We start from the raw sequence: 91,920 nt of genomic DNA on the forward strand, positions 1-91,920 counted from the left end.
GGGGGCCCCCCCCCCCCCCCCCGGCGCCCCCCCCCCCCCCCCCCCGCCCCCCCTTCGACGTTTCGGGTCCGGGCGATCGGGCGTAGGGTGGCCGCGGTGACGGCGCGGAGGCCGACGGCATGCGAGGACCACGCGGACGACGGTGGACGACGCCCCTCCTGGGGCTCGCCCTCGCCCTGACGGCGGGGGCCTGCGGCACGCGGGCCGAGCCGGGGCCGGCCTGGCTGGCCCGCTGGAACGGACCGGCGACCGTCTCGGCGCAAGCGGTGGAGCTGCCGCTGGAGCGCGCCGCGCCCGAGGCCCTGCGCGGCGCGGCGACCGAACCGGTGACCCTGGTGCTGACGGGCCTGAAGGCCGAGACCCCGTCCGGCGCGACCTACAACCTGTTCGTGGGCTCCAGCGGACCGGTCCGGGCGGCGACCGTCGATCCCGGCTATGTCGGGGCGCTCAGCCTCTACGACCTGGCCGGCCGGTCCGAGGGCGCCGACCGCGTCTTCCCCCTGCCGCCGCAGGTCCGCGCCGCGCTGTCGGCGGAGTCCGGGCGGCCCCTGGTCCTGACGATCGTCCCGCGCGGCGGCGACGGCTCGCCCCTGGTGGTGACCGGCGCGCGGCTGGTGCGTCAATCCCAGGATTGAGCCCGGGCGTCATGCGTCGCGAAAGTTGTTGACTCGCGCCAACCTGGCAATAGCCTTACTGCACTCATAGCGAGAAATCTCGCGACGACGGGATGGAGGGCAGGCGATGGTTGAGACTCGGCGTGACGTCATGATCGGGGCGCTGGCCGGCGCGACGGCGGTGGGCTTCGGCGGCCTCGAGGCCCAGGCCCAGACCGTCAGCACCCGCTACAGCGCCACCAGTCCGCAAGGCAAGGCGATGCTGGTCAAGTACGCCAAGGCCGTCGACATCATGCGCAACCAGATCCCGGCGGGCGATCCCCGGCACTGGAACTTCCAGTGGTACACCCACTGGATCCCCGGCTCGGCCAACTGGAACCAGGCCGTGCAGACCAAGAACCAGATGCTGCAGCAGATCTATGGAAGCCAGCCCAGCTATAACCGCGACCTGGCCTCGGCCATGTGGGACAGCTGCCAGCCGCACAGCTACGACCCGTCCAATCCGACCCGGTTCCTGGGCGCCTACTTCCTGCCGTGGCACCGATGGTTCGTCTATTATTTCGAGCAGATCATCCGCAACGTGCTGCAGGACGCCAGCTTCACCCTGCCGTACTGGGACTATCTGCAGGGCTCGGTCGCGGCCCTGTCGATCCCGCCGGAGTTCTACACCAACACCTCCAGCCCGCTGTACAAGCCCAACCGCAACACCTGGGTGAACCAGGGCCAGCGGATCGACCAGCAGAACCCCGGCGCGCTGAACCTGAACGCCTTCAAGTACGGCTACTACATCAGCAACGACGGCTCGACGGGCTTCTGCCCGACGCTGAACAACAACCCGCACGGCATGGTGCACGACCTGACCGGCAACAGCACCAACATGGGCTACGTGCCCACGGCGGCGGGCGACCCGGTGTTCTGGCTGCACCACTGCAACATCGACCGGCTGTGGGCCAGTTGGAACAACATGGGCTACGGCAATCCCGACTGGGGCACGCGCCTGTTCCCCTTCGCCAACGGCCAGGGCAAGCGCGTCGACGTACTGCTCAACAACGCCAGCACCATCGGCAAGCTGGGCTATCAGTACGACACCTACCAGAAGGTGCCCGGCGCCAAGCGCCTGCGCGCGCCGCAGTTCCTCAAGACCGCGCCCCTGGCCGCCACCGCGGCGGTCGCCGGCGAGCACCACGGCGGGGTGACCCTGTCGGCGACCGGCCCCACCCTGCTGAAGCTGGCCAGCCCGCCGCGCGCCAGCAACAGCGGCGGCTCCAACCTGCTGGCGGCGGCCCCGCCGAGCAAGGGCGGCGGCGTCTTCCTGGCCCTGGCCGGGGTGATGGCGGACGAGGCGTTCGGCGGCACCTACAACGTCTATGTCGGCCTGCCCGAGGGGGCGACGCCGGGCGGCGCCGACAGCCCCAACTACGTGGGCACGTTCGGCTCGTTCAACCTGGTCGGCCACGAGCACGGCCCGAACGCCGGCCCCAGCCTGGTGTTCGACATCACCGACAAGGCCGCCGACCTGACCGCCAAGGGCCAGCTGGGCCCGTCGCCCAGCGTGACCTTCGTGCCGCAGGGCGAGATCGGCAAGCCACCGACCGTGGCCTCGGTCTCGATCGTCACGGCCTAGGCGCGGGGGAGGGCGAAGCGGAGGGCTAAGGCCGCACCCGCAGGATCGCCCACCCCCAACCGGGCAGCACCAGGTCGCGCCCGTCGATCTCGGCGGTCCCGAAGGCCGGCCCGTCCACCGCCAGGTCTTCGGGCAGCGGCCAGCGCGCCGTCTCCCGGCCGAAGTTCAGCGCCACCAGCAGGCCCGCCCCGCGGCGATAGGCGAAGACCCGGGGATGCTCGGGGTCGAGGTCGCGGTAGTCGCCTTCCTTCAGGTCGGTCGAGCCGCGCCGGAAGGCGATCAGGGCGCGGGTGTGGGCCAGCACCGAGTCCGGCCGCGCCGCCTCGTCTTCGGCGTTGATCGCCGCGGTGTTCGGATTGACCGCCAGCCACGGCTTGCCCGTCGTGAAGCCGCCGTTCGGGCCGGAGGTCCACTGCATAGGCGTGCGGCTGTTGTCGCGGCCCATGGCCCGGGCGTTGGCCAGGTATTCTTCCTCCGACACCCGATGCTTCACGTCGCGCCAGCGGCCGGCTACCTCCAGGTCGTCGAAGTCGTCCAGGGTGGCGAACGGATAGTTGGTCATGCCCAGCTCCTCGCCCTGGTAGAGGAACGGCGTGCCGCGCTGGGTCAGGATCAGGGTGTTGAGGACCTTGGCTGACTGTTCGACCCAGTCGGGATCGTCGTCGCCGAAGTGCGAGACCGAGCGCGGGTTGTCGTGGTTGGACAGGAACTGGGTGTTCCAGCCGAACGGCCCGGCGGCCTGGTCCAGCTCCGTATAGAGCGCCTTCAGCCGGGGCAGGGTCCAGGACGTCTTGCGCCAGCCGTCGATGTCCATGCGGACGATGTCGAAATTGATCACCAGGTCCAGCTCGCGCCGGCGGCTGTCGATCAGGTCGCGCGCCTGGTCGGGCCGCACGCCGAACGCCTCGCCGACGGTCATGGTGTCGTAGTGGTCCAGGACTTCGCGGCGCATCTCGCGCAGATACTCGTGCAGCCTGGGGCCGGCGGCATAGACGAACTGCGGTGCGCGGCGCTCCCGCGGCGTCAGATCCGGCAGGCCCGGCTGCTTGGAGATGAACGGGATCACGTCCATCCGGAAGCCCGACACGCCCTTGTCGAGCCAGAAGCGCATCAGGTCGTAGACCTCTCCCCGGACCTTGGGGTTCTCCCAGTTCAGGTCGGGCTGCTTGGCGGCGAAATAGTGCAGGTAGTACTGGCCGCTGGCCTCGTCGCCCTCACCTGGGTCGAAGGTCCAGGCCGGGCCGCCGAAGAAGGCGCCGTAGTTGTTGGGCGGGCCGCCTTCCTTGCCGTCGCGCCAGATGTAGTAATCCCTGTACGGATTATCCCGCCCCTTGCGGCTCTCGACGAACCAGGCGTGCTCGTCGCTGCTGTGGTTGACCACCAGGTCGATGATCAGCCGGATGCCCCGCGCGGTCATCCCGGCCAGCATGGCGTCGAAGTCGGCCATGGTCCCGAACTGGGCCATCACCTTGCGGTAGTCGCGGATGTCGTAGCCGTTGTCGGCGTTGGGGCTGTCGAAGTGCGGCGACAGCCAGACGACGTCGACGCCCAGGGCCTGCAGATAGTCCAGCCGGGCCGTGATCCCCGGCAGGTCGCCCACTCCATCGCCGTCCGTGTCGAGGAACGAGCGCGGATAAATCTGGTAGACGACCGCGTCCTTCCACCAGGGGCGTTGGGCGATGGGATCGGCGTTCACGACAGGACTCCGCTCGGACGACGGGGTCCGACGCTAGCCGGTCGGACCGGTCCTGGCGACCGCCGCCGCCTTGCGTCCTCGTGGCTGTGCGTTAAGGTGGTGATATCCGCGAACGATAGCCAAGGTTGTCTTCGCCCTGGAGGGAGGTCTCGATGTCGTTCAAGACCGAGCTGGCGATGGCGCGCGAGGACGCCAAGCTGGTGCAGGCGCGCCGTGACGAGGAGCAGGCCCGCCAGGCCGAGGCCGCCCACGTCATGGCCACCGATCCCGACCGCTACTGGGCGCGCTACTACCTGACCGACGAGCTGGTGATGCAGGCCATCCGCGGCGCGGGCGGGTTCAATATCAGCCTGCCGGCCTCGGCCTTCGGCTCGCAGACGGCCGCCCGCCTGGACGAGTTCCGCGACGCGGGGGCCGATGTCGAGGTGGTCGAGACCAAGGTCCCCGCCGTCGACGGCGGCGACGCGATCGTCGTCAAGCGCGTCACGATCCGCTGACGCGGCGTCGCCCGCGAGGCTTGGGTCGATGCTTCTATTTCAGGGGGTAATGGCGGAGAGGGTGGGATTCGAACCCACGGTGCCCTTCCAGGCACGCCGCATTTCGAGTGCGGTACATTCGACCACTCTGCCACCTCTCCAGGGGGTCTTCCAGGCCCGCCCGGAGGCGTGCCTTGAGTGAGGGCGGGATACCTAGCGGCGTCGCCGGAAGAGTGCAAGAGCCTGTGACAAGCTTTTGTGTCGCGGGGGGCGGTTTCCGCGCGGAAGCCCAGCCGAACCTAGGCTTTCGGATACAGAACCATCTGGGTGCAGCGGAAAAGCGCGATGGTCTTGCCGGTCTCCTCGGCGGTGACGACGGCGTCCCAGACCTGGGTGTTGCGGCCGCCGTGGACCAGGGTGGCCTCCACCGCCGCGCCGCCGCCCTCGCGCACCGTGCCCAGGAAGTTGGACTTCAGCTCGATGGTGGTGAAGCTGACGGCGCCCGGCGGCAGCGAGACCACGCAGCCGTAGCCGCAGGCGCTGTCGGCCAGGGCGATGACGCTGGCGGCGTGCAGGAAGCCGTTGGGAGCCATGTGGCGCTGGGTCACGGTCATGCGGCCGCGCACGCGGCCGGTCGTGGCCTCCAGCCATTCCAGCCCGAGCAGGTCGGGCAGGTGGCCCTGCTGGCCGGCCGTCAGGGCGGCGCTGCGGTCGCCCTCGCCGGCGGTGCGGGCGGCGTCGAGCGGCGACTGGGCGGCGGTCTTGTCTTCGGCCATGGCGGGCGTTCCTGGTTCTTCGCGTGCGAAGCATCTAGGCGTGCGGACCCGGACAAGGCAAGTGCGTTTTTAAATGGAACTGACGTCGACCGGCGGGAAGCGCTTGCCGTCCTCGCCCTCGGGCGGCAGGCGGAAGGCGCGGATTCCGACCTGCAGGGCCGGGGCGGCCAGCGGGCCGGGGGCGGCCGCGACGGCGGCGCGGCGGGCGAGGAAGGCCTCGGCGGGCACGGCGTCGCCGGCGTCGACGTTGCGGGCCTTCTGCTCGGCGACCGTGGTGCTCCAGGCGTCGATGACCTCGCCGGTCTGGCCGACCAGCAGGCGGGTCTCGGGCGGCAGGCCCAGAAGCTGACGGGCGGCGGCGTGCTGGCCGGCGGGGTCGGCGCCGGGGGCGGCGCTGTCGTCCAGGCCCTGGTCGGGCGGCAGGATGGCCGAGCCGGTGAACACGACGTCGCCGATCTGATAGGCGGTGGCGCCGGGCAGGCGGCCGGGCAGGGCGATGGCGGTGATCTCGATCCCGCCCATCGGCAGGGCCTCGCCGTCCTGGGCCAGCTTGTCGAAGTCCCAGCCTTCCAGGTCGACGCCGTCGTCGCCCAGCACGGGGACCAGGCGCCTGAGGCTGTCCAGCACCGGGGCGCCGATGCAGATCGAGGCGCCGGTCTCGTATTTCAGGTGGCCGGCCGCCGACAGGTGGTCGGTGTGCAGGCCGGTCTCGAGGATCCAGGTCGGGCCCAGGTCCTTGGCGCGGACGTCGGCGATGATCGCGTCGATGAAGCGGGTGTCGACGGCCTGGGTCCGCGGGTCGTAGTCGAGCACGGGGTCGACGAAGGCGCAGAGCAAGGTGGCCGGATCGGCGATCAGATAGGTCACCCGCCCGGTCGCGGGGTGATGGAAAGCGGTGATTTCCGGCTGCATAGATCGGTCCGATGACGCCCTGAGGCGCGCACCTTGACCGCAACCCCTTAAGTATCGGCGAACAAAACCGGCGGATCGCGCCCCGAGGCGATTCGTCTCAGGCGGGGATCTAGGGACGGGCGGCCGCGTCGCAGCTCTTGTCGCCGCGCATCTCGGTCACCCAGACCGGCTCGACATAGCGCTCGCCGTCGCGGAAGCCGGGGGCGCAGCCCTCGGGCGTGTCGGAGCGGCTGCGTCCGCCGCCGCCGCGCATGTCCAGCGACAGGGCCAGGGACTGCGAGCTGCCGCCGCGCGGACCCCAGCCGTAGGGGCTGCCGTACCCGCCGCCGTACCCGCCGCCGTATCCGCCGTAATAGCCGTAGCCGCCGTGCTTGCCGTAGTCGGTCTTGCCGACCGTGACGCCCAGGGTGCCGGTCTCGCCGATCGGGATCAGGCTGGAGACATAGCCGCTGCGATAGCCGCCGGTGCCGACGCTGACGCCGACCTCGCCGTGGACCTGGCGCTTGCCGTCCTTGTCCAGCGGGTAGCCGTTGACGTCGAGTTCGGCGCGCGGGGTGTAGCCGAAGGCCGAGCCTTCGACGGGCGGCGCGTCGGCGACCCAGGCCGAGATCTGGTCCTGGGTGGTGACCGGCTTGGCGGCGCGTTCGGCCTCGGCGCGGGCCCGGGCGTCGGCCTTGGCCTGCTCCAGCTCGGCCTCGGTCGGCGGACGGGTGGCGCGCGAGGCGGCGGTGGTCACGACCTCGTCGTCGGCCGAACGGGCGAACGCGGCTGCGGGCAGGGCCAGCGGCAGGGCGAGCAGGGCGGCGAGGACGATGCGGGACGCGAACATGGACGAAACCTCCGACCCCGCCACAGTGGGCGCGATCTGTAACCGAATTAGGGCCTGAATGTATCAGGCGCGCAAGCCGTACCTGGCGACGCGCTCAGAGCGCTTCAAGGGCCGCTTCCAGCGCCGCCATGTCCGGCGGAAGGGGGGTCTCGAACCGCAGGGTTTCGCCCGTGATCGGATGGACGAAGCCCAGCACGGCCGCGTGCAGGGCCTGGCGGGCGAAGCCGAGCTCGACGATCGCCGCCTTGACCGGGGCGGCGGGGGCGCCGGCGCCGTAGACCGGGTCGCCCAGACAGGGCGAACCCTTGCTGGCCATGTGGACGCGGATCTGGTGGGTGCGGCCGGTCTCCAGCCGGCAGGCGACGCGCGCGGCCACCGGCCTGTCCGGCGCGCCGAAGGTCTTCTCGACGCGATAGTGGGTGATCGCCTCGCGGCCGCCGGTCTTCAGCACCGCCATCTTCTTGCGGTCGTGCGGCGAGCGGCCCAGGCGCGTTTCGATCGTGCCGACGGCCGGATGCGGCGCGCCCCGGGTCAGGGCCACGTACATGCGGTCGATGTCGTGGGTCGCGAACAGGGCCGACAGCCCCTGGTGGGCGGCGTCGGTCTTGGCCGCCACCATCACGCCCGAGGTCTCCTTGTCCAGGCGATGGACGATGCCGGGCCGGGCGACGCCGCCGATCCCCGACAGGCTGGCCCCGCAGTGGAACAGCAGGGCGTTGACCAGGGTGCCGGTCTCGCAGCCCGGCGCCGGGTGGGCGGCCATGCCTGGCGGCTTGTCGATGACGATCAGGTGGGCGTCCTCGTAGAGCACGGCCAGCGGGATGTCCTCCGGCTCGGGCTCGGCCGCGACCGGCGGCGGGACCAGCACCAGATAGGTCCCGGCCGGGGCCTTGGCCTTGCCGTCGGTCATCGGGCGGGGCGCCCGGCCTTTGACGACCAGCGACACCTGGCCGGCGGCGATCAGGGCCTGCAGGCGGGCCCGCGACAGGTCCGGCGCGGCGCCGGCCAGGGCCTTGTCCAGGCGCTGACCGGCCAGGTCGGCGCCCAGCGCGATCCGCACGACCTCGCCGCCGGCGCCCGTTTCGGAGGCGTCCAGGTCGTCGATCTCGTCCTCGACGAGCGCTTCGGTCGGGTCGGTCGGCGGGATCAAGGCGTCTTCACGGCTCCGTCACGGCTATGTCGTAGGGCGGACATCGCCCGCGCCTAACGGCTCAGGTTCAAGCCTTGCGTTCGAAGGGGATAGTCGATGCGCGCGTTCCGCACCACCTTGCTCATGACGGCCGTCAGCGGCCTGGCGCTGATCGCCGGCGTCGCCCACGCCGCCGAACCGGACGCCCCGGCTTCCGAGCAGGTCGAGGAACTGGTCGTCACCGCCCAGAAGCGCGAGCAGAAGCTGCTGGACGTGCCCATCGCCCTGACCGCCTATTCGGGCTCGACGCTCCAGACCCTGGGCGTGCAGGAGTTCGACAAGCTGTCGTCCTTCGTCCCCGGCTTCCAGGTCCAGAACCAGTCGCCCAACAACCCCGGCTTCGTGATGCGCGGCATCACCTCCGACAGCGGCGACGCCACCGTCGAGCCGCGCGTGTCGGTGTTCCAGGACGGCGTGTCGATCTCCAAGTCGCGCGGCTCGTACGTCGAGCTGTTCGACGTCCAGCGCATCGAGGTGGCCAAGGGGCCGCAATCGACCCTGTTCGGGCGCGGCGCCCTGATCGGGGCGGTCAACATCATCCAGAACAAGGCCGACCCGGCCGCCCTGGACTGGCGCGTGGGCGCCGAGCTGGGCGACCACGGCTACGGCCTGTTCGAGGGCATGGCCAACGTGCCGCTGAGCGACACCTTCGCGGTGCGCTTCGCCGGCCGCTACAAAGAGCGCGACGGCGCGGTCGAGAACCTGCTGGGCGGCAAGAACCTGGGCTCGACCGACACGGGCGCGGCCCGCCTGGCCTTCCGCTGGACCCCGAACGACAAACTCGACGCCAACCTGATCCTGAACTACGAGGCCGACCATCCGACCGGCACCTCGTTCAAGTCGGGCACGTTCAATCCGACCGACCCGACCACCGGCCAGGTCCTGGGCGACCGCGATCCCAACTCCGGCGCGGCCTTGTCGGCCGGTTCCGGCTTCAACGGCGGCGCCCAGCTGGGCCTCAAGCGCTTCGTCCAGGGCGCCACGGCCCTTGTGGACTATAAGTTCAACGACGCCTGGAAGCTGTCGTCGATCACCGCTGCCCGCCACTTCCAGAGCAACGAGACCTTCGATCCGGACGGCTTCTCGCTGCCGATGCTGACCTTCGCCGAGGACGCGCGCGGCACGCAGTACAGCCAGGAGTTCCGCCTGAACTACGACGACGGCGGCGCGCTCAGCGGCTTCGCCGGCGTCAGCTATTTCAACGAGGACGCCCAGACCTCGGTGCCATCGCAGATCGACGAGCGCTACGCCCTGGCCCTGATCACCGGCCAGCTGACCAAGCCCAATCCGCAGCCGAACGCGGTGCTGACCAACAACACGTTCCTGGCGGCCCTGGTCACCGGCCTGTCGGGCGGCGCGATCACCGGCGCGGCCGCCCAGGGCATCGCCGCCAACCTGCACGCCCACCGCGAGAGCTACACCAACTACGGCAAGACCGAGTCGTTCGACGTCTACGGCGACGGCACCTGGCGCCTGAACGACCGGTTCGAACTGTCGGCGGGTCTGCGCTACACCCACGACGACAAGTCCAGCGCCTTCGCGTCCAGCGTCCAGGACCGCTCGATCCTGGGCGCCCTGATCGCCCTGCCGTCGATCCTGCCGACCCTGACGCCCACCGGCCGCCTGGCCTTCATCCAGGCCCTGGCCACGCCGGGCGCGGCCAGCATCCCGACCTCGGCCGCCTATCCCATCCCGATGTTCGGCATCGTCTCGCAGCCGACCAGCAACAACGGCGACATCTATTCGCAGGACTTCTCGGACGAGGGCCTGACCTGGCGTCTGGTGGGCCGCTACAAGCCCGACGCCAACACCAGCCTCTACGCCTCCTACGCCCGCGGCCGCCGTCCCGAGGTGCTGTCGGTCGGCCAGCCCAGCGCCCCCATGGGGGCGGCGCGGTTCACCCCGGTCGAGGCCGAGACGGTCGATTCCTACGAGGTCGGGGCCAAGACCCGCACCCTGGGCGGTCGCCTGAGCCTGGACGGCGCGGTCTACGCCTACGACTACGACAACTTCCAGACCACGATCATCGTCGCCAACAAGCCGACCACCACCAACGCCGGCAAGGCCAAGGCCTACGGCTTCGAGGGCCAGGCCATCTGGCAGGCGGCCTCGTTCGCCGAGATCTTCGCCACCTACGCCTACAGCCACGGCCGCTTCGACACCGGCCTCTACGACGGCAACCGCTTCCGCCTGTCGCCGGACCACAAGGCCTCGCTGGGCGCGACCTTCTCGGCCGACCTCCTGAACGGCCGGTTCAGCTTCACGCCGATCTACGCCTGGCAGTCCAAGACCTTCTTCTCTGACGACAACGACATCGCCGCCCTGCAGGTCAACAACCTGCTGCCCGACACGGCGGTGGACGAGTTCCAGAAGGCCTACGGCCTGCTGGACCTGCGCGTGCAGTACCAGCCCTCGTTCGCCAGCTGGACGGTGGGCGCATTCGTCACAAACGCCACCGACGAGAAGTACATCAAGGACGCCGGCAACACGGGCGACAACTTCGGCATCCCGACCTTCATCGCCGGCAATCCGCGCTACTACGGCGTGACGTTCTCGCTGCGGCGGTAGGAAGTACGGTTTGGGGACATGCGCATGCGCATGTCCCCGGCCGCTGGCGCTACTTCTCCGCCTCTTCCTCGCGGCCGGCGATCGAGCCGTCCTTGAACAGATATTCCCGCAGCTGCTCGTCGGTCTCCGGATCGCTGCGGCGCAACCATTCCAGCACCATGGCCGCGTGCTCCAGCTCCTCGCGGGCGTTGTGCAGCAGGATCTTGCGCAACTCCTCGTCGTCGCAGTCGTCGGCCCGCTGACGATACCAGTCCACCGCCTCCAGTTCCTCGATCAGCGAGGTGATGGCGTAGTGCTGGTTGAGCGTCTTGCCGCGCAGCTTTTCGCGCGGGACGTGGAGGCCTTCGCTGGACATGCACCGTCATCCTACTGTTGTCTCCAGGGGCTAACGCACGAGAAGTCCAAGCGGCGCCGTGAACCTTCGGGGAGTTGAGCATGACCATCGACAGACGCCGGGCCCTGGCCCTCTTCGGCCTGGGCGGCGCGGGCGCGGCGGGCGAGGCGATGGCGGCGACGCCGCGCGCCCTGTTCGCGGGGCGGGCCGAGTTCCTGCACGGCGCGGCCTCGGGCGATCCGCTGGAGGACCGGGTGGTGCTGTGGACCCGGATCACGGCCGAGGCGACGACCGCCCCGATCGCCGTGCGCTGGGAGGTGTCGACCGATCCCCGCTTCAAGACGCTGGTCCGCCAGGGCGACGCCCGGGCGACGGCGTCCCGCGACTACACGGTCAAGGTCGACGTCACGGGCCTCAAGCCCGCGACCGACTATTTCTACCGCTTCCAGTACCTGCGGAGCGGCAAGCCCTTCGGCAAGCCGGTGGGCGGCCGGACCCGCACCCTGCCCAAGGGCGCGGTCAAGGACGTGGTCCTGGCCGTGGTCTCGTGCGCGCTCTATCCGAACGGCTATTTCAACGCCTACGACGCCATCGCCAAGCTGCCGCGCGTCGACGCCGTGCTGCACCTGGGTGACTACATATACGAGTACGGCGCCGCGCCGGACGACTACGGCATGGCCTCGCCCACCGCCAAGGCCCGCGTGCCCGACCCGCCGCGCGAGCTGCTGAGCCTGGCCGACTACCGCCGCCGCCACGCCCTCTACAAGACCGACCCCGCCCTGCAGGCCGCCCACGCCCGCGCGCCCTGGATCGTGGTCTGGGACGACCACGAGACCGCCGACAACAGCTGGATCGGCGGGGCCGAGAACCACCAGCCGGCCACCGAGGGCGACTGGGTCAAGCGCAAGACCGCCGGCATCAAGGCCTATTACGAGTGGATGCCGATCCGCGAGCCGGCGGCCGGGACCCTGCCGGAGGCCGCCTGGCGCCGGTTCCAGTTCGGCGACGTCGCCACCCTGCTGATGACCGAGACCCGGCTGACGGCCCGCAGCCACCAGCTGGACTACGGCCGCGACCTGCCGGTCGTGGACGGCAAGCCCGACTTCGCCGCCTTCGCCGCCAAGCTCAAGGACCCGGACCGCCGGATGATGGGCCAGGGCCAGGAGCAGTGGCTGGCCCGCGAGGTCGACGCCTCGATGCAGGCCGGCACGGCGTGGCAGGTGCTGGGCAACCAGGTGGTCATGGCCCGGGTGGTCCCGCCCGACCTGAAGGCGGCCATGGGCGACCAGGCCTACGCCGCCCTGCTGGCCAAGCTGCCGGCCTATGTCGCCAAGCCGGTCGAGGAGAGCCGGGTCCTGGCGCAGGCGGGCGCGCCCGGCAACCTGGACGCCTGGGACGGCTATCCGGCCGACCGCTCGCGGGTCTACGACATCTTCAAGGCCAGCCAGGCGCGGCCGATCGTGCTGGCCGGCGACAGCCACGCCTTCTGGGCCAACGAGCTGTGGGACGACGCGGGGACCAACCGCGTGGCGGCCGAGTTCGGCGTCACCTCGGTGACCTCGCCCGGCTACGCCGACTACCTGCCCGGCGCGCCGCTCGGCGAGGCCTATGTGGCGGCCAACAAGGAGGTGAAGTTCACCGACCAGGGCGCCAAGGGCTTCCTGCTGCTGACCCTCGAGCACGGCCGGGCGACGGGCGAGCTGATCGCCGTCTCGACGATCCTGGACCCCAGGTACCAGACCCGGGTGCTCAAGCGCTTCGTGGTCGCGCCGGGCGACAAGGGCGGGGTGAAGGCGCTGGCGGAGGGGTAGGGCCGCTTATTTTCCGCTCATCCCGGCGAATGCCGGGACCCAGATGGAATGGCTTTGGGGCTGACCCGGCATTCGCAGGGATGAGCGGGGTTCTAGTTACCGCCGCTCCAGCGCGATCCGCACGCCGAAGGCCACGAACACCCCGCCGGTCACGCGGTCCAGCCACCGGACCACGCCGGGCTTGCGCAACGCCTTGGCGATCGGGGCGGTGGCCAGGATCAGGCCGCCGGCCCAGGCCAGGCCCATGACCACGTGGGTGGCGGCCAGCAGCAGGCCGAAGGCGGCGGGGTTGGCGCCGGTCGGGATGAACTGGGGCAGGAACGACACGTAGAACACCCCGACCTTGGGGTTCAGCAGGTTGTTCCACAGGCCCTTGGCCAGGGCCGCGCCCAGGCCGCCCGACGGCGGCGCCTCGCCCGCCCCGGCGTCGAAGCGCTCGCGCGGCTTGCGCAGCAGGTTGACGCCCAGCCAGACCAGATAGGCCGCGCCCGCCCATTTCAGGATCGTGTAGGCGGCGTGCGAGGCCACCAGCAGCGCCCCGGCCCCGAACGCCGCGGCCGCGCCCCAGACCAGGCAGCCCAGGCCGATCCCCACCGACACGGCGGCCGCGCGGCGCCAGCCCTCGGCGGCGGCCGTGCGCAGGATCAGGGCGGTGTCCAGCCCGGGCGTGATGGTCAGCAGGCCGGCGGCGATCCCGAAGGCGATCAGGGCCTGGAAGGGGGTCATCTCGAACGCTCCATGGGCGGCGATCTCCACAAGGTCTGCAAACGGGCTCGCCATGGTCTGGACGTCGATGGCGGACGCTGGCGCGATGAGAAGAGCCCTAAGCCTCGCGCTCGACCAGAGCCCCGTCCTCCCAGACGCGGTAGAAGCACGAGCGGAAGCCCACGTGGCAGGCGCCCCCGTCCCCTTGCGGTCGGACCTTGATCAGCACCGCGTCCTGGTCGCAGTCGATCCGCAGCTCGGTGACGACCTGCAGCTGGCCGCTGGTCTCGCCCTTCTTCCAGAGGCTGCCCCGCGAGCGGCTGAAATAGTGGGCGATCCCGGTGTCGAGGGTCAGCTTCAGGGCCTCGTCGTTCATCCAGGCGAACATCAGGATCTCGCCGGTGTCGGCGTGCTGGGCGATGGCCGCGACCAGGCCGTTGGCGTCGAAACGCGGCGTGACGGCGGTCCCGCGCTCGAGCGCGGTCTTGTCGGGGGCGGCGGGGAAGAGCGAGGAGGTCATGCGGCCACATATGGCGCCCCTTCGCCGGGCGTCAAAGACTGGATCAAGGCGCGGGTCGCGGCGCTGGACGCCTGGGCGCGCCCTTGGGCCGAGCGCTCGCGGCTTCGCGGCTGGGCCTACGAGTTCCTGCTGTTCGGCCTGAAGCAGGCCTGGGCCTGCCTGTTCGGCGGGCTGATGCTGGCCCTGATCGTCGGCACGCACCTGATCTGGCCGCCCGGCGCGCCGCTGGCGCGCTACGACTTCCTGGTGCTCGCCTCGGTCGCCATCCAGGTCGCCCTGCTGGCCCTGAAGCTGGAACGTTGGGACGAGGCCGTGGTGATCCTGGTCTTCCACGTCGTCGGCACGGTGATGGAGGTGTTCAAGACCGCCCACGGCTCGTGGATCTATCCCGAGGCCGGCGTCCTGAAGATCGCCGGCGTGCCCCTGTTCAGCGGCTTCATGTACGCCTGCATCGGCAGCTACATCGCCCGGATCTGGCGGCTGATGGACTTCCGGTTCGTGCGCTATCCGCCGATCTGGACCACCTGGGCGCTGGCGATCCTGGCCTATCTGAACTTCTTCACCCACCACTACGGGCCCGACATCCGGACGGGCCTGTTCGTCGCCTCGGCGGTGCTGTTCGGGCGGACCTGGGTGGTGTTCACCGTCGATCGGACGCCGCGCCGCATGCCGCTGCTGGTCGGCTTCGGGCTGGTGGCGCTGTTCATCTGGTTCGCCGAGAACCTGGGCACCCTGGCCGGCGCCTGGGCCTATCCCAGCCAGCGCCACGGCTGGTCGATGGTCCCGGTCGCCAAGCTGGGGGCCTGGTACCTGCTGATGCTGCTCAGCTACGTGCTGGTGACGGTGGTGCACATTCCCAGGTCCTCCCCCTGTGGGGGAGGCGGCGCGAAGCGCCGGTGGGGGGACTGATGCGGCGGCGGCCCATTCCTCCCCCCTCCGTCGGCTGCGCCGACACCTCCCCCACAGGGGGAGGATCTCTACTTCCAGATCGGCTTGCCGTCCCCCGGCAGGCCCAGCCGGGTCCACTTCTCGCTGACCGTGTCGATCACCGCCTGGTCCATGCGGATCTCCTCGCCCCACTCGCGGTGGGTCTCGGGGGGCAGCTTGTCGGTGGCGTCCAGGCCGATCTTGGAGCCCAGGCCGCTCTCGGGGCTGGCGAAGTCGAGATAGTCGATGGGCGTCGACTCGATCACCGTGATGTCCCGCGCCGGGTCCATCTTGGTGCTGATCGCCCACATCACGTCCTTCCAGTCGCGGGCGTTGATGTCGTGGTCCACGACGATCACCCACTTGGTGTACATGAACTGGCGCAGATAGCTCCAGACGCCCAGCATCACCCGCTTGGCGTGGCCCGGATAGGCCTTCTTCATCGACACCACGGCGATGCGGTAGCTGCAGCCCTCGGGCGGCAGCCAGAAGTCGACGATCTCGGGGAACTGCTGGCGGATCAGCGGGATGAACACCTCGTTCAGCGCCTCGCCCAGCACGCTGGGCTCGTCCGGCGGGCGGCCCGTGAAGGTGGTCAGGTAGATCGGCTGCCTGCGCATGGTGATCGCCGTCACCTGGAAGACCGGGAACTTCTCGACGCTGTTGTAGTAGCCGGTGTGGTCGCCGTAGGGGCCCTCGTCGGCGTATTCGTCGAGCAGGACGTGGCCCTCGATGACGATCTCGGCGTGGGCCGGCACCATCAGGGGCACGGTCTTGGCCGGGACCAGGTCGACCTTGGCGCCGCGCAGCAGGCCGGCGAACTGGTACTCGGACAGGGTGTCGGGCACCGGGGTCACGGCGGCCAGGATGGTGCCCGGGTCGGCGCCCAGCACGGCGCAGGCGGGCAGGGGCTCGCGCTTGCCGGCCTTCTTGTGGCGGGCGTAGTGCTGCGCCCCGCCGCGATGGGCCAGCCAGCGCATGATGCAGCGGTCCTTGGAGAGGACCTGCATGCGGTAGATGCCCAGGTTGAAGTCGTCCTCGCGGTCCTTGCCCGGGCCCTTGGTGACCACCAGCGGCCAGGTGATCAGCGGCGCGGGCTCGCCCGGCCAGCAGGTCTGCACGGGAAGCTTGGACAGGTCGATGTCGTCGCCGGTCAGGACCACTTCCTGCACCGGGGCCTTCTTCACCGTGCCCGGCCGCATGGCCATGACGGTCTTGGCCAGGGGCAGCATGTCCAGGGCGTCCTTCAGGCCCTTGGGCGGCTGGGGCTGGCGCAGGAAGGCCAGCAGCTCGCCGACCTCGCGCAGCTCGCCGGCGGTGGTGCGCGGCTCGCCGCCCAGGGTGACGCCCATGGCCACGCGCTTGACCGTGCCGAACAGGTTGGCCAGGGCCGGCATCGGCGAACGCGATCCGTCGGGCAGGATCACGTTCTCGAACAGCACCGCCGGCCCGCCCGTGGCCAAGAGGCGCGTCTGGATCTCGGTCATCTCCAGCACGGTCGACACCGGCTCGGTCACCCGCACCAGCTCGCCCTTCGCCTCGAGGACGTCGATGAATTCGCGCAAGCTGCGATAGGCCATGAAACGCTCCTGAACGGCGCGGAACCTAGAGGCCGCCCCTTCCCCCGGCAAGGTGGCGTCCGCGAGCTTCACCCTAGGCGCCGGTCGCCCGACGTGTTCCTGTCCCCCGCAATAGCCAAGGTTGTGAGAGTCCGCCGATGACCGACACCCCGCACGAAGCCGCCGACCTCCAACCCGAGTCTCGCGCCGTCCGCCGCGCGACGATCGCCCGCCTGGCCACCGGCCTGGCCCAGGGCCTTCTGCTGTACGGCCTGTTCAAGGCCGGGGAAGCCAAGGTCTGGCCGGCCACCCAGCGCGAGCTCTACGCGGCGCTGTGGATGGTGGTGCTGTTCGTGCCCTTCGTGGTGCTGGCCGGCGTGTCGGCCCTGCGGTTCCGCACCCTGGCGATCTGGAAGGCCCTCGCCGTCGTGGTCGTGGCGGGCCTGGCCGCCTACGGCGTCTGGACCGGGGACCCCGACGCCAAGGGCGTCGACGCCCTCAAGCCCCAGACCTTCCTGGCCATCGCCGCCCTGATCTTCATCGGCCACCATCTGGTCCAGCCGGCCGACATGGAGCGGCGGCGGATCGCCCGCTTCCCGACCTATTTCGACGTCACCTGGAAGCACGGGGTGCAGGCGGTGCTGTCGGTGGGCTTCACGGGGGCCTTCTGGCTGCTGCTGTTCCTGGCCTCGGCCCTGTTCAAGCTGATCGGCGTCGACGCCATCGAGAAGCTGATCCAGCACGAGTGGTTCGCCTTCCCCGCCACCGCCGTGATGTTCGCCGCCGCCGTCCAGCTGACCGACGTGCGGGCCAATCTGGTGCGCGGCGTGCGCACGGTGGCCCTGACCTTGCTGGCCTGGCTGCTGCCGCTGATGGTTCTGATCGCCGCGGCCTTCCTGCTGACCCTGCCGTTCACGGGCCTGGAGCCGCTGTGGAAGACCAAGAGCGCCACGGCCATCCTGCTGACCGCCGACGCCTTCCTGATCCTGCTGACCAACGCCGCCTACCAGGACGGGACCGAGAGGACCGCCGTGGTCCTGAAATGGGCCGCGCGGCTGGCGGGCGTGCTGCTGGTCCCGATCACGGTGCTGGCGGCCTATGGCCTGTCCCTGCGGATCGGCCAGTACGGCCTCAGCCCCGACCGGATCGTCGCCGCCGCCTGCGTGCTGGTCGCGACGGGCTACGCCGTCGGCTACACGCTGGCCGCTGTGCGCCCGGGCGCCTGGATGAAGGCGCTGGAGGCCACCAACATCGCCATGGCCTTCGTGGTGATCGCCGTGCTGCTGGCGCTGTTCACGCCGGTGGTCGATCCCCGGCGGTTGTCGGTCGATGACCAGATCGGGCGGCTGCGCGGGGGCAAGGTCACGGCCGACGCGTTCGACTACGTCGCCCTGCGGTTCGACGGCGGCCGCTTCGGTCGCCAGGCCCTGGACGCCCTGCGGCGCGATCCCAATCCGGTCGTCAGGAGCAAGGCGGCGGCCGCGGTCAAGCTCGAGGGTCGGCCCTACCGGACGACGCTTGTGGCGGCGCCCGACAGCCTCAAGAAGATCAAAATCTATCCCAAGGGCCAGGCCCTGCCCAAGAGCTTCGTCGGCCAAACCTGGAACGTCGAGAACGAACCCATCTGCCTGCAGGGCTACCTGGATTGTCGGGCGGTCCTGGTCGACACGGACGGAGACGGCGTGGCCGAGGTCCTGCTGTCGGCCGCCAACGCCTTCGATGTCTTCAAGGTCGATGGGGCCGGCGTCTGGGCCAAGACGGGCCAGACCACCCTGTTCTGCGGGGACCTCGACAAGGCGCTCGAGGCGGGCGGCGTCCATGTCGCGCCGTCGCCGCCGGCTCAGGATCTGGTCATCGGCGACAAGCGGATGCGGATCCAGCCCGAGTTGTCCTGCGGCCCGGCGTTGGAGGCGACCACCGTCCTGACCCAGAAGAAGCCCTGACGCGACCGGGGACACGCCTTTGCGGCGTGTCCCCATGTCCCAGACGCCGTGCCGGCCGATGGGGACACGCCGCGAGGGCATGTCCCCGGTTCTAGCCCACGCCTTCCGAGACCGCGTTCAGCCGCGCATAGACCCCGCCGGCCGCCTTCAGCTCGCCGTGGCGGCCTTCCTCGACGACGCGGCCGTTCTGGAAGACCAGGATGCGGTCGGCGCCGCGCACGGTCGACAGGCGGTGGGCGATGACGATGGTCGTGCGGCCGTGCATCAGGGCCTCGGCGGCCGCCTGCACCTGGCCCTCGGTCTCGACGTCGAGCGACGAGGTGGCCTCGTCCAGCACCAGGATCGGGGCGTCGGTGAGGAAGGCGCGGGCGATGGCCACGCGCTGACGCTCGCCGCCCGACAGCTTGATCCCGCGCTCGCCCACCAGGGTGTCGTAGCCCTGGGGCAGGCGCAGGATGAAGTCGTGGGCGCGGGCCTTCCTGGCGGCCTCGACGATCTCCTCGATCGTGGCGTCGGGACGGCCATAGGCGATGTTCTCCCGCAGGGTGCGGTGGAACAGGGCCGGGTCCTGCGGCACCACGGCGATGGCGCGGCGCAGGGACCCTTGCGTCACCTTGGCCACGTCCTGGCCGTCGATCACGATCCGCCCGCCCTGCAGGTCGTGCAGGCGCTGGACCAGCTTGACGAAGGTCGACTTGCCCGAGCCGGTCGGCCCCACCAGGGCCACGCGCTCGCCCGGCGCGATCTTCAGCGAGAAGTGGTCGTACAGCGGCGCGCCGGCCGACTTGTAGCGGAAGGTCACGTCCTCGAAGGCGATGGCGCCGGGACCCCTGACGAAGTCCGGCGCGTGCGGGACGTCGGCGATCTGCGGCGCCAGGCCCTCCCAGGCGGCCAGGTCCTCGGTGTCGTCCAGGCCCTTCTGCAGCATGCGGATGTTCTCGCCCATGTTGCGCAGGTAGCCGCTCATCAGCATGAAGGCGGTGATGGCGAAGGCCACGTCGCCGGGCGTCGCGGTCCCCTTGGCCCAGGCGTGGATCATCGCGGCCGTCAGCCCGCCCTGCAGCAGCACCAGCAGCAGGTTCTGGCCCAGCCAGACGTTGGTGAACTTGTGCCAGGTGACCATCACCGCCTGGCGCCAGGCGGCGGTGATCTGGGCCACGCGGGCGCTCTCGCGCGCCTCGGCCCCGAAACTCTTGACCGTGGGGTTGGAGGTCACGGCGTCGGCCAGGGTCCCGCCGATCTTCGAATCCAGGGCGTTGGACCTCAGGTTGGCGGGGCGCACGTAGCGGGCGGTGACCACCAGGTTCATCACCAGGTAGCCGGCGACGACGACCAGGGCGACGGCCCCCGCCAGGGGTTGTCGCAGGAGGAGCATCACCGACAGGCCGACCAGCACGATCAGGCTGGGGGCCAGCCAGATGGTCACCGCGTCGGTGACGCTGTCATAGCCCCACATGGCGCGGGTCAGCTTGCGCACGGTGGCGCCGGCGAAACTGTCGGCGTGCCAGTCGGACGAGAAGGCCTGGACGCGGGCGTAACCCTCGTTGGTCATCTCCTCCATGTTGCGGGCGGCCAGCGGGATCCAGAACCGCATGGCCAGGTTGCGGATCAGCGAGAAGCCCAGATAGACGCCGACGAAGGCCGCCCAGGCCCCCCAGGCCGCGTCGATGGCCGAGGGACCCTTGGTCACCGTGTCGATCAGTCGGCCCGAGGCCCAGGGCAGGGCCAGGTCGAAGCAGATCGCCGCCAGGGTCAGGCCGACGCCGGCCAGGAACAGGCCCCTCCGGCGCAGCCAGAAGCGCGCGATGAAGCCCAGCACCCGGGCGTTGCTCAGGGCGCGGCGGCGTCCGCCGGTTTCATCCTCGTCGTCGATCGCGTCGGTCATGGTGGAGGACAGATAGGCGCTCGTTCCGCGCGAAGCGAGGCGCTGGTCAAGCCTTCCGGGAAGTGTTGCCCCGGCGCCGCGCTCCGCCGAACGGCCGCCAGCGCAGGTACCAGCGGATGGCCGGGCCGATGATCGGGGTGCGCAGCAGCGGCCGCACCGCGTGGGGGCGGGTCTTCAGGAAGCACATGACCGCCCCGATCCAGAACACCGTGGTCGGCATGCCCGGCACGAAGGCGCCCACGGCCCCCGTCGCGAACAGCGCCACGCCCAGGCCGTCCAGCGCCCAGTGGACGGGACGGGACAGGCCTTTGCGGGTCGGGCGCTCGCGGGGCGGACGGGGGGCGTCGGTCATGAAGCTGGAATGTGGGGGATGACGGCGCGGACGGGAAGGCTTTGTCGGCCTCAGGGTTACATCCGAGGCAAAACCAGGGATTCCCTGATGGCGCGCTCAACTTGACCGGTATCATTGTGCCGGCGTCCACCGTCCTGCCGGCGAGGAGCCGAGGCCCATGAGGATCGATCGTCCGGGAACGCCGAGGATCGCGGTCGCCGCCTATCTGGCGGCCTATGTCGTGGTCTGCCTGCTCGTCCTGGCCCTGGCCATGACCCTGCCGCTGACGGGCCCCAACGGGATCTAGGCGAAGCGCAGGTGACTGAGCCGGTCGCCGCGCAGGCCCGCGCGGACGCGGCCGCCGAACTTCGTGCCCGAGGTCAGCCGTCCCACCATCCCGACATCGCCGGCCCGCTCGAAGGCGCGGGCGGCGGCGGTCCACAGGGCGGTGGTGACCGGATGCGGCGCGACGATCCCGGCGGCCAGGCCAAGAGCCAGCAGGGTCCAGGCTTCCAGGCGGTCGATGATGTGGGTCATGGCGGAAACCTTTCGAAACTCTAGGAGGCGGGCCGCCGCGCTGGGGGGAAGGAAAACGGCGGCCCGCCTCGGGTTCGCGAACCGGTGGGGGGATCACCGTTTCGCTGGAGCCACTCTGGTCGTTTCCGCCCGATCAATCCAATTGATCGTTTTTCGGATCGAGATCGGAAGTCTCTATGGCTGCGGTTCGGCGCGGTTGCGCGAGGCGGGAGGCCGGGGCTAAGCCTGCGCCATGAGCTCTCCGGACACCGCCATCCTGCCCGACGCCGCCGCCGGCAACTGGGTCGATCGCCACGCGCCGCCGGCCCTGCGGCCCTGGCTGAAGCTGGGACGGTTCGACCGGCCGGCGGGCATCTGGCTGCTGATGCTGCCCGGCTGGCAGGGCATCGCCCTGGCGGCGGCCGGCAAGGGCGAGTGGCCCAATCCGTGGCTGCTGATCGCCTTCTTCGTCGGGGCGGCTCTGATGCGGGCGGCCGGCTGCGCCTTCAACGACATCGTCGACCGCGACTTCGACGCCCAGGTCAGCCGCACGGCCATGCGCCCGATCCCGGCCGGCCTGATCACCGTCAAGCAGGCCTGGGCCTTCGTGGTCGGCTGCTGCCTGGTCAGCTTCGGCATCCTGGTGTGCCTGGGCTGGCTGGCCATCGGCCTGGGCGTGGCCTCGCTGGCCCTGGTGGCTGGCTATCCGTTCATGAAGCGCATCACCTGGTGGCCGCAGGCCTGGCTGGGCCTGACCTTCAACTGGGGCGCGCTGCTGGGCTACGCGGCGGCCACGCACACCCTCTCCTGGGCGGCCGTCCTGCTCTACGCCTCGGGGATTTTCTGGACCCTGGGCTACGACACGATCTACGCCATCCAGGACCTCGAGGACGACGCCCTGGCCGGGGTGAAGTCGTCGACCCGCCGGCTGGGCGCGCACGTGCAGAAGGGCGTCCTGGCCTTCTACGCCGCCAGCTTCGTGCTGGTGATCGCCGCGGCCTGGGTCGGCGACCTGGGCCCGCTGTTCCTGCCCCTGGCGGCCCTGGTCGCCGTCCACCTGTCGCGCCAGGCGGCCCGGGTGCGGCTGGACGATCCGGTCGGGGCCCTGGCCCTATTCAAGTCAAACGCCCAGGTCGGCTTCGTGCTGGTCCTGGCCCTGGCGGCGGGGATGTGGAAACCGCCGGGGCTGTAGGGGAGGTCGGCCTTCGGTTCCTTGCCTGCGCTGATCCCAAGCGCCACAGTAACCGCATGTCACAAGCCGCTTCCCAAGCATGGGCCTTCTATCGCGATGTCGCGAAGCACGGCGTTGTCTGGACCGTTGCGGATGAGGGCGGTTATCCCGCGCCAAAAACGGCTTCGGGTCAGCGCGCCCAGCCCTTCTGGTCCACACGCGCTCGTGTGGAACGCATCATCAAGAACGTTCCCGCCTATGCCGGATTCAGGCCGGTCGAAATCAGTTGGCCGGAATTCGCGAGCCGTTGGGTTCCTGGCTTGGAAAAGGACGGCTTCCTTGTCGGCGTGAACTGGAGCGGTCCTCGCGCCGCAGGATTTGATCTCAGGCCAAGCCGAGTTCGGGACGCGGTGGTGGCGCTGATGCCCGAGAACGCTGATCCGTCCTAGCGTCCCAAACGCGGGAACGCCCTAGAACGGCCCCGCGTGGTAGATCCGCTCGGTCGTCTTCTCCAGCTCGCCCAGCCGCCGGTCGTAGAGGCGGATCAGGCATGAGCGGTTGGCCCCGCACCGCCGCCGTTCGGTCAGCCACTGGCGTTGCTGGTCCTGCAGGGCGTCGCGGCCGCCCATGGCCAGGGTGTGCTTGTTGATCTCGTAGAGCACCGACATGCGCACGTCCTTGTCGTTCAGCGGCAGATAGGCGCACACCGCCTTCTCGTCGGCGGACTTGGCCCGCTGGCAGTCGAAGCTGGCGGCCCGGGCGAGCGATGGCGCGGCGACCGGCGCGACGAAGGTCAGGGCGAGGGCGATCACAAGCGGGCGCATGGCGGTCTCCGGAAGGGCGTGACGTCGGGTCATTCTGTCAGCCTGACGCCGAATGTGGCATGATCGTTCCATGGCCGTCGCGTCCCGCATCAAGCCGCAGGAACTGTTCACGCCCGAGGAATGGGCGCCGCTGTCGGCGCGCTCGTCGTGGCGCGGCCTCCTGATGGTGGCCCACGCCTGGGCGGTGATCGTCGCGGCGGGCGCGGTCTTCGTGATCTGGCCCAACCCGCTGACCTACGTCCTGGCCGTGATGCTGATCGGCGCGCGCCAGCTGGGCCTGGCGATCCTGATGCACGAGGCCGCCCACGGCGGGCTGCACCCGAACCTCAAGGTCAACGACTGGGTCGGCGAATGGCTGTGCGCGGCCCCGACGGGCGCGTCCCTGGCCAAGTACCGGCCCTACCACCTGACCCACCACAAGTACGCCCAGCAGGCCGAGGACCCGGACCTGGTGCTGTCGGCGCCGTTTCCGACCACCCGCGCCTCCCTGCGCCGCAAGATCGTCCGCGACCTGACCGGCCAGACCTTCTTCAAGCAGCGGTTCGGACCCCTGCTGGGCAAGATGCAGGGCACCGGCGACCAGCCGAAGGGCGCGGTCTTCGCCGGCGAGGTCGCGCGCCAGCGGCCGTTCCTGCTGTGGAACCTGGGCCTGCTGGTCGTGCTCAGCGCCGCGGGCCTGTGGTGGGCGTGGCTGGCGCTGTGGATCGTGCCGATGGCCACCTGGTTCCCGCTGGTCACCCGCCTGCGCAACATCGCCGAGCACGCCCTGGTGGCCAAGGACGAGCCCGACCCGTTCCGCCACGCCCGCACCACCTCGGCCAACTGGATCGAGCGGGCCCTGATCGCGCCCTACCACGTCAACTTCCACGCCGAGCATCACCTGTTCATGCACATGCCCTGCTGGAACCTGCCCAAGGCGCACAGGCTGCTGGCCGCCAAGGGACGGACCGAAGGCATGCTGACGGCGCCGGGCTATCTGACGGTGCTGAAGGCCGCGTCCAGCCGGGCGGCGGCTTGAAGTTTCACCAGGTCGAGCCCGAGGTCGCCGGCGGATGGGGCGAGGGTACGGTCGCGCATCGGGAGTCCGGTCGCCCGCCGGTCGTCGAGCGCTTGCACCACGTCTTCGACGGATGGATGGGCGACGAGCTGCTCGAGACGACGCCGTGCTTCATCGTCACGGAGGGCCTGGCCGAGGCGATCCGCGCGGCCGGCCTTTCCGGGGTGACGTTCGGCGCGGTCGAGGTCGGCGTGTCGGAGACGTTCATGGAGCTTCAGCCCGCCACCGTCCTGCCCTCCTGGGTCTGGATGAAGGTCGAGGGCGTCGCCGGCCGCGACGACTTCGGCCTGTCGCCGGCCCTGATCCTGGTGGTTTCCGACCGGGCCCTGGCGGTGTTGGGCGATCGGATCGTCGAGGCCGTCGTTTCACCGTTCTGACGGCTATCGGCGTCGGTCCCAGGGTGCTCTAAGGCCTGCATGATCGAAGCCACCCTCGCCGGCCGTCGCGCCTTCATCCTGGAGAACACCCGGCTGCAGGCCCCGCCGCACACGCCGGAGCTCCGGCTGCACCTGGCCGACGAGATCACCCCGATCTGGAAACTGACCGAGGAGGCCCTGGCCGAGATCGGCCTGCCGCCGCCGTTCTGGGCCTTCGCCTGGGCGGGCGGCCAGGCCCTGGCGCGCTACATCCTCGACCACCCCGGGACCGTCGCCGGCAAGCGGGTGATCGACTTCGCCAGCGGCTCGGGGCTGGTCGCCATCGCCGCCATGAAGGCGGGCGCGGCCGAGGTGCTGGCGGCCGACATCGACGTGTTCTGCGAGGCGGCGATCGGCCTGAACGCGGCGGCCAACGGCGTCGAAGCCGCCTTCACCGAGGTGGACCTGCTGGGCGCCCCGCCGCCGGCCGCCGACGTGATCCTGGCCGGCGACATCTGCTACGAGCGGCCGATGGCCGAGGCGGTGATGGCCTGGCTGGCCCAGGGGCGGACCGCCGGCGCGACCGTGCTGATCGGCGACCCGGGCCGCACCTACTTCCCCAAGGACGGTCTCGAAAAGCTGGCCGAGTACCAGGTGCCCACCACGCGGGAGCTGGAGGACATGGCCGTCAAGCGCACCAGCGTCTGGACTCTGCCGTGACGGCGACCTAGAACAATACGGGAACATGCGAGGAGGCGCGGCATGCGCGAAGACGGCAAGATCGACTATATCGAATGGCCCGCCGGCGACCTGCCGGCCACCAAGGCCTTCTACGCCGCCGCCTTCGGCTGGAGCTTCGTCGACTATGGCCCCGACTACGCCGCCTTCGAGGGGCAGGGGACCGACGGCGGGTTCTGCACGCCGCAGGAGGGCTCGGCCGACAAGCCGCTGGTCGTGCTCTACGCCCACGACATCGAGGCCATGCTGGCCAAGGTGACGGCCGCCGGCGCGACGATCACCAAGCCGATCTTCAGCTTCCCCGGCGGCCGCCGCTTCCACTTCGCCGATCCGTCCGGCAACGAGCTGGCGGTGTGGAGCGAGGGCTAGGCGCGGCCGGGGACATGCCCTTGCGGCGTGTCCCCAAGTCCTGACTCCGAGCCTGCCGATGGGGACACGCCGCAAGGGCATGCCCCCGAGCGCGGGCCCGACAGAAAAACCGTCACGAAACCGCGATAAATCCGTCTCCGGACGATTTACGGGGCGAGCGACGGTGGACCAGGCCAGGACCTGCGGCGACTGCGGGATGTGCTGCAAGCTGATGGGCGTGGCCGCCATCGACAAGCCGGCCCACGCCTGGTGCGGCCACTACCGCAAGGGCGCGGGCTGCGCGATCTACGCCGACCGGCCCAAGGCCTGCGCCGACTACGCCTGCTACTGGCTGAACGCCCCCAACCTGGACGACCGCTGGCGCCCCGACCGGGCCCGCTTCGTCCTGCACCGCGAGGACGGCGGCCGCACCCTGGTGGTCGAGGTCGATCCCGCCGCGCCCGACGCCTGGCGCAAGGCCCCCTTCCACGACACCTTCAAGGCCTGGGCGGCGCGCGGCGCGGCCCAGGGCCTGACCCTCAACGTCCTGGTCGGGCGGCGAGGCTACACCATCCTGCCCGATCGCGACGTCGACCAGGGCCTGGTGCGCGAGATTCCGGCATGAGCGAAGCGACCACCTCCCCCGCCCCCTCCAAGTCGTGCGGCGACTGCGGCATGTGCTGCAAGGTCCTGCACATCGGCGAGCTCAGCAAGCCGGCCGGCCAGTGGTGCGGGGTGTTCCGCAAGGGCTCGGGCTGCGGCGACTACGAGGCCCGGCCCCAGGCCTGCCGGGGCTTCCACTGCCTGTGGCTGACCTCGGAAAAGCTGGACGCCGCCTGGCGGCCCGACAAGGCCGGCTTCCTGATGTACCCCGACCGCGACGGCAAGCGGCTGAACGTCGTGGTCGACCCGGGCAAGCCGACGTCGTGGACGCGCGAGCCCTACTATTCGCGGCTGAAGGCCATGTCGCAGCGGGCCTATGACGGCTACGAGCTGCTGATCTGCATCGGCGACCGCCGGGTGGTGATGTTCCCCACCGAGGATGTCGACCTGGGCGTGCTCAATCCCGACCACAAGCTGGTCAGCGGCTATGTCGAGCGCGACGGGGCGCAGGTGCCGTTCGCCATGGTGCTGAGCGACGCGTAGGGGAAACCCGTCGCTCCAATCTGTTGTCATCCCGGAAGCCTCGCAGAGGCTGTCCGGGACCCAGGAGACTGGGCGGGATGCGGTGCGGCTGTCCTGGGTCCCGGACAAGCGCTGCGCGCTTTCCGGGATGACAACTGTGGGAGAAGCGGCGTCTGGCCCGACCGTTCTCAGAACCTCGGCCGGAAGTCCCTCGGCTTCCATCCGAAGTCCGCCCGCGCCGGGGCGTCGTCGAAGGTCAGGTCCTGGGCCATGCGGTCGGCCATGGTCGCGGTGGCGCCGGGATAGAACGGCTTGGCCAGGGTCAGCAGCAGGCGGAACAGCCAGGCGGGCAGCGGCAGGATCAGAGGCCGGCGGCCCAGCCCCTCGTAGATGCGCTCGGCCATCGTCCGGTAGGTCAGGGTCTCGCCGCCGACCAGGTCGTAGGCCTTGTCCCGGGTCGCCGGGGTCTGGGCCGCGGCGATCGCGCCGCCGGCCAGGTCGTCGGCGTGGACCGGCTGGCGCAGGCCCTCGCCCTTGCCCGACAGCGGCAGCACCTTGAACCGGCGGATCAGGCCCGCCAGGCGGCTGACATTGGCGTCGCGCCCCTCCAGATAGATCAGGGTCGGGCGCAGGATCGTCCAGGCCACGCCGTGTTCGGCGCAGAACGCCTCGACCTTGGCCTCGGACTCCGCCAGGGCCCGGGCCACGGCCCGCTCCGAGGCCTCGGTCGAGTCCTGCTTGGTGAAGCGGCTGGTCGAGGAGAACGCCACCAGCCGGGTCATGCCCCGCGCCTTCAGGGCGGGCAGGGCCTGGGGCAGCACCCAGATCGGCGACAGCGAGAACACCGTGGCCACCGGCGGCAGCTCGTCGGCCAGGTTCGGGTCGGCCAGGTCGCCATCCACCCAGCAGACGTCGTCGCTGGGCGGACGCCGGCTCAGCGAGATCGGCGTGGTCCCCAGGGCGTTCAGCCGCGCCAGCAGGAACTGGCCGATCAGGCTGGTGGCGCCCAGCACCAGCACGGGCGAGGTCAGGCAGGCGGGCTCGGTGGAAGGGGTGTGTTCGGCGTCCATCCTTCCCCTATAGTCGCGCTGCAAGCGGCGACCCAGGATTTTGGTCATGACCTTCGAGGAAGTGCGCGCCTTCGCCTTCGGATTGCCCGGCGTGACCGACGGGACGGCCTACGGCCATCCCTGCCTGAAGGCGCACGGCAAGTTCCTGACCCGCGTCTGGGACGACGGCGACACCCTGGTCTGTCCGGGCGTCACGCTGGACGAGCGCGAGATGCTGATCGAGGCCGAACCCGAGACGTTCTTCGTCACCGACCACTACAGGAACTATCCCTACGTCCTGATCCGCCTGTCGCGGGTCGAGGCCGGCACGGTGGAGGGTTTCCTCGCGCGCCGGTGGCGGGCGACCGCGCCGAAGACGCTGCTCAAGCGTTACGATGCGGAGAAGGCCTGACGCGGACGGCGCCAGGGCCTATATCGGCCTGACCCTCACGCCCCAGCCGCCTTCGGGAGATCCCCATGCCCCATTCCATCCCCGACATCCGCGCGGGCGACGTGGCCATGCCAGTCATCGGCCTGGGCACCTGGCAGCTGGACGACGGCGCGGCCCAGCCGCTGGTCGAGAAGGCGCTGGAGCTGGGCTACCGCCACATCGACACCGCCCAGGCCTATCGCAACGAGCAGGACGTCGGGGCGGCCCTGGCGGCCACCGGCGTGCCGCGCGACGAGATCTTCCTGACCACCAAGGTCTGGGTCGACCAGTTCGCCCAGGGCGACCTGCAGCGGTCGGTCGAGGGCAGCCTCAAGCGCCTGAAGGCCCCGCAGGTCGACCTGCTGCTGCTGCACTGGCCCAAGCCCAAGCCGGCCCTGGCCGAGACCATGGCGGCGCTGAACGACGTCCACGCCCGCGGCCTGACCCGCGCCATCGGCCTGTCGAACTTCCCCTCGGCGCTGATGGCCAAGGCCCAGGCGGCCTCGGACGCGCCGATCGCCACCAACCAGGTCGAGTATCATCCGTACCTGTCGCAGAAGACCCTGATCGCCAAGGCCAAGGCGATGGGCTCGACGATCACCGCCTGGTCGCCCCTGGCTCAGGGCAAGGTGGCCGACGACGCCGTGCTGGTCGAGATCGGCGAGGCCCACGGCAAGACGGCCGGTCAGGTGACCCTGCGCTGGCAGGTCCAGCAGGGCGTGGCGACCATCCCCCGGACGCGCAACCCCGGCCGGCTGGCCGAGAACTTCGACATCTTCGACTTCGCCCTGTCGGAAGAGGAGATGGCGCGCATCTTCGCCCTGACGCGCCCGGACGGGCGGCTGGGGAACTGGCTGGACCCGGCGTTCGCGTGGGACGTGGATTAAAGACCCTCCCCCACGGGGGAGGATCTAGGCCTACTTCGCCAGCCGTCCATCCGTCAGCGCCGTCGGTTCGAACCGGAAGATCACCTCCGGGTCCGGCCGCTTGATCCCCTTGAGCAGGCCCTTGGGGGCCGAGATGTGCAGCATCCAACGCAGGATGTTCAGCCGGGCGGCCTTCTTGTGGTTGGCGCGCACGCACACCCAGGGCGCCGGGGTGGAGTGGGTGCGCATCAGCATCTCGTCGCGGGCGGCCGAATAGTCTTCCCACTTGGCCTGGGCCACGGCGTCCAGGTCGCTGACCTTGAAGGCCTTCAGCGGTTCCTCGCGGCGGGCCTTCAGGCGTTCGGCCTGGGTCTCCTGGTCAATGTCGAGCCAGAACTTGGTCATCTTGACCCCGTTCTCCACCAGCATCAGCTCGAAGGCCGGCACGTCGCGCAGGAACTGCTCCTGCTCGTGCGGGGTGGAGAAGCCCATGACCCGCTCGACCCCGGCGCGGTTGTACCAGGAGCGGTTGAAGACCACGGCCTCGCCTGACGCCGGGAGGTGCCGGACATAGCGCTGGAAGTACCACTCGCTGCGCTCGCGATCGCTGGGCGCCGGGAGGGAGATGATCCGGGTGGCGCGGCGGTGGGCGTGCTCGGTCAGGCGGGCGATGGCCCCGTCCTTGCCGGCCGCGTCGCGTCCCTCGAAGATGGTGACGGTCTTCCAGCCTTCCTTGATGGCCAGCTTCTGCAGGCCGATCATCGCCAGCTGCAGGTCGCGGAGTTCGGCTTCGTAGTCTTCGAGCTTGCTCATGCGGCGACCCTACCCCCGTCCTGTTCAGTTGCGCTAGAAGGACGCCATGATCCGTCTTTTCGTTCCCCATCCGCTCAAGGCCGGCGCCGGCGTCGCGCCCACCGTCGACCAGTCGCGCTACCTGACCGCCGTGATGCGGCTGAATGTCGGCGACGAGATCCTGGTCTTCAACGGCCAGGACGGCGAGTGGCGCTGCAGCCTGGCCGAGGCGGGCAAGCGCGGCTGCCTGCTGAAGGCCGAGGAACAGACCCGGCCCCAGGCCTATGGCCCCGACCTCGACCTGGTGATCGCCATGGTCAAGCGCGGCCGGGTCGAGACCATCGTCGAGAAGGCCGCCGAACTGGGCGCGCGCCGGGTGCGCCTGACCCAGACCCGGCGGACCAATGTCGACTTCCTCAAGCTGGGGCGGCTGGACGCCATCGCCATCGAGGCCGCCGAACAGACCGGCCGGCTGGACGTGCCGGCCGTCGACGATCCGCAGAAGCTGGACAAGATCCTGGACGCCTGGGACCCGGCGCGGACGCTGATCTTCTGCGACGAGGGCGGCGACGCGCGGCCGCTGATCGAGGCGGCCGCCCCCCGGGAAAGGGGCGACGCCCCGGGCCCCGCCGCCATCCTGATCGGCCCCGAGGGCGGCTTCGCGCCCGAGGAGCGCGAGAGGCTACGGTCGCTGCCGTTCGTCATCCCGGTGACGCTGGGCCCGCGCATCCTGCGCGCCGACACCGCGGCCATCGCGGCCATGACCCTGTGGCAGGCCGTCGCCGGCGACTGGCGCTAGATCGCCGCGAGAGCGGGCCGCGCGACCGGGGTCTTGACCAGCTGGGCCACGGCGACCCCGGCCAGGACGATCCCACCGCCGATCAGGTGATAGGCCCGGACCGGCTCGCCCAGCATGACGATGGCCCCGGCCGCCGTGAAGATCGGCAGCAGGTACATGAAGATCGCGCAGCGGTTGGGACCCAGCCGCGCGACGCCGCGCACCCAGAAGAACGGCAGCACGACCGAGGCCATGATTCCGGCATAGAGGATCAGCGGCATGCTCTGCGCCGTCAGTCGGCGCAGCGCCGGCGGGGTGGCCAGGAAGGCGGGGAACATCACCGCCAGGGCGCACAGGGCCTGCATGTAAGTCGATTGCCAGCCGCCGACCGGCAGGTTCCAGCGCTTCAGCAGCACGCCGTAGAGGGCGTAGATTAGGGCGGCGACGAGCATCAGGGCGTCGCCCGGATGCAGGCCGCCGCGCAGGACCGCCGCCGGATGGCCGCCGGTGACCAGGAAGGTCAGGCCCGCGAAGGCCAGCACCCCGCCGACCACCAGGCCCCAGGTCGGGGTGTCCTTCAGCAGCAGGATGCTGAACGCCACGGTCAGCATCGGGGTCAGGGCGGTGAACAGCGCCATGTTGGTCGCCGTGCTGGTCTGGGCGGCCAGGTAGGACAGGCTCTGGAACAGGCACATGGCCAGGAAGCCTAGGATGAAGAACTGTCCCAGGTGCGGCCAGATCACCGCGCGGTCGCGCCAGGCGGGCCGCGCCACGAACAGGCTCATCACCGCCACCGCCAGCAGCAAGCGGTAGAAGGTGATCGCCTGCGGGCCGATCACGTGGGCCGACAGGCGCGAGGCGATAACGTTGCCGGCCCACAGCAGGATGGCCAGCAAGGGGAACAGGAAAGGCAGGTGTCTGCGGATCACGGCGACCTCCGGAAAACGGGAAGCCGGCGGTCTACGGTCTCGATCTCCTGTTCGTCTCTCGCTATCCTGAACTCTATTAGCGAGTTTGGGACATGGCGGGCGATTTTCCGGACTACCTCGACTACCACCAGACGGGCCGCCCGGCGGCCGCGATGGAGATCGATTATCCGGACGGCTTCTCCACCGGCCCGCACAGCCATCCCCGCGCCCAGCTGCTGTTCGCCATCCAGGGGGTGATGCAGGTCCGTTCGGAGGCCGGGGCCTGGGTGGTCCCGCCGAACCGCGCGGTCTGGCTGACGGCGGGCGTCGAGCACGAGGTCAGCATGTGCGGCGCGGTGAAGATGCGCACCCTGTTCGTCGATCCCGAGGCCAATCCCAACCTGCCGCGCACCAACTGCGTGATCGCGGTCTCGCCGCTGCTGCGGGAGCTGCTGGTCGCCGCCGTGATGATCCCGGTCAACTACGATCCGTCCAGCCGCGACGGCAGGCTGATGGACCTGCTGCTGGACGAGCTGCGGGCGATGGACGTGCTGGCGCTGCACCTGCCGGCCCCGGCAGATCCCCGCCTGCGCCGGGTCTGCGACGCCCTTTCCGCGCGGCCGGACGACGCCTCGACCGCCGAGCACTGGGCGGGGCGGCTGGGCGTCACGCCCAAGACCCTGCATCGGCTGTTCCGCCAGCATACCGGCATGAGCTTCGGCCAATGGCGCCAACAGGCGCGGCTGCTTTCGGCCCTGGAGCGCCTGGCGCGGGGCGAGCGGGTGATCGACGTGGCGGCCGAGAGCGGCTATGCCAGCCAGAGCGCGTTCACGGCCATGTTCCGCCGCCAATTCGGCCTGCCGCCCAGCGTGTTCTACCGTCGCTGAACCCCCGTCTTTTCGCGGGACGGGCGGGCGGCGCGCCCAAACGGCAACATCGCCTGTCGCGAAAGGCTGTCCCGCCCCCTTGAGGTTCGCTAAGAAAACGCCCAACTGCGCAGCACGACAGTTCGCGGGCGGGTCGGAGGAGCGTTCCTCCCTCTGGATGCGTGTTTTGGGAGGGTGGCCGATGGCCGAAGCCGTGAGCCAGGAGCGTCCGCTGACGCTGGACGATCTGACCGCCTATTTCGCCAAGGGCAGCAAGCCCAAGGACCAGTTCCGCGTGGGCGCCGAGCACGAGAAGTTCGGCTTCTACCTGAAGGACCACGCGCCGGTTCCCTACGAGGGCGACAAGGGCGTGCACGCCCTGCTGACCGGCCTGCAGCGGTTCGGCTGGAAGCCGGTGATGGAAGGCCCGACGATCATCGGGCTGGAGCGGGACGGCGCCAATGTCAGCCTGGAGCCAGGCGGCCAGTTCGAGCTCAGCGGCGCGCCGCTGCTGACCATGCACGACATCTGCGACGAGACCGGCCGTCACCTGGACGAGGTCAAGACCGTCGCCGACGAGCTGGGCCTGGGCTTCCTGGGCCTGGGCTTCTCGCCGCTGTGGAAGCGGCAGGACGTGCCGGTCATGCCCAAGGGCCGCTACGTGATCATGCGCAACTACATGCCCAAGGTCGGAAACCTCGGCCTGGACATGATGCTGCGCACCTGCACGGTGCAGGCCAATCTCGACTTCTCCAGCGAAGCCGACATGGTCGCCAAGTTCCGCATGAGCCTGGCCCTGCAGCCGATCGCCACGGCCCTGTTCGCCAATTCGCCGTTCACGGAAGGCAAGCCCAACGGCTTCCTGTCGGCCCGCGCCAACGTCTGGACCGACACCGACGCCGACCGCACGGGCCTGCTGGACTTCGTGTTCGAGGACGGCTTCGACTTCGAGCGCTACGCCCGCTACGCCCTGGACGTGCCGATGTACTTCGCCAAGCGCGGCGACAGGTACATCGACCTGGCCGGCCGCAGCTTCCGCGACTTCATCGACGGCAAGATCCCGGAACTGCCGGGCGAGCACGCCTCGATGAAGGACTGGGCCGACCACACCACCACCCTGTTCCCGGAAGTGCGGCTGAAGACCTATCTGGAGATGCGCGGCGCCGACGCCGGGCCCTGGAGCCGCCTGTGCGCCCTGCCGGCCCTGTGGACCGGCGTGTTCTACGACGACGCGGCCCTGGCCGCGGCCTGGGACCTTTGCAAGCATTGGACTGCAGAGGATCGCGCCGGCCTGCGCCGCGACGTGCCGAAGCTGGGCCTGAAGGCCAAGGTGGCCGGCCGCACGGCCCAGGACGTGGCCAAGGACTTCGTGGCTATCGCCAAGTCGGGCCTGAAGAACCGCGCCCAGCTGAACGGCGGCTTCCTGGACGAGACGATCTATCTGGGCGACCTGGAAGAGATCGCCGCGACCGGGATCACCCCGGCCGAACGGCTGCTGGCGCTCTACGACGGCGCGTGGAAGGGCGACATCAACCGGGTGTTCGAGGACTTCGCCTACTGAGGCCGACGTCGCGCGATGATCACGGACCAGATCACGGACGTCGAGATCGATACCGAAGGACGCCTGCGAATTCGGCCCGCCAAGCAGGACCTGTCGCAGATCTGGCGCGCGGCGGCCGAGGTCGGCTGGGATCCGGAGACGCGGACGCTCTACGGCCCGAAACCTCGCGAATGGTCCTACGCCACGTGGTTCCATCACCTCGTGGCGGCGGCGCATGACGAATACGGCGTGACGCTGCGCCTGTCGCCGGAGACGCGATGGCTGAACGTGCCGCCCGACACCCGAAGCGCGATCGAACGCCTGTCAGGTTGAGGGGATTCCCGGGGCCTCTGGTCAGAAGATCGCGCGGGCCGCGGCGATGATCCCGATCCAGGCCATCAGGCTGGCCGCCACCGCCGCCAGCCGGCCCCAGGCCAGCTTGACGCGGGCGGGCCGCGATCGCGCGGCGCCGGACGGCGGACGCAGACGGGAATCATAACCGACGTAAGCCACGACGTTTCTCCCTGGTCGCCTCTCTGGAGGAGGCTTTCACGCAAAGCGCTGCGGTTATTGCAGCGCTTTAAAGGTTAACGAACGCTTTACATTTGTAGTCGGTGGAACGTGGCTCAGATTGATCCGGTTCCCTCATAGGGCTTGGAGACGTGCGGCGGGCCGTCTTCACGGATATCGTCGCCTTCCCAGGCCGCGTCGTCGGGCATCGAGACGTTGGCGTCCCAGTGCTCGGCCTGGCTGGAGCCCGAGCCGCTGTCGGTGTGGCGCACCACCTCGTTCACGTCGACGGCGCGGGTCTCGGCCGCGGTCAGGCCGGCGCGCTTGAAGTCGACGTGTTCGGGATAGAAGGCTAGGCGGCCGGCGATCTGGCTGACGCCGGGCAGAGGGGTCTCGTACGACCAGACGGCGTTCTCGATGATCTTGGCGTCGCGGCTGATCGTGTAGTAGCTGGCCTGGCCCTTGTAGGGGCAGTGGGTGACCTTGTCGGTCTTGTGCAGGAACCCCATCGCCACGTCCGAGCGCGGGAAGTAGCGCACCGGCGCGTAGTCGGCCTCGTGCAGCACCAGGACATCGCCGCTGTCGGCGATCTCGTGGCCTTCGAAGAGCACCTCCACCCGTCCGTCTTCGCGCGAACAGGTGATGGGATGGTCTGGGTTGGAGCTGGTCATGGCAAATTCTCCCGTCTGGCAGGGCGTCGCTTAAGAAACGCGCGGGACGGGCGGCGGGCTCCGAGGCGGCAAGCCATTGCTTGTGAAACGCAAAGCGCCGTGATCTTCTCCCCGCCGATTGGGGAGGGGAGGGCGAAACCACCTGTTGGGCGCCCCGCCGCTTGTACGTTTCAAGGTTCGTGAATGAATATCGTCGTCGCCGTCGGCATCCTGGTCACCCTCGTGACCGGCGTGCCCGTGCTTATCCAGCTGCTGCGGGGCCATCCGCGCGGCCTGATCATCTGCTTCCTTGCCGAGATGTGGGAGCGCTTCTCCTACTACGGCATGCGCGGGCTGCTGATCTTCTACCTGACGCAGCACTTCCTGTTCGATTCCAAGACGGCGGGCGGCCACTACGGCTCCTACACCTCGCTGGTCTACATCGTGCCCCTGCTGGGCGGCTTCCTGGCCGACCGCTATCTGGGCACCCGCAAGGCCGTGGCCTTCGGCGCCATCCTGCTGGTGGCGGGCCACCTGACCATGGCGGTCGAGGGCCGTCCGGCCACCCAGACCCTGGACTACGCCGGCCACACCTACGAGTTCCAGGTCGAGGGCCGCGGCGAGGAGCGGGTGGCCAAGATCGTCGTCGGCGACAAGCCCTATGAGGTGGCGGCCAACGACAAGGGCGACTTCGAGATCAAGAACCTGCCGGCCCAGTCGGTCCTGCCCTCGGTGCTGCCCAAGGGCCAGTACAAGCTGGGCGTCAAGGACCGCGACCCGCTGTACCTCAACATCTTCTGGCTGGCCCTGGCGCTGATCATCGTCGGCGTGGGCTTCATGAAGGCCAATGTCGCCACCCTGGTGGGGCAGCTCTATCCGCAGGGCGACCCGCGCCGCGACCCGGGCTTCACCCTCTACTACTACGGCATCAACCTGGGCTCGTTCTGGGCGGCCATCCTCTGCGGCCTGCTGGGCGTCAACCTGGGCTGGAACGCCGGCTTCGGCATGGCCGGCATCGGCATGCTGGCCGGCTTCGTGATCTTCGTGCTGGGCAAGCCCTGGCTGCTGGGCAAGGGCGAACCGCCCGAGTTCGCCAAGCTGAAGGCCCCGGTGCTGGGCCCGCTCAACCGCGAGGGCGTGATCTACGCCGCCTCGCTGGGCGTGGTCGGGCTGGTCTTCTTCCTGGTGCAGTACACGCCTGTCGTCAGCGCCACCCTGATCGCCGGCAGCGTCCTGTCGGTGGCCTACATCCTGTGGTTCGCCTTCGTTAAGTGCCAGAAGGTCGAGCGCGAGCGGCTGCTGCTGGCCACGGTGCTGGTGCTGGGCGCGGTGGTGTTCTGGGCCCTGTTCGAGCAGGCCGGTTCGTCGCTGAACCTGTTCGCGGCCACCAACGTCAACCTGACCCTGTTGTCGCACCCGGTGCAATGGCTGGGCGGGGCGGTGGTGCTGGGCGCGCCCGAACAGCTGGCCGCGGCGGGGATCGATCCGGCCGGCAAGCTGTGGGTCAACACCGCGTTCAACGCCGCCCAGACCCAGGCGATCAACGCCGGCTGGATCCTGATCTTCGCCCCGGTCTTCGCGGCGCTCTGGACCTTCCTGGGCGCCCGGGGCCGGAACCCCGGCCCGATGGTCAAGTTCGGCCTGTCGCTGATCCAGGTGGGCGCGGGCTTCCTGATCCTGCTGGTCGGCGCCCACTTCGCCGACGGCGCGTTCCGCATGCCGCTGATCTTCCTGATCGTCATGTACATGCTGCACACCTCGGGCGAGATGTTCATGTCGCCGGTCGGCCTGTCGCAGATGACCAAGCTGTCGCCGCTGTCGATCGTCTCGTTCGTGATGGCGGTCTGGTACATGGCGCTGTCCATGGGCAACCTGGTCGCGGGCTTCATCGCGGGCATCGCCTCGACCGAGACCATCGGCGGCCAGGCCCTGGACCCGGCCGCGGCCATGGTCCAGTCGCTGCTGGTGTTCAAGATCGTCGGCCTGATCTCGATCGGCATCGGCGTGGTGTTCCTGGCCCTGTCGCCGATCCTGAAGAAGTGGTCGCACGGTTCGGACGACACCAACCCCGAGCCGGGCGAGCCGGCCTCGATCGCCCCCTAGACGGAAGAGGCCCCGGAGCGATCCGGGGCCTTTTTCTTGGCCGCCCTCCGGTTGACGCGAATATTTCGCCAGCGCACGCTATGGTCGATTCATCCTTGATCGATCAGGGCGGCGCGAAGCCGCGTCTCGGGAGGGCGGCATGGGAACGGCCTACACCATCTTCGGCGCGGGGCCGGCGGGCCTCTACACGGCCTGGCGGCTGGTCACCGGCGGCAAGGCCGTGGCGGGCGACAGCATCGAGCTGATCGAGTGGGGCGACTACGCCTTCGACGGTCCCGGCTCGGGCACCCGCCTGCCGGCCGGTCGGATCGTGACCCACTTCTGCGACGACGACCCGACCCAGTCCTACATCGAGGCCGGCGGCATGCGGTTCATCGAATGGGACGGGACCCAGGGCCACCAGCTGGTCACCCTGACCATCAACCTGCTGGGCCTGGGCGGATCGGTGGTGCCGTTCAATACCACGACCGACCCGCTGCTGTATCTGCGCGGCGAGCACATCTACCAGAAGAACCTAGCCACCCAGAACGCGCCCTACAACACGCCGGGCAACAACGCCGCCCCGGCCGCGACGCTGTTCGCCAACATCTCCAACCTGATCACCGGCGTGCCCGCGCCCTCGACCCGCACGGCCCAGTGCCAGTTCTACGGCGACGGGACCCTGCCCTCGACCTTCAACTCGTTCGTCTACGCCCCGGGCTCGACGGCGGGGAACATCGGCTACTGGAACATCTTCTACGACCAGGCCGGCAACGAGGGCTACGAGTACGCCTCCGACGCCGGCGGCTACACGTCCAACGTCATCAACTGGAACGCCGCCAACGCCGCCGTCTACAACAGCGAGTTCGCGCCGGGCGGCCAGTTCAAGACGGTGCAGGGCGGCTATTCCCAGGTCTTCGTCCAGCTGTTCCAGCAGACCCGCGCGGCGGCGCAGGCGGCCGGGGTGGACTTCTCGCTGCAGGCCAACACCCGGCTGCACTCGGTCTGGCTGGCGGACGGGGTGATCAACTATCGGCTGGCCAGCGCCGCCGACCCGTTCAAGGGCGGGCCGACCCTGACCACGCCCAACGCCTTCCTGGCCATGCCGCCGGCCTCGCTGGACCTGGTGGCCGAGGCCACGCGCTACGCCGACCTGCCGGACGGGACGCTGGACATCATGAACCAGCGGCCGGTGCAGCTGTACATGGACGGGGTGATCCGCCAGCCGTCGATGCGGGTGATGCTGTTCTTCGACAGCCCCTGGTGGGAGACCTGCCCCTATCCGCCGGACCTGACCAGCGACGGCCTGCCCAACACCTTCGGCCCGACCATCACCGACCTGCCGCTGCGCCAAGTCTACTATTTCGGGAACAACAGCGACGGCAATCCCAACCCCGTCTACGGCGTGCTCGCCTCGTACGACGACATGCAATACGTCCAGTTCTGGCAGGAGCTGGAGCTGCACGTCGACGAGCGCCGGACCATCCCGCTGGAGGAGGACTACCAGGTCCTGCACAAGCCCGCGACGGCCAACGAGACCATGATCAGGATGGTGCTGCTGGAGCTGGCCAAGGTCCACTACGGCGACCCGAACGACGCCTACAAGATCCCGTACCCGGTCTCGGCGGTGTACAACGACTTCTCGTTCAACCCGTTCGGGGCCGGCTACCACGCCTGGGCGGCGCACTACGACATCTGCGACGTGATGCAGAGGATCCGCCAGCCCACGGGCCTGGTGGACGGCGCGCCGGCGGCCAACCTGTTCATCATCGGCGAGGCCTATTCCAACGACCAGGCCTGGGTGGAGGGCGCGTTCTGCACGGCGGAGTCGGTGCTGGTCGACTACTACGGCATGATCACCATCGCCGACACGACCAACTATCCGCTGATCTGCGCCTGCGCGTGAGCCGCTAGGGCCGTCGCGGGGTCTGGGAGTGGGGCCGCCAGTCCTTGGGGGCCAGCTCGAAGCCGTCGAACTCGAAGCCGGGGGCGACGGTGCAGCCGACCAGGGTCCAGGCGCCCTGGCTGACGGCGGTCTGCCACCAGCCGGTCGGCACCACCGCCTGCGGTCGCTGGCCGGCCTTCAGGTCGGGACCCAGGACGTGGGCGGTCGCGCCCTGGCCGTCGGGGGTGGACAGGGTCAGGGTCAGGGGCGCGCCGGCGTAGTAGTGCCAGACCTCGACCGCGTCGATCTTGTGCCACGCCGACTGTTCGTCGGCCTGCAGCAGGAAATAGATCGCCGTGGAGGCGGGGCGGCCGTCCTCGATGGGGGTGTCTCGGAAGCTCTGGCGATACCAGCCGCCCTCGGGATGGGGCTGCAGGTCCAGCAAGCGGATGATCTCGTTACCGCTCAGATCGCTCGATACATCCAACGACATGCTCACCCCTTGAAGCCGTCCTTGGCGGCTCGAATCTCACCGAAGGCCTCGGCCGGCGCCAGATGGGGCCGCAGCAGGGGCGCGCGCAAGAACGGATTCGTCGCTTTTTCGATCCCGATGGTGGTGGGAACGGTGGGCTCGCCGCGCTCGCGGGCGGCGAACACCGCCTCCGCCCGATCCTTGAGCGCGGGGGCGTCGTCGACCGACAGGGCGAAGCGGGCGTTGGAGGCGGTGTATTCGTGGGCGCAATAGACGGTGGTGTCGTCTGGCAGGGCGGTCAGCTTGGACAGCGAACCCCACATCTGCTCGGCCGTGCCCTCGAACAGCCGGCCGCAGCCCAGGGCGAACAGGGTGTCGCCGACGAAGGCGATCCCGTCGGTGGCGTCGTGATAGGCGATGTGGCCCAGGGTGTGGCCGCCGGTGTCGATGACGGTCAGGGCCGTGTCGCCCAGCATCACCGTGTCGCCCTCGACCACGGGCCGATCGAGCGGGGCGATGCGGGTCACCTCCTGCGGGCCGACGATCGTCGCGCCGGTCGCCGCCTGGATCGCCGCGTTGCCGCCGGCGTGGTCCGGATGCCAGTGGGTGTTGAGGATCAGGTCCAGCGTCCAGCCCAGCCTGTCCAGCTGGGCCAGGATGGCGTCGGCGTCGGGCGTGTCGATGGTCGCGGTGGTCCCGGTGGCGTCGTCGCGCACGAGAAAGCCGTAATTGTCCGACAGGCAGGGGAACTGGTGAACGGTCAGCGGCATGCTCTCGACTCCGGACTGGGGCCAAATCCCCTGGGCGAGACGTGACGCGACGGGCCCGCCCGCCTACATAGATGAAGCCATCGATCGGGAGACTCAATGCGCCGCGACGTGCTCGATCTCAGAGCCTTCTACGCCAGCCCGCTCGGACGCGCGGCCCGCGAGATGCTGGGTCGCAAGGTCGAGGAGGCGTGGGGCGACGCGCGGGGCCTGGACGTGCTGGGCCTGGGCTACGCCACGCCCTTCCTCGACAAGGCCCGGCCCCAGGCCCGGCGGGTGGTGGCGGCCATGCCGGCCGCCCAAGGCGTCGAGGTCTGGCCCAACGGCGGCGCCAACGCCGCCACCCTGGTCGAGGAGACGGGCCTGCCGTTCGCCAACGCCATGTTCGACCGCATCCTGGCCGTCCACGCCCTGGAGGAGGCCGACGACCCGGCCGCCGTCCTGCGCGAGCTGTGGCGCGTGATGGCGCCCGCGGGCAGGCTGATCGTCGCCGTGGCCTCGCGCGACGGCCTGTGGGCCGGGGCCGAGAGCACGCCCTTCGGCCATGGCCGTCCGTTCAGCCGCCACCAGCTGGAGGCCCTGCTGCGCGAGGCCGACCTGGAGCCCGCCGGCTGGACCCGGGCCCTCTACACCCCGCCCCTGCCCATCGCGGCGCGCTGGGCCGAGGGCTTCGAGCAGGTGGGGGCCCGCCTGTGGCCGCGTTTCGCCGGCCTGATCCTGATGGAGGCGGTCAAACAGACCTTCGCGGTCAAGCCGCGCGGCAGCCGCGCGCGGGTGCGGGTGTTCGCGCCGGGGGTGCTCGCCCCCTCGCCCGGCGGCCCCGCTCCGGTCAGGACGGCGCCTGTTCGAAAGGCGCCGCGTAATCTAAATGCCGCAAAGCCCTTGGAGCCATCGATTCCCGGGCCTAGCCTGAAGTCGTAGACCAAGCCCTCTTTGCGGGAGCCGCGCCATGAAGATGATCGTCGCCGTAATCAAGCCCAGCCGCCTGGACGCCGTGCTTGAAGCGGTCACCGAGGCGGGCGCGTCGGGCCTGACGGTCACGGAGGTGCGCGGCTACGGCCGGCAGAAGGGCAAGACCGAGGTCTATCGCGGCGCCGAGTACGAGGTGAAGCTGCTGCCGAAGGTCAAGCTGGAGATCGCCGTGGCCAACGACGTGGTCGAGCCGGTGGTCGAGGCCCTGCAGCGCAGCGCCAACACCGGCAAGATCGGCGACGGCAAGGTGTTCGTCATGGACCTGGAGCAGGCCCTGCGCATCCGCACCGGCGAACGCGACGCCGCGGCGATCGCGGGCTAGGCCTTCGCGGGCCTAGCCTTCCAGCTCCCGCAGGTCGCGTCCGCGCGTCTCGGTCCCGAACCAGGCGACCAGGACCAGCGCCAGGGCCAGGGGCGCCATGATCATCAGGGCGGCCACCTTCAGCGGCGGCACGGCGGCCAGGATCCCCAGGAGCTGGGCGATCAGCCCGCCCGACTTGCTGCACGCCGCCACCCAGCCCGTGGCCCGGCCGCGCACCCGCAACGGGAAGCTCTCGGCCGTATAAGGCAGCAGGATGGCCAGCAGGCCGTTGGTGCCGATGATCATCAGGGCCACCGGCAGGACCGGGCTGACGCCGGGGCCCAGGGTCAGGACGCCCGCCACGCCCAGGCCGCTGATCGCGATCGTCGCCGCCAGCGACCACTTGGTGCTCCAGCGGCTGTAGAGGAAGGCGCAGACGAAGACGGTCGGGAAGGCGATCAGCGCCGACTTGGCCAGCAGCTGGCTGGAGACGCCCACGCTGTGGCCCTCGGCCACCAGCTCGGCCGGCAGCCACAGCAGCAGGCCGAAATTGACCAGGCCCCAGGCCACCGCCGCGATGCTGAGGGCGGCCGTCTTGCCGATGAAGCGCCGCTCGACCGGCGGCGGGGTCAGGACGTGGTGATGCTCCTCGGGCGTGTCGGCCTTCTCGCGCACCACCGAGCCGAACCGCTTCATCACCGAATGGGCGGCGTCCAGCCGGCCGATGCTCATCAGGAACTTGGCGGATTCCGGGATCGCGCCGGACAGGGCCACCAGGATCAGGCCGGTCGGCAGGTTGAGGAACCACATGATCCGCCAGCCGAACTCCGGCTGCAGCCAGGCCGAGCAGCCGGACGAGGCCAGGTAGCCGCCCACGGCCCCGAGGCCGCCCACCAGCACCAGGGCCCAGCCCCGGTGCTTGGACGGCATGGTCTCGGCCAGCAGGGCGTAGACCACCGGCAGCAGGCCCCCGGCGGCCGCGCCCATCAGGAAGCACATGCCGACGTTCCACCAGAAGTCGGGCATGGCCCCGCAGATCGAGGTGCCGACGAACATCACCGACGACAGCAGGATCGAGGCCCGGCGCCCGAAGACGTCGGCCAGGGCGCCCCAGACGATCGATCCGGCCACGGTGCCGGTCAGGGCGGCGAACGGCAGCCAGGCGACCGTGGCCTTGCCGACCCCGTATTCCTTGATCATGCCGGGCACCACGAAGCCCAGGCTGGCCGGCTTCATGATGTCGATGATCAGGGCGATCACCAGCACCAGCATCAGCCACCAGTGGGCCATGGACAGCGGCGCGTCCTCGGGCGGCGTCACCTCGACCGTGTGGTCCAGGTGGTGGTCGCCGCGACGGGGCAGCAGGCCCCAGCCGGCCAGGACGCAGCCGGGCGGGATGATCAGCATCCCGATCGTCATGCCCAGGTCCATCTTCATCCCGGCCAGCTGGTAGCCGATGTCGGCGCCCATCAGGTACATCGGCACATGCAGGACGACGCCGGCGGTCACCACCAGGCAGCCCAGCCAGAAGGCCCAAAGGCGCTTGCGGTCGGCGAGGACGTGATGGTCGGGCGTTTCGGCTGTCATGGGCGTCCAACAAACATGCGGGAGACTTCTGTCAAAGCGCAGCCATAACATGGGCCCGTGCGTTGACGAATTTCCGTGGCACAAGAGGCGACATGGCCGACGACGCATCCTCGCTGACCTCCGCTTCGCTGATGAGGCCGGGCTCCACCTGCTGGCGCGTGGAGCAGGCCGACCGGCTGGCGCTGTTCATCGACAACGACGAGGCCTTCGACGCCCTGAAGTCCATCCTACTGTCGGCCAGGAAGTCGATCTGGATCCTGGCCTGGGTGTTCGATCCCCTGACGCGGCTGGACCCCGACCGGGTCCGCAAGAGCCGCGACCCCGCCCATGTCGACCGCATCGGCCTCCTGCTGCGCCGGCAGGCGGCGCTGAACCCCGGCCTGGACGTGCGCATCCTGGTCTGGGACATGCCGTTCCCGATCGCCGCCTCGCAGCTGTTCGGCCCGCACCGCGGCCAGGTGTTCTTCACCGGCTCGCGGGTCAAGTACCACCTGGACAACACCCTGCCGGCCAGCGCCTGCCATCACCAGAAGGTGGTCGTGGTCGACGGCTCGGTGGCCCTGGTCAGCGGCGGCGACATCGGCGTCGACCGCTGGGACACCACCCAGCACCTGGACAACGACCCCCGCCGCCGCCTGCCCACCGGCCACCACTATCCGGCCCGTCACGAGGTGGCGTCCCTGGTCGACGGCAAGGCGGCCGAGGCCCTGGGCGACCTGTTCATCGCCCGCTGGCAGCGGTCGACGGGCGAGGCGCTGGAGCGGTCGGAAAAGGCCGAGGAGGCGCCCTGGCCGGACTATCTGATCCCCGACCTGCGCAATGTCCCCGTCGGCGTCTGCCGCACCCAGCCGGCGTGGAAGGGCGAGCCCGAGGTCAACGAGTCGATGCTGATGCACCTGGCCAGCATCAGGTCCGCCCGGCGGCTGGTCTATCTGGAGAACCAGTACCTGACCTCGCCGATCATCGTCGAAGCCCTGGCCGAGCGCCTGGCCGAGCCGGATGGTCCCGAGGTGGTCACCGTCGGCCCCGCCCACAGCCCCAGCTATTTCGACCAGATGACCATGGACAGCGCCCGGACCTCGGCGATCAACCGCCTGCGCGAGATCGACGTCCACGGCCGCTTCTCGGCCTTCAGCGCCCGCACGCCCAAGGGCGCGACGATCATCGTCCACTCCAAGGTGGCGATCATGGACGACCGCGTGCTGCGGCTGGGCTCGGCCAATCTGAACAACCGCTCGATCGGTCTCGACACCGAATGCGACATCGCCTTCGAGGGGACCGACGAGGCCAGCCGCGCCGCCGTGCGCGCCTTCCTGGGCCGGCTGATCGGCCACTTCCTCGACCACGAGACCGGGCACGTGCTCGAGACCTACGACCGGCTGGGCGGCCTGGCGGCGACGATCAACGAACTGGACCGCAAGGGCGGGGCGCCGCGCCGCCTGGCGCCGGTGCCGATCAAGCCGCTGACCGGGGTGCAGCAGTTCATCGCCGACTGGAACCTGGGCGACGCCCTGTCGCCCACCGACGCCTGGCGCCCCTGGGGACGCCGCCGGCGGCTCAAGAAGGAGCTGCACCGCCTGATGGCCGATCCCCGGCCGGAACTGCCGGATCACCTGCAGGACTGATCTTCAGAATGACCGGGGACATGCCCTCGCGGCGTGTCCCCAAGTCCTGGCTCCGTGGATGCTGATGGGGACACGCCGCGAGGGCATGTCCCCACCCCGTCAGGCGCCCGTGATCTCCAGGTCGATCACCAGGGGCAGATGGTCCGAGGCCGTCCGCGCCAGGGGACCGTAGGGCGAGCGCACGCCGACCGTCTCCAGGCCCTTGGTCAGGAAGACGTGGTCGATGCGCATGAACGGGAAGTTGGACGGGAAGGTCGCGGTCGGGGGGCGTCGCCAGGTCGGGCTCTGGGTCTGGGCGTCGCGCAGCGCGGCCTTCAGCAGGCGATAGGTGGCCGAATAGGGCGTGGCGTTGAAGTCGCCCAGCAGGATGCCCGGCGCCTTCCAGTCCTCGTGGGTGATCCAGCCCTCGCCCAGCAGGGCGGCGGCCTGGCGCTTCTGCTCCTGGGGCACCAGGCCGAGGTGCGTGTTGATGATCTGAACGGGCGTGCCGCCGACATCGACGCTGATCCAGATCGCCCCGCGCGGCTCCAGGCCCGGGATCAGCGGATACAGCGGCAGGCCGTCGGCCTTGACCTTCTTCTCGGGCAGGGCGGTCAGGATGGCGTCGCCGTAGAGCTCCTCCTCCACGGCCATGGCCGGATGGAAGTGCGAGCGCATCTTCAGCAGCTCGGCCAGACGGTGGGCCTGGTCCACGCCCTTGGTCCGGGCCCGGCGGACGTCCAGTTCCTGAAGCGCCACCACGTCGGCGTTTTCCGCAGCGATGACCTCGGCCACACGCTCGACGTCGAGCCTGCGATCCGTGCCCACGCAACGGTGGACGTTGTAGGTCATGAGACGAAGCTTCATCCGTCGAAGAGATCGCCTGAGGGAGCTGGAGGTTCCGTCGGGGAGCCGGCGGGCGCGGGATTGCGGCTGAGCATGAACAGGCAGGTCTCGGCCCGCCAGTTCTCGATGGCCTTGGTCGGGTCGATCTGGCGGGCAGGGCCGGCACCGGCGAAGGCGGCGCAGGAGTCGATGCGCACGTCCAGGTCCTCGGTCAGGGCCAGGAAGTCGGCCAGGGTGCACAGGTGGATGTTGGGCGTGGCCCACCAGGGCAGGGGCAGGGCCTCGGTCTCGGGCATCCGCCCGCGATGCAGCAGCGACCAGCGCACGCGCCAGTGGCCGAAGTTCGGGAACGACACCACGGCCCGGTCGGCGATGCGCAGCAGTTCGTCCAGCACGTGGCGCGGCTGGCGCGTGGCCTGCAGGGTCTGGGACAGGATCGCGTAGTCGAAGGTGCGGTCGGGGAAGTGGTCCAGGTCCTGGTCGGCGTCGCCCTGCACCACCGACAGGCCGCGCGACATGCAGGCCGCCACGCCTTCGGCGCTGATCTCCAGCCCCCGGCCGTCGACCTGCTTCTCGTGGGTCAGCAGGTCCAGCAGCACACCCTCGCCGCAGCCGACGTCCAGCACGCGCGAACCCGGACGGACCAGGCGCAAGATTTCCCTGAAGTCCTGGCGGATCATTTCGCCAACCCCCGCTCGCGTTCCACCGAACTCAGGAAACCCTGCAGCGCCGAGTCCATCACCGGCTCGTCGAGCAGGAAGGCGTCGTGGCCCTTGTCGCTCTCGATCTCGACGAAGGCCGCGCGGCAGCCGGCGGCGGTCAGGGCGCGCACGATGTGGCGGTTCTCGGCGGTCGGGTACAGCCAGTCGCTGGTGAAGCTGAGCACGCAGAAGCGCACGTGGCGCGCCCCGGCGAAGGCCTGGGCCAGCACCCCGCCATGGCCGGCGGCCAGGTCGAAATAGTCCATGGCCCGGGTGATGTAGAGGTAGGAGTTGGCGTCGAAGCGGTCGACGAAGCTGGCGCCCTGGTGGCGCAGATAGCTCTCCACCTGGAAGTCGGCGTCGAAGCCCCACGACAGGCCGTCGCGCTGCAGCTCGCGGCCGAACTTCCGCTGCAGGGCGGGCTCGGACAGGTAGGTGATGTGGGCGGCCATGCGGGCGACGGCCAGGCCCTTTTCCGGGCGCGACTTGCCCTGGGCGTAGGCGCCGTTCTTCCAATCGGGGTCGGCCATGATCGCCTGGCGGCCCACCTCGTGGAAGGCGATGTTCTGGGCCGAGTGGCGCGAGGCCGAGGCCACGATCACGGCGCTGAACATCTTGTCGGGATAGTCGGCCGCCCATTGCTGGACCTGCATGCCGCCCATCGAGCCGCCGATCACCGCCAGCAGGGTCTCCACGCCCAGGGCCTCGATCAGCATGGCCTGGGCCCGGACCATGTCGGCGATGGTGATCACCGGGAAGCTGAGGCCGTAGGGCTGGCCGGTGGCCGGATTGATCGAGGCCGGGCCGGTCGAGCCCCCGCAGCCGCCGATCACGTTGGAGCAGATGACGAAGTGCCGGGCCGGGTCCACCGGCTTGCCGGGGCCGACCAGCCGGGTCCACCAGCCGGGCTTGCCGCTGGTCGGATGGACGCCGGCCACGTGCTGGTCCAGGCTCAGGGCGTGGCAGATGAGGACGGCGTTGGTCCCGTCCTCGTTCAGCGTGCCCCACGTGCGGTAGGCGATTTCCAGGTTTTCCAGCTTGCCGCCGGAGTCCAGCAGCAGGGGGCTATGGGCCGGGAACCGCCAGGTTCCGCCCTCCGACAGCACCTGTCCCGCGAAGTCGAGTTCAGCCATGTCGCCTTAGGACCGCTTGGCGCCCCCCCTGTCAACCGTGGGCTTCGTCAACCATGGCCTTCGTCAAGCGCGGCCTTCGCCAACCGCGCGCTTCCGGAGCGCCCCGGCGAAGGCTATGGAGGATCATGGACCGACTGATCCTCATGCGCCACGGCAAGGCCGAACCGCACGCCGCCTCGGGCGGTGACTTCGAACGCGCCCTGGCGCCGCGCGGCCAGAACGACTCGGCCCTGATGGGTAAGGTCCTGGTCAAGGCCGGCCTGACGCCGGACCTGGCCCTGGTCTCCTCGGCCCGCCGCACGCGCGAGACCTGGGAGGCGGCCGCCCCGGCCTTCCCCGACGCCCGATCCGAGTTGCGCCGCGACCTCTACCACGCCGAGGCCCAGGACGTGCTGGCGGCGATTCGCGAGGAGGCGCCCGACGGCGGGACGGTGATGGTGGTCGGCCACAATCCCGGCCTGCACGAGCTGGCTCTGCGCCTGGCCATGGGCGGCCCGGCCGACCCCGCCAAGCTGGCCCAGCTGCGCGGCAAGTTCCCGACCGCCACCGTCGCGGTCTTTTCGATCGCCCCTGATGGAGCCCCGACCTTGAGCCACCTGTTCTATGCTTCGGAAAACGGCGGACACGGCGGCGAATGAGTAAGATCTACAAGATCCTCCCGAAGGCCGAATGGGACGCGGCCCGCGCCTCGGGGACCTTCGGCGGCTCGGCGGTCGACCTGGCCGATGGTTTCATCCACTTCTCCGGCCACGACACCGCCCAGAAGACGGCCGAGCTCTATTTCAAGGGCCAGGACGGCCTGATGCTGCTGACCGTCGAGGCCGACGACCTGGGCGAGGCCCTGAAATGGGAGGCCTCGCGCGGCGGGGCCCTGTTCCCGCACCTGTTCCGCGACCTGAAGGCGGACGAGGTGATCGCGGAGCGGGCGCTGGCGCTGGACGCCGACGGCGTGCCGATCCTGGGCGAGCTGCCCGCATGAGCCTGCACGACATCGCCGCCCGCGCCCTGCACGCGCTGGACCCCGAGGACGCCCACGGCTGGGCGATCAAGGGGCTGAAGATGGGCCTGGGCCCGCGCCAGCACGACGTCGACGACCCGATCCTGGCCTGCACGATCGCGCACCTGCCGCTGTCCAACTGCGTGGGCCTGGCCGCCGGCTTCGACAAGAACGCCGAGGTCCCCGCCGCCATGTCCCGGGCCGGCTTCGGCTTCGTGGAGTGCGGCACGGTCACGCCCCTGGCCCAGGCCGGCAACCCGCGCCCGCGCCTGTTCCGGCTGACGCAGGACCAGGCGGTGATCAACCGCATGGGCTTCAACAACGAGGGGCTGGAGCCGTTCGCCGAACGCCTGTCGGCCCTCAAGGCCCGGGGCGCCGCCGGAGGCCGCCCGCCCGTCGTCGGCGCCAATATCGGGGCCAACAAGGACGCGACCGACCGCATCGCCGACTATGTGACCGGCCTGACGCGGCTGTGGGGCCTGTCGGACTATTTCACCGTCAACATCTCCTCGCCCAACACGCCCGGCCTGCGCGCGCTGCAGACCAAGGCGGCGCTGGAGGAGCTTCTGGGCCGCATCGCCGAGGCGCGGGGCCTGCTGAAGGCGGCCGGCACGGTCGACTATCCGATCTTCCTGAAGGTCGCGCCCGACCTGGCCGACGACGAGGTCGAGGCCATCGTCGAGACCGCCACGGCGAACGGCCTGAACGGGATCATCGTCAGCAACACCACCATCGCCCGGCCCGACCATCTGGCCTCGCCCGAGAAAGGCGAGAGCGGCGGCCTGTCCGGAAAGCCGCTGCTGACCGCCTCGACCGCCGTGCTGTCCTGCTTCCACGCGGTCAACACCGGCCATCTGGCGCTGATCGGCGCGGGCGGGATCGCCAGCGGCGCCGACGCCCTGGCCAAGATCAAGGCGGGCGCCTGCGCCGTGCAGCTCTATTCGGCCCTGGTCTACGGCGGTCCGGGCCTGGTGCAGCGGATCAAGGCCGACCTGGCCGCCCGCCTGCGCGCCGAGGGCTTCGCCTCGGTGGCCGACGCGGTCGGCGCCGGATGACGCCCGACGCCACCCTGGCCTGGCTGCGCCGGTTCGGGCCCCTGGGCGCCCTTCTGATCCTGCTGGTCGTCGCCCTGGCCAGCGGCCTGGCAGGCAAGCTGGACCTGGCCACCCTGCAGGCCCACGGCCAGGCCCTGCAGACCTACGCCGCGGCCAACCCGCTGAAGGCGGCGGCGATCTATGTCGTGATCTACGTGGCCACGGTCTCCGTTTCGCTGCCGGGCGCCCTGATCCTGTCGCTGACCGGCGGCTTCCTGTTCGGCCCTATCGGCGGCGGCTTCGCGGCGGTGACCGGCGCGACCGGCGGCTCGACCGTGGTCTATCTGGTCTGCCGCACGGCCTTCGGCGACTTCCTGCGCCGCAAGCCCGGCGCCCTGCTTGTCCGGATCGAGGAGGGCTTCAAGGCCGACGCCTTCTCGTACCTGCTGACCCTGCGCCTGATCCCGGCCTTCCCGCTGCTGCTGGTCAATGTCGCCTCGGGCCTGATGAACATCCCGGTGCGGACCTATCTGCTGGCCTCGTTCCTGGGGATGGTGCCCAGCTCGTTCGTCTATGCCGGCATCGGCGCGGGCCTGGGCCACATCTTCGCCAGCGGCGAGCCGGTGACGATGCACACCCTGTTCTCGCCGCGCATCTATCTGCCGATCATGGCGATGGGCGCCCTGGCCCTCCTGCCGCCGCTATGGCGCTATTGGCGACGCCGACGCGTTGCCGAAGCCCCAGACCTGAAGTAACCCAGACAGATGACCGAGCCGGTCACGCCGTCCGTTCCGGAAAAAGCCAAGCCAGGGCGTCGCTTCCCGTGGCCCGGCGGCCTGTCGGCGCGCCTGCTGCTGCTGACCGCCCTGTTCGTGGCGATCGCCGGCGCGGTCATCCTGCCCCCGGCCATGGCCTATCTGGAAGAGCAGTGGCTGCTGGACCGCGTGCGAGCCGCCGAACTGGCCTCGACCATCGCCGACGCCGACCCCGAGCGGCGGGTGACCGACCGGGTGTCGCAACAGCTGCTCGACCAGGCCGGGGTTGTGATCGTGGCGCTCGAGGTCGACGGCGCCCGCCGCCTGGTCCTGCCCACCGAGCCACGCGGCCTGAAGATCACCACGCCCTATCTGGTCGACCTGCGCCGCCAGAACCCGGGCTCGTGGCTGGCCGCGCCGTTCTTCACCCTGAAGAGCAAGCCCGGCAGCATGGTGCGGGTCATGGCCGAGCCCCGCTTCCGCCAGGAGGCCGAGTTCGTCGAGATCGTCCTGCCCGACGCCCAGCTGAAGGCCGAGCTGATCGCCAATCTGGGCCGGCTGGCCGGGGTGACGGTCTTCGTCGCCGCCCTTGCCGGCGGGCTGATCTACCTGTCGCTGAACTTCCTGCTGGTGCGGCCGATGCAGCGTATCACCCAGGCCATGGAGCGGTTCCGCGCCGATCCCGAGGACCCCGCCGCCCGGGTGGTGGTCTCGCGCCGCCGCGACGAGATCGGCCGCGCCGAGCGCGAGCTGGACATGATGCAGACCGACCTCCTGACCGCCCTGCAGGCCAAGGCCCGCCTGGCGGCCCTGGGCGAGGCGGTGGCCAAGATCAACCACGACCTGCGCAACATGCTGACCAGCGCCCAGATGGCCTCGGACCGCCTGGCCGCCCTGGGCGATCCCAAGGTGGCCCAGGCCCTGCCGCGCCTGGAGCGGGCCCTGGACCGCGCCATCACCCTGGCCAGCGACGTCATGGCCTACGGCAAGTCCAAGGAGCCGGCCCCGGCCCTGCGCACCACGCCCCTGCGCGCCGCCCTCGACATGGCCGCCGAGGATTCCGGCCTGCAGCCCTCGGGCGTGGCCCTGGAGACGGTGATCGACAGCCGCGAGCAGGTGATCGCCGACCCCGACCAGCTGCACCGCATCCTCACCAACCTGCTGCGCAACGCCCGCGAGGCCATCGAGGGCGCGCCCGATCGCGGCGGCAAGGGCCGGGTGTTCGTCGAGCTGCGCCGGGCCGAGGGCATGAGCGTCCTGCGGCTGTCCGACGACGGTCCGGGCGTGCCGGAGAAGGCGCGCAACAACCTCTTCCAGCCGTTCGTGGGCTCGGTGCGCCGCGGCGGCACGGGCCTGGGCCTGGCCATCGCCCGCGAGCTGGCCCAGGGCCACGGCGGCGACCTGGCCCTGGTCGAGACCGGCCCGGGCGGCTCGGTGTTCGACCTGACCCTGGCGGGCACGCCCGACCCCCTGCCGGAAGCGCCGGCGGAAGAGGCCAAGCCGAAAGCGAAGTCGAAGCCTTGAAACCCTCTCCCAAAGGGAGAGGGAGGGACCCATGCGCAGCATGGGAGGGTGAGGGGTTAAGCGTCAGACGGCGTGCCGGCAGGGCGTTCGCGAGAAGACGGCGAGGGTGTAACCCCTCACCCTCCCACCGCTGCGCGGCGGGCTCCGCCCTCTCCCTCCGGGAGAGGGTTTCTTACAGCCCCTTCGCCACCCCTTCGCGTCGGGGATCGGCGCCGCCTTCCAGCACGCCGCCCGGCCGCACGATCACGCCGTGCAGGCCCGAGCCCTCGACCTGGCCCGTGCGGATCGCCACGCCGCGCGCCTGCAGGGCCGAGGTCATCTGCGGGCCGAACCGCTCGACGTCGGCCGAGAACATATCGCCGCGCGCCACCAGGTTGGGCAGGTTGATGGCCTGCTGCATGGTCAGGCCCCAGTCGAACACCCCGACCATGGCCTTGAGGTTATAGGACAGGATCGCCGAACCGCCGGGCGAGCCCAGGGCGGCCAGGAACTTGCCGTCCTTGTCCAGCACCACGATGGGGACCATCGACGAGCGCGGGCGCTTGCCGCCGGCCACGGCGTTGGCCCCGGGGGCGCCGTCGCCGTCATGCGGGTCGAAGTTGAAGTCGGTCAGCTGGTTGTTGAGGAAGAAGCCGCCGACCATCCGGCCCGAGCCGAACACGCTCTCGACCGTGGTGGTCATCGACACCACGTTCCCCTGCGGATCGACGATGACCATGTGGGTGGTGCCGGCCGGCTCACGGGTGCTGTCGGGTCCGACGACGGGCGCGCCCTTGGGCAGGCCGAAGCTGGGCGCGGGGCCGGCGGTGTCGGTGATCAGCTTGGCGCGCTCGGCCACATAGGCCGGGTCCAGCAGGCCGTCGATCGGCACCTTCACGAACGACGGGTCGCCGACGTAGCGGTCGCGGTCGGCGTACATCACCCGCTCGGCCTGGGCCAGCAGGGTCCAGGCCACGGGATCGGTCGGGCCGCGCCGGGCGATGTCGGTGTGGTCCAGCATCATCAGGGCCTGGATCACCGACACGCCGCTGGACGACGGGTTGGGCACGCAGACGGTGTAGACCTTCCACGGCCGGCACAGGGCGTCGGCCGAGCGCGGCTTGTAGGCCTTCAGGTCCGCCAGGGTCATGCTGGAGGCCAGGTCGCCCTGGTGCAGCCGGTCGACGATCTTCTGGGCCAGCGGGCCCTCGTAGAGGGCGCTGGGGCCCTTGGCGGCCAGGTCGCGCAGGGTGGCGGCGTAGGCCGGGTTCTTCAGGGTGTCGCCGGCCTGGTAGAGCTGGCCGTTCGGCTTGGTGAAATAGGCGATCACGTCCGGCGCGGTGTTCTGCGGCACGCGCTTGCTGTTGATCATGCCGGCCAGGCGCGGGCTGACGGTGAAGCCGCCGTCGGCCAGGCGTTCGGCGTCCTTGAACAGGCTGTTCCAGGCGGCCTTGCCGTGCTCCTTCTGGGCCTGGGCCAGCATGCCCACCGCGCCGGGCACGCCGGTCGAGCGGCCCGACAGCACCGCGGTCACGAAGTCCAGCGGCTTGCCGTCCGGGCCCATGAACAGCTGCGGCGTCGCCCCCTGGGGCGCCTTCTCGCGGCCGTCATAGGCGGTCACCTTGCCGGTCTTGGCGTCGTAGAAGACCATGAACGAACCGCCGCCCAGGCCCGAGCTCTGCGGCTCGACCAGGCCCAGCACCGCCTGCACCGCCACGGCCGCGTCCACCGCCGTGCCGCCGTCGCGCAGCACCCGCAGGCCCGCCTCCACCGCCAGGGGATTGGCCGCCGCCACCATGCCGCTGGGCTTGTAGGCCGGGGCTTTCCCCGTTTCCGGGGCGGCGACCGCGCCTTCCGCGGGCGGTCGGGCCTCCGCCGAGAGGGGCGCGCAGCCGGCGATCAGGGCGAGGAGCAGCGGGGCGATCAGGCGCATGGCGAACTTTCGTCGAAGGACTCGGGGCACATGGCCCTGGTCATGGAACGGGGAGGGCGTGATCGCGATCCCCGCACGGCCAAGGTCGTTCCTCTCAAGAAGGGAGCGGAGCCTTGCGGGTCAAGGCCTGGAAGCCCTTCTCCACAAACTTCGCGCATTCTGCATCAAAAGGCGCTTGCGTCCCCGGATCGTCCGGGCTATCTCCCCCGCCTCGCCGAAAGGCAGTGCGCGCCCGTAGCTCAGCTGGATAGAGCATCAGACTACGAATCTGAGGGTCGGACGTTCGAATCGTTCCGGGCGCGCCATTTTCTCCCAAGTTTCTAGCTGGTTTCCACCCCGCCGATTTCGCGGGCGTCGGCTCGTGCGGTCTCCCGCGCCTCGCCGTGCATCCAGCCCTTCCTCGCCAGCCAGGCCGCGAAGACCGGCAGGGCCAGAAGGGTCAGCGACGTCGAGGTCAGCAGGCCGCCGATGACGACGGTGGCCAGCGGCTTCTGCACTTCCGCGCCTGGGCCGACGGCGACCGCCATGGGCAGGAAGCCGAGCATGGCGACGAGGGCCGTGGTCAGCACCGCCCGGAGGCGGCTCACCGTGCCCGACACCACCGCCTCGACCGGTTCGAGCCCGTCGGCGAGTTGCCGCCTTATGCTCTGCATCAGCACCAGGCCATTCAAGGTCGCCACGCCCGAGACGGCGATGAAGCCGACGGCCGCCGAGATCGAGAACGGCGCGCCGCGCAGGGCCAGGGCCGCCGCGCCGCCGACCAGGGCCAGGGGCACGCAGGCGAAGACCAGGGCCGCCTCCGCCGCCGAGCCCAGGGCGAAGTAGAGCAGGATCGCGATCACCAGGAAGACGACCGGCACGATGACCGCCAGGCGCGCCGAGGCCCGCTCCAGGTTCTCGAACTGGCCGCCCCAGTCCAGCCACGAGCCGGCGGGGAGGGGAACCTCGTCGCGCACGGCGGCCTTGGCGTCGGCGACGAAGCCGCCCAGGTCGCGGCCCCGCACATTGGCCTGGACGATGATCCGGCGCTTGCCGTTCTCGCGGCTGATCTGGTTGGGGCCCTCGCTGGCGTCGAAGCGGGCCAGGGTCGAGAGCGGGATCGCCGCCGTGCCGGGCGGCGCGCCTTCCGGCATGACCGGAAGCTGGCCCATGACAGCCGGGTCGTTGCGCCGCTGCTCGTCCAATCGGACCACGACGTCGAACCGCCGGTCGCCCTCCAGGATATGCCCGGCCTCGCGCCCGCCCAGGCCGATGGCCAGGGCGTCGGCGGCGTCGCTGGCGTGGACGCCCAGCGCGGCGGCGGCCGTGCGGTCCACCGTGGCGGTGACGGTGGGCTGGCCCGAGACCTGCTCGACCTTGACGTCGGCCGCGCCCCGCACCCCGCGCAGCGCCTTGGCGATCTTCCGGGCGGTCTGGTCCATGACCGCGAAGTCGTCGCCGTAGACGCTGACGGCGACGTCGGAGCGGACCCCCGCGATCAGCTCGTTGAACCGCATCTGGATCGGCTGGGTGAACTCGTAGACGTTGCCCAGGTGCTTGCCCAGGGCGCTTTCCATGCGCTCGACCAGCGCCGCCTTCGGCAGGCGCGGATCGGGCCAGTCCTTGCGCGGCTTGAGGATGACGAAGGTGTCCGAGGCGCTGGGCGGCATCGGGTCCGAGGCGATCTCGGCGGTGCCGGTGCGGGTGAACACCAGGGCGACCTCGGGCATGGCCGCCAGGGTCTTCTCGACCCGGAACTGCATGGCCTGGCTCTGCTCCAGCGAGATCGACGGCACGCGCGCGGCCTGGACCAGCAGGTCGCCCTCATCGAGGGTCGGGATGAACTCGCGGCCCAGGCTCAGGAAGGCGACGAGGCCGATCAGCAGGGCCGCGCCGGCTCCGGTCGCCACCGCGATCGGACGGGCGACCAGGCGGCGCAGGGTCGGCTCGAACCGCGTCCGGACGGCGGTCATGACCCGGGTCTCGCCGTGCGCCCTGGGTTCGCCGATCAGCAGGGCGGCCATGGCCGGCACGAAGGTCAGGGACAGCAGGAACGCCCCGGCCAGGGCGAACATCACCGTCGCCGCCATGGGACCGAACATCTTGCCCTCGACGCCCTCGAAGGCCAGCAGCGGCGCATAGACCATCAGGATGATGGCCTGGCCGAAGGCGGCGGGCCGGGCCATTTCCCGGGCCGAGGCGGCCGCGATCCCGATCCGCTCGCGGGCGTCCAGGGGCCGTCCCAGGTCCGTCCGGCGCGAGGCCAGCCGGCCCAGGGTGTTCTCGATCACCACCACCGCGCCGTCGACGATCAGGCCGAAGTCAAGCGCGCCCAGGCTCATCAGGTTGCCGCTGATCCCGAACCGCCGCATGGCGATGGCGGCGAACAGGAACGACAGCGGGATGACCAGGGCGGTGATGATCGCCGCCCGGATGTTGCCCAGGGCCACGAACAGCACCGCGATGACCAGCAGGGCGCCGAAGGCCAGGTTGTGCTCGACGGTGCGGATGGTGGCGTCCACCAGGTCGGTGCGGTCCAGCACCGGCCTGACCACCACGCCGGCCGGGAGGCTGGCCTGGATGTCCTTCAGCCGCTCGCCCACGCGCGCGGCGACGGTGCGGCTGTTCTCGCCGGCCAGCATCAGGGCGGTGCCGATGACGACCTCTCGTCCCGCCTCGCTGGCCGAGCCCAGGCGCGGGGCCTGGCCGACGACGACGGTGGCCACGTCGGAGACGCGGATCACCGCCGAGCCGCGACGGCCCACCGGGGTCTCGGCCAGTTCGGCCAGGGTCTTCACCCTCGCGTCGGCGCGGACGATATAGGCCTCGCCGCCGCGCTGGACGTAGCCGGCGCCCTCGACGCGGTTGGCGTGCTCCAGGGCGTCGATCAGCTGCGGCAGGCTGATGCCGAAGGCCGACAGCTTGGCCGGGTCGGGCTGGACGACATACTGCTTCACATAGCCGCCCAGCACATCGACCCCGGCCACGCCCTTCAGCGTCTTCAGCTGGGGGGCGACGATCCAGTCCTGGACCGTGCGCAGATAGGTGGCCTTCTCGATGTCGGTGGTCAGCCGGTCGCCCTCGGGGGTGACATAGGGCGCGCCGGGGCGCGCCGCGGGGCCCGACAGCTCGACCGTCCAGATATAGACCTCGCCCAAGCCGGTGACCGGCGGCCCCATGCGGGGCTCCAGCCCGTCGGGCAGGGTGGCGCGGGCGGCCTGGAGGCGCTCGTTGATCAGACTTCGGGCGACATAGAGGTCGGTGGCGTCGGTGAAGACGGCGGTGATCTGCGAGAAGCCGTGGCGCGACAGCGAACGGGTCTCGACCAGGCCGGGGATGCCGGCCAGGGCCGTCTCGACCGGGAAGGTGACCTGGCGCTCGACCTCCTCGGGGCCGAGGGCCGGGGCGATGGTGTTGATCTGCACCTGGCGGTTGGTGATGTCGGGGACCGCGTCGATGGGCAGGCCGGCGAGCTGGGCGCCGCCATAGGCCAGCAAGGCCGCGGCCAGCAGGGCGACGATCCAGCGGAAGCGGACGGAGAGGTCGATCAGGCGGTTCAGCATGGTCAGTCCTCGTGCCCCGCTTCGCCCTTGCCGAGCTCGGCCTTGAGCAGGAAGGCGCCCTTGCCGGCGATGCGTTCGGACCCGGTCAGGCCGCGCAGGATCTCGGTCGAGCCGGCGGCGACCCGCCCCGGCGTCACCGGCCTGGCGCGGAACCCCTCGGCCTCGACCACGAAGACCACGGGGCGGCCCTCGACGGTCTGGACGGCTTCGCTGGGCACGATGATCACGCCGCTGCCGACCGCTCCCGTCATGACCCGCGCGGAGACGACGGACCCGACCGGTGCGGTCCTGCCCGAGGGCGTCGCCCGGACCGTGGCGGTGTTGCTCCCGGACGCGCCGGGCGCCACGGCGGTGATGGTGGCCGGCGCCTGCTGGCCGTCCGGCGTCTGCACCTGGATCACCTGGCCGAGCCGGATGGCGCCGGCGGCGACGGCGGGGGCGTCGAAGACGTATTCGGCGCGGCTCTGGTCGGCGACCTCGGCGACGAGCGCGCCCTGGGTCAGGAAGCCGCCGACCTGGGTCTCGATCCGGGTGACGACCCCGTCGATCGGGCTGCGTAGGACCGTGACGCCGTTGGCGCCCGGCCCGCCCATGGCGCGGACCTGGGCCTGGGCGGCGCGATAGTCGGCCTGGGCCTTCTCGGCGGCGGCCTGGCTGGCTTCCCAGTCCTGGCGGGCGATGACGCCGGCCTCGAACAGGCGGCGGTCGCGGCCGGCGGCGGCCAGGGCGGCCTGCGCCCCGGCCCCGGCGGCGTCGAGGCTGGCGCGGCCCGAGGCGGCGTCGGCGCTGCGCAGGATGGCGATGGGCGATCCGGCGGCGACGCGGACGCCGGCCGAGACGTGGACGCGCTCCACCGCGCCCGACACCGGCGCGCCGAGCGCGGCCAGGGCGTTGGCGGCCAGGGTCACGCGTCCGGGCAGCAGGATGTCCGCGCCGCCGCCGCGTCCCGGCGTGACGACCGAAACCCCGGCCGCCGCGGCGTCGGCGAGTTTCAGGGGCACGAGGTCGGTCGCGCCGTGCTCCCCGGGCTCGCCGCCTTCTTCTTCATGGGCCGGCGGGGCCGGGCGATGTGCGGTGAATTGGGCGGCGCCGTAGCCGAGACCGGCGGCGGCGACGAGGGCGGCCGCCGAGGCAATGAGGGAGCGACGAGCGATCACGGCTGATCTCCGAAGGGAATGCGGCCCTGGGCGCGGGCGAGGTCGGCGAACGCCTTGACGCGCGCCAGCTTGGTTTCGACGGCCCTTCCCCGCGCGGCGACGAGGTCGCGGCGAGCGGCCAGCAGTTCGGACAGCGGCAGGCGGCCGGCGTCGTAGCCGACCCGGGCCAGGCGATAGGCCTCGGACGCGGCGCCTTCCGCCTGGCGGGAGGCCTCCAGGGTCTGGCCGGCGGCGGCGACCTGGGCGGACGCGGCGCGGCGGTCGCCGTCCTGTTCGGCCTGGGCCATGGCCAGCCGGGCCTGGGCGACCTGGGCGTTGGCCGTGGCGGCGACGACCGCGCCTCGGTTGCGATCGAACAGCGGCAGGGGAACCGAGACGCCGAACACCGCCGCCGTGGAATCGTCGCTCTGGAACTGGCGGACCCCGAGGCTGACGGCGAGGTCGGGCGTGCGCCGCGCGCGCTCCACGGCGATCCGGCGCTCGGCGGCGTCCCGCTCGGCGCGGGCGGTCGCGACGGCGGGACTGAAAGCCGGCTCGGTCGGCGGCGCGGCGGGGACGGCGTCGAGGATACCCCCGGCGACGGCGGTGTAGGTCTCGGGCGAACCGGTCAGGGCGCTGAGCCGGGCTAGGGCGGTCTCGGCCTCGGCCTGGGCGGCGACCAGGTCCGCGCGGGCCGTGGCCAAGCCGGCCTCGGCCTGGATGGCCCGCACCTGGGCCTCCTTGCCGTTGTCCACCAGCAGGCGGGCGGCCCTGGCGTCGGCCTGAGCCAGATCGGCGCCGTCCCGGGCGATGGCGAGGCGCTGCTGGGCCGCTTCGGCGTCAGCGTAGGCCAGCGCCAGGTCGCGGGCGAAGTCGACCTGACCCAGGGCGGCGCGCGCCTGGGCGGCGGCGAGGTCGGCCTGGGCCGCGGCGGTCCGTGCGGCGCGCTTGCCGCCCAGCTCCAGCGGCTGCTCGATCGACAGGGTCGTCTCGGCGCCGTCGAAGTCCTTGTAGGGACCGGAGCCGGCGGCGTTCTCGACCATCAGGCCCAGGATCGGGTTAGGACGGGCGGCGGCCTGCGTCGCCTGCCCCTCGGCCGCGCGGGTCTCGGCGGCGCCCAGCGCCAGGCGCGGCGCGGAGGCCCGGGCCTGCGTCAGCAGGGTCTGGAAGGTCGGGGCGGTCTGGGCCGCTACCGGCGTGCAGAGCACCCCGGAAGCGACGCAGGCCAAGGCCGCGCGCAGCGGCCATCGGTTCGATGACATGAAGGTTCCTCGCGAAGGATGAGCGACGGCGCGCGAGAGGCGCGCGGATCGGTCAGCCGCGAGGCGGTCGGTCGAGGCCGGAGAGGATGCGCGAGGCCAGGACCTGGACGGCCGCCGTCGCGTGCCCGGAAGCGGCGGCGGGGGTCAGGGCGGCGACGTCCGCGACGGCCGCATCCAGCATGGCGCCGCCGTGATGGCAGTGGCCGCCGACGCAGCACGCGGCCTCGCAGGGCGCGTTGTGGTCCCGCTGATCGCCCTGGACGGCCTGGACGACGGCGGTCTCGACGCCGACGACGGGCGCGCCGTCCTCGCAGACGCAGGCCGCCATGCCGACCGTGGGCGCGACGACGAGCAGCGCCAGGACGCAGGCGGCCATCAGGCCGCTCAGGTTCCGCCACCATGTCATCGTTCGACGCATGGTCGTCCTATAGCTTCGGGGGGCGAGCTTGAGAACGTGTTACATGATCACGCCAAGGCCCCCGGCCGCCGACGTCGCGCCGATGACCCCGAGCGGTCGTCGACCGTCGTTCTCCCGAAATCACGCGTGGTTCCGTCTCCACCGACGATATGCCGCTTGCAATCAAGCGCCTATTCCGCGAGTTAAATCTCCAGGTTGCGGGGGCGACGCGTGAGTGAGTATCGAGCCGAGGCTGACGATGGCCTCGCCTGTCTGGTTTTGTTGCTCGGCTTCCATCAGATCGGAGCCGATCCGCAGCAATTACGCCATGCCCTGGGGCAGGCGGGCAAGGCGGACGCGGGCGATCTGGTGCGCCTGGCCCGCAGGCTCGGCGCCAAGGCCAAGCTCGCGAACCTGCCGATATCCCGCCTCCAGGACGCGCCCCTGCCGGTGATCGCCCGGGGGCGCGGCGGCGACTTCTTCATCCTGGCCAAGGTCGCCGACGGCGAGGTCCTGGCGCAATGGCCGGGCCAGGCGCCCAGGACGCTGTCCCTGACCGAGCTCTCGGCCGCCTGGGCCGGCGAGGCGGTGCTCGTGACCACGCGCTCGGAGATCCCTGGCGGCGCCAAGTTCGACGTCACCTGGTTCATCCCCGCCCTGGTCAAGTACCGCGGCCTGCTGGGCGAGGTCCTGGCCGCCTCGTTGACCCTGCAGCTGTTCGCCCTGGCGACGCCCCTGATCTTCCAGGTGGTGATCGACAAGGTCCTGGTGCATCGCGGCCTGACCACCCTGGACGTGCTGGCGATCGGCCTCGCGGCCGTGATCCTGATGGAGACCCTTCTGGGCGGGCTGCGGGCGGCGCTGTTCACCCACACCACCAGCCGGGTCGACGTCGAGCTGGGCGCGCGGCTCTATCGCCACCTGCTGGCGCTGCCCATGGCCTATTTCGAGAGCCGCCGGGTGGGCGACACCATCGCCCGGGTGCGCGAGCTGGACACCATCCGCGAGTTCCTGACCTCCTCGTCGGTCACCCTGATCATCGACCTGCTGTTCACGGTCATCTTCCTGGTGGTGATGTGGTTCTATTCGCCGTGGCTGATGCTGATCGTGCTGATCGCCATCGCCCTCTACGCCCTGGTCGCAGGCCTGCTGACCGGACCCCTGCGCCGGCGCATCGAGGAGCGCTTCCAGCGCGGCGCCGAAAGCCAGGCCTTCCTGGTCGAGAGCGTGGCCGGCATGCAGACGCTCAAGGCCTCGGCCGTCGAGCCTCAGATGCAGAGCCGCTGGGAGCGACTGCTGGCCGCCTATGTGGGGGCGGGTTTCCGCGCCGCGCGGCTCAACATCTGGGGCGGCCAGGCCATCCAGCTGATCAACAAGGCCTCGACCGTCCTGATCCTCTATATCGGCGCGCGCCTGGCCCTGGGCGGCAAGATGACCGTCGGCGAGCTGGTGGCCTTCAACATGCTGGCCGGGCGGGTGGCCGAACCGGTCCTGCGGCTGGCGGGCCTGTGGCAGCAGTTCCAGGAGGCGCGGGTCGGCGTCGCGCGCCTGGGCGACGTGCTCAACACCCCTACCGAGGCCCAGTTCTCGCCGTCGCGGGCGGCCCTGCCGCGCATCGAGGGGCGGGTCGCCTTCGACGACGTCACCTTCCGCTACAAGCCGGGCGGGCGCGAGGCGTTGCGCCGCGTCAGCCTGTCGGTCGAGCCCGGCGAGGTGCTGGGCATCGTCGGCCCCTCGGGGTCGGGCAAGTCGACCCTGACCAAGCTGGTCCAGCGCCTGTACGTGCCCGAGAGCGGTCGCGTGCTGGTCGACGGCGTGGACCTGGCCCAGGTGGACCCGGCGTGGCTGCGCCGGCAGGTCGGCGTGGTGCTGCAGGAGAACCTGCTGTTCAACCGCTCGGTGCGCGACAACATCGCCCTGGCCGACCCGGCCTTGCCGATGGAGGCGGTGATGGCCGCCGCCACCATGGCCGGCGCCCATGAGTTCATCCTCGAACTGCCCGAGGGCTACGACACGGTGCTGGAGGAGCGCGGCGCCAACCTGTCGGGCGGCCAGCGCCAGCGGATCGCCATCGCCCGGGCCCTGATCACCAATCCGCGCCTGCTGATCCTGGACGAGGCGACCAGCGCCCTGGACGCCGAGAGCGAGGCGATCCTGCAGAAGAACATGCGCCAGATCGTGCGCGGCCGGACGGTGATGATCATCGCCCACCGGCTGTCGGCGATCCGCATCGCCGACCGCATCGTGACCATGGAGAACGGGGCGATCGTCGAGACCGGCGACCACGAGACCCTGATGGCCGCCGGCGGGCGCTACGCCCAGCTCTGGCGCGCCCAGACCCACGGCTATGGAGCCGAGCAATGAGCCTGGTCGGCCATGCCCGGGTCCTGGTCCAGGCCTGGAAGGACGAGACCGCCCGCCGCAAGGCCGGCGCCCGGGCCCGCATCGAGACCCAGTTCCTGCCCGCGGCCCTGGAGATCGCCGAGACCCCGCCCTCGCCGCTCGGCCGGGCCATCACCTGGACGATCATCGTCGGCGTCTGCGGGACCCTGGTCTGGTCTTGCTGGGCCAAGGTCGACACCGTCGCCGTGGCCGAGGGGCGGCTGGTGCCGACGGGGCGCCTGCGTAGCGTCGAGCCCTCGGACCCGGGCACCGTCCGCGCCATCGCCGTGCGCGAGGGCGAGCACGTGCGCCCCGGCCAGCTGCTGATCGCCCTGGACCCGACCGTGGCCGACGCCGACGCCGAGAGCGCCACGACCGAGCTCTCCACCGCCGGCCTGACCCTGGCCCGGGCCAACGCCCTGCTCAGCTACAGCCGCGGCGGCGGCGCGGCCGTGGTCGCCCCGCCGGGCGCCGAGGCCAGCGCCGCCGAGGCCGAGCGCCAGGTGGTGGCCGCCCGCATCCAGGCCTACGAGGCCAAGCGCGCCTCGCTGGCCGAACGGCGGGCCGGCGCCGAGGCCTCGGCCCGCTCGGCCCAGGCCGAGATCGTCAAGCTGGAACGCACCCTGCCGATCCTCCAGCGCCAGCTGGACGACCAGAAGATGCTGGAGGCCAAGGGCTACGGCGCCCGCCAGAAGCTGCTGCAGCAGGAGCAGGCCATGGTCACCGCCGAGCAGGACCTGGTCGCCCAGCGCGGCCGCCTGGACGAGGCCCGCGCCCAGGTCGCCTCCCTGGCCCGCGACGCCGCCGAGCTGACCCAGCAGTTCGTCGGCCAGGCCGCCCAGGAGCGCGCCGAGGCCGAGGGCCTTGCCGCCACCCGCGCCGACGCCCTCAAGAAGGCCGAGCAGAAGCAGGGCCTGCAGACCCTCAACGCCCCGGTCGGCGGGATCATCCAGGCGGTGTCGGTCACCACCCTGGGCGAGGTGGCCGAGACCGGCAAACCGATCGTCACCATCGTGCCCGACGGCGAGGCCCTGGTGGTCGAGGCCCTCGTCCTGGGCCGCGACATCGGCTTCGTCCACGTCGGCGACCGCGCGGTGATCAAGCTGGAGGCCTATCCGTTCACCCGCTACGGCACCCTGACGGGCGAGGTCGTCCAGGTCTCGCCGGACGCCATCGTCGACGAGAAGCGCGGCCTGGTGTTTCCGGTGCGGGTAAAGCTGTCATCGACGCGACTTAGGGTTGACGGACGACAAGCTCTGCTGTCCGCTGGCATGAGCGCTTCGGTCGAGATCGTGACGGGGAAACGGCGGGTGATCGAGTTCGTGTGGTCGCCGGTCGCGAAGACGGTGAGCGAGGCGGGGAGGGAGCGGTGAGGGGCTTTTCTGTCGTTCTCGGCAAGACGCGCCAATCCGTGCGTAGTCCTGTTACGCAAGCGATAGTCGCGACGGTTGTGGCTTGGATTGGGGTGTCCTGTTCTTCCGCTTCGATTGCCGAATCAGAGGGCTACCGCATCGTCCGGGGCTCGGTGAAGGATTGTGAGCCAGCACGTGCGCTGTTGAACGGGGGGGCGGAACCAGGGACGCGTTGGCTGGCCTGGACGGCTCAGAATCCCGATGAACAGAAACGCTTCATTCGCCGGTTCCCGTTTTCGGATATCGAGTTCCACGAGCGCGCCGATGTGCAAGGACGCGCGATGCTGCATGGTCGCATCACGTCCCATGAGCCCTCCCCCCTAGTGTCAATGTTGGCGCTGGCGGAGCCGGGGGGTGACTTCTTCCCCATTGATAAGGGGTATCCGGTCCTCGAGGCCAAGAACATCAAACTCATGCCCGATCCCGAACAGCTCTTCGGATGCGGAGCATGTACTCACCTTAGAAGCGTGGTGTCAGGATATGGCATCACCTCGGACGTGGCGGTCATCGACGACGTTCAGTTCCAAATCTACCGGTCCGGTCGAGCTGGATATGCGGCGATGTTCAGGCTGTCGCTCTCCGGACCCAGGCCCGGGGTGAAGGCGGCGTCGGAAGCTATCTGTCAATTTGATCAACGCTGAGCGAGCATCATGAGCGTCTATCAAACCCACAAACTTTCTGCTCAGGACTATCAGAGCCAGTTGAAGGCTTTGATCAAGGCGAAGGAAAGCCTGAAGGGACGGATCAGCCACGCTGCAGGAAGCGCGAAGGTCGATTTCGCCTTTGGCTACGATATCTCGAGCCGACGCAATAATGCGCAATCGATCATTGACGATTTCACTGCGCCTGAAGTCGGCATCGCCCTGTCCGCAGCACAGAAGAAGGCAATACTGGATTGGGGGGCTGGGCTGGTCAGCACCGATGCGATGATTGCCGCGGTCAACCCGGCGAGCGGCGACCTCGTCACGCCCGCCCAGGCGGACGCGCTGCTGGGGCGTTCGCTGTCGCAGTACGACGCGACCTTCCTCAGTAAGATCCAGACTATCGACAACAATTACAGTCTTGGTGGGGCGCTGGTTGCGCAGTTCAATACCGGATCTGTTGAAAAAATCCAGCTTATGAGCAAAGCTTATAATTCTGGAACGATTTACAGTGCTCTGGCGAAGCCGTTGACGACAAATGATGTCGCTGAATTTGCCGTCCAAATGGCTTGGATGTATTCGTCCGTTCACGATGGAAATTCTGGAAAATATAGCGCAGGCTTACAAATTCGCTTTCAGGAGTCGGCGCAGGCGATCATCAATGCTCGGCTGAGCGATCCAGCCATCTACCCGAATGGCGCTACAGCCACGGATCGCGCGGCGATGGCGACTGCGCTTTTATCGCGCGTTGTTGCGAACGCCTCGCTGATCAGTGCCGGCATCAAGGGTATGGACGCCGATAAGTTCAGCAGCAAAACGGCAATCGACAACGTCAAAAACGGCTTTCAGACCTTCGTTGATGGCTTGGTCAACGATCTTGGCGGCGGCTTCCAGATGAAGTCGAATCTGGGCGTCCTGACCCTCGTCGTTCAACCGAATTCAACGCCACGAACGGTCTCGCAGTGGGCCAATCTTCTGGGTGTTCCCGAAACGGCGCTTGAGATCGCCAACCCCGCGCTGTTTCACGGCGACACGCTCGCGGCGGGCTCGTTCAAAATGCCTGATCAAACCGCGCGCACGACGGCCGCGCGGATGGACCAGATGGTTCAGGCTGATCCGGCTAAGGCTCCTGCAAATCGAGCCCAGTTTGACGCCCTGAAGACCATGGCCGTGGCGAGCTTCAAGACAGCGCCGCCGCCCCACTGTTTTGCCGCAGGAACACCTGTTCTGATGGCCGACGGCAGCGAGCGTGCCATCGAAATGCTGCAGGTCGGCGACCTTGTCATGGCGTTTGACGGGCTTGGTCCCCTCGAAGCGCGGCGGGTAGAGCAATTGCACGTCAACACGACGGAGCGTTTCCTGTTGATCGATGGGCGGACGCTGATCACTCCGGGCCACTATGTGTTGACCGAGGATGGCTCGTTCGACCGTGTCGAGGACGTGCTCGAGGCCGGTCGCCGATTGGTGGACGTCTCGGGTGTTGTGCGGTCGGTCGATTGGCGGGAGGTGTCGGTGGCAAACCATCTATCCGGGACCAGCGGTGCGCCCGTCGATCTCGAGGTTTGGGCTACCTACAACCTGACTGTTGAAGGCTTGCACACCTATGTCGCCGGCGGCTTGCGAGTCCACAACGATTCCGCCCAAGAACTAATGGCGCTGCTGGGCGCGACAATCATAGACGAAGGATCCTATAATCCTTCCACGGGCGTTTACAGTAACGTTAAAGGTCAAACTGCGGATGGCGTCATCATCACGATGAATGCTGCTGACGTTAATCTGGACGGCATTACAGATGCTATTTCTTATACCGCGCTCTACAAGAACGGTACAAAGCAGGTATTCAAACTAAAAGGCGGCAAGGGTGATTACGGCGGAAAGTCGATTGACCTATCCGCTGACTATAACTGGAAGCTCGTTTATCCAGCTCAGATGTCAGCGATCCTGTCGACGATCGGGTCATCCTTAGGCAATATTATCGGTAACGGAGATCCGCTCGCTTCGGTCGCGGCCTCGACGTTGTTGAGCAGCATCGGCGGCACGGTGGGCGCTCTGGTCGACGGCTCGCTGACTTTGGATGCGTCGCAAAGCTTTCTGCAAAGAGCCAACACGGTCGCCGGTTCGATTTCCTCGAATCTCGCTCAGGCGTTTCAGGGAGCGGCCATCGGCAGCGTCAGCAGCGCTCTGACATTGCAACTAGGCAATGCGCTCGGTCTAAGCGGCTTCGGCGCTGAAATCTTCCAGACGACCGGCGCAACGGTCCTCGGAACGCTGCTCAACAACGCCACCGATATGGTCAACCATGTCGCGGGAGCAAATCTCCTCAATGGGTTCTCCACGACCGATCTATGGGGCAATGCCGCTAGTCTGGACGCTTCGAAACTCGATCCTCAGGCTTGGAAAGGTGGGGCTCTATCATCGGCCATAGGATCGTATCTCGGCGCCAAGCTAGGCTCGATGATCGTCAGTCCTCAGACCCAGGCGGGCGTTGCGCTGTCGTCGATCGCGTCTTCCGTCGGCGCCTACATGTTCAGCGCTGCGGGGGCAGCTTCAGCGGGGGCAATTGGAACCTGGGCTGCTACGCTCGCGGCGTCGATGGGGCATCTCGGCGACTTCGTAGTGCCGGGACTGGGTTCTCTTATCGGCTTCGTGCTCGGCGCGCTGATCGGCAACCTGTTTGGTAAGAAAAAGCCCAAGATTCCAACCGCCAGCGCCTACGTAGATTTGCAGATCCCATATGCTCACTATGCCTTGGGCGCGATTAGCGTAGCCAACGGCGGCAATCGTGACTTGGTCACGTCTATGGCGACCTCAGCGCGAGACACGCTCAATAGCCTGATCGGCATGGTGGCCTATGACGATGATCAGACGTACGTATCTAATCTGAACGGCGTCACCACCACCCAGACGTACGGCCACACCGGCAATCAAATCTACGTCAAGATCAACGGTGCGCAGACTAACGTTGCGTCGGCCGATGAGGCCGTTGACTTGGGCGTTTTGGCCGCGATCCGTAACACTAAGATCGTCGGCGGCAACCTGTTCCTCAAGCGAGCGATCGCTTTGTCGCACGCGACGAACCTGCAGGTTATGGCTGGCGATCTTCAGGTCGCAGCCGATTACGTCGATTATCTCGCCAACCGAGTAGCGATCAATGGGGCCATGGCCGCTGCGCCGAACTCGGCCTTTACGGCAGGGTACGTGGTGACGTTCGCCCGTGTCGATGAGTTGGGAGTCAACAAGTGGACCCCGTCCGACTTCTACGGCGGTCTCCAGGGCTTCCTCTCCAGCTTCGACCTTTCCGGTCATGGCGTGGCGTTCGAGGACATCTACTTCCGCGACAACGGCAACTGGCAGGTCAAGATCGGCGCCTCGGGGCTGACCAAGGTCACCGACGTCGAGAGCGCGGCCGCCCAGGTCTGGCGGCTCTATGACGCGATCCTGCGGCGGGCTCCGGACCGGGCGGGCTTCGACGCCCACACGGCGATGGTGCGGAACGGCTCCAGCCTCAAGGACATCGCCACGATCTTCTACAACAGCGCGGAATTCGCGCTCAGCGGCGCCAACAGCCTGAACAACGCCCAGTTCGTCGATTGGATGTACACCAACATCCTCCATCGTCCGGCGGACGCGGGCAACGGCTGGGTGGCCCTGCTGAACGGCGGCATGAGCCGGGTGGACGCCTTGCTCGGCTTCTCGGAATCGGCCGAACACAAGCTGATCACCAACGCGACCCTGCTCGCCAACACCTGGATCGACGAGAAGGGCCTGGACCTGTTCTCGATGATGCCGACGGCCTCCAAGGACGGCCAGTCGGTGACGATCGACAGCTTCCCGTGGGCCATGAACTACGCCGGCGGCTATCGCTTCAGCAACGGAACCGGCGCCCAGGGCACCAGCAATTCGGATGTCGTCTGGTCGGCCAATGACGGGCCGATGACCCTCGACGATCAGCACACCGAGGTCATCTGGCAGGACAACTGGCAGTACGACCCCTACGAGGGCGGCTGGTACAATTCGCCGACCGAGGACTACATCCAGTCCGACGGCGGCGACGACATCTTCATCGGGGGCTCGGGCGGCGACCTCATGTACGGCCGCTCGGGTTGGGACTGGCTGGACGGCGGGGCGGGCGACGATGTCCTCTACGGCGGCGACCAGAACGACGTCCTGATCGGCGGCGCGGGCAATGATGTGCTCTTCGGCGAGGGCGGGGACGACTACCTGGCGGCCGGCGACGGGGCGGACGCCGCCTATGGCGGGGCGGGCGCCGACACACTGGCCGATGGCCAGGGGTCGGAATGCCTGCTGGGCGAGGATGGTGACGACACGTTCCTGATCGCCACAGACGCCACCTTCAACTGGTTCCTCGGCGGCACGTTCGATGCCGCCAGCGATCCGGCCGGCAAGGACACGATCAGCGCCGAACGGATGACCGTCGGCGTCAGTTTCGACCTCGACTACAGACCGAGCGACTGGACCGCCAGCCACCCCGACGCCACCGCGGCCAACGCCGCCAGTCGTCAAGCCTTCGTCGTCAATGCGGTGACCGGCGCCTGGATCACCAGCGAGGGCCTGCTGAGCGTGGAGAACGCCACGGGGTCGCTCTACAACGACCGGCTCTACGGCACGGTGGGCGACAACGTCCTGAAGGGTTCGGCCGGCGACGACCTGATCTGGGGGCGCGGCGGCAACGACACCATCGAGGGCGGCGCCGGCGCCGACAGCATGGCCGGCGAGGGCGACTACGACTGGCTCAGCTATGCCGGGTCATCGGCCGGGGTCTATATCGACCTTTCCACCGGCGAGGCCTTTGGCGGCGACGCGGACGGCGACGTCTTCAGCGGGATGGAAGCCGTGCGCGGCTCCAAGTTCGCCGACCAGCTGAAGGGCTACGACGGCGGCGACAACTGGCTGGACGGCGGCGACGGCGACGACTGGCTTGTCGCGACCACGGGCGCCGACGTCTATATGGGCGGCGGCGGCAAGGACTTCGTCGACTATTCGGCGGCGACGTCGGGCGTCTCGTTGTACCTGGGCGGCTACACCCCGACCGGGACGACCAACGGCTACGGCTATACCGGCCTGGCCGCGAGCCAGACCTATATCGGTGTCGAGGGCGTGGTCGGCACGGCCTACGGCGACAGCCTGTCGGCCGGCGACGGCGACCAGACCTTCGTGGGCGGGGCGGGCAATGACAGCCTGGCCGGCGGGGCGGGGGCCGACACCTATGTGCTGAACCGCGGCGACGGCTCCGACACGGTGACCGAGGACAACCAGGGCTGGAACACCTTCAGCTTCGGCGAGAACGTCAAGTTCTCGGACCTGTGGATCGGGGCTTCGGGCGGCGCGAGCGGCTGGCTGGACGTGGGCGTCCGCGGCACCAGCGACGTCATCCGGATGGTCGCCAACTTCGGCGCCTATCCCATCGCCGGCAACAACAAGCTCAAGTCGATCGACCTCAACGGCGCCGCCCAGCTCGACGTGGGGGCCCTGAGCTTCGCCATGGCCGGCGACGACAGCGCCAATCTGAGCCTCTACGGGGCGGCCAACCGCGCCGACCTGATCTTCGGCTACAACGGCGACGACAGGATCTACGGCGTCCAGGCGAACCAGACCGACCAGACGGGCGACGTGTTTGTCGGCGGCCTCGGGAACGACAGCCTCTACGGCTCGGGCGGCGACGACCAGTACGCCTATGACCGGGGCGACGGCGTGGACGCCATCATCGACGTCGGCGGCGAGGACACCCTGGTGTTCGGTTCGACCGTGGCGGCGGAAGACGTGATCTACGAAGTCGTGGGCAACGACCTCTATATCGGGGCCAAGGACGCGACCAACGCGGCCTTGACCGCTTCGCAGGTCGCCGATCGGGTCAGGATCGCGGCGGGCGGCGTGCAGTGGGTCGAGACGGATCCCTACGGCCAGGAGACGGGCACGGCCTACGTCAACGGCGTGGAGTATGTGATCGCGGGCGGGACCTCGATCGACCTGCGCAAGCTCGACATCAACTGGACCCGGCAGACCTACGTCAACTACGACAACTACTACCCGATCGCCCTGGACCTGGACGGCGACGGGCTGAACCTTTCGTCGGTCGACGGCTCCAGCGTGGTGGTCAAGACCGCCCAGGGCGGGCTGTCGAAGATCGGCTGGGTGGGCCCCACGGACGGCTTCCTGGCGGTCGATCGCAACGGCGACGGGGCGATCAACACCCTGTCGGAGATCTCGTTCGTGCAGGACAAGCCGGGCGCGACCAGCGACCTGGAGGGCCTGCGCACCTGGGACACCAACGGCGACGGCGTGCTGGACAAGGCCGACAAGGACTTCTCCAAGATCCTGCTGTTTGTCGACGCCAACCAGAACGGACGCTCCACGGCCAAGGAACTGCGCACGCTCGAAGAGGCGGGCATCGTGGCGATCAATCTGGGCGGAACGGCCACCGGCTATACGCGCGAGATGACCACCGAGAGCTTCGTGCAGAACACCCTCAGCTTCGTGTGGGCCGACGGGCGCACGGGCGCGGGCTACGACGTGGCGCTGGCCCGACGCGTGCTGGGCTCCGAAGGCCTCTACGCCGGCGAGTACCAGGCCGAGTGGGGCGCGCGCGACGAAGACGGCGTGCTGGGCCAGCTGCTCAACGATCCCAAGACCGCGGCCAAGGCCGCCCGGATCAAGGCCAAGAAGGGGCTGCTGGACAAGCTCGGCGCGACCTATGCGGAGGTCAAGGCCGCCGCCCAGGTCGATTTCTCCGACCACGACAAGGTCGATGCGGCGATCGCCAAGCGCTGGAAGAAGATGGACGCCTCCCAGCAGGCCGCCTGGTTGTCGGGTCAGGCCAGCGGCATGGACGGCCAGAAAAACCTGGCGGGGCTGAAGGCGATCTCGTCGCAGCAGTCGCTGAGCAACGCCCTGAGGCGCGGGGCCCAGGCCGGTTCGGACCTGGTCGCCCAAGGGCTGACCCAGGCCGCGACCGGGGTTTCGGCCGGCGCGCCGGCCTCGTCGTCGTCCGCCGGCGGCCAGGGCGCGCCCGGCGGGCTGGGCGTGGACTTCGGCGTCGCGTCCAGCGGCCTCGGCGGCGTCGCGGCCGGCGAGCCGGTCGACGGGCTGGTCTCGTCCGGCGCGGGCATCGGCCAGGATCAGGCCTGGTGGCGCGGCGAGACCGGCGACGGCCTGGCCGGCGCCGGGTCGTTGGCGGCGCTGCTGGCGGCCATGGACCAGGGCCCGGGCGGCTCCGCGCCCGACGCGGGTTCGGCGGGCGAGGGCGCGGCCCTGCTGCAGCAGCAGATGCTGTTGCGCCAGGCCATGGCCGGGTTCGGCGGCCAGACCGGCGGTTCGGCGGCGATCTGGAACCGCGACGCGGCCCAGGCCTCGTCCGTCCTGGCCGCCGCCGGCCAGACGAACTTGCCCGCTGCGACCAATCTGGCCCTGGCGTCCTGATGCGATCCTGCTAGGACCCGCATAACGGTCGATTGGACCATCCCTATTTTCGTCGCCCGGCGTCTTCGCCGGGCGGCACAGGTCTTGGAGTTGAGATCATGGCCGAGGAGGCCAAAGGACAAGTCGCGGCGCCGCAGAAGACGGTGTCGCAGGTGCTGGGCGAAATCACTTGGCTGATGACCCAATCCCCCGTGCACAAGTCGCTGTTCATCGGCGACCTGGAATGGTTCGCCATGCCGGCCATCCTGCTGGAGCAGTTCCGGGTCTGGAACGGCCCCAACAGTCCGGCGGCGGTGGCGTTCTGGGCCTTCGTCTCCGACGATACCCAGGCGCGGCTGGAAGGCGGGGCCCACAAGCTTCGGCCCGACGAATGGAAGGGCGGCGAGAACCTGTGGCTGATCGAGCTGGTCGCGCCGTTCGGCGCGACCGACGAGATCCTGGCCGATCTCTCGACCAACGTCTTCGCCGGAGCGCCGTTCAAGTTCCACACCGTCGGTCCGGACGGCCAGCGGCGGGTCAGCGTCTATCCCGCGCTGGTGGGCCAGGCCTAAGACCCGGACATGGTTTTCGCTTCCGTCGCCCTGGCCGGGGCGTTGCACCTGGGGGAAGCGTCGTTCGCCGCGCCGCACGTCTCCCTGCCGCACGCGATCGGGCTGCCTACCGAAGGCATGCGCCGCCGGGCGGGCTACAAGATCCGGACAAAGGCCTATCACCTGGCCGGCTGGGACATGCGCATCGAACGCGACGGCTTCACGGGGCTGACGCGCTGCCGGCTGTTCGCGCCGTCCGGCCTGGGGCAGGGGCGGATTTCCTACGCCGACGGGGTCCTCGGCTTTCATCTGGATCGCGACCGTGACGTCGCCCAGGCCTGGTACAGCGTCGACGACGCCGCGCCTCGACCGTGGCGCGACGACTATCCGGTCCTGATCGCCCGGCGGGTGTCGCTGGAGGGCGGCAGCCTGGCCAACCCCACCGGCGGGGTGGTGCTGATCCCTCAGGAAATCCTGGCCGGCGCCCGGACGGTGACGATCCGCGCCGACCGCGACGTCGCGCCCAAACGCTTCCACCTCAAGGGCTTCGAACAGGCCCTGGCCGCGGCCCGCGCCAACGGCTGCGCCGATCCGGCCGCCTTCTCGCGCGCGGCATGGTAGCCGCCCGCCCCTGCTGGATGGCGGTCGGGGGCGTGGCCACGGCCGCCCTGTCGATGCTGGCCGCCTCGGTCGTTCCCGCGCGGGCCGATACGCTGGTCGAGGCCATCACCCGCGCCTACCAATCCAACCCCACCCTGCAGAGCCAGCGCTACGAGCTGCGGGCGTTGGACGACGCCTATGTCCGGGCCCATGCCGGTCTGCGACCGTCGGCCGAGCTGCAGATCACGGGAGACTACGCCGACAACCGGGCCGGCGACGCCACCCAGGCCCTGCGCCTCGTCGCGGACCCCCTGGCGGGGCGGCGCCTGGAGAGCAACCAGGGGCAGGCCAAGATCGTCATCGAGCAGCCGCTCTACAGCGGCGGCCAGGCCAGCGGGGCGGTCGATCTGGCCGCCTTACGGATCCGCGCCGGCCGCGAGGCGCTGCGCGGGGCCGAGGGGGATCTGATCCTGCAGGTCATCGCCGCCTATGCCGACGTCCGCCGCGACCTGGAGAGCCTGGCCGTCCGTCGCGCCAACCTGGCGGCGTTGGAGCGCCAGCTGGACATCGTCCGGGCCCGCCAGGAGGCCGGGGAGGTCACGCGCACCGACGTCGCCCAGGCCCAGGCCCAGCTGGAAGCGGTCAGGACGCAGATCACGCTGGCGCAGGTCCAGCTGCAGGCCAGCCGGGCGAACTACGCCGCCCTGGTCGGCGATGGGCCCGGCGAGCTGGCGCCCGAGCCGCAGCTGCCGTTCTTGCCGGACCAGCTGGAGACCGCCTTCGACCTGGCCGAGGCGGACAATCCGGACTTGGCCCAGGCCAAGCTCACCGAGCAGCAGAGCCGCCGCCAGGCCGACCTGGCCAAGAGCGCCGGCCGGCTCGCGGTCTCGGCGCGCACGAGCTACGGCTCCACCGGCGAGCTGGCGCCGTTCTACGCCCAGGACCAGGACGTGGCCTGGACGGCGTCGATCTCCATCACCAAGCCCCTCTATGCGGGGGGAGCCTACCAGGCCGGCTACCACGAGGCGCTGAACCGCAACGGCGCGGACCGGCTGCGCCTGGAGGCGGCGCGGCGCCAGGTGATCCAGAACGTGCTCTCGGCCTGGAACCAGGCCGCCGCCGGGCGCGCCAACATCAAGGTCCAGCTGGCCCAGGTCGCCGCCGCCCAGATCGCCTTCGACGGCATGAGCGAAGAGTTCCGGGTCGGCCAGCGCTCGACCCTGGACGTGCTGGTGGCGGAACAGAACCTGCGCGAGGCGCAGCTGGCCCTGCTCGGGTCGCGGCGGGACGCCTATGTCGCCGAGGCGGCCCTGCTGCGCCAGACCGGTCGCCTCGAGCTGCGCGCGCTGACGCAGGGCGCGCCGCTCTATGACCCGTCCGCCCATCTGCGCGCCGTGAAATCGGACGGGGCCGTGCCGTGGGAGGGCCTGGTCGGCGTCGTGGACCGCGCCTTCGCCTCGAAGGCCGGGTCGGTGTCCCTGGAGCAGCCGCCCGCGCCCGTCGGCCCGCCGGTGCTCGTCGAAGGGTCGGCGAACGGGCCGGCGGACCGCCCCCTGGGCGAGCACAGCCGAACCACGCCCATTCCCGGAACCGTCGGGTACGAGCGATGAGGACCGCGCCCGGCATGTCCGTGTCGGCGGCGGTGTTGCCGTTCGGGTCCTGAGCGGCCAAATGAAGCTCAGGACGAATCCGAGCAAACGACCATGACCCATCCCATCGACGACCGTCTCGCCGCCGCCGCCTTCCACCGGCTGGTCGAGCATCTGCGCCTGCGCACCGATGTCCAGAACGTCGACCTGATGGGCGCGGCGGGGTTCTGCCGCAACTGCCTGGGCGACTGGGTCAGCGAGGCGTCGGAGGGGGCGCTGAGCAAGGACCAAGCCCGCGAGGCGGTCTACGGCATGCCTCAGGCCGAGTGGAAGGCGCGCCACCAGGGCCCGGCGACGCCCGAGCAGCTGGCGCGGATGGAGGCCAGCGTGGCGCTGAACGAGCGGCTGCGGGCCGAGCGCGAGGCGCGGCTGGACGAGGCGCTGGACGAAAGCTTCCCGGCCAGCGATCCGCCGTCGATGACCGATCCGACGCGCTAGAAGGCGACCTGGGCGAAGAGGGCCGGACCCTTGAAGGTGTAGGACACCTCGCCGTTCCAGCGGTCCTTCTCGATGCCGAGGTTGTAGTCGACGTAGCGGTACATGACGCCGATGTCGACGTTCTTCCAGACACGATAGGCGGCGCTGGCCTGGAGGTTGACCAGGCGGCCGTCATAGTCTGAGACCTTGAGCGACAGGTAGTCGGCCCGCCCGTTCAGCGTGATCTTGGGCGTGGCCTGATAGATCCCGTAGAGGCCGACCGTCGGCAGGGGCGCCAGGGCGTCGCGCTTGCGGTTCTCGGTCGAAAGCGCGGCCCCGCCCACATGGCCCTGGCCCTTCAGCCCGACCGTGAACTGGGTGACGTGCAGACCGACCACGACGCCCAGGTCGGCCTTGTCGTTCTTGACGAAGGAATAGCCGACCGCCACCCGATAGACATCGGTCTTGAATTCGCTGTCGATGGTCACGCCCGCCGGGAAGGTGACGTCGTCGAAGGTGAGATCGCGGTTGGCGGAGGTCGAGGCGTTGCGGTTGAGGGCGTAGTATTCGCCGATCACCGTCCAGCGATCGCCGATCCTGGCCCCGCCGAAGAGGGCGGGGAGGGACTTGCGGTCGCTCAGCTTGAGGTCGGACTCCAGGTCGATCTGCGTGCCCCGGGTGCCGGCGGTGTTGGACACCTCGACCGTGGTGTCGATGTCGGGCCAGAAGGCCTGCACCTGCAGCCAGTAGCGATCGTCCACCGATTGGGCATGGGCGGACGAGGCCATGGCGAGGAAGGCCGCGCCGATCGCCGCCCCCGTCGTCAGGAAGCCGGTCTTCGTGGACGATCGGGGCATGGCGTGTCTCCGCTTGTACCCGTCAAGCTGAGCGTGGAGGGGCCATGAACCAATCGGGAGAATTCTCAATTCCCGTCGGGATTTTACATTAGCGGGGCGCGGGGTTTGTCCGGAGCTTCGCCGGGCTCCGCCGCGCGCCCCGTCAGAACGCCAGCTTCCGGGCCTTCACCTTGACCCGGATCACGCGGTGGTTGGACGACATGTAGAGATGGCCGTCGGCGGCCAGCTCGCAGTTGGAGATCACGTCGTCGGCCCGGATGATCCCGATCCGCTTGCCGGCCGGGGTGAAGATCGAGATCCCGTCCTTGCTGGACGCCCAGAGGTTGCCGCCCCTGTCGACCTTCAGGCCGTCGCCGCCGTCGATGCCGCTGGCCGCGCGGTCGACGAACTGCCGGCGGGCCGTGGGCGCTCCCTTGGCGTCCAGGTCCCAGGCCACCCAGCCGGACTTGCGGTCGGTGGCGTAGAGGGTCCTGCCGTCGGGCGACAGGCCGATGCCGTTGGGTTCGATCGTCCGGTCGATCATCGTCACGACATTGTCGGTCCCCAGGCGATAGACGCCCGAATAGTCGGTCTGGCGGTAGGGCGAGGTCCAGTCGCCCTTCAGGCCCCACGGCGGATCGGTGAAATAGATCGCGCCGTCGCGGGCCAGGACCAGGTCGTTGGGGCTGTTGAAGCGCTTGCCCTCGAAGCTCGAGGTCAGCACCGTCTTCTTCTGGGTCTTCAGGTCGATGCGCGAGACGCAGCGGTTGCCGCTGTCGCCGATCACCAGGCCGCCGCGCGCCAGGATCAGGCCGTTCGAACCGGCCTCGCGCAGGCTGCCCGTCTCGGGGCCGGCATAGCCCGAGGGCGTCAGCCAGATCGCGCCGCCGCCGGCCGGGGTCCAGCGCAGGATCTTGTTGGCCGGCACGTCGGAGACCAGCAGGAAGCCGTCCTTGCCGCCGACCCAGACGGGGCCTTCGCTCCAGGTGAAGCCGTCCAGCACCTGCTCGACCACGGCATCGGCGTCGACCAGGGCGTCCAGGGCCGGGTCCAGGCGCTCGACCCGGCCGACCACGGGGAAGGTCTGCATCGCGGCGCGCGCCAGGCTCGGCGCGGCGGCGAGCGCCAGCATCGCGGCGGCCGCGCCGCGGCGGGTCATCGGGGAGGTGGGGTTCACGGCGGCGCTCCTGGTTTCCGACGGTTCGACCCCGCTGTTGTGCCTCGCGTCGGCCGCGAGCGCCACTGTTCACTGACAGCCTTGTCATAATCTAGATAGGATGCTATCTAATATCGATAGCAAGCTACCTATCTAGAATCCCATGACCTTGACCCCACGCCTTCTCGACGAACGCGCCTTCACCGGCTCGCTGCTGCGCCTGGCCCGGATCTACCGGCGCGAGGTCAACCGCGCCCTGGCCGAGCACGACCTGTCGGACGCCCGCGCCCTGCCGGTGCTGCACATCGCCCGCTCGGGCGGCGGCATGCGCCAGGGCCACCTGGCCGAGGAGTTGGGGGTGGAGGGGCCGTCCCTGGTCCGCATCCTCGACCAGCTATGCGCCGCCGGCCTGGTCGAGCGTCGCGACGACCCGAAGGACGGCCGCGCCAAGACCCTGCACCTGACGCCGGAGGGCGACGCCCTGGCCGTGATCGTCGAGGACGCCGTCCAGGAGGTGCGCACGCGCCTGCTGGCCGGGGTCAGCGCCGAGGACCTGGCCGCCACGGTGCGCACCTTCGCGATCTTCGAGGCGGCCCTCGACGCCGCCCACCGGCAGGAGGGCTGAGGCCGCTCCGCCATGCCCAAGTTCGACAGATGGACGCTGCTGTTCTCGGTGAACAGTTTCGCGGCGGCCATGCTCGCCCTCTACATCGGTTTCGCCCTGGGCCTTCCCCGGCCGTACTGGGCGATGACGACCGCCTATATCGTCAGCCAGCCGCTGGCCGGGGCCGTGCGCTCCAAGGCCGTCTACCGCCTGCTGGGCACCCTGCTGGGCGCGGCCGCCGCCGTGGCCATGGTGCCCAACCTGGTCAACGCGCCTGTCCTGCTGTGCCTGGCCATGGCCCTGTGGGTCGGCGGTTGCCTGACCGTGTCGCTGCTGGACCGCACGCCGCGCTCCTACATCCTGATGCTGGCCGGCTACACGGCCGCGATCATCGGCTTTCCCAGCGTGAACCAGCCGGGCGGCATCTTCGAGGTCGCCGTCTCGCGGGTGATCGAGATCGGCCTGGGCATCCTCTGCGCAACCCTGGTCCATAGCCTGGTCTTCCCGCGTCCGGTCGGGACCGTGCTGCGCCAGCGCCTGGCCGCCTGGCTGGGCGAGGCCGACCGCTGGGCGCTGGACGTGCTGAAGGGGCAGGGCGCCGACGCCCTGGTCCGCGACCGCCGCCACCTGGCCGCCGCCGCCAGCGAGATCCACCTGCTCGCCGTCCACCTGCCGTTCGACACCTCGCGGCTGCGCGAGACCACCGGCGCGGTGCGGGCCTTCCACGACCGCATGCTGCTGCTGATCCCGCTGCTGTCGGGCCTGGCCGACCGCATGGAGGCGCTGAAGGACGTTTCAGACGCCGTCGTGCGCGAGGCGCTGGACGCCGTCGCCGCCTGGATCGAGGCCGGCGCCCCGCGCGAGCCGGGCCTGGCCCTGGTCGAGCGCCTGGACGCCCTGGCCGGCGCGCGGCGCGACGCCGACTGGTCGGGCCTGCTGATCGAGAGCCTGCTGGTCCGCCTTTCCGAGGCCGTCCGGGCCCTGGGCGAGGCCCACGCCCTGATGGTCCGGCTGTGCGACCCCGACGCCCCGTTGTCGCCGGCCCTGGAGGCGGCCGCCGCCACGGCCGGCCGCCGCAAGCTGCACGCCGACCTGCCCCTGGCCCTGCTGTCGGGCGGGGCGGCGGTGATCGCCATCCTGCTGTCGTGCGCGGCCTGGATCGGCCTGGGCTGGGGCGACGGCGCGGCGGCCCCGGTGATGGGCGCGGTGTTCTGCTGCTTCTTCGCGGCCATGGACGACCCCGTGCCGGCCATCAAGAACTTCGGCCTGTTCTCGCTGCTCTCCCTGCCGCTGGCCGCGCTCTACATGTTCGCCGTGCTGCCGGCGATCGACGGCTTCCCGCTGCTGCTGGCGGTGATGGCGCCGCCGCTGGTGTTCCTGGGCCTCTACATCCCCAATCCCAAGACCATGGGCGCGGCCCTGGCGGTGATCATGGGCTTCGCCAATGCCATGGCTCTGCAGGAGAGCTTCAGCGCCGACTTCGCGAGCTTCCTGAACGGCAATCTCGGCCAGTTCGTCGGCCTCCTGGCGGCGATCATGGTCACGGCCGGCCTGCGCTCGATGGGCGCCGACGCCAGCGCCCGCCGCCTCTTGGGCCGCACCTGGACGGGCCTGGCCCGTCTGGCCCGGGCGAACGCCGCGCCCGAGCCCACCGCCTTCGCCGGCGTGCTGGTCGACCGCCTGGGCCTGCTCACCCCCAAGCTGGCCGAGACCGGCTCGCGGGGTGACCTGGTCGGCGTCGACGCCCTGCGCGACCTGCGGGTGGGCATGAACCTGGTGGCCGTCCAGGCCGCCCGGCCCGACCTCGCCCGCGCCAGCCTCGACGCCGCCCTGGACGGGGTGGGCGAGCGCTTCGCCGCCCTGGCCGCCGGCCGGACCCCGCCGCCCGACGCCGACCTGCTGACGCGCCTGGACGCCGCCCTGCGCGACGTGGCCGGCGCGACGTCCGACGCCCAGGTGCAGGGCGTGACCGGCCTGGTCGGCCTGCGCCGCAACCTGTTCCCCGACGCCCCGGCGCCGAACCTCGTCATGGAGCCCGCCTGATGATCGGCGAGATCAACCTCGACGGCGTCCTGCTGTCTTCCGTCCTCGTCTCGGCCCTGATCGCCCTGGCCGCCGCCTTCGTGCTGCGGCGGGTGCTGTCGTGGGCCGGCGCCTACCGCTTCGTCTGGCATCCGGCGCTCTTCGACACCGCCCTGTTCGTCATCCTCTGGGCCGCGGTCATCGCGGCCCCCCTGCCGATCGATCTCTGACCATGTCCAAGCTGAAAACCGTCCTGCTGACCGGCGCCCGCTTCGCCGTCACCGCCGCCGTCGTCGCCGCCGCCGTGGTCGGCGGGCGGGCCCTGTGGACCCACTACCAGGTCGATCCGTGGACCCGCGACGGCCGCGTCCGCGCCGACGTGGTCCAGGTGGCCCCCGACGTCTCGGGCCTGGTGACCCGGGTCGAGGCCGTCAACGACCAGACCGTCAAGGCCGGCCAGCCGCTGTTCTATGTCGACCGCGAGCGCTACGCCCTGGCCCTGCGCCAGGCCGACGCCAACGTCGCCGCCGCCCGGGCCACCCTGGCCCAGGCCCGCCGCGAACTGGTCCGCAACCGGACCCTGGGCGAGCTGGTCGCGGCCGAGAGCACCGAGCAGAGCGCCTCCAAGGTCGAACAGGCGCAGGCCGCCCTGGCCCAGGCCGACGCGGCCCGCGACGTCGCCAAGCTCAATCTCGAGCGCACCGTGGTCTACGCCCCCACCGACGGCTTCCTGTCGGACCTGACCCTGCGCACCGGCGACTATGTCACGGCCGGCAAGCCGGTCCTGGCCCTGATCGACAGCCGCTCGTTCCGGGTCGAGGGCTATTTTGAAGAAACCAAGCTGTCGGGCCTGAGGATCGGCATGCCGGTCAGCGTCCGGGTGATGGGCGAGGCCCAACCGCTGAAGGGCCACATCCAGTCGATCGCCGCCGGCATTGAGGACCGCGACCGGGTGGCCGGCGCCAACCTGCTGCCCAACGTCAACCCGACCTTCAGCTGGGTGCGCCTGGCCCAGCGGGTGCCGGTGCGGGTGGCCCTGGACCAGACCCCGGCCGACCTGCGGCTGATCGCCGGCCGCACGGCCACGGTGGCGGTCCTCCAGGCGGACGGGCGCGGTGTGGCGACGGGAGCCGGCCGATGAGCCCGCAAAAGCGCGTCATGCGTATCCTGATCGCCGCCGCCTCGCTGTCGGCCCTGGCCGCCTGCGCGACGGTCGGCCCCGACTACAAGGTCCCGGCCGCCGCCAAGGTCAATGCGCCGACGGCCCAGGGGGCCTTCCTCGAGAGCGCCAACCCCGCCGTCAGCCAGGCCCCCGTGCCCGAGGGCTGGTGGAAGCTCTATGACGACCCGGTCCTGAACGAGCTGGTGCAGGAGGCTCTGACCGCCAACACCGACCTGCGGGTCGCCGCCGCCAACCTGGCCCGGGCCCACGCCGTGGCCGCCGAGGCCGACGACGCCGGCGGCTTCTCGGCCTCCGCCTCGGCCGCCGCCGCCCACTCGCGGGAGTCGGGCGAGCAGTTCCTGCTGGCCGAGCAGCTGCCGGTCGAGAACCTGGCCGACGTCGGCGTGAAGGTCTCCTACCAGGTCGACCTGGTGGGGCGGATCAAGCGCGCCTCGGAAGCCGCCCACGCCGACGCCGAGGCGGGGCAGGCGGCCCTGGACCTGGCGCGGGTCAGCGTCGCCGCCGACGTCGCTCGGGCCTATGTCGAGGCCTGCTCCAGCGGCCACGAGCTGGCCGTCGCCCAGCGCGCGGTGGACCTGCAGACCCGCTCGCTGGAGGTCACCGGCAAGCTGGTCGCCGCCGGTCGCGGGACCAGCCTGGACGTCACCCGCGCCAAGGCCCAGCTGGACCTGTCGCGCGCCGCCCTGCCCACGTTCGAGAGCCGCCGCCGCGCGGCGCTCTATCGGCTGGCGACCCTGACCGGCAAGACGCCGGCTCAGTTCCCGCGCGAGGTCGAGGCCTGCGTCAGCCCGCCCAAGCTGTCCCAGCCCCTGCCGGTCGGCGACGGCGCGGCCCTGCTCAAGCGCCGGCCCGACGTCCGCGCGGCCGAGCGCGGCCTGGCCGGGGCCACGGCGCGGATCGGGGTGGCGACGGCGGCCCTCTATCCCAGCGTCTCGTTCGGCCTGGGCGGCGGCTCGACGGGTCTGCTGGCCGACATCGGCACGGCGCCCGCCAACCGCTGGGGCCTGACCTCGCTGATCAGCTGGACCCTGCCGGGCGAAGGCGAGCACGCCCGCATCCGCGGCGCCGAGGCCGGGGCCGACGCGGCCCTGGCGCGGTTCGACGGCACGGTGCTGAACGCCCTGCGCGAGACCGAGACCAGCCTGACCGTCTACGCCCACGAACTGGATCGCAACGCGGCCCTGAGATCGGCGCGGGACGAGGCCGCGACGGCCGAGGCCCAGGCCCAGACGCTGTACCGCGCCGGCAAGAGCCCCTACCTGACGGGCCTCGACGCCCAGCGGACGCTCGCTTCCGCCGAGGCCGCGTTGGCGGCCTCGGACGGGGCGCTGGCGGCGGATCAGGTGAACCTGTTCCTGGCGCTCGGCGGGGGCTGGGAGAACGCGCCGGCGGTGAAGGTGGTGGCGGCGGCGCGGTAGGGCGCAGCGGCTCTGCCGGCGAACACTTGCCCCCACCTGGCGACTTCGTCGCCTGTCCGCCCCCGTAGGGGGCGGAGCCTTCGCGCTGGAGCGCTCTTCCCCCTATGGGGGAAGACGACCGCGAAGCGGTCCGTAGGGGGCAAGTGGGTGCGATCCTACGCCTAGGTGCGCCACCCCTCGCCACGGTGCTCATCCAACCCCGGCGCCTTGGGCTCCACCCGCCCCGGCTCCTCTCGGAACTGGATCGGCGTCCCCACCACGGCGTTCCCCTCGGCGTCGCGCGAGATCATCCTCCGTGCCGCCACGGCCGGATCGTCGAACGCGTCCTTCAACGACCGCACCGGCGCGAAGCACACGTCCCGCCCCTCGAACCAGGCCTCCCATTCGCCCTGCGTCCGTGTACGGAACGTCTCGCGGAAAAAGGCCCGCAGCGGTTCCTGGCCCGGCCCCGGCGGCAGGCGCGCATAGTCCAGCAGGTCGCTCCGCCCCAGCGCCTCCAGTAGGTTCGCCGCGAACTTCACCTCCGAGCCGCCCAGCACGATCCACTTCCCGTCGGCGCATTCGTAGAGATTGAACATCGCCGCCCCGCCCCACGAGCGCTCGGCCTTGGGGACGTTGGCGCGGCCCTCGGCGAACACCGGGCCGGTGGCGTTGGGCGTCCAGGCCATCAGGCTGTCCAGCATGGCGACGTCCAGGTGGTCGCCCCGGCCGGTCTTCTCCCGCCGAAGCAGGGCCATCAGCACGCCGGAGAGGGCGGTCAGGCTGGCCAGGGCGTCGGCGGCCATCAGGCCGGGCATGGCCGGCTTGCCGTCCTGGCCCTCGTTCAGCGCCACCAGCCCGGCCAGGGCCTCGACGGCCAGGTCGTGGGCCGGGCGGTCGCGGTAGGGGCCCTCCTGGCCGAAGGCGCTGATCGAGCAGTAGACGATGCCCGGATTGACCGCCTTCACCGCCTCGTAGCTCACGCCCAGCCGATCGACCACGCCGGGCCGGAAGGCCTCGACCAGCACGTCGGCCTCGGCCGCCAGCGCCCAGAACGCGGCCTGGCCCTCGGCGCTCTTCAGGTCCAGTTGCACCGAGCGCTTGCCGCGATGGGTGTTGCGGAACCAGACCGTCTGGCCGCCCGTCGACAGGCCGATGTGGCGGCTGGGCTCGCCCTCGCCGACCGGTTCGACCTTGATCACGTCGGCCCCGTGGTCGGCCATCATCAGGGTCAGCATCGGCCCCGGCAGGAACAGGGAAAGGTCCAGGACCTTGACGCCGTCGAGCTTCATCGGCCGCTCCCCGCGATCTTGGGCGCCAGCAGCAGGTCGTTGTGCTCGCCCAGCGCCGGGGCGCGGGCGGCGGGCATCCGGCGGCCGTCGACCTTGATCGGGCAGGCCAGCATCTCCAGGCCCTGGGGCCGAGCCGGATGGTCGATGCGGTCGCGCATGCCCACCTCGGCCACGAACGGATTGTCCAGCGCGTCGGCCAGGTCGGCGATCGGCGAGAACGGCACGCGGCCGCCCAGGAACGCCATCCACTCGGCGCCGGTCCGCTGCTCCATGACCGCGTCGACGATCGGGGTCAGGGCGTCCAGGTTGGCGCGGCGGAACGGCATGTCGGCGAAGCGCGGATCGGCCTTCAGTTCGGGCCGGCCGACCATGTCGCACCACGTCTCCCAGAAGCGCTGGGTCTGGCACATCAGCATGCCCCAGCCGTCCTTAGTCTTCACCCGCTGGGAGGGGCTGATCGACGGATGGGCCCCGCGCGGCGGGCGGCCGACCTGGTGGCCCTCGTTCATCGCCCACACCGCGGGATAGGAGGTCTGGTGCAAGGCCACGTCGAACAGCGACACGTCGACGTCGCAGCCCTCGCCGCCGGCCCGCGCCTTCAGGATCGCCGAGACGATCCCCAGGGCGAACACCGAGCCGGTCATGAAATCGACCATCGACAGGCCGAACCGCACCGGCGGTCCGTCGGGCTCGCCGGTCAGGGTCATGAAGCCGGCCTCGGCCTGCATCAGATAGTCGTAACCCGGCCAGGCCTCGCGGCTGTTGCCCCGTCCGTAGGCGGACAGATGGGCGCAGACGATAGCGGGATTGATCGCCTTCAGGTCCTCGTGGCGGATCGCCAGCTTCTCCGGCTGGTCGCCGCGCAGGTTGTTGACCACGGCGTCGGCGCCGGCGACCAGGCGTTCGAAGTCGGCGCGGCCTTCGGGGGTCTTGATCTCCAGGGCCACCGATTGCTTGCCGCGCGAGAAGGTCTGGAAGAACTGGCTGTCGCCCCCAGAGGAAGGGTCGCCCAGGAAATAGGGGCCCAGGCCGCGGCTGATGTCGCCGCCCAGGGACGGGGCCTCGATCTTGATCACCTGGGCGCCCAGCTCGCTGAGCAGCTGGGTGCCGTAGGGACCGGCGGCGTACTGCTCGACCGCCACGATGCGCACGCCGTCCAGGGGTCTGTTCATCCGCTCCGCCTTAAGTTTCGCGGATGATGCGACGCGGGTCTCGCCGCGCCTAGAGGGCGCCGTCGGGGAAGGGCGCTTGTTTCGACAGGTCGATATGCGTAGGCAGGCCGCGTTCCGCTTTCGCATCGAGGCCTCAATGACCGTCGTCCTGCAGACCGCCCGCGCCCGCGTCGAGCTCTCGCCCGCCCTGGGCGGCAGCGTGGTCCGGTTCACCTGGGACGGCCGCGAGGTGCTGCGCCCGGCGCCGGCGGGGACGAGCGAGGTGCTGGACACCGGCAACTTCGCCCTGGTCCCGTTCTGCAACCGCATCCGCGACGGGCGCTTCAGCTTCGGTGGCCATGACGTGGCCCTGGCCCCGAACCTTGGCGACCACCCGCACGCCCTGCACGGCCAGGCCTGGCGCGGGGCGTGGACCGTCGTGTCGGCGAGCGAGACCGAGGCGGTGCTGGCCTTCGACCACGCCCCCGGCGAATGGCCCTGGGCCTGGCGCGCCGAGCAGCGCTTCGTCCTGGGCGACCATGGCCTGCGTCAGGACCTGACGGTGACCAACACCGGGGCCGAACCGATGCCCGTGGGCCTGGGCTTCCACCCCTATTTCCCGGCCCGCGAGGGCGAGCGGCTGCAGGCCGGCGTGACCGGCGTCTGGCTGATCGACGACGACTGCCTGCCGACCACCCGGGTGGAAGGCCCCTGGCGCTCGGACTGGGCGGCCGGCGCGCCGACGGCGGTCTCCGAACTGATCGACAACTGCTACACGGGCTGGAACGGCGTCGCGACCCTGTCGGCGCCGGGCGGGGCGAGCACGACCCTGACGGCTTCGCCCGACTGCCGCTGGCTGCACGTCTATTCGCCGCCGGGCGCCGACTTCGTCTGCGCCGAGCCGGTGGCCAACCGCCCCGACCCGTTCAACGGCCAGGACAGCGGGATCAAGGTCCTGGCCCCGGGCGAGACGGCGTCGGTGTGGATGAACGTCAGCTCCAGCTGACGTCCATATATTTCACGCGGTCATCCCGGGCCTTGTGCCCGGGACCCCTTTGTCCGCCGCAGGTGCGGGAGGGGCGGACCGCTAGCGGTCCGCTTGCGCTTCACTTGCGAGCTGACCGAGGGGTTCCGGGCACAGGGCCCGGAATGACGGTTGAAAGGTAAGGGCGAGGTCGGAAACGCCTCAGTCCACCATCGCTTCCAGCGCCTCGCGGTCGCGCAGCAGCACCTTGCGCGTCGTCGGCAGGGCGATCAGGCCGTCGTGCTGGAACTGGGTGAAGGTGCGCGACACGGTCTCGATGGTCAGGCCCAGATAGTCGGCCATGTCCTGGCGGGTCATGGGCACGTCCAGCAGGGCGTGGGCGCCGGTGCGTTCGGCCAGGTCCAGCAGCAGGGCGGCGACGCGTTCGCAGGCGGTGCGCCGGCCCAGCATCAGCACGTGGTCCTGGCAGCGGCGCAGGCTCTCGGTGGCCAGTTCCAGCAGCCGGCGGGCCACGTCGCCGCGCTCGCGGGCCAGGGCCTCCAGCGCCGTCCGGGGCATGACCCGCACAAGGGCCGGGCTCAGGGTCTGGGCGGCCGCGCGATAGGCCTCGCCGCTCTCCAGGCCGAACACGTCGCCGGGAAAGTGAAAGGCTTCGATCTGCCGCCGGCCGTCGCGCAGGATGCGGCAGGTGCGCACGCTGCCCGAGATCAGCTGGTAGACCCGGTCGGCCGGCTGGCCTTCGTCGAAGATCGTCTCGCCCGGGTCGAAGCTCAGGTGCAGGCCGTCCAGCACTATCGCCGCCGGCTGGCGGACGGGCGTGGTGGCGGGGGCCTGGATCACGGACAACATGGCGAATTCCCCAATCTGATCGCCCGCCCAATCTCCGTCGCCGGAGCCAAGCGGTACAGTCGGGACCTCCGCCTAAGGGGGACTACCTAGCCGCGCCGCGAGGACAGGGTCATGCGCACGAGGGCCGCCAGGTTGTCGGCGTGCATCTTGGCCATCAGCTTGGCGCGGTAGATCTCGACCGTACGCGGACTGATGCCCAGCTCGCGGGCGATCACCTTGTTGGGCTGGCCATCGACGACGCCGTCCAGCACCTGGCGCTCGCGTTCCGACAGGGTCTCCAGCCGCTGGCGCACGACCGCCGCCTCGTCGGAGGCCTGGGGGGCGGCGGGTTTGGGGCCGGCCTCCAGGGCGCGGTTCAGGGCGTCGATCATCCGGCTTTCGCCGAACGGCTTCTCGATGAAGTCGACCACCCCGGCGCGCATGGCCTCGACCGCCAGGGGAATGTCGCCGTGGCCGGTGATCATGATGATCGGCACGCGGCAGCCGCGGGTGTTCAGCTCGCGCACCATCTCCAGCCCGGTCATGTCGGGCATGCGCATGTCGGTGATCACGCACCCGGCCCCGTCCAGGGGCAGGGCGTCCAGCAGGGCCAGGGCCGAGGCGTGGCTGACCACCTCGAAGTCGGCGGCCTCCAGCAGGAAGGCCAGGGATTCGCGGGCGCTCTCGTCGTCGTCGACCACGTGGACCACGGCTTCAGTCATCGGTCACATCCCCAGTTTCTGCGTCGTCCGGCCTGCGCGGCGGCAGGATGAAGTGGAACACGGTCCCGCCCTTCGGGTTCGGATCGGCCCAGATGCGCCCGCCGTGCGCCTCGATGATCGAGCGCGAGATCGACAGGCCCACGCCCATGCCCTCGGCCTTGGTGGTCATGAACGGCTGGAACAGGCGCTCGCGGAACTCATCGCTGATGCCCGAGCCGGTGTCGGTGACGCTGACCTGCACGGCGCCGTTGTCGAGCCGCCGGCTCGAGATGCCCAGCTCGCGTCGCGGGGAGTCGGCCATGGCGTCGATGGCGTTGCGGATCAGATTGACCAGCACCTGCTGGATCTGCACCCGGTCGGCATAGACGTCGTCGGCGGCGGGGTCGAGCCGCAGGCGGGTGGTCACCTGATGCTCGCGCACGCCGATCAGCGCCAGGGCGGCGGCGTCCTCGACCACCTTGGACAGGCTTTCGGGCGCGCGCTCGCTGGCTCCGCGCCGCACGAACTCGCGCATGCGGTGGATCACGTCGCCGGCCCGCAGGGCCTGGGCCGAGGCCTTGTCGACCGCGTCGCGGACCTTGACCTGGTCCTCGGGGCGGCCGCGCTCGATCAGGCGGCGCGAGCCGGTCAGCAGGTTGGCGATGGCCGACAGCGGCTGGTTCAGCTCGTGGGCAAGGGTCGAGGCCATCTCGCCCATGGCGGTCAGGCGCGAGACGTGGACCAGCTCGGTCTGCAGGTCGCGCAGCCGGGCCTCGGTGTGCTGGCGCTCGGTCAGGTCGCGGATGAAGCCGGTGTAGAAGGGCCGCGCGCCGCGCGTCTCGCCCACGGCCAGCTCCATGGGGAAGGTCGAGCCGTCCTTGCGTTGGCCCACCACCACCCGGCCGGTCCCGATGATCCGCTTCTCGCGCGTGCGGCTGTAGTGGGCCAGGAAGCCGTCGTGGGCGCCGCGGTCGGGTTCGGGCATCAGCAGGCTGACGTTCCGGCCGATGGCCTCGGCGGCGGTCCAGCCGAACAGCCGCTCGGCGGCGGGGCTGAACGAGGTCATGGTCCCGGCGGGGTCGATGACGATCACCGCGTCGGGGGCCGAGTCGAGGATCGACTGCAGGTGATGGGTCATGGCGGCGGCGCGGGCCCGGGCGGCGTGGAACCAGCCTCCGCCGATCGACATGCCGACGCCGATCATCACGAACACCAGGCTGGCCAGGGCCGTCGCCTGGTCGGGGACGCCGCGCACCTTCAGCAGCCAGACCGCGCCGGCGGCCAGGACGGTGGCGAACAGGCCCGGCGCCAGGCCGCCGACCGCCGCGCTGATCAGCACGGCCGGCACCGACAGCAGGAAGGCCGAGGGGGCGGTGAAGCCGGGCGGCAGGGCTTCCTGGATCAGGGCGCAGGCCAGCACCGTGGCCACGGCCGTCAGATAGGCTCGGGGCCGCAGGTCGCTGTGCAGCGTTCCGGCCGAAACCGTGGTCATCACGTGATAGCGGTCTCCGCTGCGCAAGGTCGGCTACCCTATAGCGCGCGTCGTCGCGATTGGCAGTTCACGTTCGCACAGGGCGCGTGGAGCTGGTCGGTGGCTGACCAGGACCAGGCCCTGGCGCGTGCGTTTCAGGCGCGCGTCCAGGCGTTCGACGACCAGGGCCTCGGTCGCGGCGTCCAGCCCCTCGGTGGGCTCGTCCAGCAGCAGCCAGGGGGCGTCGCGCAGCAGGGCGCGGGCCAGGGAGAGGCGCCGCCGCTCGCCGCCCGACAGCCGCTCGCCGTTCTCGCCGATCCAGGTGTCCAGGCCCCGGGGCAGGGCGCGGACCCGGGCCTCCAGGGCGGCGTCGGCCAAGGCGTCCCACAGAGCCTCGTCGGCATGGACGCCGGCCAGGGCGAGATTGGCGCGGACCGTCCCGGCGATCATCGCCGCGTCCTGCGGGGCGTGGGCGAAGGCGGCGCGCGTGCGTGCGCTTGGCTCCTGCCCCGCACACAACAACCGCTCATCCCGGCGAATGCCGGGACCCAGATCCTCTGGCGGGGGGGCTGATTGGAGTAGCTCAGCGCCCTTTGGCGTCAGGCCCAAAGCCATTCCATCTGGGTCCCGGCATTCGCCGGGATGAGCGGAGTTTGACGAGCGCAAGCCCAGCAAGCGCTCAAGCACCGTGGTCTTGCCGCATCCCGACGGGCCCGTCAGGACCAGCCGCGAACCAGGTTCGAGGGTGAGATCACCGAAGCCCAGACTGGGCCGATCCGCAAAGGACGGAGCGTCTGTCGCGCCCGGCGCAGGCCCCAGCACCGCGTCCAGCCGCGCCGCCGCGGCGTCGGCGCCGGCGTCCTGTTCGAAGGCCTTGCCGACCCCGGCCAGGCCTTCCAGGGCCATGGCGGCGGCGAGGCCCGCCATGGCCGCCAGGGGCGTGGCGGCGTCGTGGGCGAAGGCCAGGACCAGGGCGACGGCCAGGCCGAGGATCGCGCCCTGCAGCACCGCCAGCCCGCCGGCGGCCGCCACCGCCTCCTGCTTGAGGGCGTCCAGCCGCGCGCCCTTGGCGGCGATCTCGGCGGCGGCGCGGTCCTGGACGCCGTAGACCCGCAGCTCGGGCGCGGCCGCGGCATAGGCGGCCAGGGCGTCCTTGAGGTCGCCGGCGGCCTGCTGGATCGCCGGGCCGCTGTGGGCGGTCAGGCGGAGGGCCAGGGCGCGGACGCCCAGCACCGTGGCGGCCGCCGACAGGGCGACGACGGCGGCCGACGCCCAGCTGGCCGGGGCGGCCATGGCGAGGCCGGCGGCGACCGCGGCCGCCGCGCCCCAGGGGGCGGACAGGCGGACCAGCCGGGTCTCGACCGCGTCGACGTCCTGCACCAGCCGCGCCGAGGCCTCGCCGCGCGACAGGGCCAGGGCCTGTTCCGGCGGGGCGGCGGCCAGGGACGCGTAGAGCGCGGGACGGATGGCGGCCAGGGCCTTGAGGGCGGCGGCGTGGCCCGACAGGCGCTCCAGATAGCGGAAAGCCGTGCGCAGGATGGCCAGAAGGCGGATGCCGGCGCTGGGCAGCAGCACGTTGAAGGCCTGGGCCGCGGCCAGGCCGGCCAGGCCGGCGAGGGCCGCCCCGGTCAGGAACCAGCCCGACAGGCCCAGCAGCAGCACCGACTCGGCCCCGACGATCGCGGCCGAGAGCGCGGCCAGGCGCAGCCCGCCCGCGTGGCGCTTCCGCTGCTCCCGGATCAGGTCGGCGAGGGGCCCCTTGCTCACAGATCTGTTCATAGCCGCACCACGCGGTCGGCCAGGGCGGCGACGGCCTCGGAATGGGTGGCGATCAGGGTCGTGCGGCCTTTCGCGGCCTCGACGAGGATCGACAGCAGGGCCTGTTCCGACGCCGCGTCCAGGTCGGCGGTCGGCTCGTCCAGCAGCAGGATCGGTGCGGGCTTGAGCAGGGCCCGGGCCAGGCCCAGCCGCCGCCGCTCGCCGCCCGACAGCCCGCCGCCGCGCTCGTCGAGCCGGGCGTCCAGGCCGCCGCGAGCGGCGAGCACGGCGTCCAGGCCCACGGCGCGGGCGGCGCGTTCGATCTCGTCCCGTGTCGCGCCGGGGCGGGCCAGGGCCAGGTTGTCGGCCAGGGTCCCGGGCAGCACCACGGGCGACTGTCCGGCCCAGGCGACAGAAGGCGCGATCGAGCCCAGGTGCGACAGGCGCTCCCCGCCGACCACCACCTCACCCGCGCTCAAGGGCGCCAGGCCCAGCAGGAGGTTCAGCAGGGTGGTCTTGCCGCTGCCGCTGGGGCCCAGCAGGGCCACCATCTCGCCCGGGGCGACGTCCAGGTCGAAGCCGTCGAACACCGGGGCCTCGTCGGGGGCGTAGGCCACGGTCACCGCCTGGAAGCGGATCGCGGGCGGCGCCGCGAACGTCGCGGCGGGCGGGGGCGGCGCGGGGGCGGGCAGGGCGGCCAGGGTCAGGGCGGCGGCCTCGGCGGCCTGGCGGTCGTGATAGGCGGCGGCCAGGCGGCGCAGCGGGGCGTAGACCTCCGGCGCCAGGGCCAGGGCGAAGAAGGCGCGCTTCAGGTCCAGCTGCTCCGGAACCGGGAAGGGCAGCAGCCGCAGCAGGTTGAAGCCGCAATAGACCGCGACCAGGGCCACCGACAGGGCGGCGAAGAACTCCAGGGCGCCCGACGACAGGAAGGCGACCCTCAGCACGCGGATCGTCCGCCGCGCCAGGTCGTCGGCGGCGACGCCGAGGTCGCGGGTCACCGTCCCCTCGGCCTGGAAGGCCAGCACCACGGGCAGGGCGCGGACCCGGTCCAGGAACAGGCCCGACAGCCGGGCCAGGGCCAGGAACTGCCGTCGCGACTCCTCGGCCGCCGCCCCGCCGGCCAGGGCCATGACCAGGCCGAACGGGATCAGGGTCAGCAGCAGGATGGCCGCCGCTACAGGGGTGGCCACGGCGATGGCGGCGATGATCAGCAGGGGCGCGACGGCGGCGGCCAGCTTGGCGGGTTCGAAGCGCGCGACGTGGCCGTCCAGGGCCTCGACCCCCTCGACCACGGCCGCTAGCGCCTCGCCGCCGGTGATGCGGCCGCCCAGCGCCG

83 protein-coding genes, 2 tRNA genes and 1 pseudogene are annotated in these 91,920 nt (G+C 70.4%); 47 read left to right on the forward strand and 39 right to left on the reverse strand.

The features are described 5' to 3' along the window. The first annotated feature begins 119 nt into the window (after nucleotides 1-119). Nucleotides 120-635 (forward strand): hypothetical protein, encoded by a 516-nt coding sequence (locus WAE60_RS19720; protein WP_337688118.1) that lies wholly within the window; start codon nucleotides 120-122, stop codon nucleotides 633-635. A 106-nt stretch (nucleotides 636-741) separates the two neighbouring features. Next, nucleotides 742-2,238 (forward strand): tyrosinase family protein, encoded by a 1,497-nt coding sequence (locus WAE60_RS19725; protein WP_337688121.1) that lies wholly within the window; start codon nucleotides 742-744, stop codon nucleotides 2,236-2,238. 25 nt (nucleotides 2,239-2,263) lie between these two features. On the opposite strand, the gene WAE60_RS19730 is transcribed toward WAE60_RS19725, so the two are convergent. Next, nucleotides 2,264-3,934 carry an alpha-glucosidase gene (locus WAE60_RS19730; RefSeq protein WP_337688123.1) on the reverse strand — a complete coding sequence of 557 codons (1,671 nt, stop codon included), beginning with the start codon at nucleotides 3,932-3,934 and terminating at the stop codon, nucleotides 2,264-2,266. 152 nt (nucleotides 3,935-4,086) lie between these two features. Between WAE60_RS19730 and WAE60_RS19735 the strand changes: the two genes are divergently transcribed. Next, on the forward strand, nucleotides 4,087-4,431 hold the full coding sequence (locus WAE60_RS19735) for a hypothetical protein (RefSeq protein WP_029911372.1): 345 nt from the start codon (nucleotides 4,087-4,089) through the stop codon (nucleotides 4,429-4,431). 50 nt (nucleotides 4,432-4,481) lie between these two features. On the opposite strand, the gene WAE60_RS19740 is transcribed toward WAE60_RS19735, so the two are convergent. From WAE60_RS19740 to WAE60_RS19760, 5 genes are all read right to left on the reverse strand, one after another. Then, a tRNA-Ser gene (locus WAE60_RS19740) sits at nucleotides 4,482-4,571 on the reverse strand. Between the two features lie 138 nt (nucleotides 4,572-4,709). Then, nucleotides 4,710-5,186 carry a PaaI family thioesterase gene (locus WAE60_RS19745; protein ID WP_337688126.1) on the reverse strand — a complete coding sequence of 159 codons (477 nt, stop codon included), beginning with the start codon at nucleotides 5,184-5,186 and terminating at the stop codon, nucleotides 4,710-4,712. 69 nt (nucleotides 5,187-5,255) lie between these two features. Continuing rightward, nucleotides 5,256-6,098: an MBL fold metallo-hydrolase gene (locus WAE60_RS19750; RefSeq protein WP_337688129.1), complete on the reverse strand. Its 843-nt coding sequence runs from the start codon at nucleotides 6,096-6,098 to the stop codon at nucleotides 5,256-5,258. A 109-nt stretch (nucleotides 6,099-6,207) separates the two neighbouring features. Next, nucleotides 6,208-6,927 carry a hypothetical protein gene (locus WAE60_RS19755; RefSeq protein WP_337688130.1) on the reverse strand — a complete coding sequence of 240 codons (720 nt, stop codon included), beginning with the start codon at nucleotides 6,925-6,927 and terminating at the stop codon, nucleotides 6,208-6,210. 94 nt (nucleotides 6,928-7,021) lie between these two features. Continuing rightward, the gene (locus WAE60_RS19760) at nucleotides 7,022-8,023 is read right to left on the reverse strand and encodes an RluA family pseudouridine synthase (RefSeq protein WP_337688239.1); all 1,002 of its coding nucleotides are present in this window, start codon (nucleotides 8,021-8,023) and stop codon (nucleotides 7,022-7,024) included. A gap of 150 nt (nucleotides 8,024-8,173) precedes the next feature. Between WAE60_RS19760 and WAE60_RS19765 the strand changes: the two genes are divergently transcribed. Next, complete coding sequence (locus WAE60_RS19765; protein WP_337688132.1) at nucleotides 8,174-10,684, forward strand: TonB-dependent receptor; 2,511 nt, start codon at nucleotides 8,174-8,176, stop codon at nucleotides 10,682-10,684. Nucleotides 10,685-10,733: 49 nt separating this feature from the next. Here WAE60_RS19765 and WAE60_RS19770 read toward each other — a convergent pair whose 3' ends face one another. Beyond that, entirely contained in the window at nucleotides 10,734-11,039 is a 306-nt protein-coding gene (locus WAE60_RS19770; protein ID WP_337688134.1) for a ferritin family protein, read from the reverse strand. A gap of 80 nt (nucleotides 11,040-11,119) precedes the next feature. Between WAE60_RS19770 and WAE60_RS19775 the strand changes: the two genes are divergently transcribed. Beyond that, the gene (locus WAE60_RS19775; RefSeq protein WP_337688136.1) at nucleotides 11,120-12,829 is read left to right on the forward strand and encodes an alkaline phosphatase D family protein; all 1,710 of its coding nucleotides are present in this window, start codon (nucleotides 11,120-11,122) and stop codon (nucleotides 12,827-12,829) included. Nucleotides 12,830-12,925: 96 nt separating this feature from the next. On the opposite strand, the gene WAE60_RS19780 is transcribed toward WAE60_RS19775, so the two are convergent. Both WAE60_RS19780 and hisI read right to left on the reverse strand, forming a co-directional pair. Further along, entirely contained in the window at nucleotides 12,926-13,555 is a 630-nt protein-coding gene (locus WAE60_RS19780; protein ID WP_337688139.1) for a LysE family translocator, read from the reverse strand. Nucleotides 13,556-13,652: 97 nt separating this feature from the next. Beyond that, nucleotides 13,653-14,054: a phosphoribosyl-AMP cyclohydrolase gene (hisI, locus tag WAE60_RS19785; RefSeq protein ID WP_337688141.1), complete on the reverse strand. Its 402-nt coding sequence runs from the start codon at nucleotides 14,052-14,054 to the stop codon at nucleotides 13,653-13,655. A gap of 63 nt (nucleotides 14,055-14,117) precedes the next feature. On the opposite strand from hisI, the gene WAE60_RS19790 reads away from it, so the two are divergent. Then, entirely contained in the window at nucleotides 14,118-14,963 is an 846-nt protein-coding gene (locus tag WAE60_RS19790; RefSeq protein WP_255347296.1) for a DUF817 domain-containing protein, read from the forward strand. Nucleotides 14,964-15,031: 68 nt separating this feature from the next. Here WAE60_RS19790 and WAE60_RS19795 read toward each other — a convergent pair whose 3' ends face one another. Then, nucleotides 15,032-16,561: a UbiD family decarboxylase gene (locus WAE60_RS19795; protein ID WP_029911401.1), complete on the reverse strand. Its 1,530-nt coding sequence runs from the start codon at nucleotides 16,559-16,561 to the stop codon at nucleotides 15,032-15,034. Between the two features lie 137 nt (nucleotides 16,562-16,698). Between WAE60_RS19795 and WAE60_RS19800 the strand changes: the two genes are divergently transcribed. Beyond that, on the forward strand, nucleotides 16,699-18,483 hold the full coding sequence (locus WAE60_RS19800) for a DUF4153 domain-containing protein (RefSeq protein WP_337688144.1): 1,785 nt from the start codon (nucleotides 16,699-16,701) through the stop codon (nucleotides 18,481-18,483). Nucleotides 18,484-18,574: 91 nt separating this feature from the next. On the opposite strand, the gene WAE60_RS19805 is transcribed toward WAE60_RS19800, so the two are convergent. Next, on the reverse strand, nucleotides 18,575-20,368 hold the full coding sequence (locus WAE60_RS19805) for an ABC transporter ATP-binding protein (protein WP_337688145.1): 1,794 nt from the start codon (nucleotides 20,366-20,368) through the stop codon (nucleotides 18,575-18,577). Between the two features lie 46 nt (nucleotides 20,369-20,414). Then, nucleotides 20,415-20,720 carry a DUF454 family protein gene (locus WAE60_RS19810; RefSeq protein ID WP_029911409.1) on the reverse strand — a complete coding sequence of 102 codons (306 nt, stop codon included), beginning with the start codon at nucleotides 20,718-20,720 and terminating at the stop codon, nucleotides 20,415-20,417. 157 nt (nucleotides 20,721-20,877) lie between these two features. Here WAE60_RS19810 and WAE60_RS19815 point away from each other — a divergent pair, with 157 nt between their 5' ends. Next, nucleotides 20,878-21,006: a hypothetical protein gene (locus WAE60_RS19815; protein WP_255347293.1), complete on the forward strand. Its 129-nt coding sequence runs from the start codon at nucleotides 20,878-20,880 to the stop codon at nucleotides 21,004-21,006. On the opposite strand, the gene WAE60_RS19820 is transcribed toward WAE60_RS19815, so the two are convergent. Next, on the reverse strand, nucleotides 21,003-21,236 hold the full coding sequence (locus WAE60_RS19820) for a hypothetical protein (protein ID WP_029911412.1): 234 nt from the start codon (nucleotides 21,234-21,236) through the stop codon (nucleotides 21,003-21,005). The genes WAE60_RS19815 and WAE60_RS19820 overlap by 4 nt on opposite strands. Nucleotides 21,237-21,468: 232 nt before the next feature. Between WAE60_RS19820 and ubiA the strand changes: the two genes are divergently transcribed. Continuing rightward, nucleotides 21,469-22,407: a 4-hydroxybenzoate octaprenyltransferase gene (gene ubiA / locus WAE60_RS19825; RefSeq protein WP_337688148.1), complete on the forward strand. Its 939-nt coding sequence runs from the start codon at nucleotides 21,469-21,471 to the stop codon at nucleotides 22,405-22,407. Between the two features lie 56 nt (nucleotides 22,408-22,463). Continuing rightward, nucleotides 22,464-22,835, forward strand: coding sequence for a DUF2750 domain-containing protein (locus WAE60_RS19830; RefSeq protein ID WP_081916678.1), 372 nt, complete (start codon nucleotides 22,464-22,466; stop codon nucleotides 22,833-22,835). A 21-nt stretch (nucleotides 22,836-22,856) separates the two neighbouring features. Here WAE60_RS19830 and WAE60_RS19835 read toward each other — a convergent pair whose 3' ends face one another. Further along, nucleotides 22,857-23,210 (reverse strand): lysozyme inhibitor LprI family protein, encoded by a 354-nt coding sequence (locus WAE60_RS19835; RefSeq protein WP_337688153.1) that lies wholly within the window; start codon nucleotides 23,208-23,210, stop codon nucleotides 22,857-22,859. A 70-nt stretch (nucleotides 23,211-23,280) separates the two neighbouring features. Here WAE60_RS19835 and WAE60_RS19840 point away from each other — a divergent pair, with 70 nt between their 5' ends. The 6 genes from WAE60_RS19840 to WAE60_RS19865 all read left to right on the forward strand — a co-directional run bounded on the left by WAE60_RS19840 (nucleotide 23,281) and on the right by WAE60_RS19865 (nucleotide 26,855). Next, nucleotides 23,281-24,228, forward strand: a complete 948-nt coding sequence (locus WAE60_RS19840) for a fatty acid desaturase family protein (protein WP_337688155.1) — start codon at nucleotides 23,281-23,283, stop codon at nucleotides 24,226-24,228. Continuing rightward, entirely contained in the window at nucleotides 24,225-24,644 is a 420-nt protein-coding gene (locus WAE60_RS19845) for a hypothetical protein (protein WP_337688156.1), read from the forward strand. The genes WAE60_RS19840 and WAE60_RS19845 overlap by 4 nt, the downstream gene beginning before the upstream one ends. Before the next feature lie 39 nt (nucleotides 24,645-24,683). After that, nucleotides 24,684-25,343: a methyltransferase gene (locus WAE60_RS19850; RefSeq protein ID WP_337688157.1), complete on the forward strand. Its 660-nt coding sequence runs from the start codon at nucleotides 24,684-24,686 to the stop codon at nucleotides 25,341-25,343. 42 nt (nucleotides 25,344-25,385) lie between these two features. Continuing rightward, nucleotides 25,386-25,730 carry a VOC family protein gene (locus WAE60_RS19855; RefSeq protein WP_337688158.1) on the forward strand — a complete coding sequence of 115 codons (345 nt, stop codon included), beginning with the start codon at nucleotides 25,386-25,388 and terminating at the stop codon, nucleotides 25,728-25,730. A gap of 163 nt (nucleotides 25,731-25,893) precedes the next feature. Next, the gene (locus WAE60_RS19860; RefSeq protein WP_035018300.1) at nucleotides 25,894-26,334 is read left to right on the forward strand and encodes a hypothetical protein; all 441 of its coding nucleotides are present in this window, start codon (nucleotides 25,894-25,896) and stop codon (nucleotides 26,332-26,334) included. Beyond that, complete coding sequence (locus tag WAE60_RS19865) at nucleotides 26,331-26,855, forward strand: hypothetical protein (protein ID WP_029911435.1); 525 nt, start codon at nucleotides 26,331-26,333, stop codon at nucleotides 26,853-26,855. The genes WAE60_RS19860 and WAE60_RS19865 overlap by 4 nt, the downstream gene beginning before the upstream one ends. Nucleotides 26,856-27,022: 167 nt before the next feature. Here WAE60_RS19865 and WAE60_RS19870 read toward each other — a convergent pair whose 3' ends face one another. After that, nucleotides 27,023-27,904, reverse strand: a complete 882-nt coding sequence (locus WAE60_RS19870) for an NAD-dependent epimerase/dehydratase family protein (protein ID WP_337688159.1) — start codon at nucleotides 27,902-27,904, stop codon at nucleotides 27,023-27,025. 46 nt (nucleotides 27,905-27,950) lie between these two features. On the opposite strand from WAE60_RS19870, the gene WAE60_RS19875 reads away from it, so the two are divergent. Continuing rightward, a complete protein-coding gene (locus WAE60_RS19875) occupies nucleotides 27,951-28,295 on the forward strand; it encodes a hypothetical protein (RefSeq protein WP_029911440.1) in 345 nt (114 codons plus the stop codon). A 65-nt stretch (nucleotides 28,296-28,360) separates the two neighbouring features. After that, the gene (locus WAE60_RS19880; RefSeq protein WP_337688162.1) at nucleotides 28,361-29,200 is read left to right on the forward strand and encodes an aldo/keto reductase; all 840 of its coding nucleotides are present in this window, start codon (nucleotides 28,361-28,363) and stop codon (nucleotides 29,198-29,200) included. Between the two features lie 30 nt (nucleotides 29,201-29,230). Here the strand turns inward: WAE60_RS19880 and ppk2 are convergent, their stop codons facing one another. Then, the gene (gene ppk2 / locus WAE60_RS19885; RefSeq protein WP_337688164.1) at nucleotides 29,231-29,992 is read right to left on the reverse strand and encodes a polyphosphate kinase 2; all 762 of its coding nucleotides are present in this window, start codon (nucleotides 29,990-29,992) and stop codon (nucleotides 29,231-29,233) included. Between the two features lie 46 nt (nucleotides 29,993-30,038). Here ppk2 and WAE60_RS19890 point away from each other — a divergent pair, with 46 nt between their 5' ends. Next, a complete protein-coding gene (locus WAE60_RS19890) occupies nucleotides 30,039-30,770 on the forward strand; it encodes a 16S rRNA (uracil(1498)-N(3))-methyltransferase (RefSeq protein ID WP_029911449.1) in 732 nt (243 codons plus the stop codon). Here WAE60_RS19890 and WAE60_RS19895 read toward each other — a convergent pair. Then, on the reverse strand, nucleotides 30,767-31,678 hold the full coding sequence (locus tag WAE60_RS19895; RefSeq protein WP_337688166.1) for a DMT family transporter: 912 nt from the start codon (nucleotides 31,676-31,678) through the stop codon (nucleotides 30,767-30,769). The two genes, WAE60_RS19890 and WAE60_RS19895, sit on opposite strands and share 4 nt — an antisense overlap. A 92-nt stretch (nucleotides 31,679-31,770) precedes the next feature. Here WAE60_RS19895 and WAE60_RS19900 point away from each other — a divergent pair, with 92 nt between their 5' ends. The 3 genes from WAE60_RS19900 to WAE60_RS19910 all read left to right on the forward strand — a co-directional run bounded on the left by WAE60_RS19900 (nucleotide 31,771) and on the right by WAE60_RS19910 (nucleotide 34,396). Beyond that, nucleotides 31,771-32,544 (forward strand): helix-turn-helix transcriptional regulator, encoded by a 774-nt coding sequence (locus WAE60_RS19900; protein WP_337688169.1) that lies wholly within the window; start codon nucleotides 31,771-31,773, stop codon nucleotides 32,542-32,544. Nucleotides 32,545-32,725: 181 nt separating this feature from the next. Further along, the gene (locus WAE60_RS19905; RefSeq protein ID WP_029911457.1) at nucleotides 32,726-34,084 is read left to right on the forward strand and encodes a glutamate--cysteine ligase; all 1,359 of its coding nucleotides are present in this window, start codon (nucleotides 32,726-32,728) and stop codon (nucleotides 34,082-34,084) included. A gap of 15 nt (nucleotides 34,085-34,099) precedes the next feature. Beyond that, on the forward strand, nucleotides 34,100-34,396 hold the full coding sequence (locus WAE60_RS19910; RefSeq protein ID WP_029911461.1) for a hypothetical protein: 297 nt from the start codon (nucleotides 34,100-34,102) through the stop codon (nucleotides 34,394-34,396). Between the two features lie 21 nt (nucleotides 34,397-34,417). On the opposite strand, the gene WAE60_RS19915 is transcribed toward WAE60_RS19910, so the two are convergent. Then, entirely contained in the window at nucleotides 34,418-34,576 is a 159-nt protein-coding gene (locus WAE60_RS19915) for a hypothetical protein (RefSeq protein WP_156035702.1), read from the reverse strand. 113 nt (nucleotides 34,577-34,689) lie between these two features. Next, nucleotides 34,690-35,244, reverse strand: coding sequence for a DUF427 domain-containing protein (locus tag WAE60_RS19920; RefSeq protein WP_029911463.1), 555 nt, complete (start codon nucleotides 35,242-35,244; stop codon nucleotides 34,690-34,692). Nucleotides 35,245-35,427: 183 nt separating this feature from the next. Here WAE60_RS19920 and WAE60_RS19925 point away from each other — a divergent pair, with 183 nt between their 5' ends. Beyond that, nucleotides 35,428-37,326: an oligopeptide:H+ symporter gene (locus WAE60_RS19925; RefSeq protein ID WP_337688173.1), complete on the forward strand. Its 1,899-nt coding sequence runs from the start codon at nucleotides 35,428-35,430 to the stop codon at nucleotides 37,324-37,326. A 139-nt stretch (nucleotides 37,327-37,465) separates the two neighbouring features. Beyond that, nucleotides 37,466-39,211, forward strand: a complete 1,746-nt coding sequence (locus tag WAE60_RS19930; protein ID WP_337688175.1) for a hypothetical protein — start codon at nucleotides 37,466-37,468, stop codon at nucleotides 39,209-39,211. A gap of 4 nt (nucleotides 39,212-39,215) precedes the next feature. On the opposite strand, the gene WAE60_RS19935 is transcribed toward WAE60_RS19930, so the two are convergent. Both WAE60_RS19935 and gloB read right to left on the reverse strand, forming a co-directional pair. Further along, a complete protein-coding gene (locus WAE60_RS19935) occupies nucleotides 39,216-39,683 on the reverse strand; it encodes a cupin domain-containing protein (protein ID WP_029911468.1) in 468 nt (155 codons plus the stop codon). Nucleotides 39,684-39,685: 2 nt separating this feature from the next. Next, nucleotides 39,686-40,432, reverse strand: a complete 747-nt coding sequence (gloB, locus tag WAE60_RS19940; RefSeq protein ID WP_337688178.1) for a hydroxyacylglutathione hydrolase — start codon at nucleotides 40,430-40,432, stop codon at nucleotides 39,686-39,688. A 96-nt stretch (nucleotides 40,433-40,528) separates the two neighbouring features. Here gloB and WAE60_RS19945 point away from each other — a divergent pair, with 96 nt between their 5' ends. Both WAE60_RS19945 and WAE60_RS19950 read left to right on the forward strand, forming a co-directional pair. Continuing rightward, nucleotides 40,529-41,350 (forward strand): methyltransferase domain-containing protein, encoded by an 822-nt coding sequence (locus WAE60_RS19945; RefSeq protein WP_029911470.1) that lies wholly within the window; start codon nucleotides 40,529-40,531, stop codon nucleotides 41,348-41,350. A 28-nt stretch (nucleotides 41,351-41,378) separates the two neighbouring features. Beyond that, nucleotides 41,379-41,723 carry a P-II family nitrogen regulator gene (locus tag WAE60_RS19950; RefSeq protein ID WP_029911471.1) on the forward strand — a complete coding sequence of 115 codons (345 nt, stop codon included), beginning with the start codon at nucleotides 41,379-41,381 and terminating at the stop codon, nucleotides 41,721-41,723. A 12-nt stretch (nucleotides 41,724-41,735) separates the two neighbouring features. Here WAE60_RS19950 and WAE60_RS19955 read toward each other — a convergent pair whose 3' ends face one another. After that, nucleotides 41,736-43,289 (reverse strand): MFS transporter, encoded by a 1,554-nt coding sequence (locus tag WAE60_RS19955; protein ID WP_029911472.1) that lies wholly within the window; start codon nucleotides 43,287-43,289, stop codon nucleotides 41,736-41,738. Between the two features lie 92 nt (nucleotides 43,290-43,381). Between WAE60_RS19955 and WAE60_RS19960 the strand changes: the two genes are divergently transcribed. Next, entirely contained in the window at nucleotides 43,382-44,914 is a 1,533-nt protein-coding gene (locus WAE60_RS19960; RefSeq protein ID WP_337688182.1) for a phospholipase D-like domain-containing protein, read from the forward strand. A gap of 99 nt (nucleotides 44,915-45,013) precedes the next feature. Here WAE60_RS19960 and WAE60_RS19965 read toward each other — a convergent pair whose 3' ends face one another. From WAE60_RS19965 to WAE60_RS19975, 3 genes are read right to left on the reverse strand one after another with little or no spacing between them, the layout of a single operon-like run. Continuing rightward, complete coding sequence (locus tag WAE60_RS19965; RefSeq protein ID WP_029911478.1) at nucleotides 45,014-45,760, reverse strand: endonuclease/exonuclease/phosphatase family protein; 747 nt, start codon at nucleotides 45,758-45,760, stop codon at nucleotides 45,014-45,016. Beyond that, complete coding sequence (metW, locus tag WAE60_RS19970; protein ID WP_029911481.1) at nucleotides 45,757-46,419, reverse strand: methionine biosynthesis protein MetW; 663 nt, start codon at nucleotides 46,417-46,419, stop codon at nucleotides 45,757-45,759. The genes WAE60_RS19965 and metW overlap by 4 nt, the downstream gene beginning before the upstream one ends. After that, nucleotides 46,416-47,573 carry a homoserine O-acetyltransferase gene (locus WAE60_RS19975; protein ID WP_337688184.1) on the reverse strand — a complete coding sequence of 386 codons (1,158 nt, stop codon included), beginning with the start codon at nucleotides 47,571-47,573 and terminating at the stop codon, nucleotides 46,416-46,418. The genes metW and WAE60_RS19975 overlap by 4 nt, the downstream gene beginning before the upstream one ends. Nucleotides 47,574-47,698: 125 nt before the next feature. Here WAE60_RS19975 and WAE60_RS19980 point away from each other — a divergent pair, with 125 nt between their 5' ends. The 5 genes from WAE60_RS19980 to WAE60_RS20000 are packed head-to-tail and all read left to right on the forward strand — an operon-like array spanning nucleotide 47,699 to nucleotide 51,883. After that, nucleotides 47,699-48,211, forward strand: coding sequence for a histidine phosphatase family protein (locus WAE60_RS19980; protein WP_337688185.1), 513 nt, complete (start codon nucleotides 47,699-47,701; stop codon nucleotides 48,209-48,211). Next, on the forward strand, nucleotides 48,208-48,552 hold the full coding sequence (locus tag WAE60_RS19985) for a DUF952 domain-containing protein (RefSeq protein ID WP_029911489.1): 345 nt from the start codon (nucleotides 48,208-48,210) through the stop codon (nucleotides 48,550-48,552). Before WAE60_RS19980 ends, WAE60_RS19985 begins: the two co-directional genes overlap by 4 nt. Further along, the gene (locus tag WAE60_RS19990; protein ID WP_337688187.1) at nucleotides 48,549-49,625 is read left to right on the forward strand and encodes a quinone-dependent dihydroorotate dehydrogenase; all 1,077 of its coding nucleotides are present in this window, start codon (nucleotides 48,549-48,551) and stop codon (nucleotides 49,623-49,625) included. Before WAE60_RS19985 ends, WAE60_RS19990 begins: the two co-directional genes overlap by 4 nt. Then, nucleotides 49,622-50,359: a TVP38/TMEM64 family protein gene (locus WAE60_RS19995; protein WP_029911495.1), complete on the forward strand. Its 738-nt coding sequence runs from the start codon at nucleotides 49,622-49,624 to the stop codon at nucleotides 50,357-50,359. Before WAE60_RS19990 ends, WAE60_RS19995 begins: the two co-directional genes overlap by 4 nt. A 9-nt stretch (nucleotides 50,360-50,368) precedes the next feature. Then, entirely contained in the window at nucleotides 50,369-51,883 is a 1,515-nt protein-coding gene (locus WAE60_RS20000) for a HAMP domain-containing sensor histidine kinase (RefSeq protein ID WP_029911498.1), read from the forward strand. Nucleotides 51,884-52,055: 172 nt separating this feature from the next. On the opposite strand, the gene ggt is transcribed toward WAE60_RS20000, so the two are convergent. Then, nucleotides 52,056-53,795: a gamma-glutamyltransferase gene (gene ggt, locus WAE60_RS20005; RefSeq protein WP_337688191.1), complete on the reverse strand. Its 1,740-nt coding sequence runs from the start codon at nucleotides 53,793-53,795 to the stop codon at nucleotides 52,056-52,058. Nucleotides 53,796-54,023: 228 nt separating this feature from the next. Here ggt and WAE60_RS20010 point away from each other — a divergent pair. Continuing rightward, nucleotides 54,024-54,100: transfer RNA gene (locus WAE60_RS20010), tRNA-Arg, on the forward strand. Nucleotides 54,101-54,115: 15 nt separating this feature from the next. On the opposite strand, the gene WAE60_RS20015 is transcribed toward WAE60_RS20010, so the two are convergent. From WAE60_RS20015 to WAE60_RS20030, 4 genes are read right to left on the reverse strand one after another with little or no spacing between them, the layout of a single operon-like run. Then, nucleotides 54,116-57,337 (reverse strand): CusA/CzcA family heavy metal efflux RND transporter, encoded by a 3,222-nt coding sequence (locus tag WAE60_RS20015; RefSeq protein ID WP_337688192.1) that lies wholly within the window; start codon nucleotides 57,335-57,337, stop codon nucleotides 54,116-54,118. A 2-nt stretch (nucleotides 57,338-57,339) separates the two neighbouring features. After that, a complete protein-coding gene (locus WAE60_RS20020; RefSeq protein ID WP_337688194.1) occupies nucleotides 57,340-58,494 on the reverse strand; it encodes an efflux RND transporter periplasmic adaptor subunit in 1,155 nt (384 codons plus the stop codon). Then, nucleotides 58,491-59,735, reverse strand: coding sequence for a TolC family protein (locus WAE60_RS20025; RefSeq protein ID WP_337688196.1), 1,245 nt, complete (start codon nucleotides 59,733-59,735; stop codon nucleotides 58,491-58,493). The genes WAE60_RS20020 and WAE60_RS20025 overlap by 4 nt, the downstream gene beginning before the upstream one ends. A gap of 52 nt (nucleotides 59,736-59,787) precedes the next feature. Beyond that, entirely contained in the window at nucleotides 59,788-60,153 is a 366-nt protein-coding gene (locus tag WAE60_RS20030) for a hypothetical protein (protein WP_337688199.1), read from the reverse strand. Nucleotides 60,154-60,363: 210 nt separating this feature from the next. Here WAE60_RS20030 and WAE60_RS20035 point away from each other — a divergent pair, with 210 nt between their 5' ends. The 8 genes and pseudogenes from WAE60_RS20035 to WAE60_RS20070 all read left to right on the forward strand — a co-directional run. Beyond that, complete coding sequence (locus tag WAE60_RS20035) at nucleotides 60,364-62,496, forward strand: type I secretion system permease/ATPase (RefSeq protein ID WP_337688202.1); 2,133 nt, start codon at nucleotides 60,364-60,366, stop codon at nucleotides 62,494-62,496. Then, on the forward strand, nucleotides 62,493-63,887 hold the full coding sequence (locus WAE60_RS20040; protein ID WP_337688204.1) for an HlyD family type I secretion periplasmic adaptor subunit: 1,395 nt from the start codon (nucleotides 62,493-62,495) through the stop codon (nucleotides 63,885-63,887). Before WAE60_RS20035 ends, WAE60_RS20040 begins: the two co-directional genes overlap by 4 nt. A 92-nt stretch (nucleotides 63,888-63,979) precedes the next feature. Continuing rightward, entirely contained in the window at nucleotides 63,980-64,567 is a 588-nt protein-coding gene (locus WAE60_RS20045) for a hypothetical protein (protein WP_337688206.1), read from the forward strand. A 9-nt stretch (nucleotides 64,568-64,576) separates the two neighbouring features. Beyond that, nucleotides 64,577-72,004: a DUF4214 domain-containing protein gene (locus tag WAE60_RS20050; protein WP_337688207.1), complete on the forward strand. Its 7,428-nt coding sequence runs from the start codon at nucleotides 64,577-64,579 to the stop codon at nucleotides 72,002-72,004. Between the two features lie 98 nt (nucleotides 72,005-72,102). Next, a complete protein-coding gene (locus WAE60_RS20055) occupies nucleotides 72,103-72,555 on the forward strand; it encodes a toxin-activating lysine-acyltransferase (RefSeq protein ID WP_029911922.1) in 453 nt (150 codons plus the stop codon). Between the two features lie 9 nt (nucleotides 72,556-72,564). Next, nucleotides 72,565-73,155, forward strand: a complete 591-nt coding sequence (locus WAE60_RS20060; RefSeq protein ID WP_337688210.1) for a hypothetical protein — start codon at nucleotides 72,565-72,567, stop codon at nucleotides 73,153-73,155. Further along, a complete protein-coding gene (locus tag WAE60_RS20065) occupies nucleotides 73,149-74,744 on the forward strand; it encodes a TolC family outer membrane protein (protein ID WP_337688212.1) in 1,596 nt (531 codons plus the stop codon). The genes WAE60_RS20060 and WAE60_RS20065 overlap by 7 nt, the downstream gene beginning before the upstream one ends. Nucleotides 74,745-74,837: 93 nt before the next feature. Further along, nucleotides 74,838-75,143 (forward strand): annotated as a pseudogene (locus WAE60_RS20070) (DUF1244 domain-containing protein); the annotation flags it as partial. A gap of 74 nt (nucleotides 75,144-75,217) precedes the next feature. On the opposite strand, the gene WAE60_RS20075 reads toward WAE60_RS20070, so the two are convergent. Both WAE60_RS20075 and WAE60_RS20080 read right to left on the reverse strand, forming a co-directional pair. Continuing rightward, a complete protein-coding gene (locus tag WAE60_RS20075) occupies nucleotides 75,218-76,057 on the reverse strand; it encodes an outer membrane beta-barrel protein (RefSeq protein WP_029911933.1) in 840 nt (279 codons plus the stop codon). A gap of 142 nt (nucleotides 76,058-76,199) precedes the next feature. Beyond that, on the reverse strand, nucleotides 76,200-77,213 hold the full coding sequence (locus WAE60_RS20080; RefSeq protein ID WP_337688216.1) for an SMP-30/gluconolactonase/LRE family protein: 1,014 nt from the start codon (nucleotides 77,211-77,213) through the stop codon (nucleotides 76,200-76,202). A gap of 142 nt (nucleotides 77,214-77,355) precedes the next feature. Between WAE60_RS20080 and WAE60_RS20085 the strand changes: the two genes are divergently transcribed. The 5 genes from WAE60_RS20085 to WAE60_RS20105 are packed head-to-tail and all read left to right on the forward strand — an operon-like array spanning nucleotide 77,356 to nucleotide 82,419. Then, entirely contained in the window at nucleotides 77,356-77,817 is a 462-nt protein-coding gene (locus WAE60_RS20085; RefSeq protein WP_337688218.1) for a MarR family transcriptional regulator, read from the forward strand. A 12-nt stretch (nucleotides 77,818-77,829) separates the two neighbouring features. After that, complete coding sequence (locus tag WAE60_RS20090; RefSeq protein ID WP_337688220.1) at nucleotides 77,830-79,839, forward strand: FUSC family protein; 2,010 nt, start codon at nucleotides 77,830-77,832, stop codon at nucleotides 79,837-79,839. Continuing rightward, nucleotides 79,839-80,048, forward strand: coding sequence for a DUF1656 domain-containing protein (locus WAE60_RS20095; protein ID WP_029911945.1), 210 nt, complete (start codon nucleotides 79,839-79,841; stop codon nucleotides 80,046-80,048). The genes WAE60_RS20090 and WAE60_RS20095 overlap by 1 nt, the downstream gene beginning before the upstream one ends. Nucleotides 80,049-80,050: 2 nt before the next feature. Next, entirely contained in the window at nucleotides 80,051-80,959 is a 909-nt protein-coding gene (locus WAE60_RS20100; RefSeq protein ID WP_337688222.1) for an efflux RND transporter periplasmic adaptor subunit, read from the forward strand. A gap of 17 nt (nucleotides 80,960-80,976) precedes the next feature. Continuing rightward, nucleotides 80,977-82,419 (forward strand): efflux transporter outer membrane subunit, encoded by a 1,443-nt coding sequence (locus tag WAE60_RS20105; protein ID WP_337688225.1) that lies wholly within the window; start codon nucleotides 80,977-80,979, stop codon nucleotides 82,417-82,419. 161 nt (nucleotides 82,420-82,580) lie between these two features. On the opposite strand, the gene WAE60_RS20110 is transcribed toward WAE60_RS20105, so the two are convergent. Beyond that, complete coding sequence (locus tag WAE60_RS20110; protein ID WP_337688227.1) at nucleotides 82,581-83,690, reverse strand: CoA transferase; 1,110 nt, start codon at nucleotides 83,688-83,690, stop codon at nucleotides 82,581-82,583. Next, nucleotides 83,687-84,862 (reverse strand): CoA transferase, encoded by a 1,176-nt coding sequence (locus tag WAE60_RS20115; protein WP_337688229.1) that lies wholly within the window; start codon nucleotides 84,860-84,862, stop codon nucleotides 83,687-83,689. The genes WAE60_RS20110 and WAE60_RS20115 overlap by 4 nt, the downstream gene beginning before the upstream one ends. A 136-nt stretch (nucleotides 84,863-84,998) precedes the next feature. Between WAE60_RS20115 and WAE60_RS20120 the strand changes: the two genes are divergently transcribed. Continuing rightward, nucleotides 84,999-85,847: an aldose 1-epimerase gene (locus tag WAE60_RS20120; protein ID WP_337688230.1), complete on the forward strand. Its 849-nt coding sequence runs from the start codon at nucleotides 84,999-85,001 to the stop codon at nucleotides 85,845-85,847. A gap of 180 nt (nucleotides 85,848-86,027) precedes the next feature. Here the strand turns inward: WAE60_RS20120 and WAE60_RS20125 are convergent, their stop codons facing one another. The 5 genes from WAE60_RS20125 to cydD form a co-directional block, all read right to left on the reverse strand. Then, nucleotides 86,028-86,675 (reverse strand): helix-turn-helix domain-containing protein, encoded by a 648-nt coding sequence (locus WAE60_RS20125; protein WP_029911962.1) that lies wholly within the window; start codon nucleotides 86,673-86,675, stop codon nucleotides 86,028-86,030. 86 nt (nucleotides 86,676-86,761) lie between these two features. Then, a complete protein-coding gene (fixJ, locus tag WAE60_RS20130; protein ID WP_337688233.1) occupies nucleotides 86,762-87,376 on the reverse strand; it encodes a response regulator FixJ in 615 nt (204 codons plus the stop codon). After that, on the reverse strand, nucleotides 87,369-88,847 hold the full coding sequence (locus WAE60_RS20135) for a PAS domain S-box protein (protein ID WP_231499448.1): 1,479 nt from the start codon (nucleotides 88,845-88,847) through the stop codon (nucleotides 87,369-87,371). The genes fixJ and WAE60_RS20135 overlap by 8 nt, the downstream gene beginning before the upstream one ends. Nucleotides 88,848-88,880: 33 nt before the next feature. Further along, nucleotides 88,881-90,593, reverse strand: a complete 1,713-nt coding sequence (locus WAE60_RS20140) for an ATP-binding cassette domain-containing protein (RefSeq protein WP_337688235.1) — start codon at nucleotides 90,591-90,593, stop codon at nucleotides 88,881-88,883. Between the two features lie 8 nt (nucleotides 90,594-90,601). After that, nucleotides 90,602-91,920, reverse strand: a 1,319-nt coding sequence (gene cydD, locus WAE60_RS20145) for a thiol reductant ABC exporter subunit CydD (protein WP_337688237.1), incomplete at its 5' end; no start/stop codon positions are given.

This window comes from Caulobacter sp. CCG-8 (genome assembly GCF_037402475.1).
GTDB lineage: Bacteria > Pseudomonadota > Alphaproteobacteria > Caulobacterales > Caulobacteraceae > Caulobacter.

Excerpts from the sequence above, each read along its gene's own strand:
- WAE60_RS20050 (WP_337688207.1), top strand. The coding sequence starts at position 64,577 with ATGAGCGTCTATCAAACCCACAAACTTTCTGCTCAGGACTATCAGAGC.
- WAE60_RS19945 (WP_029911470.1), top strand. The coding sequence starts at position 40,529 with ATGCGCCGCGACGTGCTCGATCTCAGAGCCTTCTACGCCAGCCCGCTC.
- WAE60_RS19950 (WP_029911471.1), top strand. The coding sequence starts at position 41,379 with ATGAAGATGATCGTCGCCGTAATCAAGCCCAGCCGCCTGGACGCCGTG.
- WAE60_RS19910 (WP_029911461.1), top strand. The coding sequence starts at position 34,100 with ATGATCACGGACCAGATCACGGACGTCGAGATCGATACCGAAGGACGC.
- WAE60_RS20095 (WP_029911945.1), top strand. The coding sequence starts at position 79,839 with ATGATCGGCGAGATCAACCTCGACGGCGTCCTGCTGTCTTCCGTCCTC.
- WAE60_RS20125 (WP_029911962.1), bottom strand. The coding sequence starts at position 86,675 with ATGTTGTCCGTGATCCAGGCCCCCGCCACCACGCCCGTCCGCCAGCCG.
- WAE60_RS20100 (WP_337688222.1), top strand. The coding sequence starts at position 80,051 with ATGTCCAAGCTGAAAACCGTCCTGCTGACCGGCGCCCGCTTCGCCGTC.
- WAE60_RS20040 (WP_337688204.1), top strand. The coding sequence starts at position 62,493 with ATGAGCCTGGTCGGCCATGCCCGGGTCCTGGTCCAGGCCTGGAAGGAC.
- WAE60_RS20090 (WP_337688220.1), top strand. The coding sequence starts at position 77,830 with ATGCCCAAGTTCGACAGATGGACGCTGCTGTTCTCGGTGAACAGTTTC.
- WAE60_RS20075 (WP_029911933.1), bottom strand. The coding sequence starts at position 76,057 with ATGCCCCGATCGTCCACGAAGACCGGCTTCCTGACGACGGGGGCGGCG.
- WAE60_RS19900 (WP_337688169.1), top strand. The coding sequence starts at position 31,771 with ATGGCGGGCGATTTTCCGGACTACCTCGACTACCACCAGACGGGCCGC.
- hisI (WP_337688141.1), bottom strand. The coding sequence starts at position 14,054 with ATGACCTCCTCGCTCTTCCCCGCCGCCCCCGACAAGACCGCGCTCGAG.
- WAE60_RS19880 (WP_337688162.1), top strand. The coding sequence starts at position 28,361 with ATGCCCCATTCCATCCCCGACATCCGCGCGGGCGACGTGGCCATGCCA.
- WAE60_RS19770 (WP_337688134.1), bottom strand. The coding sequence starts at position 11,039 with ATGTCCAGCGAAGGCCTCCACGTCCCGCGCGAAAAGCTGCGCGGCAAG.
- WAE60_RS19865 (WP_029911435.1), top strand. The coding sequence starts at position 26,331 with ATGAGCGAAGCGACCACCTCCCCCGCCCCCTCCAAGTCGTGCGGCGAC.
- WAE60_RS19755 (WP_337688130.1), bottom strand. The coding sequence starts at position 6,927 with ATGTTCGCGTCCCGCATCGTCCTCGCCGCCCTGCTCGCCCTGCCGCTG.
- WAE60_RS19750 (WP_337688129.1), bottom strand. The coding sequence starts at position 6,098 with ATGCAGCCGGAAATCACCGCTTTCCATCACCCCGCGACCGGGCGGGTG.
- WAE60_RS19780 (WP_337688139.1), bottom strand. The coding sequence starts at position 13,555 with ATGACCCCCTTCCAGGCCCTGATCGCCTTCGGGATCGCCGCCGGCCTG.
- WAE60_RS20110 (WP_337688227.1), bottom strand. The coding sequence starts at position 83,690 with ATGAAGCTCGACGGCGTCAAGGTCCTGGACCTTTCCCTGTTCCTGCCG.
- WAE60_RS19720 (WP_337688118.1), top strand. The coding sequence starts at position 120 with ATGCGAGGACCACGCGGACGACGGTGGACGACGCCCCTCCTGGGGCTC.
- WAE60_RS20055 (WP_029911922.1), top strand. The coding sequence starts at position 72,103 with ATGGCCGAGGAGGCCAAAGGACAAGTCGCGGCGCCGCAGAAGACGGTG.
- WAE60_RS19985 (WP_029911489.1), top strand. The coding sequence starts at position 48,208 with ATGAGTAAGATCTACAAGATCCTCCCGAAGGCCGAATGGGACGCGGCC.
- WAE60_RS19855 (WP_337688158.1), top strand. The coding sequence starts at position 25,386 with ATGCGCGAAGACGGCAAGATCGACTATATCGAATGGCCCGCCGGCGAC.
- WAE60_RS19890 (WP_029911449.1), top strand. The coding sequence starts at position 30,039 with ATGATCCGTCTTTTCGTTCCCCATCCGCTCAAGGCCGGCGCCGGCGTC.
- gloB (WP_337688178.1), bottom strand. The coding sequence starts at position 40,432 with ATGCCGCTGACCGTTCACCAGTTCCCCTGCCTGTCGGACAATTACGGC.
- WAE60_RS20000 (WP_029911498.1), top strand. The coding sequence starts at position 50,369 with ATGACCGAGCCGGTCACGCCGTCCGTTCCGGAAAAAGCCAAGCCAGGG.
- WAE60_RS19840 (WP_337688155.1), top strand. The coding sequence starts at position 23,281 with ATGGCCGTCGCGTCCCGCATCAAGCCGCAGGAACTGTTCACGCCCGAG.
- WAE60_RS19810 (WP_029911409.1), bottom strand. The coding sequence starts at position 20,720 with ATGACCGACGCCCCCCGTCCGCCCCGCGAGCGCCCGACCCGCAAAGGC.
- WAE60_RS19930 (WP_337688175.1), top strand. The coding sequence starts at position 37,466 with ATGGGAACGGCCTACACCATCTTCGGCGCGGGGCCGGCGGGCCTCTAC.
- WAE60_RS19830 (WP_081916678.1), top strand. The coding sequence starts at position 22,464 with ATGTCACAAGCCGCTTCCCAAGCATGGGCCTTCTATCGCGATGTCGCG.
- WAE60_RS19795 (WP_029911401.1), bottom strand. The coding sequence starts at position 16,561 with ATGGCCTATCGCAGCTTGCGCGAATTCATCGACGTCCTCGAGGCGAAG.
- WAE60_RS20120 (WP_337688230.1), top strand. The coding sequence starts at position 84,999 with ATGACCGTCGTCCTGCAGACCGCCCGCGCCCGCGTCGAGCTCTCGCCC.
- WAE60_RS19980 (WP_337688185.1), top strand. The coding sequence starts at position 47,699 with ATGGACCGACTGATCCTCATGCGCCACGGCAAGGCCGAACCGCACGCC.
- WAE60_RS19960 (WP_337688182.1), top strand. The coding sequence starts at position 43,382 with ATGGCCGACGACGCATCCTCGCTGACCTCCGCTTCGCTGATGAGGCCG.
- WAE60_RS20025 (WP_337688196.1), bottom strand. The coding sequence starts at position 59,735 with ATGTCATCGAACCGATGGCCGCTGCGCGCGGCCTTGGCCTGCGTCGCT.
- ubiA (WP_337688148.1), top strand. The coding sequence starts at position 21,469 with ATGAGCTCTCCGGACACCGCCATCCTGCCCGACGCCGCCGCCGGCAAC.
- WAE60_RS20135 (WP_231499448.1), bottom strand. The coding sequence starts at position 88,847 with ATGACCACGGTTTCGGCCGGAACGCTGCACAGCGACCTGCGGCCCCGA.
- WAE60_RS20105 (WP_337688225.1), top strand. The coding sequence starts at position 80,977 with ATGCGTATCCTGATCGCCGCCGCCTCGCTGTCGGCCCTGGCCGCCTGC.
- ggt (WP_337688191.1), bottom strand. The coding sequence starts at position 53,795 with ATGCGCCTGATCGCCCCGCTGCTCCTCGCCCTGATCGCCGGCTGCGCG.
- WAE60_RS19990 (WP_337688187.1), top strand. The coding sequence starts at position 48,549 with ATGAGCCTGCACGACATCGCCGCCCGCGCCCTGCACGCGCTGGACCCC.
- WAE60_RS19735 (WP_029911372.1), top strand. The coding sequence starts at position 4,087 with ATGTCGTTCAAGACCGAGCTGGCGATGGCGCGCGAGGACGCCAAGCTG.
- WAE60_RS20015 (WP_337688192.1), bottom strand. The coding sequence starts at position 57,337 with ATGCTGAACCGCCTGATCGACCTCTCCGTCCGCTTCCGCTGGATCGTC.
- WAE60_RS19805 (WP_337688145.1), bottom strand. The coding sequence starts at position 20,368 with ATGACCGACGCGATCGACGACGAGGATGAAACCGGCGGACGCCGCCGC.
- WAE60_RS19905 (WP_029911457.1), top strand. The coding sequence starts at position 32,726 with ATGGCCGAAGCCGTGAGCCAGGAGCGTCCGCTGACGCTGGACGATCTG.
- WAE60_RS19955 (WP_029911472.1), bottom strand. The coding sequence starts at position 43,289 with ATGACAGCCGAAACGCCCGACCATCACGTCCTCGCCGACCGCAAGCGC.
- WAE60_RS19965 (WP_029911478.1), bottom strand. The coding sequence starts at position 45,760 with ATGAAGCTTCGTCTCATGACCTACAACGTCCACCGTTGCGTGGGCACG.
- WAE60_RS19775 (WP_337688136.1), top strand. The coding sequence starts at position 11,120 with ATGACCATCGACAGACGCCGGGCCCTGGCCCTCTTCGGCCTGGGCGGC.
- WAE60_RS19815 (WP_255347293.1), top strand. The coding sequence starts at position 20,878 with ATGAGGATCGATCGTCCGGGAACGCCGAGGATCGCGGTCGCCGCCTAT.
- WAE60_RS19800 (WP_337688144.1), top strand. The coding sequence starts at position 16,699 with ATGACCGACACCCCGCACGAAGCCGCCGACCTCCAACCCGAGTCTCGC.
- WAE60_RS19835 (WP_337688153.1), bottom strand. The coding sequence starts at position 23,210 with ATGCGCCCGCTTGTGATCGCCCTCGCCCTGACCTTCGTCGCGCCGGTC.
- WAE60_RS19935 (WP_029911468.1), bottom strand. The coding sequence starts at position 39,683 with ATGTCGTTGGATGTATCGAGCGATCTGAGCGGTAACGAGATCATCCGC.
- WAE60_RS19920 (WP_029911463.1), bottom strand. The coding sequence starts at position 35,244 with ATGACCAGCTCCAACCCAGACCATCCCATCACCTGTTCGCGCGAAGAC.
- WAE60_RS19725 (WP_337688121.1), top strand. The coding sequence starts at position 742 with ATGGTTGAGACTCGGCGTGACGTCATGATCGGGGCGCTGGCCGGCGCG.
- WAE60_RS20115 (WP_337688229.1), bottom strand. The coding sequence starts at position 84,862 with ATGAACAGACCCCTGGACGGCGTGCGCATCGTGGCGGTCGAGCAGTAC.
- WAE60_RS20030 (WP_337688199.1), bottom strand. The coding sequence starts at position 60,153 with ATGCGTCGAACGATGACATGGTGGCGGAACCTGAGCGGCCTGATGGCC.
- WAE60_RS19870 (WP_337688159.1), bottom strand. The coding sequence starts at position 27,904 with ATGGACGCCGAACACACCCCTTCCACCGAGCCCGCCTGCCTGACCTCG.
- WAE60_RS19765 (WP_337688132.1), top strand. The coding sequence starts at position 8,174 with ATGCGCGCGTTCCGCACCACCTTGCTCATGACGGCCGTCAGCGGCCTG.
- WAE60_RS20085 (WP_337688218.1), top strand. The coding sequence starts at position 77,356 with ATGACCTTGACCCCACGCCTTCTCGACGAACGCGCCTTCACCGGCTCG.
- WAE60_RS19995 (WP_029911495.1), top strand. The coding sequence starts at position 49,622 with ATGACGCCCGACGCCACCCTGGCCTGGCTGCGCCGGTTCGGGCCCCTG.
- WAE60_RS20065 (WP_337688212.1), top strand. The coding sequence starts at position 73,149 with ATGGTAGCCGCCCGCCCCTGCTGGATGGCGGTCGGGGGCGTGGCCACG.
- WAE60_RS19875 (WP_029911440.1), top strand. The coding sequence starts at position 27,951 with ATGACCTTCGAGGAAGTGCGCGCCTTCGCCTTCGGATTGCCCGGCGTG.
- WAE60_RS19745 (WP_337688126.1), bottom strand. The coding sequence starts at position 5,186 with ATGGCCGAAGACAAGACCGCCGCCCAGTCGCCGCTCGACGCCGCCCGC.
- WAE60_RS19820 (WP_029911412.1), bottom strand. The coding sequence starts at position 21,236 with ATGACCCACATCATCGACCGCCTGGAAGCCTGGACCCTGCTGGCTCTT.
- WAE60_RS20060 (WP_337688210.1), top strand. The coding sequence starts at position 72,565 with ATGGTTTTCGCTTCCGTCGCCCTGGCCGGGGCGTTGCACCTGGGGGAA.
- fixJ (WP_337688233.1), bottom strand. The coding sequence starts at position 87,376 with ATGACTGAAGCCGTGGTCCACGTGGTCGACGACGACGAGAGCGCCCGC.
- metW (WP_029911481.1), bottom strand. The coding sequence starts at position 46,419 with ATGATCCGCCAGGACTTCAGGGAAATCTTGCGCCTGGTCCGTCCGGGT.
- WAE60_RS19975 (WP_337688184.1), bottom strand. The coding sequence starts at position 47,573 with ATGGCTGAACTCGACTTCGCGGGACAGGTGCTGTCGGAGGGCGGAACC.
- ppk2 (WP_337688164.1), bottom strand. The coding sequence starts at position 29,992 with ATGAGCAAGCTCGAAGACTACGAAGCCGAACTCCGCGACCTGCAGCTG.
- WAE60_RS19850 (WP_337688157.1), top strand. The coding sequence starts at position 24,684 with ATGATCGAAGCCACCCTCGCCGGCCGTCGCGCCTTCATCCTGGAGAAC.
- WAE60_RS19925 (WP_337688173.1), top strand. The coding sequence starts at position 35,428 with ATGAATATCGTCGTCGCCGTCGGCATCCTGGTCACCCTCGTGACCGGC.